Origin of the sequence: Cedecea neteri, from assembly GCF_000758305.1 — a bacterium.
GTDB classification, from domain to species: domain Bacteria; phylum Pseudomonadota; class Gammaproteobacteria; order Enterobacterales; family Enterobacteriaceae; genus Cedecea; species Cedecea neteri_C.
In genome coordinates, this window is the sequence record NZ_CP009458.1 from 3,433,138 (window position 1) to 3,548,480 (window position 115,343).

At 56.3% G+C, this 115,343-nt stretch carries 96 protein-coding genes and 1 pseudogene (1 of these 97 running past the window's edge); 56 read left to right on the forward strand and 41 right to left on the reverse strand.

The window, feature by feature from the left end:
- Positions 1-723 precede the first annotated feature (723 nt).
- The 4 genes from LH23_RS16120 to LH23_RS16135 all read left to right on the forward strand — a co-directional run bounded on the left by LH23_RS16120 (position 724) and on the right by LH23_RS16135 (position 21,938).
- A complete protein-coding gene (locus tag LH23_RS16120; RefSeq protein WP_039293194.1) occupies positions 724-2,067 on the forward strand; it encodes a TolC family outer membrane protein in 1,344 nt (447 codons plus the stop codon).
- Positions 2,068-2,203: 136 nt separating this feature from the next.
- Complete coding sequence (locus tag LH23_RS16125; protein ID WP_039293197.1) at positions 2,204-18,445, forward strand: Ig-like domain-containing protein; 16,242 nt, start codon at positions 2,204-2,206, stop codon at positions 18,443-18,445.
- 140 nt (positions 18,446-18,585) lie between these two features.
- Complete coding sequence (locus tag LH23_RS16130; protein ID WP_039293200.1) at positions 18,586-20,766, forward strand: type I secretion system permease/ATPase; 2,181 nt, start codon at positions 18,586-18,588, stop codon at positions 20,764-20,766.
- Positions 20,763-21,938 carry an HlyD family type I secretion periplasmic adaptor subunit gene (locus LH23_RS16135; RefSeq protein WP_039293202.1) on the forward strand — a complete coding sequence of 392 codons (1,176 nt, stop codon included), beginning with the start codon at positions 20,763-20,765 and terminating at the stop codon, positions 21,936-21,938. Before LH23_RS16130 ends, LH23_RS16135 begins: the two co-directional genes overlap by 4 nt.
- A gap of 34 nt (positions 21,939-21,972) precedes the next feature.
- Here LH23_RS16135 and LH23_RS16140 read toward each other — a convergent pair whose 3' ends face one another.
- A complete protein-coding gene (locus LH23_RS16140) occupies positions 21,973-22,824 on the reverse strand; it encodes a hypothetical protein (protein ID WP_039293205.1) in 852 nt (283 codons plus the stop codon).
- Positions 22,825-23,275: 451 nt separating this feature from the next.
- Here LH23_RS16140 and LH23_RS16145 point away from each other — a divergent pair, with 451 nt between their 5' ends.
- Positions 23,276-23,965 (forward strand): class I SAM-dependent methyltransferase, encoded by a 690-nt coding sequence (locus LH23_RS16145; protein ID WP_039293208.1) that lies wholly within the window; start codon positions 23,276-23,278, stop codon positions 23,963-23,965.
- Between the two features lie 42 nt (positions 23,966-24,007).
- Here the strand turns inward: LH23_RS16145 and tynA are convergent, their stop codons facing one another.
- A complete protein-coding gene (gene tynA / locus LH23_RS16150) occupies positions 24,008-26,281 on the reverse strand; it encodes a primary-amine oxidase (protein ID WP_039293211.1) in 2,274 nt (757 codons plus the stop codon).
- A 324-nt stretch (positions 26,282-26,605) separates the two neighbouring features.
- A complete protein-coding gene (gene paaZ / locus LH23_RS16155; protein WP_039293214.1) occupies positions 26,606-28,651 on the reverse strand; it encodes a phenylacetic acid degradation bifunctional protein PaaZ in 2,046 nt (681 codons plus the stop codon).
- Positions 28,652-28,935: 284 nt separating this feature from the next.
- Between paaZ and paaA the strand changes: the two genes are divergently transcribed.
- From paaA to paaK, 11 genes are read left to right on the forward strand one after another with little or no spacing between them, the layout of a single operon-like run.
- On the forward strand, positions 28,936-29,865 hold the full coding sequence (gene paaA, locus LH23_RS16160; protein ID WP_039293218.1) for a 1,2-phenylacetyl-CoA epoxidase subunit PaaA: 930 nt from the start codon (positions 28,936-28,938) through the stop codon (positions 29,863-29,865).
- An 11-nt stretch (positions 29,866-29,876) separates the two neighbouring features.
- Complete coding sequence (gene paaB / locus LH23_RS16165; protein WP_008461407.1) at positions 29,877-30,164, forward strand: 1,2-phenylacetyl-CoA epoxidase subunit PaaB; 288 nt, start codon at positions 29,877-29,879, stop codon at positions 30,162-30,164.
- Positions 30,165-30,172: 8 nt separating this feature from the next.
- The gene (gene paaC, locus LH23_RS16170) at positions 30,173-30,928 is read left to right on the forward strand and encodes a 1,2-phenylacetyl-CoA epoxidase subunit PaaC (RefSeq protein ID WP_039293221.1); all 756 of its coding nucleotides are present in this window, start codon (positions 30,173-30,175) and stop codon (positions 30,926-30,928) included.
- Between the two features lie 10 nt (positions 30,929-30,938).
- A complete protein-coding gene (paaD, locus tag LH23_RS16175) occupies positions 30,939-31,433 on the forward strand; it encodes a 1,2-phenylacetyl-CoA epoxidase subunit PaaD (RefSeq protein WP_039293224.1) in 495 nt (164 codons plus the stop codon).
- A 7-nt stretch (positions 31,434-31,440) separates the two neighbouring features.
- Positions 31,441-32,508, forward strand: coding sequence for a 1,2-phenylacetyl-CoA epoxidase subunit PaaE (gene paaE, locus LH23_RS16180; protein WP_039293226.1), 1,068 nt, complete (start codon positions 31,441-31,443; stop codon positions 32,506-32,508).
- Positions 32,508-33,275, forward strand: coding sequence for a 2,3-dehydroadipyl-CoA hydratase PaaF (gene paaF, locus LH23_RS16185; RefSeq protein WP_039293230.1), 768 nt, complete (start codon positions 32,508-32,510; stop codon positions 33,273-33,275). The genes paaE and paaF overlap by 1 nt, the downstream gene beginning before the upstream one ends.
- Complete coding sequence (paaG, locus tag LH23_RS16190; protein ID WP_039293233.1) at positions 33,275-34,063, forward strand: 2-(1,2-epoxy-1,2-dihydrophenyl)acetyl-CoA isomerase PaaG; 789 nt, start codon at positions 33,275-33,277, stop codon at positions 34,061-34,063. Before paaF ends, paaG begins: the two co-directional genes overlap by 1 nt.
- A gap of 2 nt (positions 34,064-34,065) precedes the next feature.
- Positions 34,066-35,490, forward strand: coding sequence for a 3-hydroxyacyl-CoA dehydrogenase (locus LH23_RS16195; protein WP_039293236.1), 1,425 nt, complete (start codon positions 34,066-34,068; stop codon positions 35,488-35,490).
- Positions 35,480-35,905 (forward strand): hydroxyphenylacetyl-CoA thioesterase PaaI, encoded by a 426-nt coding sequence (gene paaI, locus LH23_RS16200; protein ID WP_039293238.1) that lies wholly within the window; start codon positions 35,480-35,482, stop codon positions 35,903-35,905. Before LH23_RS16195 ends, paaI begins: the two co-directional genes overlap by 11 nt.
- On the forward strand, positions 35,902-37,110 hold the full coding sequence (pcaF, locus tag LH23_RS16205) for a 3-oxoadipyl-CoA thiolase (RefSeq protein ID WP_039293241.1): 1,209 nt from the start codon (positions 35,902-35,904) through the stop codon (positions 37,108-37,110). The genes paaI and pcaF overlap by 4 nt, the downstream gene beginning before the upstream one ends.
- A 23-nt stretch (positions 37,111-37,133) precedes the next feature.
- A complete protein-coding gene (paaK, locus tag LH23_RS16210) occupies positions 37,134-38,450 on the forward strand; it encodes a phenylacetate--CoA ligase PaaK (protein WP_039293244.1) in 1,317 nt (438 codons plus the stop codon).
- A 69-nt stretch (positions 38,451-38,519) separates the two neighbouring features.
- Here the strand turns inward: paaK and LH23_RS16215 are convergent, their stop codons facing one another.
- The 9 genes from LH23_RS16215 to LH23_RS16255 form a co-directional block, all read right to left on the reverse strand.
- The gene (locus tag LH23_RS16215; protein ID WP_039293248.1) at positions 38,520-39,611 is read right to left on the reverse strand and encodes an alkylhydroperoxidase domain protein; all 1,092 of its coding nucleotides are present in this window, start codon (positions 39,609-39,611) and stop codon (positions 38,520-38,522) included.
- Positions 39,608-40,654: a putative FMN-dependent luciferase-like monooxygenase gene (locus LH23_RS16220; protein ID WP_039293251.1), complete on the reverse strand. Its 1,047-nt coding sequence runs from the start codon at positions 40,652-40,654 to the stop codon at positions 39,608-39,610. The genes LH23_RS16215 and LH23_RS16220 overlap by 4 nt, the downstream gene beginning before the upstream one ends.
- The gene (locus LH23_RS16225) at positions 40,651-42,270 is read right to left on the reverse strand and encodes a dipeptide ABC transporter ATP-binding protein (protein WP_039293254.1); all 1,620 of its coding nucleotides are present in this window, start codon (positions 42,268-42,270) and stop codon (positions 40,651-40,653) included. Before LH23_RS16225 ends, LH23_RS16220 begins: the two co-directional genes overlap by 4 nt.
- Entirely contained in the window at positions 42,267-43,127 is an 861-nt protein-coding gene (locus LH23_RS16230; protein ID WP_039293258.1) for an ABC transporter permease, read from the reverse strand. Before LH23_RS16230 ends, LH23_RS16225 begins: the two co-directional genes overlap by 4 nt.
- Complete coding sequence (locus LH23_RS16235) at positions 43,124-44,068, reverse strand: ABC transporter permease (RefSeq protein ID WP_039293261.1); 945 nt, start codon at positions 44,066-44,068, stop codon at positions 43,124-43,126. Before LH23_RS16235 ends, LH23_RS16230 begins: the two co-directional genes overlap by 4 nt.
- Before the next feature lie 9 nt (positions 44,069-44,077).
- Complete coding sequence (locus LH23_RS16240; protein ID WP_039293264.1) at positions 44,078-45,703, reverse strand: TIGR04028 family ABC transporter substrate-binding protein; 1,626 nt, start codon at positions 45,701-45,703, stop codon at positions 44,078-44,080.
- A 118-nt stretch (positions 45,704-45,821) separates the two neighbouring features.
- On the reverse strand, positions 45,822-46,061 hold the full coding sequence (locus tag LH23_RS23540; RefSeq protein WP_071842736.1) for a DUF2554 family protein: 240 nt from the start codon (positions 46,059-46,061) through the stop codon (positions 45,822-45,824).
- 420 nt (positions 46,062-46,481) lie between these two features.
- Entirely contained in the window at positions 46,482-46,805 is a 324-nt protein-coding gene (locus LH23_RS16250) for an AzlD domain-containing protein (protein WP_039293268.1), read from the reverse strand.
- The gene (locus LH23_RS16255) at positions 46,805-47,464 is read right to left on the reverse strand and encodes an AzlC family ABC transporter permease (RefSeq protein WP_039296778.1); all 660 of its coding nucleotides are present in this window, start codon (positions 47,462-47,464) and stop codon (positions 46,805-46,807) included. The genes LH23_RS16250 and LH23_RS16255 overlap by 1 nt, the downstream gene beginning before the upstream one ends.
- A gap of 106 nt (positions 47,465-47,570) precedes the next feature.
- On the opposite strand from LH23_RS16255, the gene LH23_RS16260 reads away from it, so the two are divergent.
- Positions 47,571-48,119, forward strand: a complete 549-nt coding sequence (locus LH23_RS16260; RefSeq protein WP_039293271.1) for a helix-turn-helix domain-containing protein — start codon at positions 47,571-47,573, stop codon at positions 48,117-48,119.
- A 40-nt stretch (positions 48,120-48,159) separates the two neighbouring features.
- On the opposite strand, the gene LH23_RS16265 is transcribed toward LH23_RS16260, so the two are convergent.
- Positions 48,160-48,489, reverse strand: coding sequence for an SMR family transporter (locus tag LH23_RS16265; protein WP_039293274.1), 330 nt, complete (start codon positions 48,487-48,489; stop codon positions 48,160-48,162).
- Positions 48,490-48,797: 308 nt separating this feature from the next.
- On the opposite strand from LH23_RS16265, the gene LH23_RS16270 reads away from it, so the two are divergent.
- Positions 48,798-51,026 carry a glycosyl transferase family protein gene (locus tag LH23_RS16270; protein WP_039293276.1) on the forward strand — a complete coding sequence of 743 codons (2,229 nt, stop codon included), beginning with the start codon at positions 48,798-48,800 and terminating at the stop codon, positions 51,024-51,026.
- On the forward strand, positions 51,023-51,946 hold the full coding sequence (locus tag LH23_RS16275; protein WP_039296779.1) for a tetratricopeptide repeat protein: 924 nt from the start codon (positions 51,023-51,025) through the stop codon (positions 51,944-51,946). The genes LH23_RS16270 and LH23_RS16275 overlap by 4 nt, the downstream gene beginning before the upstream one ends.
- Positions 51,947-51,977: 31 nt before the next feature.
- Here the strand turns inward: LH23_RS16275 and LH23_RS16280 are convergent, their stop codons facing one another.
- The 6 genes from LH23_RS16280 to LH23_RS23550 form a co-directional block, all read right to left on the reverse strand.
- The gene (locus LH23_RS16280; protein WP_039293278.1) at positions 51,978-52,265 is read right to left on the reverse strand and encodes a hypothetical protein; all 288 of its coding nucleotides are present in this window, start codon (positions 52,263-52,265) and stop codon (positions 51,978-51,980) included.
- 169 nt (positions 52,266-52,434) lie between these two features.
- Positions 52,435-52,557 carry a DUF2474 domain-containing protein gene (locus LH23_RS23545; protein WP_071842737.1) on the reverse strand — a complete coding sequence of 41 codons (123 nt, stop codon included), beginning with the start codon at positions 52,555-52,557 and terminating at the stop codon, positions 52,435-52,437.
- Complete coding sequence (gene cydB / locus LH23_RS16285) at positions 52,557-53,570, reverse strand: cytochrome d ubiquinol oxidase subunit II (RefSeq protein WP_039293280.1); 1,014 nt, start codon at positions 53,568-53,570, stop codon at positions 52,557-52,559. Before cydB ends, LH23_RS23545 begins: the two co-directional genes overlap by 1 nt.
- On the reverse strand, positions 53,570-54,964 hold the full coding sequence (locus tag LH23_RS16290; protein WP_039293289.1) for a cytochrome ubiquinol oxidase subunit I: 1,395 nt from the start codon (positions 54,962-54,964) through the stop codon (positions 53,570-53,572). Before LH23_RS16290 ends, cydB begins: the two co-directional genes overlap by 1 nt.
- A gap of 148 nt (positions 54,965-55,112) precedes the next feature.
- Complete coding sequence (locus LH23_RS16295; protein WP_039293292.1) at positions 55,113-55,325, reverse strand: KTSC domain-containing protein; 213 nt, start codon at positions 55,323-55,325, stop codon at positions 55,113-55,115.
- A gap of 46 nt (positions 55,326-55,371) precedes the next feature.
- Positions 55,372-55,728, reverse strand: a complete 357-nt coding sequence (locus LH23_RS23550; protein WP_081946111.1) for a hypothetical protein — start codon at positions 55,726-55,728, stop codon at positions 55,372-55,374.
- Positions 55,729-56,094: 366 nt separating this feature from the next.
- On the opposite strand from LH23_RS23550, the gene LH23_RS16300 reads away from it, so the two are divergent.
- Positions 56,095-56,877: a chitosanase gene (locus tag LH23_RS16300; RefSeq protein WP_039293294.1), complete on the forward strand. Its 783-nt coding sequence runs from the start codon at positions 56,095-56,097 to the stop codon at positions 56,875-56,877.
- Between the two features lie 155 nt (positions 56,878-57,032).
- On the opposite strand, the gene LH23_RS16305 is transcribed toward LH23_RS16300, so the two are convergent.
- From LH23_RS16305 to LH23_RS16320, 4 genes are all read right to left on the reverse strand, one after another.
- Positions 57,033-57,506, reverse strand: a complete 474-nt coding sequence (locus LH23_RS16305) for a hypothetical protein (protein WP_039293311.1) — start codon at positions 57,504-57,506, stop codon at positions 57,033-57,035.
- Between the two features lie 432 nt (positions 57,507-57,938).
- Complete coding sequence (locus LH23_RS16310; protein ID WP_039293318.1) at positions 57,939-58,709, reverse strand: inositol monophosphatase family protein; 771 nt, start codon at positions 58,707-58,709, stop codon at positions 57,939-57,941.
- Positions 58,710-58,718: 9 nt separating this feature from the next.
- A complete protein-coding gene (locus tag LH23_RS16315; RefSeq protein ID WP_197062522.1) occupies positions 58,719-59,726 on the reverse strand; it encodes a LacI family DNA-binding transcriptional regulator in 1,008 nt (335 codons plus the stop codon).
- Between the two features lie 8 nt (positions 59,727-59,734).
- Positions 59,735-60,505: an MBL fold metallo-hydrolase gene (locus LH23_RS16320; protein WP_039293323.1), complete on the reverse strand. Its 771-nt coding sequence runs from the start codon at positions 60,503-60,505 to the stop codon at positions 59,735-59,737.
- 161 nt (positions 60,506-60,666) lie between these two features.
- Here LH23_RS16320 and LH23_RS16325 point away from each other — a divergent pair, with 161 nt between their 5' ends.
- From LH23_RS16325 to LH23_RS16380, 12 genes are all read left to right on the forward strand, one after another.
- Positions 60,667-61,692, forward strand: coding sequence for an ABC transporter ATP-binding protein (locus LH23_RS16325; protein WP_039293331.1), 1,026 nt, complete (start codon positions 60,667-60,669; stop codon positions 61,690-61,692).
- Between the two features lie 27 nt (positions 61,693-61,719).
- Positions 61,720-62,859 (forward strand): extracellular solute-binding protein, encoded by a 1,140-nt coding sequence (locus tag LH23_RS16330; RefSeq protein ID WP_039293333.1) that lies wholly within the window; start codon positions 61,720-61,722, stop codon positions 62,857-62,859.
- A 56-nt stretch (positions 62,860-62,915) separates the two neighbouring features.
- Positions 62,916-63,749: an ABC transporter permease gene (locus tag LH23_RS16335; RefSeq protein WP_039293336.1), complete on the forward strand. Its 834-nt coding sequence runs from the start codon at positions 62,916-62,918 to the stop codon at positions 63,747-63,749.
- Positions 63,746-64,561: an ABC transporter permease gene (locus LH23_RS16340; protein WP_039293339.1), complete on the forward strand. Its 816-nt coding sequence runs from the start codon at positions 63,746-63,748 to the stop codon at positions 64,559-64,561. Before LH23_RS16335 ends, LH23_RS16340 begins: the two co-directional genes overlap by 4 nt.
- 103 nt (positions 64,562-64,664) lie before the next feature.
- Positions 64,665-64,967, forward strand: coding sequence for a hypothetical protein (locus LH23_RS16345; RefSeq protein WP_052050276.1), 303 nt, complete (start codon positions 64,665-64,667; stop codon positions 64,965-64,967).
- 182 nt (positions 64,968-65,149) lie between these two features.
- A complete protein-coding gene (locus LH23_RS16350) occupies positions 65,150-66,025 on the forward strand; it encodes a carbohydrate ABC transporter permease (protein WP_039293349.1) in 876 nt (291 codons plus the stop codon).
- Positions 66,015-66,902 (forward strand): carbohydrate ABC transporter permease, encoded by an 888-nt coding sequence (locus tag LH23_RS16355; RefSeq protein WP_039293352.1) that lies wholly within the window; start codon positions 66,015-66,017, stop codon positions 66,900-66,902. The genes LH23_RS16350 and LH23_RS16355 overlap by 11 nt, the downstream gene beginning before the upstream one ends.
- 11 nt (positions 66,903-66,913) lie before the next feature.
- Positions 66,914-67,738, forward strand: a complete 825-nt coding sequence (locus tag LH23_RS16360) for a phosphodiesterase (protein WP_039293356.1) — start codon at positions 66,914-66,916, stop codon at positions 67,736-67,738.
- 5 nt (positions 67,739-67,743) lie between these two features.
- Entirely contained in the window at positions 67,744-68,817 is a 1,074-nt protein-coding gene (locus LH23_RS16365; RefSeq protein WP_039293359.1) for an ABC transporter ATP-binding protein, read from the forward strand.
- Positions 68,818-68,824: 7 nt separating this feature from the next.
- Positions 68,825-70,132 carry an ABC transporter substrate-binding protein gene (locus LH23_RS16370; protein WP_166874469.1) on the forward strand — a complete coding sequence of 436 codons (1,308 nt, stop codon included), beginning with the start codon at positions 68,825-68,827 and terminating at the stop codon, positions 70,130-70,132.
- Positions 70,133-70,263: 131 nt separating this feature from the next.
- Complete coding sequence (locus tag LH23_RS16375; protein ID WP_039293365.1) at positions 70,264-71,691, forward strand: PLP-dependent aminotransferase family protein; 1,428 nt, start codon at positions 70,264-70,266, stop codon at positions 71,689-71,691.
- A complete protein-coding gene (locus LH23_RS16380; RefSeq protein WP_039293368.1) occupies positions 71,678-72,208 on the forward strand; it encodes a GNAT family N-acetyltransferase in 531 nt (176 codons plus the stop codon). The genes LH23_RS16375 and LH23_RS16380 overlap by 14 nt, the downstream gene beginning before the upstream one ends.
- Positions 72,209-72,235: 27 nt before the next feature.
- Here LH23_RS16380 and LH23_RS16385 read toward each other — a convergent pair whose 3' ends face one another.
- Complete coding sequence (locus tag LH23_RS16385; RefSeq protein ID WP_039293371.1) at positions 72,236-73,108, reverse strand: MBL fold metallo-hydrolase; 873 nt, start codon at positions 73,106-73,108, stop codon at positions 72,236-72,238.
- 144 nt (positions 73,109-73,252) lie between these two features.
- Between LH23_RS16385 and LH23_RS16390 the strand changes: the two genes are divergently transcribed.
- Positions 73,253-74,044: a polysaccharide lyase family 7 protein gene (locus tag LH23_RS16390; protein WP_039293381.1), complete on the forward strand. Its 792-nt coding sequence runs from the start codon at positions 73,253-73,255 to the stop codon at positions 74,042-74,044.
- A gap of 45 nt (positions 74,045-74,089) precedes the next feature.
- Here LH23_RS16390 and LH23_RS16395 read toward each other — a convergent pair whose 3' ends face one another.
- A complete protein-coding gene (locus LH23_RS16395; protein ID WP_039293383.1) occupies positions 74,090-74,518 on the reverse strand; it encodes a TOBE domain-containing protein in 429 nt (142 codons plus the stop codon).
- Between the two features lie 284 nt (positions 74,519-74,802).
- On the opposite strand from LH23_RS16395, the gene patD reads away from it, so the two are divergent.
- The 4 genes from patD (at position 74,803) to LH23_RS23560 (ending at position 77,842) form a co-directional block, all read left to right on the forward strand.
- The gene (gene patD, locus LH23_RS16400; RefSeq protein ID WP_039293385.1) at positions 74,803-76,227 is read left to right on the forward strand and encodes an aminobutyraldehyde dehydrogenase; all 1,425 of its coding nucleotides are present in this window, start codon (positions 74,803-74,805) and stop codon (positions 76,225-76,227) included.
- A 67-nt stretch (positions 76,228-76,294) separates the two neighbouring features.
- Positions 76,295-76,741 (forward strand): peptidoglycan-binding protein LysM, encoded by a 447-nt coding sequence (lysM, locus tag LH23_RS16405; protein ID WP_039293387.1) that lies wholly within the window; start codon positions 76,295-76,297, stop codon positions 76,739-76,741.
- Between the two features lie 116 nt (positions 76,742-76,857).
- Positions 76,858-77,586, forward strand: a complete 729-nt coding sequence (locus LH23_RS16410; RefSeq protein ID WP_039293395.1) for a YnfC family lipoprotein — start codon at positions 76,858-76,860, stop codon at positions 77,584-77,586.
- Positions 77,587-77,668: 82 nt separating this feature from the next.
- The gene (locus LH23_RS23560) at positions 77,669-77,842 is read left to right on the forward strand and encodes a GhoT/OrtT family toxin (RefSeq protein ID WP_008461495.1); all 174 of its coding nucleotides are present in this window, start codon (positions 77,669-77,671) and stop codon (positions 77,840-77,842) included.
- A 9-nt stretch (positions 77,843-77,851) separates the two neighbouring features.
- Here LH23_RS23560 and LH23_RS16415 read toward each other — a convergent pair whose 3' ends face one another.
- Positions 77,852-78,835 (reverse strand): nickel/cobalt transporter, encoded by a 984-nt coding sequence (locus LH23_RS16415; protein ID WP_039296781.1) that lies wholly within the window; start codon positions 78,833-78,835, stop codon positions 77,852-77,854.
- A 151-nt stretch (positions 78,836-78,986) separates the two neighbouring features.
- Between LH23_RS16415 and LH23_RS16420 the strand changes: the two genes are divergently transcribed.
- The 4 genes from LH23_RS16420 to LH23_RS16435 all read left to right on the forward strand — a co-directional run bounded on the left by LH23_RS16420 (position 78,987) and on the right by LH23_RS16435 (position 84,064).
- Positions 78,987-80,615 (forward strand): dipeptide ABC transporter ATP-binding protein, encoded by a 1,629-nt coding sequence (locus LH23_RS16420; RefSeq protein ID WP_039293397.1) that lies wholly within the window; start codon positions 78,987-78,989, stop codon positions 80,613-80,615.
- Between the two features lie 188 nt (positions 80,616-80,803).
- The gene (locus LH23_RS16425; RefSeq protein WP_039293400.1) at positions 80,804-82,678 is read left to right on the forward strand and encodes a phospholipase effector Tle1 domain-containing protein; all 1,875 of its coding nucleotides are present in this window, start codon (positions 80,804-80,806) and stop codon (positions 82,676-82,678) included.
- On the forward strand, positions 82,669-83,334 hold the full coding sequence (locus tag LH23_RS16430; RefSeq protein WP_039293403.1) for a DUF2931 family protein: 666 nt from the start codon (positions 82,669-82,671) through the stop codon (positions 83,332-83,334). Before LH23_RS16425 ends, LH23_RS16430 begins: the two co-directional genes overlap by 10 nt.
- 64 nt (positions 83,335-83,398) lie before the next feature.
- Positions 83,399-84,064 carry a DUF2931 family protein gene (locus tag LH23_RS16435; protein ID WP_039293408.1) on the forward strand — a complete coding sequence of 222 codons (666 nt, stop codon included), beginning with the start codon at positions 83,399-83,401 and terminating at the stop codon, positions 84,062-84,064.
- A gap of 29 nt (positions 84,065-84,093) precedes the next feature.
- Here the strand turns inward: LH23_RS16435 and LH23_RS16440 are convergent, their stop codons facing one another.
- The 7 genes from LH23_RS16440 to LH23_RS16470 are packed head-to-tail and all read right to left on the reverse strand — an operon-like array spanning position 84,094 to position 91,530.
- Positions 84,094-84,912, reverse strand: a complete 819-nt coding sequence (locus tag LH23_RS16440; protein ID WP_039293410.1) for a sulfurtransferase — start codon at positions 84,910-84,912, stop codon at positions 84,094-84,096.
- The gene (locus LH23_RS16445; protein ID WP_039293413.1) at positions 84,902-85,897 is read right to left on the reverse strand and encodes an ornithine cyclodeaminase family protein; all 996 of its coding nucleotides are present in this window, start codon (positions 85,895-85,897) and stop codon (positions 84,902-84,904) included. The genes LH23_RS16440 and LH23_RS16445 overlap by 11 nt, the downstream gene beginning before the upstream one ends.
- Before the next feature lie 2 nt (positions 85,898-85,899).
- On the reverse strand, positions 85,900-86,898 hold the full coding sequence (locus tag LH23_RS16450; protein WP_039293417.1) for a 1-aminocyclopropane-1-carboxylate deaminase/D-cysteine desulfhydrase: 999 nt from the start codon (positions 86,896-86,898) through the stop codon (positions 85,900-85,902).
- 36 nt (positions 86,899-86,934) lie between these two features.
- Positions 86,935-88,269: a M20 family metallopeptidase gene (locus LH23_RS16455; protein WP_039293419.1), complete on the reverse strand. Its 1,335-nt coding sequence runs from the start codon at positions 88,267-88,269 to the stop codon at positions 86,935-86,937.
- Complete coding sequence (locus tag LH23_RS16460; RefSeq protein WP_039293422.1) at positions 88,266-89,180, reverse strand: ABC transporter permease; 915 nt, start codon at positions 89,178-89,180, stop codon at positions 88,266-88,268. Before LH23_RS16460 ends, LH23_RS16455 begins: the two co-directional genes overlap by 4 nt.
- Complete coding sequence (locus LH23_RS16465) at positions 89,180-90,040, reverse strand: ABC transporter permease (RefSeq protein ID WP_039293425.1); 861 nt, start codon at positions 90,038-90,040, stop codon at positions 89,180-89,182. Before LH23_RS16465 ends, LH23_RS16460 begins: the two co-directional genes overlap by 1 nt.
- Entirely contained in the window at positions 90,037-91,530 is a 1,494-nt protein-coding gene (locus LH23_RS16470) for an ABC transporter substrate-binding protein (protein ID WP_039293428.1), read from the reverse strand. Before LH23_RS16470 ends, LH23_RS16465 begins: the two co-directional genes overlap by 4 nt.
- Positions 91,531-91,714: 184 nt before the next feature.
- On the opposite strand from LH23_RS16470, the gene LH23_RS16475 reads away from it, so the two are divergent.
- On the forward strand, positions 91,715-92,371 hold the full coding sequence (locus tag LH23_RS16475) for a GntR family transcriptional regulator (RefSeq protein WP_039293430.1): 657 nt from the start codon (positions 91,715-91,717) through the stop codon (positions 92,369-92,371).
- 138 nt (positions 92,372-92,509) lie between these two features.
- Here LH23_RS16475 and LH23_RS16480 read toward each other — a convergent pair whose 3' ends face one another.
- The 3 genes and pseudogenes from LH23_RS16480 to LH23_RS16490 all read right to left on the reverse strand — a co-directional run bounded on the left by LH23_RS16480 (position 92,510) and on the right by LH23_RS16490 (position 95,406).
- Positions 92,510-93,652, reverse strand: a complete 1,143-nt coding sequence (locus LH23_RS16480; RefSeq protein ID WP_039293431.1) for a trans-sulfuration enzyme family protein — start codon at positions 93,650-93,652, stop codon at positions 92,510-92,512.
- Between the two features lie 22 nt (positions 93,653-93,674).
- Positions 93,675-94,637, reverse strand: a pseudogene (locus tag LH23_RS16485) (PLP-dependent cysteine synthase family protein); the annotation flags it as partial.
- Positions 94,638-94,899: 262 nt separating this feature from the next.
- A complete protein-coding gene (locus LH23_RS16490; protein ID WP_039293432.1) occupies positions 94,900-95,406 on the reverse strand; it encodes an RrF2 family transcriptional regulator in 507 nt (168 codons plus the stop codon).
- 172 nt (positions 95,407-95,578) lie between these two features.
- Between LH23_RS16490 and LH23_RS16495 the strand changes: the two genes are divergently transcribed.
- From LH23_RS16495 to LH23_RS16505, 3 genes are all read left to right on the forward strand, one after another.
- The gene (locus tag LH23_RS16495; protein WP_039293436.1) at positions 95,579-96,781 is read left to right on the forward strand and encodes an NAD(P)/FAD-dependent oxidoreductase; all 1,203 of its coding nucleotides are present in this window, start codon (positions 95,579-95,581) and stop codon (positions 96,779-96,781) included.
- A 39-nt stretch (positions 96,782-96,820) separates the two neighbouring features.
- A complete protein-coding gene (yqfB, locus tag LH23_RS16500; protein ID WP_039293438.1) occupies positions 96,821-97,132 on the forward strand; it encodes a N(4)-acetylcytidine aminohydrolase in 312 nt (103 codons plus the stop codon).
- Between the two features lie 106 nt (positions 97,133-97,238).
- Positions 97,239-98,627, forward strand: a complete 1,389-nt coding sequence (locus LH23_RS16505) for a hypothetical protein (protein WP_039293441.1) — start codon at positions 97,239-97,241, stop codon at positions 98,625-98,627.
- Between the two features lie 50 nt (positions 98,628-98,677).
- Here the strand turns inward: LH23_RS16505 and LH23_RS16510 are convergent, their stop codons facing one another.
- Entirely contained in the window at positions 98,678-98,899 is a 222-nt protein-coding gene (locus tag LH23_RS16510; RefSeq protein WP_008458803.1) for a YdcH family protein, read from the reverse strand.
- Between the two features lie 261 nt (positions 98,900-99,160).
- Between LH23_RS16510 and LH23_RS16515 the strand changes: the two genes are divergently transcribed.
- The 3 genes from LH23_RS16515 to LH23_RS16525 all read left to right on the forward strand — a co-directional run bounded on the left by LH23_RS16515 (position 99,161) and on the right by LH23_RS16525 (position 100,973).
- Positions 99,161-99,925, forward strand: coding sequence for a siderophore-interacting protein (locus LH23_RS16515; protein WP_156108049.1), 765 nt, complete (start codon positions 99,161-99,163; stop codon positions 99,923-99,925).
- Between the two features lie 11 nt (positions 99,926-99,936).
- Positions 99,937-100,512 carry a PadR family transcriptional regulator gene (locus tag LH23_RS16520; RefSeq protein ID WP_039293448.1) on the forward strand — a complete coding sequence of 192 codons (576 nt, stop codon included), beginning with the start codon at positions 99,937-99,939 and terminating at the stop codon, positions 100,510-100,512.
- Between the two features lie 95 nt (positions 100,513-100,607).
- Positions 100,608-100,973 (forward strand): DUF4186 domain-containing protein, encoded by a 366-nt coding sequence (locus LH23_RS16525; RefSeq protein ID WP_039293452.1) that lies wholly within the window; start codon positions 100,608-100,610, stop codon positions 100,971-100,973.
- A gap of 3 nt (positions 100,974-100,976) precedes the next feature.
- Here LH23_RS16525 and LH23_RS16530 read toward each other — a convergent pair whose 3' ends face one another.
- A complete protein-coding gene (locus LH23_RS16530; RefSeq protein WP_039293455.1) occupies positions 100,977-101,489 on the reverse strand; it encodes a polyketide cyclase in 513 nt (170 codons plus the stop codon).
- A gap of 114 nt (positions 101,490-101,603) precedes the next feature.
- Here LH23_RS16530 and LH23_RS16535 point away from each other — a divergent pair, with 114 nt between their 5' ends.
- Entirely contained in the window at positions 101,604-102,503 is a 900-nt protein-coding gene (locus LH23_RS16535) for a LysR family transcriptional regulator (RefSeq protein WP_039293459.1), read from the forward strand.
- Here LH23_RS16535 and LH23_RS16540 read toward each other — a convergent pair.
- A complete protein-coding gene (locus LH23_RS16540) occupies positions 102,480-102,935 on the reverse strand; it encodes a GNAT family N-acetyltransferase (protein WP_039293461.1) in 456 nt (151 codons plus the stop codon). The two genes, LH23_RS16535 and LH23_RS16540, sit on opposite strands and share 24 nt — an antisense overlap.
- A 46-nt stretch (positions 102,936-102,981) precedes the next feature.
- A complete protein-coding gene (gene pqqU, locus LH23_RS16545) occupies positions 102,982-105,129 on the reverse strand; it encodes a TonB-dependent receptor PqqU (RefSeq protein WP_039293464.1) in 2,148 nt (715 codons plus the stop codon).
- Positions 105,130-105,355: 226 nt separating this feature from the next.
- Here pqqU and LH23_RS16550 point away from each other — a divergent pair, with 226 nt between their 5' ends.
- From LH23_RS16550 to LH23_RS16560, 3 genes are read left to right on the forward strand one after another with little or no spacing between them, the layout of a single operon-like run.
- On the forward strand, positions 105,356-105,916 hold the full coding sequence (locus tag LH23_RS16550) for a fasciclin domain-containing protein (RefSeq protein ID WP_039293466.1): 561 nt from the start codon (positions 105,356-105,358) through the stop codon (positions 105,914-105,916).
- Positions 105,917-105,959: 43 nt separating this feature from the next.
- A complete protein-coding gene (locus LH23_RS16555; RefSeq protein ID WP_039293468.1) occupies positions 105,960-106,514 on the forward strand; it encodes an RNA polymerase sigma factor in 555 nt (184 codons plus the stop codon).
- Complete coding sequence (locus tag LH23_RS16560) at positions 106,511-107,170, forward strand: anti-sigma factor (protein ID WP_039293469.1); 660 nt, start codon at positions 106,511-106,513, stop codon at positions 107,168-107,170. Before LH23_RS16555 ends, LH23_RS16560 begins: the two co-directional genes overlap by 4 nt.
- Positions 107,171-107,873: 703 nt before the next feature.
- Here LH23_RS16560 and ansP read toward each other — a convergent pair.
- The gene (gene ansP / locus LH23_RS16565; protein WP_008458826.1) at positions 107,874-109,322 is read right to left on the reverse strand and encodes an L-asparagine permease; all 1,449 of its coding nucleotides are present in this window, start codon (positions 109,320-109,322) and stop codon (positions 107,874-107,876) included.
- 210 nt (positions 109,323-109,532) lie between these two features.
- Here ansP and LH23_RS16570 point away from each other — a divergent pair, with 210 nt between their 5' ends.
- The 4 genes in view from LH23_RS16570 to LH23_RS16585 are tightly spaced (at most 2 nt apart) and all read left to right on the forward strand, a layout consistent with a single transcriptional unit that may run on beyond the window.
- Positions 109,533-110,660: an efflux RND transporter periplasmic adaptor subunit gene (locus tag LH23_RS16570; RefSeq protein WP_039293472.1), complete on the forward strand. Its 1,128-nt coding sequence runs from the start codon at positions 109,533-109,535 to the stop codon at positions 110,658-110,660.
- Positions 110,657-113,713: an efflux RND transporter permease subunit gene (locus LH23_RS16575; protein WP_039293474.1), complete on the forward strand. Its 3,057-nt coding sequence runs from the start codon at positions 110,657-110,659 to the stop codon at positions 113,711-113,713. Before LH23_RS16570 ends, LH23_RS16575 begins: the two co-directional genes overlap by 4 nt.
- A gap of 2 nt (positions 113,714-113,715) precedes the next feature.
- Entirely contained in the window at positions 113,716-114,402 is a 687-nt protein-coding gene (locus LH23_RS16580) for a heavy metal response regulator transcription factor (RefSeq protein WP_008458831.1), read from the forward strand.
- Positions 114,399-115,343, forward strand: partial view of a heavy metal sensor histidine kinase gene (locus tag LH23_RS16585; protein WP_039293475.1) — the 5' portion only. The gene runs 459 nt beyond the window's last position; only the first 945 of its 1,404 coding nucleotides appear in the window; the start codon lies at positions 114,399-114,401; its stop codon lies off the right edge, out of view. The genes LH23_RS16580 and LH23_RS16585 overlap by 4 nt, the downstream gene beginning before the upstream one ends.

Below are 115,343 nucleotides of genomic sequence, written 5' to 3' on the forward strand. Positions count from 1 at the left end.
TGCTACTTTCAGACCGGGCTTCCCCCGGTCTTTTTTTTGCATTTTTTTGTCAAGAAGACGTTATTTTAGTCATGAAATGATTTGTTTCGGTGACTACCCTCCTGAGCTAACACCTGTCTGATGCCCTTATTTTGCGCAAAACTTGCGGCAATGTAACATTTATGGAAAAACAACCAAAAATGAGCAGCCCGGATTTAGCGAGGAATTTCGCGAGAATGTAAAATTGATGTAAATCAAGGCTTATGCCATAAGTTGATGAATTATAACTATTAGCTATTTATCGTGATGCCACTATTCATCCGGTCAATCAATCTATTTCCTCAGCACCTTTCCTTTTGAGTAACATGTTATTAACAATAAATGATTGGTGAGGTTAATTTTTCTTTGGTAGGATTTTTCTTACAAACATTTCGGGGAAAGGGTGCTTCCGGTTTGATTCCCAGAATTAAATAAGTCATATTGCGTGACGTCTTTATATAATGAGGCGGCGTAAAATCATGACCTTCATTTATTAAGAAAAAACGAAAGCGACCGACAAATTACTACCTCTTTATAGTGAGAATGCCTTGCACCATAAATAAGAGAGGTTCCGCAGTATCGGCGTTTTAATTTAACCATTACAGCCGTTTAAATACATTAGCTACTCATTCGTGCCTGTTAATTCTTAATGCAGGACGGAACAACATCATCCAGATTATTTTATGGATAAGGATATTGCCGTTTATGCTTCAGTCTTATTCCCTGCGGGTCGCCATGCTTGCCGTTATTTGTTTCGGCTGCGGCATGCGGGTGAATGCCGCGCCAGCGCCCGCCTGGGCTGCAGCACCGGGCATCGCGCAAACGGCAATCCTCACGCTAAGTGAAAGCATTCTTTTCGCGCTTGACCGGGATCCTGCCGTCTCTCAGCAGGCGGCTCAGTTCGGCATTGGCCAGGCGCAGATTGACCAGGCGCGGAGCGCCTGGATGCCGCAGGTTGCCCTCAACGGCAGCACCGGTCATTCACGTACCACCGACTCCAGCGGCTCTCTCAAGAACTCGGCGGCCTATGGACTTAGCCTGACACAGCTAGTGTATGACTTCGGCAAAACCAGCAGCAACATCAGCCAGCAGGAGAGCCAGCGTGAGAGCTATCGCTACCAGCTGATGGCGACGTTGACCGGTGTGGCTGAAAAAACGGCACAGGCCTATGTCGATGTGAAACGTAACCAGGCGCTGGTCACGGCAACGGCAGAAAGCATTGCTGCGCTGCAAAACGTCAACACCATGGCAAAACTGCGGGCGGATGCCGGGCTAAGTTCGAGTTCTGACGTGCTGCAAACCCAGACGCGCATCGCCGGTATGCGCTCAACGTTTGAGCAGTATCAGGCGGCGCTACAAAGCGCGAAAGCAAGACTGGCGGTATTAACCGGCGTCAGCGCCGCGCAATATCAGGCCATGCCGGTACGTCTGGCGCTTGAACAGGAACCGCTGGACAACATTGATTATTCACTGATCCCGAGCGTGCTGGCGGCGGAGGCTATGCGTGAGTCTTCAGGGTATGCGGTAGATAAAGCGAAATCGGGCCACTGGCCAACGTTAAGCCTGAAAGGCGGGCGCACTCGTTACCAATCCAACAACAGCGCGTACTGGGATGACCAGATTCAGCTGAGCGTGGACGCGCCTATCTACCAGGGCGGCGCGGTTTCCGCTCAGGTCGAGCAGGCTCAGGGAGCCAGGCGTATCGCGGCTTCTCAGGTTGAGCAGGCGAAATTCGATGTGCTGCAAAAAGCGTCTGTGGCAATGGCCGACTGGAACGGGGCCAGAGGCCGGGAAACGGCGGGAAAGCTCCAGCTGGAAAATGCCCGACGCGCGCGCGAAGTTTATAAAAATGAGTATAAATTAAGCAAGCGCAGCCTGAACGACTTATTAAGCGTGGAGCAGGATGTGTTCCAGGCAGCAAATGCGCAAATTAATGCGGATTTCGACGGCTGGCTGGCGGCGGTAAATTACGCTGCCGCCGTTGATAATTTATTGCCCCTGACAGGAGTCGAAAAAAATGCCGCCTCGAAATTACCAGATTTGAAATAAACAGCGTTAGAGCAGAGGTTTACCCCCGCTACCTGAAAATAAGTTGATGTGAAATGAGAGCTGGAATTCTCAGGGATGTCCACATCCAAAAATTAATACCGTATGCCCCGTTCCGGCATATATAAGGAGAAGTGATATGAGTAAGATTCTTGAAGTTATTTCCCGCAAGGACGCAGAGAAAACCCTGGTAACAGGCGATGGGAATCTCTCTGTTTCGCTTTCATCCCCCTCTGTCATTCAGATTCACGCCAGCACCAACGATGTGGCGCACTATGTGCGTCAGGGTAAGGATCTGCTGGTATACATGAAAGACGGCAGCGTTATTCGCTGCAATGGCTATTTTGTGGAGGAGGAAGGACAGTCGGGGCACCACTCAGAACTGGTGTTTGATGACGGCAAGGCTCTGACACATATCACTTTCGACGAAGCAGGCGCCGCTGTTGGTACCCAGGGCACGGCATTAACGGCAACCGCCACTCCCATTGAATCTATTGCACCGTTTATGGACGGCTCAGCGCTCGGCGATATGCCGTGGGGTTGGGTCGCGGGTGCTGTGGCCGGGGGCGTGGGTATCGGGGCGCTGCTGGCGCACGGCGGCGGGAAGTCGCACACTAACGTCATCGACAACACCAAAGAGGTCGAAAGCGCCCGGCCAACCTTCACGGTGACCGACAACAAAGGCGACAGCAAAGGGCTGCTGAGCAGTAACGCCGTGACGGATGATGCAACGCCAACCTTCAGCGGCTCCGGGCAGCCGGGAGCCACTATTCAGGTCAAAGACAGCAACGGTAACACCATTGCCAGCACCATGGTCGACAGCAATGGTAACTGGAAAGTGCTGCTGAGCGAGCAGCCGGACGGGACGCACACCTACAGCGTGGTGCAAATCGATGGCAATAAAGTCACCTCTGCGGGGGATATTACCCTCAATGTCGTTACCGCCCAGGCTTCACTGACCGTCGCGACGACGGCAGGCGATAACATGCTCAACGCGGCTGAGCGGGCCAATGACGTCGTTATCGGCGGCAGTTCGAAGGCACTGGCCAGCGGCACGGCGTTAACCGTCACGCTGAACGGGAAAACCTACACCGCTACCGTAGGCAGCGACGGCAGCTGGAGCGTAACCGTGCCGGCTGCCGACGCTAAAAACCTGGCAGACGGAAGCTGGACGGTGGCCGTTAGCGGAAAAGATGCCGCAGGTAACACGATCTCTGCCAGCGAAACGCTGGTGGTGGACACTAAAGCGCCTGGGCTAACGGTGAATGCCATCGCTGACGACAACATCATTAATGCGGCTGAACATGGTGCGGCGGTTGTCATCGGCGGTAAAACCGACGCCGAAGCCGGGCAGGTGGTCACTCTGAAGCTGAATGGCAAAACCTATACCGCAACGGTAAACGCAGACGGCAACTGGAGCATGACCGTGCCGGCGGATGATGTCCAGGCGATGGCTGACAATAGCTACACGCTGAACTTCAGCGTCAGCGATAAAGCAGGCAACACTACCACCACTAACACGTCTCTGCTGGTCGACACCACACCGCCTGAGGCCAGCGTCAATAACGTTGCCGATGACAATATCCTTAGCGTCAGCGAACAGGGCCAGGCTCAGGTGATTTCCGGCACCAGCCGGGGGGCATCCCCAGGGGATAAAGTCACCGTTTCTATTGGCGGGGAAACCTACCAGGCGACCGTGCAGCAGGACGGCAGCTGGAGCGTTGGCGTACCAAAAGAAGTCATTTCATCGCTACCGGAAGGCACAAATACCGTTACTGTGATCATCACCGATGCTGCGGGAAACAGTGGCCGTGTAGAGCATGACATTACTGTCAGCTCCACGCAGCCCGCCGTAGCATTCCATCCGATAAGTCAGGACAACGTGCTGAACGCCATTGAGGCGACTCAGCCGTTAACGCTGAGCGGTACCAGCAATTTGCCGGACGGCAGCACCGTTACCATCAGCCTGAATAACGTCAATTATACCGCCGACGTTCAGGGCGGCGTCTGGCAGGTTCAGGTTCCGGTTGAGGATGTGGTCAAACTGGGCGATACCACCTATACGTTGAGCGTCAGCGGCACAGATAGCACCGGAAATACAGGGACGGCGAACGCGACGTTGCTTGTCGATACGGCGCTACCGACGGTTATCGTTTCTACCTTCGCGGGCGATAACCGCGTCAATAACAGTGAAATTGCCAACGACCAGACGCTGAGCGGACGAGTGACCGGTGCCCATGAAGGCGACACGGTTACCCTCAACGTAGGGGGTAAGCACTACACGGCCAAAGTGCAAAGCGATTTGACGTGGAGCCTCATCGTACCAGCGGCTGACCTGCAGGCGCTGGGCGATGGGGATGTGTCCGTGGTTGCATCCGTGACCAACGGCCACGGCAATACCGGCCGGGGCGACAGCAGCTTTAATATCAACGCTCAGCTTCCGGGGCTGCGCATCAATACCGTGTCCGGTGATGACGTGATTAACGCCATTGAACAGCACCAGGATTTGACGGTGAGCGGCACCAGTTCACATCTCAACGCAGGAACAATTATTACCGTGCGCGTGAATGGTGTGGATTATCCGGCGGCCGTAAGTGCTACCGGCAGCTGGCAAATCGGGATCCCGGCGAGCGATCTGGCCACCTGGCCGAACGGAAAGCTGGAGATTAGTGCCAGTTCCGCCGATGAATGGGGCAACCCGGTGGCCGCTTCACGTCCGGTGGATGTGGACCTTAATGCCGTGGCGATTTCTGTCAACAGCGTGAGCGGCGACGACATGCTGAATGCCGTTGAGAAAGCGGCAGATCTTACGCTGAGCGGAAAAACGCAGGGTGTGGAAGCCGGGCAAAAAGTGGTCATTAAGTTTGCCGGACATACCTACACGGCAAGTGTCGATGAAAATGGCGAATGGACGTATACCGTGCCAGCCGCGGATATGCGCGACATGCTTGATGGCCGCGCCGAAGTGTCCGTGAACGTCACCAACGCCAGCGGCAATAGCGCCAGCGGGGCAAGGGAAGTGCTGGTCGATACCCAGCCGCCGTCAATCACGCTCCACAGCGTCACGGCTGACAATATTCTGAACCATGCCGAAGCGGCACAAGACCTGGTCATCACCGGGACCAGTAGCGCGCAGCCGGGCCAGACGGTCACTGTCACGCTCAATAAGCAACACTACACCGGGCAGGTTTTGGCCGACGGCACCTGGAGCATCACCGTGCCGGTTGCCGATCTGGCTAATCTGACCGACGGAAACTGGTCTGTCAGCGCCAGCGTCAGTGACGTTGCTGGTAACCCGGCAAGCACAAGCCACGGTATGCTTGTTGACACAACCGTGCCGGTGGTCAGCCTGAATCCCTTTGCTGGCGACAATGTGATCAACCTGTCTGAGCATGCTCAGGCGCAGGTGCTGTCGGGTAATGTCACCGGCGCGGCCGTTGGCGACAGCGTTAAAATCATTATCAACAATGTTGAGTATTCAACGGTCCTGGACGCCAGCGGAAACTGGAGTCTTGGCCTTCCTGCATACGTCATCAGCAATCTGGCAGACGGCAAATATACCGCAGTCGTCACCGTCACCGACAAAGCAGGCAACGTCGGCAGCGGCTCGCTGACGTTTGACGTTGCCACCGGCCTGCCACAAATCACCCTCGATGTTATTGCGCAGGATGACGTGATTAACGCGGCAGAAAAAAGCGCGTCTTTAACCTTCGGTGGCACGAGCAACACGCCAGACGGCACGAAAATCATCGTGACGTTGAATAACGTTAGCTATACGGCCACGGTAAACGGCAACCTCTGGAGCATCACTGTGCCGGCTGAGGACGTTGCAAAGCTGGGTGAAGCCAATTACACCGTGAGCGCTTCCGTCACGGATGTCCACGGCAATAGTAATACGGCTCACCATAACGTACTGGTGGACAGCTCGTTACCGATCGTCACCGTTAACGTTGTGGCAGGCGATAACATGATCAATCTCGCCGAAGTCAACGCTGGACAGCTGCTGAGCGGGACAGTGGTTAACGCGGCGTCAGGAGATGAGGTTACCGTCGTTTTAGGGGGTAAACATTACACCGTTTACGTTCAGGACGATCTCAGCTGGAGTCTGCCGCTGACGAAAGAGATGTTAACGGCGCTTGGGGATGGCAATCTTACCGCCAGCGTCTCTGTCACCAACGAGCACGGCAACACTGGCAGCGTCGATCACGGCATTACTATTGACGCCCAACTGCCGGGGCTGCGCATCAATACTATCGCGGGCGATGACGTGATCAACCTCGCGGAGCATAGCCAGGATCTAATTGTCAGCGGCACCAGCACCGGTCTCAACGTAGGCAGCGTGGTGACCGTGACGCTGAACGGCAAAGACTATCTGGCAACGGTTAACGCCGACGGGAGCTGGAGCGCTGCCGTACCGGGAAGCGATGTCAGCCATTGGCCTGACGGTGTGCTGACGGTAACCGCCAGGGCAGAGGATGGCGTCCAAAACCCGGTGAGCATCGACAGCATTGTGGACGTCGATTTATCGCCTGTTTCCATCAGCGTGAACAGCGTCACCGCAGACAACGTGCTAAACGCGGCGGAAAAGGGCAGCGATCTTCTGTTATCAGGCCATACGACTAACGTTGAGCCAGGCCAGACCGTCACCATTACCTTCGCCGGGCATCGCTATACCACCGTCGTTAATGACGACGGGAGCTGGAGCTATACCGTGCCCGCTTCGGATATGGCCAAACTGAAGGACGGCGATGCCCAGGTGACCGTCAGCGTTAGCAACGTGAACGGCAACGCCGCAGATGCCAGCCAGCAATACAGCGTCGATGCCAGCACGCCAGGGCTGACCATCGATCCGCTCAGCGGCAACAATATTCTGAACGCCGCCGAGGCAAAACAGCCTCTGATTATCAGCGGCAGCAGCAGCGCAGAGCCGGGCCAGGAGGTCACGGTGACGCTAAATAACGTCAGCTACACGGCGAAGGTCGGCGCGGATGGCCGCTGGAGCGTTAGCGTCCCGGCGGATTCTCTTGCCGCGCTGAACGATGGCACAGTGAATGTGCACGCCATTGTCGAGGACAAAGCGGGTAACCCGGCAAATGCCGATCGGGGTATGCTGGTTGATATCACCGAACCGACATTGACCATTGGTCCCGTTGCCGTGGACGACACCATCAACGCCAGCGAGCATCGTCAGGCCCATACCGTGAGCGGCACCAGCACAGGTGCGGCGGCGGGGGACGTGGTGACTGTTTTCATCAGCAATGCTCAGGGGCAGATTTTCTCAACCACCACTACGCTGGACAGCAACGGTAACTGGAACGTCGGTCTTCCTGCGTCGGTTATTAACGGCCTGGCTGACGGTAGCTACACAATCACCGCCAGCGTGACCGATGCCGCAGGCAACAGCGGCAGCATCGATCGCGGCCTGAGCGTCAATACCGCGCTGCCGGTTATCACCATTGCTGATATTGCGCTGGATGATGTCATTAACGCCACGGAAAAAGGCCTGGACCTGATTCTGAGCGGAACCAGCGATCGGCCTGCCGGCACGGTAATTACCGTGACGCTGAACGGCATCGACTACCACGCCATAACCCAAAGCGATGGCAGTTGGAGCACAACGATCCCGGCATCCGTTGTCAGCACGCTGGGCGAAGCCAGCTATACGGTTGTTGCCACGGTGACGGATGCCTACGGCAACAGCAACAGCGACAGCCATGCCGTGCTGGTAGACAGCGCGCTGCCTGGGGTCACCATCAACAGCGTGACCAGCGACAATATTCTCAATATCACCGAAATAAACAGCGGGCAGACGCTAAGCGGCACCGTTTCAGGTGCGGCAAAAGGTGACATTGTCACTATTGATCTGGGCGGTACGCTCTATCAGGTCTACGTGCAGGACGATCTGAGCTGGAGCCTGGCGGTGTCGAAAGACATTTTGACCGCCCTGGGTAACGGCGAGCTGACCATTACTGCGTCCGTTACTAACGGGCACGGCAACACGGGCAGCGGCAGCCGCGAGATTACTATCGACGCGAATCTTCCAGGGCTGCGCGTGGCAACCGTGGCCGGTGACGACATTATCAACGCCATTGAACACAGCCAGAACCTGATTATCAACGGCACCAGTACGGGACTAAAAGCGGGTAGTCCGGTGATTGTGACAATTAATGGCACCGACTACCCGGCAACCGTTCGTGCGGATGGCTCGTGGCAGGCTGCGGTTCCTGGGGAAGACGTCAGCCGCTGGGCGGAAGGTGCGGTCACCATTGAGGTGAAAGGCAGCAGCAGCGCGGGCAACGATGTGGCTATCCAGCATCAGGTGACCGTCGATCTCAGCGAGGTGGTGATAAGCCTTAACCCGATCGGCGGCGATAACGTGCTTAATGCCGCTGAAAAAGGGGCCGATCTCGAGCTTTCCGGGAAAACAGAGAATGTTGAAGCGGGCCAGAAGGTGCAGATTACCTTCGGCGGCAACACGTATACCGCCACGGTGCAGGCGGACGGCAGTTGGAGCTATACCGTCCCGGCAGCGGATATGGTGAACCTGAAAGAAGGGCAAACCAACGTTCAGGTCAGCGTCACCAACAAAAACGGCAACAGCGCCGGGGCCGAGCAAGGCGTCAGCGTGGATACCCAGCCGCCGGCGTTAACGCTTAACCCGTTAAGCCAGGATAACCTGCTTAACGCGGCTGAAGCGCAGCAGGATTTGACGGTTAGCGGCACCACAACCGCTGAAGCAGGACAAACGGTGGTGGTGATGCTCAACAATCAGCGCTATGAAACCACTGTCAATGCGGACGGCAGCTGGAGCCTCACCGTTCCTGCGCTGGACGTCGGCAAGCTGGCGGACGGCAACGTCACCGTGACGGCAAGCGTCGAGGACCGCGCGGGCAATCCGGGCAGCGGCAGCCGCGACATGCTGGTGGACATTACCGTACCCACGGTCACCATCGGCACTATTGCAACTGACGATGTCATTAATCAGGCCGAACACGGCCAGGCGCAGGTTATCTCCGGCACGAGCACTGGCGCGCAGGCGGGCGACATTGTTACCGTCACCCTGGGCAATAAGAGTTACACCGGCGTGGTGGACGCGAATGGGAACTGGAGCGTCGGCGTCCCACGGGCGGATATCAGCGCGCTGGGCGATAGCACCTACACCGTGACCGCCTCCATCACCGACAAAGCGGGCAATACCGGCGATGCGGTTCATAACGTCAAGGTCGATACTGCGCCGCCAACGCTGACTATCGACACCATCGCGGATGACAATATCCTTAATGCTGATGAGAAAACCGGTGATGTCATCATCAGCGGTTCCTCTACCGGACTGGCGAGCGGCGTCACCGTCACCGTGCATCTGAACGGTAAAAACTACACGGCCACCGTGGGGGACGACGGCAAATGGACCACCACCGTTCCGGCAGCTGATGTTGGCAAACTTGGCGAGGCTTTCTATGAAGTTTCCGTCAGCGCCAGCAACGGCGTGGGTAACGCAGGCAGTCAGACCAGTACCCTGGAAGTGGCCTCTACGCTGCCGGGTGTGACCATCAACGCTGTCGCGACCGACGACATTATCAATGCCGCAGAGCTGGCCGCAGGCCAGACGATTACCGGGCGCGTGACCGGCGTGCAGGCCGGGGCAGAGGTGACCATCAACATTGGCGGCGTGAACTATACCGCGAAGGTACAGAGCGATCTGACCTGGAGCCTGACGCTGGGCCAGGATGTTCTGACCGGCCTCGGCGACGGTTCGCTGAAAATCGTTGCTTCAGTCACCGATGGCGCCGGCAATACAGGCACCGGCTCGCGTGATATCGCCATCGATGCTGCGCTGCCGGGCATCCGGGTGAACACCATTGCCGGCGATGACGTGGTCAACGCCATTGAGCATAGTCTGAACCTGATCGTGAGCGGCACCAGCAGCGGTCTTAGCGTGGGCAGCACGGTCACCGTCACGGTGAATAATAAAACTTATGAGGCGACAGTTCGCGCCGATGGCAGCTGGCAGACAGTGGTGCCAGGCGACGAGGTTAGCCAGTGGCAGGCCGGAGATATTACCGTTTCGGCAGAAGGGGCCAGCAGTTCAGGTAACCCGGTTGCCATCGATCACACCGTTAAGGTCGATCTCAGCGCGGTGGCAATTACCCTTGGCCAGATTGCCGGGGATGACGTGCTGAATGCCGCCGAAAAAGGCGCTGATTTGCTGCTCTCCGGGATGACGCAGAATGTGGAAGCCGGGCAGATCATCACCATCACTTTTGCGGGGCACACTTATACCACTCAGGTAGAAAGCGACGGCAGCTGGACATTCACCGTCCCGGCGAATGATATGAAAGGGCTGAAAGACGGCGATACCTCTGTGGAAGTCAGCGTGGCCAACGTGAGCGGTAACGGGGCATCTGCCGGGCGTGAAATCAGCGTCGATACCGCAGCACCGACTCTGCAAATTAATATCATTGCCGGGGATGACGTGCTTAATGCCACCGAGGCCGGGCAGCCGCTGGCTATTACCGGCACCAGCAACGCCGAAGCCGGGCAAAAGGTCACCGTTAAGCTGAACAACGAAACGTACACCGCCGAAGTACAGGCGGACGGGACGTGGAGCGTCACCGTCCCGGCTGACAAAGTTTCAGCCCTGGGTGACGGCGTCTACACCGTTACGGCAAGCGTTAACGACGCGGCTGGCAACGGCGGCTCGGCCAGCCATAACCTCAACGTCGATGTCACCGTGCCGACGATCTCATTTGAAATCGTCGCCGGGGATGATGTCATCAACCTGACGGAGCACGGCCAGGCGCAGATCGTTTCTGGCTCCAGCCACGGGGCTGCGGCAGGCGACAAAATCACCGTGACCATTGGCTCTAACAGCTGGACTACCACCGTTGATGCTGCCGGGAACTGGAGTATTGGCGTACCGGCAAACGTCGTCAGCCAACTGGCGGACGGCACCGTCACCATTCACGCCAGCCTGACAGATGCCGCAGGTAATACGGGACACGGTAGCCATGACGTGGTGGTCAATACCGGTTTACCGTCTATCGGTTTCAATCCGATAAGTGGCGACAATGTGCTTAACGCCGGTGAAAAAGGGGAAGTATTAACCCTGAGCGGAACCAGTGCCAATCTGGCCCCGGGCACTCGCGTCACGATTATGCTCAACAACAAAAGCTACACCGCCATAACTGACGATAGCGGCAACTGGAGCGTAGATGTCCAGCCCGCAGACCTGGCCGGTCTGGGCGAAGCAAACTATACGCTGACCGCGACGGCAGAAAGCGCCATCGGCAACAGCGCCAGTACCAGCACCAACCTGCTGGTCGACACCGCGCTGCCGACCGTGACCGTGAATCCGGTCACGGCGGATAACGTCCTGAATGCGGCGGAGATCGCGGCGGGTCAAACCTTGAGCGGTAAAGTGAGTAATGCCGCAGCAGGCGACACGGTGACCGTACATCTTGGCGGCGTAGCGTATACCGTCAAAGTGCAAAGTGACCTTAGCTGGAGCCTGACGGTGCCTGCGGATGTCCTGACGGCGCTGGGGAACGGCAAACTGACCGTCACGGCCTCGGTCACCAACGGCCACGGCAACAGCGGGTCGGTAGATCATGAGTTTACCATTGACGCCAGCCTGCCGGGGATCCGCATTAACAGCATTGCGGGCGACGATGTCATCAATGCCATCGAGCACCAGCAGAATCTGATTATCAGCGGCAGCGCCAGCGGCATGAGCGAAGGCAGCACAGTTACCGTCACCATTAACGGCGCAAATTACCTCGCGACGGTTGGCGCAGATGGGACGTGGACGGCGGCAGTTCCGTCGGATGTGGTGAATCAGTGGCCTGCGGGCGATATCACGGTCACCGCCGCGGGCAGTAGCAGTACGGGTAACCCGGTTTCTATTGACCGAATTGTCACGGTAGACCTGAGTCCGGTTGCGGTCAGCGTCGAGAACATCACCGCAGACAACGTGCTGAATGCCCGGGAAAAAGGGGCCGACCTGGTGCTTTCCGGAAAAACCCAGAACGTTGAGGCGGGGCAAACCGTCACTGTCTATTTTGCCGGGCATAAATACACCGCCCAGGTTGGCGCAGACGGCAACTGGCAGTACACGGTGCCTGCGGGCGATATGGCAGGCCTGAAAGACGGCGACGCCACGGTAAAAGTCAGCGTAACCAACGTGAACGGTAACGGAGCCGAAGCTGATCATTCGTTCAGCGTGGATGCTACCGCGCCAACGTTGACCATTGATCTCATCGCTAAAGACGATGTGATCAATGCCGCCGAAGCCGGAACCGGTGTGATCGTGACCGGGACATCAAACGCGGAAGCCGGACAGCGCGTCACGCTGACGTTCAACAATCAGGATTATTTCGCCGAAGTCAAAGCCGACGGTACCTGGAGTATCACGCTGGATGCTGCGACCCTGGCAGGTCTGGCAGATAACCTTTATCAGGTGAACGTCAGCGTGAGTGATGCCGCAGGTAACGGCGCTGCGAGCAGCAAAACCATCACTCTGGATACCACTGCCCCGACCATTACCTTCCACGCTATTGCCGGGGATGACATCATCAACCTGGAGGAACACGCTCAGGCGCAGATTATCTCCGGGTCCAGCAATGGCGCGGTAGCAGGGAGTAAAATAGTTATTACCCTGGATGGGGTGCAGTACGTCACGCAGATTGATGCCAACGGCAACTGGAGCATTGGCGTTCCCGCCGCGGCCGTCTCCGCGTTGAAAAACGGAACCACGACCGTGACGGCTACCCTTACCGACAGCGCAGGCAACGAAGGATATGCCTCTCATACCGTCGAGGTAAATGCCGCTCGTATTGGCCTGACCATCGACACCATTAGCGATGATAACGTGATCAACGCCGCCGAGGCGGGTCAGGATCTGGTGATAAACGGCAGCAGCACCGAACTGGCCGTAGGCACTCAGGTGACCGTTATGCTGAACGGCGTACAGTATCACACCACCGTTCAGCAAGGCGGCAGCTGGAGCGTTACAGTCCCGGCTGAGCATGTGCAAAATCTGGTTCACGGTAATGGCTATACGGTCATGGCATCGGCGACAGACAGCTCAAATAACGCTACGTCGGCTACGCATAACATCAGCGTGGATACCGCTGCACCGATAGTCACCCTCGCGGATATCTCCGGTGACAACGTGATCAACGCGGCCGAACAGCAGCAACCGTTAACCATTCGCGGCACCAGCAGCGCGGAAGCCGGGCAAAAAGTGACCGTGAAACTGGGCAGTGGAAGCTACGAAGCCACCGTTCAGGCGGACGGTACCTGGAGCGTGACCGTTGCGGCCGAAGATTTGGCGAAGCTTGTCGACGGTGATTTCAACGTTAGCGCTTCCGTTAACGATAAGGCCGGGAACCCGGGCAGCGCGGATCGGACTTTGACGGTGGACACTACGCCGCCAGTCATCACCTTTAACAAGGTGGCGGGGGACGACATCATCAACAGCGCCGAGCAGCAGGCAGGCCAGGTGATTAGCGGCACAACTGACGCTCAGCCGGGACAGACGGTGACCGTCACCTTCAATAATCACTCTTATAAGGCGGTGGTTAGCGACACCGGGACATGGTCTGTGACTGTACCGGCTCAGGACTTCCTGGGCGCGACAGACGGCAGTTACCAGATTTCCGCCAGCGTTAGTGATAAAGCCGGGAACAGCAACAGCGCGAATAAGCAGGTGACTCTGAACGGCGAAGTGCCGACCATCAGCGTCAATGACTTCGCGCAGGACAACATTGTCAGCGCCGCTGAGCACGGCACCCCACTGGTGATAAGCGGCGTGACCAATGCGCCAGCGGGCCAGACGGTGACAATTACCCTGAATAACCAGACCTATACCACCACGGTCAACGGCGACGGCACCTGGAGCTATACCCTGGGCAGCAGCGCGGTTACCGCCCTGGCGGATGGTGGTTCTTATGTGATTCATGCCAGCGTCAATAACAGCATCGGCAACAGCGCGGGAGCAGACCGGACCGTCACCGTGGATACCACGCCGCCGCAGATGATCATCACCATTGACGCTCTGCAAAACGACACAGGGTTGAGCCAGACTGACTTCATTACCGCAGATAATCAGGTGGTGGTGAAAGGCTCTCTGAGCGCGGCGCTGGGCAATAACGAAAAGGCACAGATAAGCCTGGACGGGGGAAAAAACTGGGTCGATCTGGTTGTGGTGGGGACGTCGTGGTCTTATGCGGACGGCCCTCTGCAGGATGGGACCGTGACCTATCACGTCCGGGTAGTGGACAACGCGGGCAACGTTGGCTCGACGGCAACCCAAAACGTCATCATTGATACCGTCGCGCCGGATGCCAGTAAAACCATTACCGTCGAAGCCATTACCCAGGATACGGGCCTCGACGCACACGACTTTATTACCAGCGACAATACCCTGACTATCAGCGGCAAGTTAGGCGCGCCTCTTGCGGCCGGTGAACATGCCCAGATCAGCATTGACGGCGGAAAAACCTGGATTGACGTGAGTATAAGTGGCACGACATGGAGCTACGTTGACGTGCGCACTCTGGCTGACGGGGATCATCTTTATCAGCTGCGCGTGGTTGATGATGCGGGCAATATTGGCGCAACCACCAGCCAGCTGGTCACCGTGGATACTGTGGCACCGGATGCGAGCAAAACTGTCACCATTGACAGCATCAGCGACGATACCGGGTTGAGTAATAGCGACTTTGTTACCAGCGACACCTCGTTGACGATCCACGGTTCTCTGAGTGCATCACTTTTAGCCAGCGAACACGTTCAGATAAGCCTGGACGGAGGAAAGACCTGGCAGACGGTAACAACGGTTGGGACCCGTTGGTATTTCAATGACGGCCGCACCTTGAGTGACGGGACTTACCAGTATCTTGTGCGCGTGGTTGACGATGCGGGTAATGTCGGGCAGAGCGCTTCTCAGACGGTGACGGTAGACACCACGCCACCGGATGCAGCGATCACCGTCACCGTGGACAGCATCACCAACGACAGCGGCTTCAGCAACAGCGACTTTATCACCAACGATAACACGCTGACGCTGAACGGCTCACTTGGCGCGGCCCTGGGCAAAAACGAATATGTCCAGGTGAGCTTCGACGGCGGAGCCAGTTGGGTTAACGCCACCTCCGTCAACGGTACAAGCTGGAGTTATACCGATAGCCGACAGCTGGCGGACGGTAACCACACCTGGCAGGTTCGTGTCGTCGACCTTGCCGGGAACGTGGGAGCAACCACCAGTCAGACGGTAACGGTAGATACCGTCGCACCGAACTACGGTATCACCATCGACAGTATTTCGGATGATACCGGGCAGAGTGCCAGCGATTTCATCACCATGGATACCACGCTGACGCTGAACGGCACGCTGGGCCATACGCTTGCCAGCGACGAACGTGTGCAAATTAGCCTTGATGGCGGCCAAAACTGGGTGGATGCCGTGGTAAACGGCACGGCCTGGTACTATATCGACGGCCGCCAGCTGACGGACGGCGATCATGTTTATCAAGTTCGCATTATCGACCAGGCCGGCAATATTGGTTCCAAAGCAAGCCAGATCGTTACCGTTGACACCGTGGCGCCGGACACCGTCGGCACTATCGTCAGCTACACGGATAATGACGGCGAGCGTACCGGTAATTTCGACAGCAGCTACTCCACCGACGATACCTCGCCGGTGCTGAACGGCACGCTGAACCAGGCGCTGGCCGACGGTGAAATTGCCCAGATCTTCCGCGATGGCGTTCTGGTAGGCAAGGTGACCATTACCGGCGGGACAAGCTGGACCTTTGCAGATTCTGGCCTGCTGGATGGGAATTACCACTATGTTCTGCGTGTGACGGACAAAGCGGGGAACTACACCGAGTCGAACGACTTCGCGCTGACGGTAGATACCTCGGTGCCGACGACCAAAGCCCTGGTCGATGCGTTAAACACCACCGACACTACGCCGATTATTACCGGCACCGTGAATGCAGATCTGGTCAACGGTGAGTTCGTGGTGGTGACGGTCAATGGCAAAACTTACACCTCCGATCGGGGTGGCCCTGTGGTGGTCGACCCTTCGTCCAATACCTGGTATTTGCAGATCCCGGATAGCGATGCGCTTTCGTTGAAGAGCTATGACGTTACGGCGCAGGTGAAAAGCAGCGCGGGGAATGGGAACAGCGTGGATGTGACTCACGGCACCGTCGTTGTGGGCGCTGAAGCATCCCTGACGCCGACCTGGTCTTTCACCAGTGCCACGACGGCGATTTCCGCGAGCTATATGCTGGATGAGAACGGCATGTGGACGTTTGCCAGCAACCAGCAGTTTGCAACATCCAGCGACCGCAACACTTACAAAGTGAGCGGGAACTTCACTATGACCGGGACCTACACCACCGGCACCTACGCGGATATCAACCGCGACGGGCACGCGGATATGCTGGTGGAAAGCACCAACTATAACTATGTCGCGCAGTTGATGAATAACGGGGATGGAACCTACACGGCATCAAGCACGAGCAGCAGCTCAACCGTGGGCACCTTGCTGTGGTATGGCGCCGTGGTGGCTATCGACTTCCAGGGCGACGGCTATGTTGACTTTGTGATGGGCGATGCCGGCGGGCCGGACTCCAACACTTTCGTCAATAACAACGCCGGGAAACTGGTGGGGGCGTCCAGCGGCGGAACCTATGTCAACTTCGTCGCCGGGTCGAAAGTGGGCAACTACAACAGCCTGATTGAAGCATCCGGTGTGGATCTGAACAACGATGGCATGGTGGACATTGCCCAGCACACCACCAACGGCAACAACAACTATTCGTTGTCCACGATGTTCAACAAAGGGGATGGCACCTTTACCTGGAGTCAGAACTTTACCAACACCATGTACAGCAGCTACGGCTCAGCCGCCGCGAACAACTCGGTAAGCATGACCTGGGCTGACTTTGACGGTGACGGCTACATGGATCTCTATATGGGGATGTCCCGGACCGGTACCGGCGGCCTGCTAATGATGAACGACGGTAAAGGCAATCTGCTTACCGGCACCGCCGTGGGGACCGAGAAGTACAACGGTACGGTCAGCGTCGCGGTTGACTGGAATATGGACGGCAGGATGGACATCATCAAGCTGGCCAACAGCGGGCAGTCGTACATGTACACCAACGACGGGCTGAAGGGCGTGGCGAGCTTTACGTCGTCGAAATTTGGTTCAGCGACCACCAGCCAGGTGTCCGGTGCGGCGCTGGTGGATTACGACTGGGACGGTGCTCAGGATCTGTTGATCTTCCGCCAGAACGGCAGCGTCACGCTGGAACGCAACACCAACACCGTAGCGCCGGGAACGGCCATTCATCTGAAAATTGTCGACAGCCAGGGCATTAATGTCTTCTACGGCAACACCGTGAAACTCTACAACTCGAAGGGTGAACTGGTGTCAAGTCAGGTGATCAATGCCCAGTCGGGCGTGGGGATTAACGACGCTTCGGCGCTGGTGAGCTTCTATGGCCTCAATCCGAATGAAACCTACCATGCCGAGCTGGTCAGGGCGATCAACGGCGTTTCGAGCAATGTGACATGGAACGGGCTGACCGCCGGAGACGGTAAAGAAAACTATGCCCTGACGGCAGAGGCCGCCACCGGCGTTCACGGCGGTACGCTGACCGGCACAGGCTATAACGATACGTTTATCGCCGAGCAAGGAACCTACGTCTACAACGGCGGCGGTGGCTGGGAAACGTCTTCAGACCACCAGACGTGGAGCGCGACGGGCGGGATGGACGTGGTTGACTTCCGTAACTCCGGGGTAGGCATCACTGTTGATCTGGGCAAAACCGGGGCGCAAAACACCGGCTTTAACACGGCAACCTTCACCAACATCGAAGGGATAGTCGGCTCCAGCCATGATGATGTCATCACCGGTAATAGCGGGAACAACACCTTTGAAGGCGGCGGCGGCAACGACACCTTCAACATCGGCAGCGGCGGTCACGATACGTTGCTCTACAAACTGTTGAACAGTTCGGATGCCACCGGCGGTAACGGCCACGATGTGGTTAACGGCTTCAGCGTGGGGACCTGGGAAGGCACGGCGGACAGCGATCGCATTGACCTTCGCGAGCTGCTGCAGGGTACTGGCTACACCGGGGACGCGTCGGCGCATTACATCAATGGCGTTGCGCAGCTTGGGGCCGGGGCGGGCAATATCGGGGACTACATCAAAGTGGTGCAAAACGGCAGCAGCACGGAGATACAAATTGACCGCGACGGCAAGGGCGGCGTCTTTGACCCGACCACGGTAGTCACGCTCAACGGGGTACAAACCGATCTCGCCACGCTGCTGGCTAACCACCAACTGTTGGTTATCTAGCGCTAATTCCGCCGGGCCTTAAGTCCGGCGGAATACTAGCCGCTTAACTTTTATTACCCGGTATAAAACATGTTTATGAAACAAGCCGCGGAAAGGACGACACAGGCGTTTTTTGCCATTTTCGCAGGATGTGAAACACCATGACTTCAACGAATACAAGTTATGAACCCTGGCTGCAGGCCATGCTGGCCGTAGCGCGCCACTATCGTCTGGATTTCTCGGAAGAGCATGTCCGCGTGGTGATTAACCAGGAAAGCCAAAGCCCTCAGCAGCTGGTGCTGGAGGATATGGCTCGCCAGCTTGGCCTGGCGATGCGTCACGCCCCGGCTGACGTCTCGCTTATCGACCCGTGGCGCTTGCCGCTGGTGGCCGAGCTTGAGGGAGGCCAGATAGCGGTGGTCACCCATATGGATAACCACGGGCAGCTGAGCTTACAGCTGAGCGGCGATGGCGGTCTGGAAACGGTTGTCACCCGCGATGTGCTGACTAAAAGGCTAAAAAGCCTGGTTGTGCTGCGTCCGTTGAATTCGATTCCCGATGCGCGTGTCGATGATTACGTTAAGCCCTACCAGAAAAACTGGTTCTGGACGCTGGCGCTGAAAGACTGGAAACGTTACGGCGACATCATGCTGGTAGCGATGGCGGCGAACTTACTGGCGTTGGCCGGGATGATTTTCTCCATGCAGGTGTATGACCGTGTAGTACCGTCGCAGTCAGTGCCCACGTTGTGGGTACTGTTTGGCGGCGTCATGCTGGCTATTCTTTTTGAATTTACGATGCGCATGCTGCGTGTTCATATCGCCGATGTGGTCGGTAAACGAGCCGACCTGCGTATTTCCGACAGGGTTTTTGCCAGGGCGTTACGCATTAAAAATAGCGCCAGGCCAAAATCTACCGGCTCCTTTATCTCGCAAATTCGCGAGCTGGAGTCGGTGCGCGAATTGATTACCTCCACCACCATCAGCACCGTATCGGATATCCCATTCTTCCTGCTGTTTGTGTTTATTCTCTGGTTGATAGGCGGCCCGTTGGTGTTCGTCGTGCTGCTGGCGATCCCGCTGTTGCTCATCCCTGGCTTACTGGTGCAGCGTCCGCTGGCGCACCTTTCGAATGAGGGGATGCGCGAGTCGGCCATTCGCAACGCCACGCTGGTAGAAGCCGTGCAGTCCATTGAAGACATCAAACTGCTCCGGGCAGAACAGCGGTTCCAGAACCAGTGGAACAACACCAATGACGTTGCCGCGGCGGTCGGGATGAAACAGCGCTGGCTGACCAGCCTGCTAATGACCTGGACGCAAGAAGTGCAGTCCATTGTTTACGCCGTTGTGCTGCTCGTGGGCTGTTACCTGGTGATTAACGGTGACATGACCACCGGTGCCCTGGTGGGTACCTCCATTCTTGCCTCCCGCACCATCGCGCCGCTGGCGCAGATTTCCGGCGTGCTTTCGCGCTGGCAGCAGGCGAAGGTGGCACGCAAAGGTTTGGACGACCTGATGCAGCGCCCGCTGGACGATCCTGAGCAGGGTAAAAAAGTGCATAAAGCCCATCTGCAGGGGAACTACCAGCTTAACTATGCGGCGTTTTATTACGATGAAGAAGAGAAGGTCAACGATCTGGATATCGCCAGCCTGACGATTCGCGCCGGGGAAAAAATTGCGCTGCTCGGCCGAAACGGCTCGGGTAAAAGCACGCTGCTTCAGCTTTTGGCGGGGATGCAAACGCCTCAACACGGCCAAATTTTACTGGATGACACTAGCCTCGGGCAAATTGACACCGCCGATTTAAGACGCGATATGAATCTGCTCAGCCAGCAGGCGAGGCTCTTCTTCGGCTCAATACGTGACAACCTCACCCTGGGTCGCCCGTTAGCCTCGGACGAAGAGATCCACCAGGCCCTGGCGTTAAGCGGGGCGCTTGAGTTTGTGCAAAAACAGAAAAACGGCCTCAACTACACGATAAGTGAAGGCGGTAGTGGGCTATCGGGAGGCCAGCGGCAGGCACTTTTGCTGGCCAGAACGCTGATCCTGCAGCCGCAAATTTTATTACTTGATGAGCCTACCGCGTGGCTGGATGAGGTAAGCGAGCAGCAGCTTATCCAGCAGCTTGGCCCGTGGCTCGGCAACCGCACGATGGTGGTAGCGACACACCGGATCCCTATTTTGCAGTTGGTGAACCGCATCATCGTGCTGGATAACGGCCGCATCGTGATGGATGGCCCAAGGGACCAAATCTTGCAGCAGCACGGTCTTATGGAAAAACAATCTGCCCCTCGCAGAACCGCGACCTTAAAACCGACAGGTAACACGGAGGTTCGGGCATGAACGACATCACGCGTTATAACAGCCGCCTGAAAGAGCCCGCTCTTCCGCGAGCAAGCCTTGTGGCGTGGGCGCTTGGGCTGATGCTGCTGGCTTTTGTACTGTGGGCAAACTTTTTCACTCTGGATGAAGTGACAACCGGGTCTGGCAAAGTCGTTCCGTCCTCGCGCGAACAAGTTATTCAGTCGCTGGAAGGCGGTATCCTTTACAAACTGGACGTACGGGAAGGGGATATCGTAGAGAAAGGCCAGGTTCTTGCGCAGCTTGATCGTACGAAAACCGAGTCCGGCGTGCAGGAAAGTGAATCCAGACTGCATGCTGCGATGGCCACAGCCGCACGACTGAAGGCCGAAGTGGGCGCCACGCCGCTGGATTTTCCCGACATGCTACCCGGAGATAGCGAGCTTGTTCGCCAGGAAACGGCACTCTATAACTCGCGCCGTAGCAGTCTCGAAAAAGGGGTTGCCGGGCTACGGGAAGCTATCTCGCTGGTTCAGCGCGAACTGGCGATGACTCAGCCGCTGGTTAAACAGGGTGCGGCAAGCAGCGTGGAAGTCCTGCGCCTGCAGAGACAAAAAAACGAGCTGGAAAACAAAATTACCGAAATGCAGAACCAGTATTACGTACGTGCGCGCGAAGAGCTGGCGAAAACTAATGAAGAAATAGAAACCCAGCGTTCGGTGATGCGCGGGCGGGAAGACTCGTTAACCCGGCTCAAATTTACCGCGCCGGTCAGGGCGATAGTGAAGGGCATCGAGGTCACGACGGTGGGCGGCGTTATCCCGCCAAACGGAAAACTAATGACTTTGGTACCGCTGGACGATCAAATGCTGATTGAGGCTAAAATTTCACCACGCGACGTGGCGTTTATCCATCCTGGCCAAAAGGCGCTGGTGAAAATCACCGCTTATGACTACTCCATCTATGGCGGGCTAAAGGGCGTGGTGACCACGATTTCACCGGATACGCTTCAGGATGAGGTCAAACGTGATGTCTACTATTACCGGGTTTACATCCGCACCGATGTCAGCCAACTGGAAAACAGGGATGGCAAAACATTTCCGATATTTCCGGGAATGATCGCCACAGTGGATATCAAAACCGGCAGTAAATCGGTACTCGATTACCTGCTGAAACCGCTGAACAAAGCGAAGGAAGCCCTCAGGGAACGATAATCAACAAAGCCGGCGAATGCCGGCTTAATGTTGCTTAAAATATCGTCGGATCGATATCCAGACCGTACATGATAAAGGAAAAATAATATCCAAAATAAGATTCTGCCGTCTCCATAAAGGCACGGTGTATTTCGAGCGTGCCTTCGCTGTCTTCACTGAATAATCCGGCCATAATACCGCAATTAACAATACGTCTCAGATGCATTCTCGACACAAAGAGATCTTTAGACGTTTTATTATAATTAGGCTTCAGCCACCAGCGGCCATTATCATCCTGTTTTGCCCCCAGGTATATTCTCAGCATAATGATATGCCCGGCATCCTTGTCTACAAACATTGCGCTATTGGGTACAAGGCGACTTAAAATGACTTCGTCGAAAAGAAGGTTGGCGCTGCGCCGGAAAAAATTCGCAAATGTGTTTTCATCCTCCAGGGCGTGAAACGGAAGAGTATTTTCCGGTAGTAAAAATTTCAATGAAGGGATGGATATTTGCATATAGCTGCGGGTTTCATTGAGGCCCTTTACGCTGGGAGAGTACAACAGCACCCGGCGGTCATCTTCGCTTTTTTCAAGCGTCATTCTGCCGGTGATGCGCAGCAGTGTCACCAGAGAATTCACGGTGTTCAGGCTGGTTAACTCCATTTTTACGCAAAATTCTTTGATGTCCGCAAGTACCGCCCGGCGGTCACCGTAGTGAAAGCAGAGCAGTGCCAGGACCACATGAAAGCGCGAGCTTTGCAAAATGGTTTTATAAAAAAGCGGTTGTTTTTTATAAGTGATAAGCAGGTGATCGTAGTGATGCTGTATGGCTTCCCGAAAACGAGGGTGTTTTTTTACTTGCTGGCTGTATCTTTCGATGGTGTCTTGAAGTTTATGTCGTGTCATATTGTTTTTCTCGGTATTCAGCTATGGCGCAAATGCCCCATAAAACGAGTGCTAAAGGCAGAGATAAAATACACGTTATACGTGATTTTTATTTGGTGGTGGTAAATTTAATTCGTTCTCGAGTATATCATTTTTTATTTTTAAATAAAAAATATCATCTCATATTTTATTGTTTTTGATTTTTTTTAACTAAAAATGCTTACTTCTCTCATTTGGCACTTTTTACTTTCTGCGGAAATAATACTTCCGCGTAGAGTAAATATTATTGCCTTGTTGTACGGGTATGTGTTGGATGAAAAGCAATCAAACAGGGAGGGTGGGCGTGAGACAGGCATGTCTTTTCATTAGTGACATCATGTTATATTGTAAGTTACATGACATGGCGATTTTTACGTGATTTTCCTTCACGGATCGACGATGTTGGGCTCGGATACCTTCAGGAGGTGTAATCATGAACGACACAAATGATATCTTTAATGCGGCGTTTTCGCGCCAGTATGATGCCAGCAGTGAGCGCCTGAAAGACATTTCTAACAACCTCCATACCTTGCTGTCTTTGCTTCTCAGGGATCTGCCAGAGGATGCGCATGTACTTTGTGTTGGAGTGGGAACAGGGACAGAGATTATCCGGCTGGCTAATCAGCACCCCGGCTGGCGTTTTACCGGGATCGATCCTTCCCCCGATATGCTGTCCGTCTGTCAAGAGAAGCTTGAGCTGGAAGGACTGAACGACCGCTGTACGCTGATTGAAGGTCACGTCATAGACGTGCCGGAGCAGGATAAATTCGATGCTGCGCTCTGTCTGCTGGTCGCGCATTTTATTCAGCATCCGCAGCGCGGTGGGATCTACCAGCACATTGCCGATCGGTTAAAACCAGCAGGGCAACTGATTAGTGCTGAAATAGCGGGGGATATGGAAGCTCCCGAATTTGACGGACAATTAAGAAACTGGGTTGCGCTGCAGCAGGCTTATACCCAACGCCAGAGAGATATTGCTGAGGTAAAAGCTGAACTCAATCAGCGGCTGCTCTTGTTGCCGCCTCGCCAAACCGAAGCTCTGCTGCGCGAAGCTGGGTTCGCCAGCGCAACGCCGTTCTTCCAGTCGCTGCTGATTCACGGCTGGCAGGCAATCAAGCCTTAGCCTTAAATAAACGGCGCGCTGTAGTCGCGCGCCGCAAACCCTCTATTTACCGGTCGTTGCCTCTGACTTCACAAGCGTGGGTGTCTCGTTAAAAAAGTTCCACGGCTTCAGCAGGGCATGTACCCACTCGGTCGGCATGATGGGCCACTCTTCTGCGCGGGCAATATGCGTGGTGCCGGTGGTTAACCAGACGACGTTGTCTGTGTTTTCAAGCGACTGATTGTCTTTGCTGTAAGCGCCTAAACCGGTATCGTGCGCGGAGCGGTTCGGGTATTTCCCTTCGGAATAGCGTTCATCCGGGTTATAGCGAGTCACCCACAGCTGCTTATCCATAAAGCTCAGACGGTGGTAAATCCACTCGTCCGGGGCAAACTTCGCGCCAGTGGCGACGGGGTGAGTTCCACCGGCGTAAGGGATTAGCTGATAGGAAACCGGATTACCCATGCGGTTTTCTTTGTTCGGATTGCTGAGTAAACGGACGGTGCCTGGATCAAATTTCTGCGCCGCGTCCTGCTCGTTTTTAATCGCATATTCATTGGTTTGCATCGTACTCGTGCGTGGGCCGCCGCTGGTGTTCGGCTTCACTACCGGGTCGATAGCGGTCAGGCTGTTATTTTCGCCGTCGACGTCCAGATCCAGGCGGAAGTTATAAATATGCTGATGTGTCGTGCCGACAATATTGTGGTCGATCAGCGTCCCATAGCGGGTATCTTCTTTCGCTGTGGCATCGTGCATGGTCTTAGCCTTCACGCCTTTTACCGCCTCAATCCCGGTTGCGCCCGCATCAATACCAATGGTGCCGTTCTGGTGGAAGACCCAGTCAAAGATGTAGTCGTAGTTGCCGACGGTGCTTATCCAGCGGATCACCAGCTCGCGGCGTTCGCTGCTGACATTTGGCTGGCCCATTTCCTGATGCTTGTATTCCGGCCCGGCGTAGCGCTCGAAAATGGCGATAGCACGCGGAATGGTGGTCGGTTTTCCGGTGTAATCGGCCAGGGTTTCGTCCAGCAGGACGGCGTTAGACGGCGCATCTTTGCCGCGCACGATAGGGGACGTGAGCGTGCCCATGCCGTAATCCCCGGCGTCCAGATAAGCTTTAAAATACCAGCCAATGTCCGGGTCACCGTACGGCACAATCATCCCGCCGAGCGACCCTTCATACATGATCTTCCGTTTGGTGCCGTTGTCGTTGTAGGTCACGGTGGAAATAATTGGGCCAACGCGGGAATTCAGGCGCAGGTGTAAATCCCAGTTTTGCCAGTGAATCGTGTCGCCGGTAATGGTGTAATTTTTCCCTTCCGGTTCAATGATGTCCAGCGGTTTGAGGTTGGCGGCCTGTCGGTCGCGACCATCATAAGGGCGGGGCGTCATCGGCACAGGAATCACCGGGCCTTCTTCAATTTTGATGATTTTTTTCTGTTCGAGATCGACCACGGCAACCAGGTTTTCAATGGGATGCGCCCAATAGTTGCCGTCGCCGACGTCAAGATAGCTCACTACTTTCAGCAGGCGCTGATCCTGCTTCAGGCCGTCCTTGCCGTCGAAATAGCCGACGGTCAGCGGGGTAGTGACGACCTTCGACGGATCGCTGATACCGCGTTTTTTCACCGCTTCCGCGAACTCTTTGCTGTTGTTGATGATTGCCTGCACGCTGGCAAAATCGTCCAGCAGCACCATGCCCTGTGCGCCTTCGATAGGTTTCCAGCTTTTTACCTTTCCAGCGGCCAAATCCACCGTGGCTTCAATAATATGGCGGCCATCCAGCATGATGACGTCCGCCTCGCGCGGCTGGCTGACGCTGGTGCCGTCCATCACAAACTTCCAGACCTGCTCTTTAGGCGGCTCACGCAGTGAGATTTCGGTAAAGCGAATAGTCGGTTTGTAGTCAGCCGCGCCTTTGATTATCTCCACCGTTTTATTAATTTCATCCGCGCTCAGTGAGTTAAGCGGATGTGGTTTTTTCTCAACGGCAAAGGTTTGATCCAGCCCGGACTGGAACACTTCATTGACAAACCCTTCAGAGATAAACGCCGTTTTTCCCTTAAAAATCACCGGCACTTCGAGCTTGAGGGTTTTGCCATTAACGATGGCGGAGGTGGCGTTAGGCTTCACCTTCACGTAGGCACCGTCTTTCACGAGGGTAAACATCTGCGCGTAATCGTCCCACTGGACGTCGGCGCCAAAATCCGTCAGCGTTTTTTGCATCGGCACCATATGTGCCTCGCCGCCATGGGCGAAAGCGGGGGCGTTAATCCCCGCCGAAGTCAGGAGCGCAATAGCCAGCGCCAGCGCTTTTTTTCCAGTTTTCATTGTCATCGCTTTCTCACCTTAAAAGTGCGTTGTGTTGTTATGTGCGTGCTGGATAAAGACTGTCGGATTCAACATAACAACTTCCGCCTGGGCTTCCCTTGTGCTCTCTGCCAAGCGTTTTGCTGTGGTTGCCAGAATGTGGGATTGGGGAGGATTGTTGCTCCGGGTTGATGAGCGTCGGGTTTAATTCAGCCCTCACCCCGGCCCTCTCCCAAAGGGAGAGGGGGAAAACAACCTACGGGGAATAAATGATGGGGTAATAATTTGTTCCCTCTCCCTTCCAGGGAGAGGGTTAGGGTGAGGGTAAAAACCTGAACCGGTGACGAAGTCTTATGAGGCAAAATCACCGTGCAGACGGGCAACCAGCGTCAGGATCGAGTAGCGGGCAACGATCTGCTGGTGCTGGTTGGTGATATCCACCGCCCATTCCACCACGCCAACTGGCTTATCTTCCGCCGTTTTCTGCGGCTTGGCGGTTTTACGTTTGCAGGTCAGGCGCACCTGAATCGTATCGTCGATTTTTACCGGCTCGATAAAGCGCAGGTTTTCCATGCCGTAGTTGGCTATCACCGGCCCGACGCCTGGGTCAACAAACAGCCCGGCGGCCGCGGACACCACAAAATAACCGTGCGCCACGCGCTCGCCGAAGAATGACTCCGACGCGCCAATTCTGTCGGTGTGGGCGTAGAACCGGTCGCCGCTCAGGTTGGCGAAGTTGGTGATATCGGCTTCGGTGACGGTGCGGCGGGCGGTCAGAATGCTTTCCCCGATGCGCAGTTCCTCAAAATGTTTGCGGAACGGGTGCACGGCATCCTCGTGAACTTTTGCGCCGTAGTTCCATTGCCCGCTAACGGCGGCCAGCATCGTCGGGCTGCCCTGAATGGCGGTGCGCTGCATATAGTGCTTCACCGCTCGCAGGCCGCCGAGTTCTTCACCGCCACCCGCACGGCCTGGGCCACCGTGTACCAGCATCGGGAGCGGTGAGCCGTGTCCGGTGGACTCCACTGAAGACTCCTGGTTCAGCACCTGAATGCGCCCGTGAGCGCGAGCCGCGCCGAGAATAAAGTGGCGTGCCGTTTGCTCATCGGCGGTCACAAGTGTCCCGGCGAGGCTGCCCTGGCCCGCACGAGCCAGCGCCATAGCATGTTCGGCATCCCGGTAAGGCATCACCGTGGCTACCGGGCCGAAGGCTTCAAGTTCGTGCACCGCAGGGGTTTCGTCCGGCTGTTGGCAAAGCAGCAGGGTTGGTGGGAAGAACGCGCCCGGCTGCGCAGTATCGGCCTTGCCGCCGAGCAGGACATCACATCCGGCGGCAATCAGTTGATCAACTTTTCGCTGCACGTCATCCCGCTGTTCAAGGCTGACCAGCGCCCCCATGCGAACGCCTTCAACCGCCGGGTCGCCAGGCTGTATTTTTTCCAGTTTCGCTTTCAGCGCTTCAATCACCGAACCCAGCCGGTTCTGCGGCACGATAATCCGGCGAATGGCGGTGCATTTTTGCCCGGCCTTAGCGGTCATTTCGCGTATGACTTCCCGTATGAACAGGGCAAACTCAGGCTGCTCAGGCGTGACGTCTTCCGCCAGGACGCAGCAGTTCAGCGAGTCGGCTTCCATGGTAAAGGGAATCGAACGGGCGACGATATTTGAGTGACAACGTAACTTCTGACCGGTGCTGGCCGAACCGGTAAACGTCACCACGTCCTGCTCATCCAGGTGCTCGAACAGATCGCCCACGCCGCCGCAGATCAGGCTTATCGCCCCGTCAGGTACCAGGCCTGATTCAACAATCGCTTTCACCATCGCCTGAGTTAACTGCGCGCTCGCCGTGCCGGGCTTGATAATGGCGGGCATTCCGGCCAGCCAGGTAGGCGCCAGTTTTTCGAGCATGCCCCAGCAAGGGAAGTTAAAGGCGTTGATATGCAGCGCTACGCCCGACTTCGAGGTGAGGACATGGCGAGCCGCGAATCCTCCCTGTTTTGACAGCGGCATCAATTCGTCTTCGGGCCACAGCGTGTCGTCCGGCAGCTCGCGGTTACCCATTCCGGCGTAGGCAAACAGCGTGCTGATGCCGCCTTCAATATCCACCCAGCTGTCGGCGCGGGTGGCCCCGGTCTGGTAAGAGACCTGGTAAAACGCTTCTTTCTGCGCCAGCAGGTGCTTAGCCACCGCTTTTAACATCGCGGCGCGCTGAATAAATGTCATCGCCTGCAGCGCTTTGCCGCCTTGCTCTATGGCGAAGCGTTTTGCCGCCGCCATATCCGCCCCTTCGCTGGTCACCTGCCACAGCGGTTCGCCGCTAACGGCATGAAAAATCGTTCTTTCTTTTCCCTGGCCGCTAAACCACGTCCCGGACAGATAGCTGGTTAACTGTTGCATCTCACTCTCCATTACATGCTGCATTTAATCATTACAGTGTTTGTTTTGTGAATCATAAAAAGCAAGCTGTAATTTAATAAATTGTTAACATCGTGATGACGTGAGTTTTTTGTTATTGATTTATCTCAATGATAAGTATTGTTTTTGCAATATTTAACGTGATAAGCCTCACAAACATGCGGTGTAATCTTTGCGATCTTCGTTAACTTATCTGTAACTTTTAATCATGAAGTGATTCGCAATGTCGCATTTTATTGAATTAAATTGAATCATAAGGTGATGCCGTGACAGAACAAGAACGCTTTGATGAGCGCATCCAGCAGGAGACCGCCATCGAACCACAGGACTGGATGCCGGAGGCTTACCGCAAAACGCTGATCCGCCAGATAGGCCAGCATGCGCATTCGGAAATCGTTGGCATGCTGCCGGAAGGTAACTGGATAACTCGCGCCCCAAGCCTGCGCCGCAAGGCCATTCTGCTGGCTAAAGTGCAGGATGAAGCCGGGCATGGGTTGTACCTCTACAGCGCGGCGGAAACCCTGGGCTGCGCCCGGGAAGATATCTACCAGAAGATGCTCGACGGCAAGATGAAGTACTCCTCCATCTTTAACTACCCGACGCTTAACTGGGCCGACATCGGCGTGATTGGCTGGTTGGTCGACGGCGCTGCCATCGTTAACCAGGTTGCGCTGTGCCGGACCTCTTACGGGCCGTACGCCCGGGCGATGGTGAAAATCTGCAAGGAAGAAAGCTTCCACCAGCGGCAGGGATTTGAAGCCTGCACCGTGTTGGCGAACGGCAGCCCCGAACAGCGCCAGATGCTGCAGGACGCGATTAACCGCTTCTGGTGGCCGGCGCTGATGATGTTCGGGCCTAACGACGACAATTCGCCGAACAGCGCTCAAAGCCTCGCATGGAAAATCAAACGCTTCGGCAATGACGAGCTGCGCCAGCGCTTTGTCGACAACACCGTACCGCAGGTTGAGCTGCTGGGCATGACCGTGCCGGACCCCGATCTGCATCTGGATGAAGCTACCGGCCATTACCGCTTTGGCGACATCGACTGGCAGGAATTTAACGAAGTGGTGGCCGGGCGCGGCTTATGCAACGAAGAGCGCCTCGCCGCCAAGCGTAAAGCCTGGGAAGAGGGGGCATGGGTGCGCGAAGCCGCCCTTGCGTATGCCGAAAAACAACAGGCCCGCACCGCCGCCTGAAGGAGTATGAGATGAGCAAAATTTACTGGCCGCTGTACGAAGTCTTTATCCGTAACAAAAAAGGGCTGTCCCACCGCCACGTTGGCAGCCTGCACGCGGCCGACGACCAGATGGCGCTGGAAAACGCCCGCGACGCCTACACCCGCCGCAGCGAAGGCTGTTCCATCTGGGTGGTGAAAGCGAGCGAGATCGTCGCTTCACAGCCGGAAGAGCGTCCGGAATTTTTCGACCCGGCTGATAGCAAAGTCTATCGCCACCCAACGTTTTACACGCTGCCTGACGGCATCGAGCACATGTGAGGCCGCCGATGACACTCGATCCTGTAGCGACCTACAGCCTGCGCCTCGGCGATACCTGCCTTGTGCTGGCCCAGCGTCTGAGCGCCTGGTGCGGCCATGCGCCGGAGCTGGAGATTGACCTTGCGCTAGCCAACATTGGCCTCGACTTGCTTGGCCAGGCACGCAACTTCCTGACCTACGCCGCCGAGCGTGAAGGTGAGCACCTCGACGAAGACAGGCTGGCCTTTGGCCGCGACGAGCGTGAATACCGCAACTTGCTGCTGGCGGAACAGCCCAACGGTGATTTCGCCGAAACGCTGGTGCGTCAGTACCTGCTGGACGCGTGGCACGTCTCGCTGTTCAGCCGCCTGGTGGAAAGCAAAGATCCGCAACTGGCGGCCATTGCGGCTAAAGCGATTAAAGAAGTGCGCTATCACCTGCGCTTCAGCCGCGGCTGGCTGGTTCGTCTGGGCAATGGCACCGAGGTTTCGCAGGCAAAAGCGCAAAGCGCTGTGAACAAACTGTGGCGCTTCAGCGGTGAAATGTTCGTTGCCGATGAGCTGGAAACCACGCTGGCGGAACAGGGTATCGCCGTCGATCCGCTTAGCCTCAAAGCCGAATGGCTGCAAGAAGTGACCGGTGGGCTGAGCGATGCCTCGCTGCAGGCCCCGGCAGAGCAGCCATACCGCACCGGCGGTAAGCAAGGCTTACACACCGAACATCTCGGCCCGCTGCTGGCTGAAATGCAGTACCTGCAGCGCGCCTACCCGAACCAGCAGTGGTAAGGAGGAGAGGATGCAAACCGCCACGCTTCAGCCTGCCGCCGTCCGTGACGTCTGGCGTCTGCTGAGTGAAATCAGTGATCCGGAAATCCCGGTGCTAACCATCACCGACCTCGGGATGGTGCGCAGCGTCGAGCACCGCCCGGACGGCTGGCATATCGGTTTTACGCCAACCTATTCCGGCTGCCCGGCCACTGAATTTTTGCTGGCCGCCATCCGGGAAGCGCTGGAAGGCGCAAAGCTAAGCCCGGTGCATATCAGGCAGGTTTTGCATCCCGCCTGGACAACGGACTGGATGTCGCCGGAGGCTAAAACCCGGCTGCGTGAATACGGCATCAGCCCGCCGCAAGGGCATGCCTGCCACGCGACGGTCGCCGCCCAGGTAACCTGCCCCCGCTGCGGGAGCGAACACACGTCGCTCATCAGTGAATTCGGCTCCACGGCCTGTAAAGCGCTTTACCGCTGCAACAGCTGCCGGGAACCCTTTGATTACTTTAAATGTATTTGAGGATGCCATGACAATGTTTCATTCCCTGAAAGTGGCACGCATCGAACCCGAAACCGCTGAGGCGGTGGCGATTACCTTTGCGGTGCCGGACGCGCTGCGCGGACAGTATCGCTTTCGCCCAGGGCAGCATTTGACGCTTAAAGCCCGGCTGGGCGGGGAAGAGCTGCGCCGCTGCTATTCCATCTGTCGCGCTGAGAATCCCGGTGAAATCTGCGTGGCGGTAAAAGCCATTGAAGGTGGCCGTTTTTCACAATACGCGGTCAGCGATTTAGCCGCCGGGATGTCGCTCGAAGTGATGGTGCCGCAGGGGACGTTCGGCTACCAGCCAGAAGCGGAAACGCGCGGGGACTATCTGGCGCTCGCCGTTGGCTCAGGCATTACACCGATGCTGGCCATTATCGGCGCCACGCTTGCTACCGAACCAGAAAGCAGCGTGACGCTGGTTTACGGCAACCGCAGCAGCGCCAGCATGATGTTCCGCCAGGCACTGGCCGACCTGAAAGACCGCTACCCGCAGCGCCTGCAGCTGATTTACCTGTTCAGCCAGGAAAGGTCGGACAGCGACCTGCTCAGCGGCCGGCTGGACGGCGAAAAACTGAAACAGCTTGGCGACCATCTGCTGGACGTCAAAGGCTTTGACCGCACGTTTATCTGCGGCCCGCAAAGCATGATGCAGGCTACTGAAAGTGCGCTGAAAGACATGGGCGTCGCGCCGCAGGATATCTACCTCGAACATTTCAACACGCCGGGTATTTCGCCGGGGGCTCGCTCCCGTGCGCAGGCGGCGGGTAAAACCGTCACCCTACGCCAGGACGGCATGGATCGCCATATTACCCTGACCGCCGGGGACGAAAGCATTCTCGACGCGGCCCTGCGTCAGGGGGCAGACCTGCCGTATGCCTGTAAAGGCGGCGTCTGCGCCACCTGCCGCTGCAAGGTGCTGCAGGGTGAGGTAGAAATGGGCGTCAACTACAGCCTGGAGCCGGATCAGCTGGCCGCAGGCTACGTGCTGAGCTGCCAGGCGCTGCCAAAGGGCGACGACGTGGTGCTCGACTTTGACGCGCAGGGGCTGTGATGAGCGAACTTCTTAGCCAGCAAAACGGCCGGGTGCTAACCCTGACGCTGAACCGCCCGCAGGCGCGAAACGCGCTCAACAACGCGTTGCTGACGTTGATTGCCGAAGCGCTAGACGCCGCGCAGCAGGACGCCTCCATCGGTGCCGTAGTTATTACCGGCAACGAACGTTTTTTTGCTGCCGGAGCCGATCTCAAAGAGATGGCAAGCCGGGATATGCCCGCCACGCTCAACGATCCCCGGCCCCAGCTTTGGGCGCGCCTCGAGCGTTTTCCTAAACCCCTGATCGCCGCCGTGAACGGCTATGCGCTTGGGGCTGGCTGCGAGCTGGCGCTGCTGAGCGACATCATCGTAGCCGGGGATAACGCGCGCTTCGGCCTGCCGGAAATCACGCTGGGGATTATGCCCGGCGCGGGCGGCACGCAGCGGCTTATCCGCAGCGTAGGCAAAGCGCTGGCTTACCGAATGGTGCTGAGCGGCGAAGCTATCGACGCGGATCAGGCTTTACGCGCCGGGCTGGTTGCCGAAGTGCATCCCGCAGCCTTAACGCTTGAATACGCGCAAAAGCTTGCCGCCAGTATTGCTCGCCATGCGCCGCTTGCGCTGCAGGCCGCCAAAAATGCGCTTCAACAGGCACAAAACACGGGCCTGAGCCAGGGGCTGTTGCAGGAGCGCCAGCTGTTTACGCTGCTCGCCGCCACCGAAGATCGTCAGGAAGGCATCGCCGCTTTCCTGGAAAAACGACCTGCTGAATTCAAAGGACGTTAATTATGAGTTTTATTGTCAGCGATGTGCAAAGCGGGGTGATGACCCTGACCCTCAACCGCCCGGAGCGGCTGAACAGCTTCAACGACGAAATGCATCGCCAGCTGGCGGAAGTCCTTACTCAGGCCGAGCGGGACGAAACCATTCGCTGCCTGCTGATCACTGGCGCAGGGCGCGGCTTCTGCGCCGGGCAGGATCTCAACGACCGCAATGTTGACCCAAGCGGCGATGCGCCGGATCTCGGTTACTCGGTCGAAACGTTTTATAACCCGCTGCTGCGCCGCCTGGCGAAATTGCCAAAGCCGGTGATTGCGGCGGTTAACGGCGTGGCTGCCGGAGCCGGAGCCACGCTGGCGCTGGGCTGCGACTTGGTTATCGCCGCGCGTTCAGCAAAATTCATTATGTCGTTCAGCAAGCTGGGACTGGTACCCGACTGCGGCGGTACCTGGTTCTTGCCTCGCCTGACCGGGCGTGCGCGAGCCATGGGGCTGGCGTTGCTCGGCGACACGCTAACCGCGGAGCAGGCACATGAGTGGGGCATGATCTGGCAGGTCGTGGACGACGAACAGCTCAGCGATACCGCTCGCCAGTTGGCCTTGCACTTTGCTACCCAGCCGACCTTTGGCCTGGGGCTTATCAAGCAGGCGCTTTACGCCTCGGAAACCAACACCCTGGATGCCCAGCTCGACCTGGAGCGCGACTATCAGCGCCTGGCCGGCCGCAGCGAAGATTACCGTGAAGGGGTTTCGGCTTTTCTGGCGAAGCGCTCGGCCACCTTTAAGGGGAAATAAGCATGTTAACTCCTGAGGCCGTGATTGCGGTGATTGGCAGCGGCACCATGGGCGCAGGTATTGCCCAGGTGGCCGCCAGTGCGGGTCATACGGTGTGGCTGTACGACATTCAGCCCGGTGCGGCGAAGCGCGCGATTGACGGGATTGATACCGCGCTCAGTGCCCGCGTAGCGAAAGGCAAACTTGATGAGGCTGTTCGTCAGTCAACGCTTGCCCGGCTGCATCCAGCGGAAACGCTGGCTGATTTGGCTCAGGCCGCGCTGGTGATTGAGGCCGCCGCCGAACAAATTGACGTCAAGCAGGCCATCTTCCGCGATTTAGCGGCGGTCTGCGCCGCTGATACCGTCTTTGCCAGCAATACCTCATCCATTTCTATCACCGCCATCGCCAGCGGCATCAGCCACCCGGCGCGCGTGGTCGGCCTGCATTTCTTTAACCCTGCGCCGGTGATGAAACTGGTCGAAGTGGTCAGCGGCCTGGAAACCTCCCCGGAGATTGCCGATCGGCTTTGCGAACTGGCGCTGCGCTGGGGAAAACAGCCGGTGCGCTGCCATTCTACGCCGGGATTTATAGTCAATCGCGTGGCACGGCCTTTTTATGCCGAAGCCTGGCGCGCGCTGGAGGAGCAGGTTGCCCCGGCGGCGGCTATTGATGCCGCATTACGCGACGGGGCGGGCTTCCCGATGGGGCCGCTGGCGTTAACGGATCTGATCGGTCAGGACGTTAACTTCGCGGTCACCTGCTCGGTGTTTAACGCCTTTTGGCAGGAGCGCCGGTTCCTGCCTTCTCTCGCCCAGCAGGAACTGGTGCTTGGCAAACGGCTGGGCAAGAAAACCGGGCAGGGCGTTTACCGCTGGCCGCTTGAGGTGCAGCCGGAATATCAGCCTCAGGTCCCTGCCGAACTGGCGGCTAAACAGGTCACGCAGTCCGGTAAAACCCTCGACATTGACGGCATCGTTGTCGCCATAACCAGTGGCATGACGGCCACCGCCATGTCGGCCGAGCTGAAACGCCCGGTGGTGTTGCGGGACAGACTCGCCGAGGTTGCTCTGGAAGTGCTGGCGCCTTCGGCTTCAGTCACGCCGCAGCAGTTGGAGAAGGTCATTCATTACTTCCAGCAGCAGGGCAAACAGGTGCTGGTGATTAACGACTATCCCGGCATGCTGGCCTGGCGCACCGTGGCGATGCTCGCCAACGAGGCGCTGGACGCGCTGCAGAAAGGCGTGGCTGCGGAAGCCGACATCGATACCGCGATGCAGCTCGGCGTGAACTATCCGCACGGGCCGCTGGCCTGGGGAGCCCGGCTGGGTTGGCAAAACATCCTGACGCTGCTGGAAAATCTGCAGCGCCATTACGGCGAAGAACGCTACCGCCCGACCTCTTTACTGCGCCAGCGCGCGCTGCTGGAGAACCAACATGAGCACTAACGCCTGGGATAACGCCCGCCTGATGTACGCGCGGGACAACTGCGCCAGACAGATGGGCATTGAAGTGGTTGAGATGGGTGACGGTTTTGCGCTGCTCACCATGACTATCACCGAGGCCATGCTCAACGGGCACCAGACCTGCCACGGCGGGCAGCTGTTTACGCTCGCCGATACTGCCTTTGCCTACGCCTGCAACAGCCAGGGGCTGGCGGCGGTGGCTTCCGGCTGCAGCATTGAATTTCTGCGCCCCGGCAAGGCCGGCGATCGGCTGAAAGCGGTGGCCAGGGTGCGCCAGCAGGGGCGACAGACCGGCGTCTACGACATCGAAATTATTAATCAGGACGAGAAGACGCTGGCGCTGTTTCGCGGCCGCGCTCATCGCATTGGTACGACGGTTTCAGGAGAAAAATTATGAGTCAGGCTTTTATTTGCGATGGCGTACGCACCCCGATTGGGCGTTACGGCGGTGCGCTTTCGAGCGTGCGTGCGGATGATCTGGCCGCGCTGCCGCTAAAGGCGCTGCTGGCGCGCTACCCCAATCTCGACTGGAGCGCCGTCGATGACGTGATTTTTGGCTGCGCGAACCAGGCCGGGGAAGACAACCGCGACGTGGCGCGCATGGCGACGCTGCTGGCCGGTTTACCTCAGGGCGTACCGGGCACCACGATCAATCGCCTGTGCGGCTCCGGGCTGGATGCCGTGGGCTTTGCGGCTCGTGCCATCAAAGCCGGCGATGCTCAGTTAATGCTGGCAGGTGGGGTGGAATCCATGTCCCGTGCGCCGTTTGTAATGGGCAAGGCCAGCTCGCCGTTCCAGCGCCAGGCCGAGATGTTTGACACCACCATTGGCTGGCGTTTTGTGAACCCGCTCATGGCGGCGCAATTTGGTACTGACAGCATGCCGGAAACGGCAGAGAATGTAGCGGAATTGTTAAAAATAAGCCGCGAGGACCAGGACCGGTTTGCGTTTCGCAGTCAGCAGCGTACCGCTCTCGCGCAGCAGAAAGGCATTCTGGCTGAAGAAATTGTGCCGGTCACGCTAAGCGGCCGCAAAGGTGCCGTGACGGAAGTAAGGGAAGACGAACACCCGCGTGCAGAAACCACGCTTGAGCAACTGGCGGCGCTAAAAACCCCGTTCCGTGCGAACGGCGTCGTAACGGCGGGGAATGCTTCCGGCGTGAACGACGGGGCGGCGGCACTGATTATCGCCAGTGAAGTCGCCGCGCTGCAGCACGGCCTGACGCCTAAGGCGCGCATTGTCGCCATGGCGACGGCGGGCGTAGAGCCTCGCCTGATGGGGCTGGGGCCGGTGCCTGCAGTGCGTAAAGTGCTGGAAATGACCGGGCTAAGCATCCACGACATGGATCTGATTGAACTTAACGAAGCCTTCGCCGCGCAGGCGCTCGGCGTGCTTCGCCAACTGGGGCTTCCGGATGATGCCCCGCATGTGAATCCTAACGGCGGCGCGATTGCCTTAGGACACCCGCTGGGGATGAGCGGAGCCAGACTGGCGTTAACGGCCAGCCTGGAGCTGCACCGGCGCGGCGGGCGGTATGCCCTTTGCACCATGTGTATCGGTGTGGGTCAGGGCATTGCCCTGGTCCTTGAGCGTGTGAGCTAGTCAAACCTGCGAGTACCCTAATAATGATAACCTCTGAAACCAAGCTGGAACCGATTGAAACCGCATCGCTGGATGAACTCCAGGCCCTGCAAACGCAGCGCCTGAAATGGACGTTGAACCATGCCTACAGCAACGTCCCGATGTACAAGCGCAAATTTGACGCCGTGGGCGTACACCCTGACGATTTTAAAGAGCTGAAAGACATTCGCCTGTTCCCTTGCACCACCAAGCAGGATCTGCGCGATAACTATCCTTTTGACACTTTTGCGGTGCCAATGGAGCAGGTCGTTCGCATCCATGCTTCCTCTGGTACTACAGGTAAACCTACGGTCGTGGGCTACACCCAAAACGACATTGATACCTGGGCTAACCTCGTGGCGCGCTCGCTGCGTGCCGCAGGCGGAACGCCGAAAGACAAAATTCATGTCTCCTACGGCTATGGGCTATTTACTGGCGGGCTGGGGGCGCACTACGGCGCAGAACGCCTCGGGGCGACAGTGATCCCGATGTCCGGCGGCCAGACGGAAAAACAGGCGCAGCTGATCCGTGATTTTAAACCGGACATGATCATGGTCACGCCGTCCTGGTGCCTGAACCTGATTGAAGAGCTGGAGCGCCAGATGGGCGGCGACGCCAGCGGCTGTTCGCTGCGTGTTGGCGTTTTTGGTGCTGAGCCGTGGACCAAAGCCATGCGAGCGGAAATTGAACGTCGCTTAGGGATTACAGCGCTGGACATTTACGGCCTGTCGGAAGTGATGGGGCCGGGCGTGGCGATGGAGTGCCTGGAGTCGCGCGATGGCCCGACGATTTGGGAAGACCATTTCTACCCGGAAATCGTTGATCCGCAGAGCGGCGTCCCGCTGGACGACGGTGAGCAAGGCGAACTGCTGTTCACCACGCTGACCAAAGAGGCGCTGCCGGTGATCCGCTACCGCACCCGCGATCTCACACGCCTGCTGCCGGGCAGCGCTCGTACCATGCGTCGTATGGACCAGATTACCGGTCGTTCAGACGATATGCTGATTATCCGAGGCGTGAATGTGTTCCCGTCCCAGCTGGAAGAGGAGATCCTGAAGTTCCAGCACCTGGCTCCGCATTATCAGCTGGAGGTGCATCGTCGCGGCCACCTGGATACCCTGGCGATCAAGGTGGAACTGAAGGAGAGCAGCCTGTATCTCAGCCACGAACAGCGCTGCGCGGTTTGCCACGAGCTGCGCCACCGCATTAAGTCGATGGTGGGGATTTCAACGGATATCACCATTGTGAACTGCGGCAGCCTGCCGCGCTCGGAAGGAAAGGCTATCCGGGTTTGCGATCTTCGTCAGGCGGCGAATCATTAATCGTCCGTGACGGTATCACTGAGCGTGCCGGTGAATCATCTTTCCCCGGCACGTTTTGCCTTGCTGCACTCAGTTAAACGACTCACCCAGGGTCAGCATCAGACGGTTAGCCCACGCAAAAAAGGCCGTGGACTGCACCAAATCCAGCAGCTCAAGCTCGCTTAACCCCAGTTCTCTCAGGGCGTGTATCTGTTGCGCATTAGCGCTAGCCGGGGTGGTAGATAGCGCCGCCGAAAAGTTAATTTCCGCCTGCCAACGGGGTGATTGCCCGTCGCTCAGCGTCCCGCCCGGCTCAATGGCAAGCAGACGTTCTATCGCTTCGTTATGTTTTGACAGCTGGCTGGCCTTGCGGGCGTGCACGGAGGCGCAGTAAATGCAGCCGTTGATCTTGCTGGCAACCGTGGCGGCAAGTTCGCGCTCGGCACGAGGCAAACCGCCCGGCGTGTAGAAAATGCCTTTGTCGGTAAGCGTGCGCTGCTCCAGCACCGGCAGGTTACGTCCCAGCAGGCGGAAATAATCGGAGTCCTGGTGCCCGAAGCGTTTCAGAGTTTCCTGCTGTTCCGGGCCGTATTCCGCGTAAGGCAGGGCGGCTATCCAGGGTTCCCAGTTAAGCTCGGCCTGGGTAAACGTCACCGGGGCGGATTTGCCGCTGGCGGTTAACGGCTGGCGGTGCCACTCTCCGGCTGCCGGAATGCGCACCTGCTCACCGTCTACCGTCTGGCCGCCAATCAGGTGCAGCCCTCGCAGCAGGCGACTCTGGAAGGAAACGAAGCCAACAATCTGTGACAGTGTCACCACCTCTTCTTCACTAAAGCCAACCTGAATCAGCACTTTGACATCCTGCGGGCCCGCCTGCACTGGCTGGAAACTCAGCCTCTCAGCATGATGGAGCAAAGTGCTAAAACGTTCGCTGGCGGGTTTGCCTGCCAGACGCTGGGTATAATGGTCGGTAAGCTGGGCATCGTCGTGCCATTCCGCCACTCGCCTGGCGAGATGTAGCCTCTCCACTAGAGTCAGGCCACTTGAGCTGGCCTCGCCGAAAAGCGCCTCATAGCTGCCCTGCGCGTGGGTTGTTGCCGCTTCGCGGATTTCCCGCGCTTCGGCCAGCGCGGTGCCGGGAATAATGTCTGCCAGGTGATTGAGCAGATCCGAGTGACTCATAATGACTCCTTAGACAATGACGAGGTAGAGGTTGGGCGGGCGCTGCTGCGAACCCAGCCGAGCGCCGGGGCAACTTGCTGCGCGAGCAGTTCGATGGAACGCAAAATGTAAGCGTGCGGCGGATCGATGGAATGCACCTGGAACGAAAGGTCGGTCACGCGCTGGAGCGTGCTGTCGCGCGTCAGGGAAGCAATGACCTGCTGCGGCGTGCCCAGGTGAACGTCAAACGAGGCAATATGGCTATCCAGCGTATCACCCAGCACGGGATGCCCTTGCGCCCGGTGCTGTTCTGCCTGCTGGCGCAGCCCTTTGGCCGCCAGTTGCCTTGCCAGCTCGCCGTCGTCGGTGACAAAACCTGTTCTGGAGCCCAGGATGCGAGGTTCAACGCCCTCGGGCAAGGCGTCCAGATAGGCATCGATGATCGGGTTTTGTATCTCATCCAGTGGGGTATCCAGCGCATCAGCCGGGCGAGGTTGAGTGCGGGAAAGCATCAGCCCGTCGCCCGCTTTTCCTGCCCGTGCGCCGCCGTCAACGGAAAACGTCGCCTGCCAGATGCGGTTTTTTAGCTGCGGAGAGGCCGGGTAAAGATGATTATCCGTGCCTGCAAGCGGCTCGTCGTTCAGGGCTGAGCGGAGTAATGCGAGGTTGTCGGCGTAAGTTTTTCCCCTTTCCGCGCTTTGTAGCCCAAATGCCGGAAAGGAGCCCGGTGTGCCGCCTGAGCCGACGCCAAGTTCAAAGCGTCCGCCGCTAAGCAGATCCAGGACAACCGCGTCTTCGGCCACGCGTAGCGCGGATTCCATCGGCAGGGTAATAATCCCTGTGCCAAGGCGTATGCGCCGGGTATGCGCCGCCACGTGGCTCAGAAAGACCAGCGGGGCGGGCAGGCCGCCTTCGGCTTCGTGGAAGTGGTGCTGCGCCACCCAGGCAGCGTCAAAGCCGTGCCATTCGGCGTGAATAATTTGCTCCGTTGCCAGCCGGTAGCGCTCGGCGGCCGGGGTGTGGTCAAGCAGGCGGGTAAAAAAGCCCAGTCGTTTGATGGTCATGCAACGTCCTTATGGCCGGGGCCAATGTCGGGAATAGCGTTCAGCAACTGCCAGGTGTAATCGCTGGCCGGGGCGTTAAATACGTCGGCAATCGGGCCGTTATCCATCAGTTCTCCGGCACGTAGGACCGAAACGCTGTGCGCCAGCTGGCGCACGGTGGCGAGGTCGTGGGAGATAAACAGGTACGTCAGGCCGAGCTGCTGCTGCAGATCGTCGAGCAGGCGCAGGATTTGTGCCTGCACCGTGACATCCAGCGCGGAAGTGGCCTCATCCAGCACCAGAATTTGCGGTTCAAGAATTAGTGCGCGGGCTATAGCTACGCGCTGCCGCTGCCCGCCGGAAAGCTCGCGAGGTTTGCGAGTTAATGCTTCCAGCGGAAGCGCTACGCGTTCGGTAATCGCTTCTACTTTGGCGCGCCGCCCGGCCTTCGACAGCTTGCCGAAGTTAAGCAATGGCTCCTCGATGATGCGAAAGAGCGTCTGGCTCGGGTCAAGCGACGCGAAAGGATTCTGGTACACCAGCTGAATTTTCTGCCGGAGCTGGCGGCGGGCTTCCGGACTGAGATCGGTGGTGTCGATGCCGTCGATCAGCACTTGCCCGCTGTCCGGCTGCTGGAAGCCAAGCAGAATGCGCGCCAGCGTGGATTTACCGGAACCGGACTCGCCAACCAGCGCGTGGGTGGTGCCTTTGGCCACGGTAAAAGACACGTTGTCCAGAGCCCGGAGCGTCTGGTCACTGCCTTTCCCCAGGGAGAAGTGCTGGCTCAGGTTGCGGATTTCGATGGCCGCCGTTTGCGGGGCGCGTAAAGGCCAGGCCCGCAGCGTGCGCGACAGCCCCGGCGCATCGGCAAACAGCTGGCGGGTATAGGGGTTTTTAGGCTGTCGAACGACTTCAGCCGTTGGGCCAGCCTCCTGGATTCGCCCATCGCGGAACACCAGGATACGGTCGGAGCGTTGGGCTGCTAGTGCCAGGTCGTGCGTGACGAACAGCACTGCTGTACCGGACTCGCGCCGCAGAGTCTCCAGCAAATCAAGAATTCGTTTCTGCACCGTAACATCCAGCGCGCTGGTCGGCTCATCGGCAATAATCAGCGCGGGTTTCAGGGCGATAGCCATGGCGATCAACACCCGCTGTTTCATTCCGCCGGAAAGCTGGTGCGGATATTGCCCCGCACGCTGCGCCGGGTGGCTCAGACCCACTTTTTCAAGCAGGGCTACAACCTGGCTTTCCCGCTCGGCTTTGGGCAGCCGGGTATGAAGTTTCAGCACTTCGGCCACCTGCTGGCCAATAGTTTTTACCGGATTGAGCGAACTGCCAGGATCCTGCGGGATCAGGCTGATGCTGGCGCCGCGCAGGGCGTCGAGCTGGCGATCTGACCAGCGGCTGATGGCCTCTCCGTTGAGCTGAATTTCACCGGATTCAATCACGCCGTTGTCGCCCAGCAGCCCAATAATCGACTGGGCGAGGGTGGTTTTGCCGGAGCCGGATTCACCCACAATTGCAAGCACTTCTCCGGCGTTCAGGCTGAAGGAGGCGTTGTGCACCACGCGTTTATTACCGCCGCGTTGGCGCCAGGCGATGCTCAGGTCAGTGATTTTTAACAGCGGCGTACTCATGACGATCTCCGGGCAAAATGGTGGCTAAGACGGTTCACGGCAAGTACGACAGCCACGACAACCACGCCGGGGAAGGTAGAAAGCCACCAGGCCGTGGCGAGGTAGTTTCGGCCCTCAGCAATCAGCAGACCCCATTCCGGCGTCGGCGGCGGCGTGCCGTAACCCAGAAAACTCAGGGTAGACAGCGCCAGAATGGCGGAGCCGAACTGCAGCGCGGCAAAGGCGAACACGGAGGTTAAAGCGTTCGGCAAAATATGGCGCCACAGCACCTGCAGGAAGGTGCCGCCGCTGCCGACCGCAGCCTCGACATAATCGCTGTGGCGAATACGAACCACTTCTGCACGCGCCAGGCGGGTAAAGTTAGCAATAGACGTAACGCCCACCGCGATGGCGGCGTTCACAGTCCCAAAGCCAAGCAGAATAATGACGCTAAGTGACAGCAGCAGACCGGGAATGGCCAACAGCACATCCACGCCGCGCATGAGCGCGTGTTCCGTTTTACCGCCGGTTGCTCCGGCCAGGACGCCAAGTGCGGTACCGACTACCAGCCCGAGCGCCACGGCAACCAGCGCCCCGGAGAGCGAATGCGATGCGCCCCAGACGATTCGCGCGTAGAGATCGCGGCCAAGCTGATCGGTGCCTAGCCAGTGCCCGGCCTGAGGCGCAAGACGCTGCGCGCCGGGTACACCTTCGGTTGGGCTCCACTGAGTAAACAGCGCCGGGAACAGTGCCCAAAGTGCGACAATAATCAGCGTTAACCAGGCCAGCCAAAGACCGGGCTGAATGTTAGCGCGCAGACCCGAAAAACGGCGTGCTGCACGGTGCGGCAGCGGAGTATTGATATCAACGGTCGTCATGCGGTTACTCCCCGAATAGACTTAAGGCGAGGATCGAGCAGGGGATAAAGCACGTCCACCAGCAGATTAATGACCACGAAGCTCAGGGCGGAGATCATCACCACCGCCTGCAGCACGGCGACGTCCTGATTATTCACCGCCCGCTGCGTCAGCTGACCCAGGCCGTTGAGGCCAAAGACGGTTTCGGTGATAAGCGCCCCGGCAATCAGCTCGCACAGCAGCAAACCGGCTACGGTCAGTACCGGAAGCAGGGCGTTGCGGGCCACGTGCCGCCACAATACACCCGCGTGGCTGCCGCCTTTTGCCCGGGCAACGGCGACGTACGGCTGAGTCAGCACCTGGTCGATGTTTCGCATCAGCAACTGAGCCAGCGGGGCGCTAATAGGCACCGCAAGTGTGGCGACCGGTAAAATCAGCCCCTGCCAGAAACCGGGATTGATCACCGGAATCAGCCGCCACTGGAAGGAAAACAGCTGGATGAGCGCAATGCCGAGCCAAAACGTCGGGACGGCAATGAACAGCGCCGGAAGGTTAGCAAAGAGCGTTCTTAGCCCGCGCAGCGGGGCCAGGGTTGAAGCCGCTGAAATACCCACGGCGAGAATAATCGCGGCGACAAACCCCAGCCCGGCCAGGCGTAGCGTCGAAGGAAGGTTGGCGGCAATCAGCTGGCTGACGGAAACGCCAGCCTCGATGGAGTAGCCAAACTCACCGCGCAGCATATGGCCGAGCGTCGTCAAATATTGCTGCCAGAGCGGGGTGCTTTCGCCGTAGATCACCCGCATCTCCTGAATTTGCTCTGCACTCAGGCCGAGATCCGGGTTCTGGAATTTGATCAGGACGGCATCGCCCGGCAACAGCTGTAGAAGAATGAACGACACGCTATAGGCCGCCCACAGTACCAGCAACGCCTGGGCCACGCGCCCGGCCAGATAACGTGTCATGGTTGCCCCTTAGTGTTTTTCAAGCCAGGCGGCGTAGAACGACGGGCGTCCAACCGCTTCAAACGCCACGCCTTTCAGCCACGGCGCGCCGGCAAAGACCTGCGGCTCTTCAAAGATCGGGATGACGTACGCCTGGTCGATAAGATAGCGCTGGGCATCGCCCGCCAGCGTCAGTCGCTTCTGAGGATCCACTTCGGAAGAGATCCCCACCAGCAGGGCATTCAGCTTGTCGTCGGTAAATTGCGAGGTGGCGCTGAGGCCGCCTTTTTGCAGCAGGGCATCACGGTTGGCCGGGTGGAACTGGCTTTTGATCACGTCCGGGTCAGCGCGGCCCACTTCGATGACGTTAACCCCGGTTTTCTGCGGATCGTTGGTATCCAGCACCCGGCTACCGGCATCCCCGGCGCGCACGCTCAGGCCCACGCCGATTTGCTTCCACTGCTGGGCAACCAGCTGCAGCACTTCTTTGTTCTGCGGCTGCGGCAGGGATTCGTAAATGGTCAGCGCCAGCGGCTTGCCGTCTTTCTGGCGAATGCCGTTGCTGCCTTTTTGCCAGCCGGCTTCATCGAGCAGCTTGTTGGCCAGCGCCGGGTCGTATTTCAGCTTGTCACGCAGGTCAACATAGCCCGCCGCGGTGCTGGCGATCACCGAAGTGGCAACCGGGTAGTTGGCGGAGAACAGAGTGTCGACAACTTGTTGAGCGTTGGTGCCGTGCAGCAGCGCCTGGCGAACTTTGACGTCGGCGACCAGCGGGTTATCCGGGCGCAGCGCAATGCCGTCGTTCACGCCCCGGGTTGGGGCTGCGTAAATAGGGAACTTCTGATCGGTGGCCTGCTTCTCGTCATAAGCCTGCACCTGGCGAATAAAATCCGCCTGGCCTGCCAGCAGCGCGCCGATGCGCACGCTGTCCTCCGGCGTCACCAGAATTTTAATGCCGTCGAGGTTAGCTGGCCCCTGCTGCGGGCTGTTTTTCGGCCCCCACTGGTAGTCCTTGCGTGCCACCAAATCGACTTCCCGGCCCAGGGTTTCGTTTTGCACCACGAACGGGCCAGAACCGATGATGTTGCGGGCATCGCCCAGCTCGTCAAAGGTACGCGCCAGCGTTTTCAGGGAAACCAGGCCGGAGCCGATGGTTGCCGTGCCCTGCAAAAAGCCCGGTGACGGTTTTTTGAAGAAGAACTTCACGGTCAGCGGGTCAACAACCTCACTGTGATCGTAGTTGTTGATCACTTCAGATACCGGAAGGCGCAGGGCTTTGTTGCCGAGGCCGTAGGTATCAAAGTTTTTGGCGACGGCATTGGCGTCCAGTGGCGTGCCGTCGGAGAAAGTCACGCCAGGGCGCAGCTTGAAGGTGTATTCGGTTTTGTCGGCATTGCTGGTCCAGGATTCGGCAATCCATGGCTCCACTTCGAGCGTTTTGGGGTTTTGCCAGGTCAGTTTATCGGTGATTTGGTTCAGGATGCCGCCGTTCGGGTAAAAGCCCCCGGCCGGAGGATAAAGGTTGGTGTGAGCCTGTTGTTCCAGGTAGACCAATTCCCCGCCTTTTACCGGGGCGGCGCTGGTGCTGAAAGCAGCAAAGGCTGCTGCTAATGCCAGACCGCGAGCGATCGTGTTCTGGCGAGGCGATGATGGCATGGTGTTATCCTTTATTGTCTGATTGTTAGCGGCGCGCGCAGCGCCTTGAAACTCATAACAACTCAGGCAATAAAGGATGAGAACGAAGAAAATTTACTAACGATTGTTGAAAATCGACTTAACGCAAATAGGTGGCTGGCCGTCTGTGGGTGACCGCATGATGGTGTTCGCGAAAATCATCAGCGGAATCTTCTGCGGCCTGGCGCAGTTCGTCGCTGTCGGCCTGGTGGCTAAGCTGAATATCTATATCTTTCACTACGAAGTATTCATGCCCGTGGCGTTCAGCCATGGTCTGGCCGGAAAAGAGTGCGGTAACAATTAATAACAGGATAATGTTGAGCGGTTGTTTTATTGCCATCTTGCCACGCCTCATGGGTGTTTTTTCTTTGGTGGTAAGGTGCTGCTTTTTTTCCCCTCACCCTAACCCTCTCCCTGAGGGAGAGGGGATGAAAACCATGCGTAGTTTGTTTTATCTCTCCTCTGATGGGAGAGGGAATGAAACCATGCGCAGTTTGTTTTCTCTCTCCTCTGATGGGAGAGGGAATGAAAACCATGCGCAGTTTGTTTTCTCTCTCGCCCCTTTGGGGAGAGGGCCGGGGTGAGGGGCTGCGCCAGCACGGAACCTCGCTACTCTAGCGATAATCCCAGAGCGAAACTATTCGGCGAATCAAAAGTGATTTAAAGGTTTGTCAGCAAAGTAAAAACGAGCAAGGAAGGCGTTTTGTTGCGCTGTGGTTAAGGCTGAATATGCGAAGGGCCGCGCAATAGCGGCAGCCCATCAGTGAATACCGGCCAGGCGCAAGAGGGCGGTCACAAGTGCAGCCGCGATAATCACGAAAATCAGCGGTACTTTGCGCCAGGCAAGGACAACGGCCACGGCAACGCCTGCAAACCTGGCATATCCGGCAAAATGGGCACCTTCAAAAAAGGTGGTTGCCAGCGCCACAGAGAACAGTAGAGTTGTTGCTCCGTCGTTAAGCAGCTTTTGTGAGCGTTCGGAAAGCGCCAGCTTGCTGCCGAGTTTTGCGCCACTAAAGCGCATCAGCCAGGTCCCCGCTGACAGTACGGCCAGTCCGGCAAGCACGGTGAATGTATTGGTCATTATTTTTTCCTCGCCAGCAGGCCCAGCATTGAAAGCAGCACCGGCAGCCCTACAGGGGCGAAAGGCGTGGCGGCAAGTGAAATGGCGGCCCCGGTTGAGGCACGAACCAGAGTGGTACGGCTTTTAAACGCCGGGATCACCAGCGCCAGCAAAATCGCCGGGAAAACGGCGTCCAGCCCGATCACCTCCGGGGAGGGAAGCAGGCTGCCCACGCCTGCGCCAAGCAGCGTGCCAGCAGGCCAGAAGAGCGCGACGCCAGCCCCACATAACCAGTAGGCCGCTTTGCGTTTTTCTGGCGTGGCCTGAGACAGGCCGAACACGACGCTTTCGTCGTTCATGATATGGCAGCCCAGCAGGCTTAGCATGCGCGTGCCCACCAGTTCCCGCACGGCCACGCCAAAGGGAATATGTCTGGCGTTAACCAGCAGGCCGGCCATCGCGGCCGCAAAAGGATTACCACCGCTGGCGATAATGCCGATAAACATAAACTCGGACGCCCCCGCCAGTACGACAAAAGAGGCCAGAACCGGCAGCCAGAGAGGGAATCCGTAGGCCATCGCAAGCGAGCCGTAGGAAACACCCACCACGCCGACGGCAAGGCAGACCAGAAATATTGCTTTTTTGGTGTCTCCGGGCAGGGTGCGGAGGTGTTCGCGCATCATCTAATGGTTTCCATATCGAACGAAATCGCCATTATAATGACCGCAATCTGCTACTATATCAAGCGAACGAATCGTTCATTTTACCGAACAGTGGGGGAGTTGTATGACCCAGCCAATAGACACCATCGCTAAAAGTCTGGTGCGGGAACGCGGGCGCGCAGGGCTGTCGCTGGCGGAAGTGGCGCGCAGGGCCGGGATTGCAAAATCCACGCTTTCGCAACTGGAAGCCGGGAACGGCAATCCTAGCCTGGAAACGCTTTGGGCGCTGTGCGTGGCGTTGAATATTCCGTTTGCCACACTGCTTGAACCGCAAAGTGCCAGAACACAGATTATTCGTCGGGGAGAAGGCAGCCGCATTGCCGCCGAACAGGCTAATTATGTCGCTATTTTGCTGGCAACCTGCCCGCCGGGCGTGCGGCGCGATATTTATCTGGTTGAAGCGCAGCCGGGCACGCCCAGACTGTCGGAGCCGCATCCGCCGGGGTCAGTGGAGCATATGATTGTGACACAGGGGCGGGCGCTGGTCGGCCTGACGGAGTCTGCCGCAGAACTGGGGGTTGGGGATTATATTTGTTACCCGGCGGATCAGCCGCATATTTTTCGCGCGCTGGAGCCGGACACAATGGCCATTATGGTGGCGGAGCAGAATTGACGACGGACGCGGGCTGCCTTTTTAAGACAGCCCGTTTTCATTAATGGGCCACGGATTTTGAGAACAGGTTAATCACCAGCACGCCGAGAATAATCAGCGCCATCCCCGCCAGCGCGGGCCAGTCGAGTTTCTGCCCGAGGAAAAGCCAGCCAATCATGCCAATCAGCACGATGCCGGCACCGGACCAGATGGCATATATGATCCCGGTTGGGATAGTGCGCATGGTGATAGACAGCGCATAAAACGCCACACCATAGAACAGAATTGTCACGACGCTGGGCCACAGGCGGCTGAAACCATCGGAGAGTTTTAACGCGGTGGTAGCAATCACTTCGGCGACGATTGCAAGAATTAGCCAGCTATAGGTCATGTTCGGTTGTATCCAGGATAAACGGCGATTGCGGAGCGCTATTTTGACCTGGCGGCACGGTTTTCGAAAGACGGCAAAGCAAAAAGGCTCGGCCATCGCGCTTGATGTTTATGGGCTGTTTAATTTGTTAAATCCAGAGTCTTTAACTGGTTTGAAAGTTAATCTCCAGTTTGTTTGTGGTTTAAATCAAAAATAAATGAAGCATGATGCTTTATCAGAATATTCTGTTCCCCTATGATACCGGTAACATTCTGATGGTGACAAAAAAACGCCGCCAGAAAAACGACAACTAACCTCTGGGGTGAGGCATGGACGGGTGGGTGGATTACTTTTCGAGCTATCTTTATGGTGTCAAAGTAATCGCAATGGGTTTGGCTATTCTTATATTTATCAGTGGAATAGATGACCTTTATATTGACGCTGTGTATTGGCTTCGCCGCCTGTGGCGCGCCTGTACCGTGCGTCACCAATATCCGCATGTCAGCCGCCAGACGCTGCTTCAGCTTCAGGAAAAACCATTAGCAATATTGGTGCCAGCCTGGCATGAAACGGGCGTGGTGGGCAAAATGACCCGCCTTGCGGCGGCGTCGATTGACTACGAAAACTACCATATTTTTATTGGTGTCTACCCGAATGATGCTGCCACCCAACGCGACGTCGAAGACGTTTGCGCCCGTTTTCCCAACGTGCATAAAGTCGTTTGCGCCCGGCCTGGCCCGACAAGCAAAGCTGACTGTCTGAACAACGTTCTGGATGCCGTTTTCCAGTTTGAGCGCGACGCCTGTTTTAGCTTCTCTGGCTTTGTCCTCCATGATGCGGAAGATGTTATTTCACCGCTTGAGCTGCGGCTTTTTAACTCGCTTATCGACCGTAATGACCTGATTCAGCTTCCGGTTTACCCACTTGAACGCAGCTGGAAGCACTTCACCAGCCTGAGTTATCTGGATGAGTTTTCCGAACTGCAGGGTAAAGATGTGCCCGTCCGGGAAGCGCTGGCGGGGCAAGTGCCCAGCGCTGGCGTAGGAACCTGCTTTAGTCGTCGGGCCGTGCTTGCTCTCCTTGCGGACGGTGAGGGGCGGGCCTTCGATGCACAAAGCCTGAGCGAGGAGTACGACATCAGTTTCCGCCTGCGTAAAAAAGGCATGACGGAGACGTTCTGCCGCGTTCAGGTGGTGGACAACGTTGATGAGCGGAAGAGGCCGTTTGGGGCTCAACGGCGAAGGGCTAACGTGGTTTGCGTCCGTGAATATTTCCCGGATACGTTTCGCGAGGCTGTAAGGCAGAAATCACGCTGGATCATCGGCACGGTCTTCCAGGGGTTCAAAACGCACCGCTGGACTTCAAGCTGGAGGTTAAATTATTTCCTCTGGCGAGACAGAAAGAGCGGTCTGGTAAATTTTCTGGGTTTTGGCGTTATGCTGATAGCGATTCAGCTGGGCGGGCTATGGATTTATGAGCACACCGTGGATGACGCCTGGCAATTCATGTCGATTTTGTGCTGTGACGAGTGGTTCGTTATCCTGCTGTGGATCAACCTTGGCCTGATGGGCAACCGTGTTTTGCAGCGTATTATTTTCGTCACCGGCTTTTACGGACTTCGGCAGGGATTGCTCAGCATTCCTCGATTATTCTGGGGCGCGCTGATCAATTTTATGGCTAATTGCCGTGCTGTCCGGCTGGTGCTCCTGTATGGCGATCCGCGCCGTGTGGCCTGGGATAAAACGCGCCATGATTTTCCTCATACGCTGCCCCGGGATCCGGCTCTGCGCCCGTTGGGCGAAATACTGATGACACACGGCATGATTAGCCAGGCGCAGCTGGATGAGGCCCTACAGCAGCGTATTCCAGGCCTGAAACTTGGCGGGCGTTTGCTGAGAAGTGGTGTTATCAACGTGCTGCAACTTGCACAGGCGCTGGCAGAACAGGCTGGTGTCCCTATGGAGCGTATGGATTGCCGCTGCCTCGATAAACGACTCATCGCTGAGTTACCTTCCGGGGTGGCGCGTCATTACGCTGTACTGCCGCTGAGGGAAGAGCCAGATAAATTGGTGCTCGCCAGTGAAAGCTTGCTGGATCCTGTCTCGCTGGCAGCGCTGGCACGCAAGATTGGCCGACCTGTACGCTACGTCATCGTGCCTCGCGGTGAGGTTGTGGTTGGGCTAAGGCACGGGTACGGCGAAGCGCAAAATACCGGGCAATTCGCGTTGCTTTCCAGAGCAGCGGCAGCGGGTATGCTGAGTCCGAAACGGGCAGAAGCGTTATGGCATGAGTACGTTTCCGGGCAAATTTTGTTTGCGGAGGTGCTTATCACCGAAAGCTATCTGGATGCGGCCGTGCTGAAAGCTGTACTGCTGCGCTATGAACGCAGCGATATGCAATTTGGCGATTTCCTCGTACAGGAAGGGGTCGTTGGGCAGTCTGCGGTCGATCACGCGCTGGAACAGCAGAAAAAACTGCAGCCTTCATTGAGTGGGCTGATGCACAGCGCCGGGCTGAGTAGCCTGCAAATCTCCAGTCTTATAGGAGAATTAACGTGAGGCAGTGTCTGAAATGGCTGACGGCGATGGCCTGTGGCCTGATGATTGCCGGATACGCGCTGGCGGCTACAGAAGGTTCAAGGGATGATTTCGGGCTAAGCGACTACTGCTACTTTAAAGTTTACCCTCATATCACCAGGGCGAAAAAAGCGCTTCAAGCCAACAATGAGTCGCGGGCAATCGACAGTTTTCAGCATGCCCACAAACTGGCACCGGAGAGTATCCGGCTGACGCTCTGGCTTGCCGAAGCCTATACCCATTTCAACCACAACGATAAAGCGATCGCGCTATTACACGAGCAGTTACGTAAAACGCCCGGTAATGTGCAGATCCGTCAGGCGCTGGATGCCATCCCTCGTCCTGAAAAAATAATCGCAACACGAGAGCAGCTTCTGGCGCTTGATGCGGAGTGTGCAGGTTCTCCGTCGGTCGTATGCCGGGCCGAAGTCGGAAACTATGCCGTCAGGCTTGGGGAGCTGGATATCGCCCTGCAGCAGCTTAATGATGAAGCGCTTCGCACATCGTCCCAGGGCCAGACATTGATAAACAGTTTGACCCAACGTGCTGTCGAGCTGCAAAAATGGCACTTTGCCGACCGGGGATTTGCGCTGCACGATCGTCTGGTCACATTAAATGAAGAGCAGTACCAGCAGTGGTTCGCTATTTTGCTCCACCTTGAGCGCGACCGGCGTATTCTCGACCTTCAGCGGCAGGGTGTGATGAATTCTCCCGGTATGCAGCTGGCCTATGCACAGTCCCTCGCCGAAAGAAAAGCTTACCCGGCATTGAGAGCTTATCTTGCCAGCCATCACCCCCGGTTTACCTCCGAGACTGAAAAGCGAAACTGGCGAGATTTGAAGGTGAAGTGGGGCGGCGTGAAAGCGCCAGAGCGCTATTATGGAGAGGCAGTAATAAAATAAAAGGGTCCTTTGTTAAGGACCCCGCAATTATTTATTTTTTGAAAACTTCGATATTAATGTCTTTATGGTTAGATTCATCACCCGTGGCGGCGACAATCACATAAAAACAGTCTGCAGGCTTCACATTTGACGCTTCACATTTTTGATCTACTTCTTTAGACAAATCCTTATGCCCGACGGTCGGCGTACCATCTTGAGTCAGGGATAGATCGCCAACCTTGGTGTAACCAGATGATTCTTCATGCGTTATTTGTTTTGCCGCAAAAGCAGGAGACGAAACTAACAGTGTTAAAGCCAAAGCAGGTAACAGATATTTCATCTTTGTCATCCTCTGAATATATTCATTGAGACGGTTAACTGTTTTTCCTCATTAACGCATTAAAGAATTAGCACAGTTCTAAAGAAAATCAATTTCATTGCTGTGGATTCAGGAAGAGTCAAAGAGGGAGGGCAGAATATATGCCTCCCCACGATGTACGTTCAGCTAATTAAGATTTAAAGCCAGCCGCGGTCATTAGTAGACGAAATCCCATCCCCACTGCGGCCAGCGCAAATACGCTGGCGCTCCATAGAATAACCATCCACATGACACGTTTAGCGGTTTCTTTCATCAGTGGTAGCCCTCCCCATGCTGCACCTTCCCGCGGAACACGTAATAGCTCCAGAAGGTGTAAACCAGAATGATCGGAATAATAAACAGCGCGCCAACCAGCATAAAGCCCTGGCTTTGCGGCGGGGCGGCAGCCTGCCACAGCGTAATGCCGGGCGGAATGATGTTTGGCCAGATGCTGATGCCCAGCCCGCTAAAGCCAAGGAAAATCAGCCCCAGCGTCAGCACAAACGGCGTGGCGTGCAGGCTGTTCGCCGAGCGAACGCTACGCCAAAGCCACAGGCTGAACAGCACCACAAGCAGCGGAACCGGCAGCAGGAACAGCAGATTTGGCAAGGTGAACCAGCGTTCAGCAATGTTCGCGTGGCGAAGCGGTGTCCAGAGGCTAATCACCGCTATCACCGCCAAAAGCGCCAGCAGCAATGCCGGAGTGAGATGCCGCATTCTTCTTTGCAGAGGATCTTCGCTTTTCATCACCAGCCAGGTGGCACCCAACAAAGCGTAGGCAATGACCAGACCCAGACCGCAGAACAGGTTGAACGGCGTTAACCAGTCGAGTTGGCTGCCAGCAAAATGCCGCCCGCTGACCGAAAAACCTGAGATGACGGCCCCGACGGCAATGCCCTGGCAAAACGTCGCCAGAATTGATCCGCCCAGGAAAGCGTTGTCCCAGAAGGGGCGGTGCGCCGGTGTGGCTTTAAAGCGAAACTCGAAGGCGACTCCGCGGAAAATCAGCCCAACCAGCATCAGCGTGAGCGGGATAGTCAGGGCGTCGACGATAACCGCATACGCCAGCGGAAAAGCGCCAAACAAAGCAGCCCCGCCCAGCACCAGCCAGGTTTCGTTCCCGTCCCAGACCGGGGCTACGCTGTTGACCATCACATCGCGGTCTTCAGCGCTGCGAATAAACGGAAACAGAATGCCAATGCCCAGATCAAAACCGTCCATCACGATATACATCAGGGTGGCGAAGACGATAATTACAAACCAAATAACGGATAAATCGATGCCCATTAGCGCGTCTCCTCAAGTGAATCAGCAACAGCAGACAGCGGGCGGGACGGGGTGCCAGGTGCCGGATGGTCGTCAAACGGCTGAGGGCCTTTTTTGATGAGCCGGATCATGTAGCCGTAGCCGACGCCAAACACCGACATGTATACGACAAAGAAAGCGGCGAGGCTGATGCTCATTTGCAGTGTCCCGTGGGCAGACACGGCATCTTTGGTTCGCAGCAGGCCATAAACCACCCAGGGTTGACGGCCAACTTCTGTTGTAATCCACCCGGCGAGAATAGCAATCAGCCCTGATGGCCCCATCCACAGCGTAAAGTGCAGGAACGGACGGCTCTCAAACAGCCGGTCACGGTAGCGAAGCCACAGGCTGACGACGCCAAGCAGGATCATCAGCATGCCTAAGCCAGCCATCACGCGGAACGACCAAAAGACAATCGGCGAATTAGGCCGATCCTCTTTCGGAAACTCTTTCAGGGCAGGTACCTGTTTTTCCAGACTGTGGGTGAGGATCAGGCTGCCGAGCGCAGGGATTTCAAGGCCAAAGCGGGTGCGCTCCTGCTCCATATCCGGCAGCCCGAACAGCAGCAGCGGCGTTGGCTCGCCGGGACGGTTTTCCCAGTGTCCTTCAATGGCGGCGATTTTAGCCGGTTGATGCTTGAGCGTATTCAGGCCGTGCATGTCGCCGATCATTGCCTGAATAGGGGCGACAATCACCGCCATCCACAGGGCCATTGAAAACATGGTGCGAATGGCTGGCGTACTGTTGCCACGCAGCAGGTGCCAGGCGGCGGAGGCCCCCACGAAGAAGGCGCTGCTGAGAAACGCCGCCACCGACATATGCAGCAGGCGATAAGGGAACGAGGGGTTAAAGACCACAGCCAGCCAGTCCACAGGCACAACCTGGCCGTTGTGGATCTCAAAGCCCTGCGGGGTTTGCATCCAGCTGTTTGAGGCGAGGATCCAGAAAGTAGAGATAATTGTCCCGAGCGCCACCATGCAGGTGGCGAAGAAGTGCAGGCCCGGGCCAACGCGGTTCCACCCGAACAGCATCACGCCAAGAAAACCCGCTTCCAGGAAGAAGGCGGTCAACACTTCGTATGTCAGCAGCGGGCCGGTTATACTGCCGGCAAACTGCGAGAACCCGCTCCAGTTGGTGCCGAACTGGTAAGCCATGACCAGGCCGGAGACTACGCCCATGCCAAAGTTAACGGCGAAAATTTTCGACCAGAAGTGGTACAGCGAGCGGTAAACCGGGTTATTAGACTTAAGCCAGAGCCCCTCAAGTACCGCGAGGTAGCTGGCAAGCCCGATGGTGATAGCCGGAAAAATAATGTGGAAGGAGACAGTGAATGCAAACTGAATCCTCGCCAGGTGAAAAGCGTCTAAACCGAACATGCAGAACTCCGCATAGCAAATTATTCGGCTCGATTGTAGGCCGCGCCACGCCCGGGGTGTAGAAACAGAGGGGCACGAAAAAGGGATAACAGTTTGCTACTGTGATGAAATGAAAGAAAGAGAGGAGCCGAATGGCTCCTCTTAATGTTTAAGCTACTTTGATGAAGGGATATACATTTTTGATATGTTGATTAAAGTATTGGCCTTTTGAACCTGCACTGAGAAGGCCAAGGGGGATTGCGTTGGGAACTTGCATATATTGGTAAATTGAACCGTTATGAAATGCAATTTCGAGGGTATTTGATGTGTGGTCATAACCCACCGAATGAATATTGGATGAGGTTACGTTTTGCCTGATCATAATGTTTATTCCTTATTTTAAAAATCATTTAATATGATTTTGAGTATTATTGGCACCCTTCAGGGCAGGCCCAGCGGCGTGTGTTTCCACTAGGTTGGTCAGGATGCATTTTATTCTCAGGTGGGGTGAAGTCGTGGTAGTTCTGGCACTCCTTCTCATAGGCCGTTTTGGGAGAGCTAGCATATGAATATTTGAAATGTGTGCATTTGGGGCGTTTCCCAATATGTGATTTTAGGCGATCGCATACGTCAGTATCTGAGCGGCCTACATAGCGAACTCTAAAATTTTTATTGTCCATGTAGCCCAGGGCATAGTTACCTGGGGAGGTTTCGGTGATTTGTTCGTCAATTCCTTCGGGTGTGAAAGAATAGGGGCCTTTCATGTCCAGAGTTTTATTAGTCATTTTTTGAAATCCATACTAGACGCCAGAATTAGCGCATTCATTAATTTGCCACTACAAAATGTTTACTCAACTTATTAGTGACTATTTGATGATATTTATCATCATAACTGTCGTTATTTACAAGAATGTTTAATTACATTTTCGTGGAAATTTTCGTGCCGGCATTTAAATATTCACCAAAACTATGAGTGTTTATTGAAATTAATGTTTATTTGTATATGTTTCTCGCCGTTATTAAATATATGAGGAAGTTATGGAATGCCAGAGGTAAATGAATACTGTCATTTTGACAAAGTAACCGCCCCATCTGAGAACCAATCCGAAACTCGCCGGTCTATATCGCGAATGCTCTTTCAGGGGAACAAGATGCTGTCACCAAAATCTGGCGTATTTTTACTGATTGGATTCTGCCTGGCGTCTCAGGCTTTTGCCGTGGATCTGCTTTCTCCCGCCAAAAGAGAGATCGCCATGCAGTTGGTGTCCAGCGCGGAAAACTCCTCCCTGGACTGGCGAAAACAGTATGCCTATATAGAAGATATCGACGACGATCGAGGCTACACCGCCGGGCTTATCGGCTTTACCTCCGCCAATGGCGATATGCTTGACGTTGTGGAGCGCTACACTTCAAGGCGGGCGGCTAATCCGCTTGCTAGGTATCTGCCTGCCTTGAAAACGCTCGCGGAAGAAGAAAGCAGCGCCCATACCGAACTTGATCCTGATTTTGTCCGCGCCTGGAAAAGTGCCGCCAACGATCCTGCCTTTAGAGCCGCGCAGGATGATATCCTGACGGAGCAGTATCTTGAGCCTGCCGTCAAACAAGCGAAAGAAGACGGGCTGAGCACGCTCGGGCAGTTTATCTATTATGATGCGCTGGTCATGCATGGGCCGGGTTACCAGCGTGAGGCGTTTGGGGGCATACGGGCGGCGGCAAAAAAAGTCGCTGAAACGCCCGTGCAGGGCGGCAGCGAGCAGGCCTGGCTGAACGCGTTTTTAGATGCCCGGGTGACGATTATGCGGGAGGAAAAAGCCCATGAAGATACGTCGCGAGTTGAGCTTGAACAGCGTCGTTTTCTTAGGGAAGGGAATTACAGCCTGTCGCCCCCGCTGCGCTGGCGAACCAATGATGAAGACTTTGCGATTGGCCACTAACGGGAACAACATTGATTCACATTAAGAGGCTTAGTATCGAAATATTTAATCTGTAATTTTTAAAAATGGTGTGTACAAGCAATGCCTGTATCTTCAGAAGTGCCAGATACTCACCTTCTCGCTTACTGATAAAGTATGTGGCATTTCTGTAGTTTTTATCTCAATGCACGACGAGTGGGAAGAATGATATGCTCAGAAGTAAAATATAATACTTTGTGAACGCCATCGATCATAACGTTTTTTCGTTTAGGTTGGAAACATTTCATTTTATTTTCGTACCCCCCAAAAGTACCTGCTGGCGAGTAACGCGTAGTATACGCTCTCACTGGCTTTTCGAGGTGTGAAGCTAATACATTTGCAACTGAAAATATCCCGCCGAAGCCACCTGCGCAACAATATAATCGGATTTCATTAATCATCATCCAGTCAATATCATGTTGAATTGCACTTTTCTCTATTGCATTTTTAATCTTATTGGCAAGCGTTAAGCCTGACATATGATTAGCATTGAATATCATGCCATGCATAGTAATTTCCAGTGCTCTATCCATCCTATTGTAAGTAAGATTTCCATCAGCTCCTAAGAAAGATGCGTCAATAATAACATCAGCAGTTAAATGCTTTTTCATTTAAATTATCATCCTTTGTTGTTCCACTACTATAAAATAGTTTCTGATATGTCGGTGCTATTACGCGAGCACCCCGGTTGAGATAAGCTCCATTACCCGAAAAGGAAAGAAATGTACCCACGCCGGGAAAACTAAAGGAGGCGTGATTGGCATCGCTAATAACAAACTTTCCATGTAAAGCCACAGATAACCTATGTCCATATTTAGAGGATGGATAGAGTATGTGCTACTTATCAAAGTTTCTATTTTTTTGTTGTATTAAATAAATAAAAAATGACTTGGCGCAATTTTGGTTTTATTGCAGGGGTTGGTTATTGAAGGGTGTTATGAATTGAGTGCGAAATATATGCTTAAATAATAATTACTGGCATTATTTAAAATGAAACAATTATGCCGCCACCGAAAGTAAAGTGGCGACTATTAAGGCCGAAATTAATCAACTGTGCCTTCCAGCAGCGCCATTAACCTTTCCTGTACGCTGGTGCACCCAGCCAGCACCAGATTGCCTTTCAGCAGGCCACCATTGGCGAGAAACGCGTTACTGCTGCCGCCCGCCTCGGTGATCAGCAGCAGCCCGGCCAGTGCATCCCAGCTGTTCATATGCTCCTCATAGTAGGCATGAATCTGGCCCGCGGCAACGTGCGCCAGCATCAGCGCGCCTGCGCCAAAACGGCGGTACTCCATACCGTCGTTCAGCACATCTTCTATGGTGCGCGCATAAAGAGGAACGGGCGCGCGACTAGAGCGCCCCAGGCCGATGACCACGCTTTCCGGAGACGGATCGTGAAGTTTGAGTGGTTTGCCGTTCAGGAAGGCACCCGCGCCGTGCCGGGCAAAAAAGAACTCATCGCGGTCGGGGGCGAAGATAATCCCCAGCTCAATTACGTTCTGCCTGACGTAAGCGAGGGAGATGCACCAATAGTCCATGCCAAGAATAAAGTTGGTGGTGCCGTCTACCGGGTCGAGCACCCAGACGCCGCGCTCGCCTTCCACCAGGCCGCTTTCTTCCCCCAGAAATCCATCCTGCGGGCAATGCGTCTGCAGCCAGTTTTTAATCTCTTGCTCAACCAGAATGTCCGCCTGGGAGACGAAGTCCTGGCGGCCTTTTTTCTCCACGCTTAAGCCTGCATCGCGCAGTGCCTGGGCGCGGACGCCCGCTTCGCGGATTAACGTACATAACGCTTGTTGCTGTTGTTCGGTCATGTTTTGCTCTTAAGTAAGGGAAATCGACGTATGTCGGTGAATCAGGTTGACCTTCACCCAACTGGTGCGTGAAGGCTGTGAAGGCATCCGGGCACGTTCCAGCAGATGAGCCAGCGCCAGCCGGGAGATTTCCGCCACGTCCTGGTTAAGGGTGGTGAGCCGGTAGCTGTACTGCGCCGTTTGCGGCGTGTTATCGAAGCCGATCAGCTGAAAATCCTGCGGAGCATGTTTGCCGCGCTGGCGCATCCCGTCGAGAAAACCACAGGCCAGCTGGGCGTTGGCGCAGAAAATACCCTCCGGGATCTGTTCCACAGCAGTTGCGGCCTGCCAGCCGCCTTCATAGCCTTCTTCCGCACAAAGCAGTGAAGCAATATTTTGCTCAACGTTTACGCCAAGTTCGATCAGCGCCTGACGGAACGCCTCGCCGCGCATTCTGCCGGCCCAGGTAGAAGAGTGATTATTGAGCCAGCCAAAGTGTTTGCATCCACTCTTGACCAACTGTTCAGCGGCGAGCACCGCCCCGGCGGCGTTATCCGAGCAGACGTAATCCACGCCGGGAATGTCAGGCTGGCGGTTGATGCCGACCACCGGAATATGCTGCTGCACACACTCGTTCACCAGCGCTTCGGGCGGTTTGCCGGAAGTGACGATGACGCCGGAGACGCGAAACTGCGTGAAGTGCCGCAGGGTTTCCGCCAGCTCCTGCTCGGAGCGGATCTCCGTCACCAGAGCCTGAAAGCCGTTGCGCTGAATTTCGCTGAGAAGACCGTCAAGTAAACTGCTGCGAAACGGATCGTTGATGCGAGACACGATGACGCCAATCAGATGGCTGCGTCGGCGGTTAAGCCCCTGTGCAAGAAAATTAACCTGATAGCCAAGCTCTTCGGCGACCTGCAGCACGCGTTCTCGCGTGGCAGGGGAAATACTGCCGTTATTGCTTAGCGCACGAGAAACCACAGCGCGCGAAACGCCCGCCCGGCGCGCGACATCTTCGGCAGTCACGCTTTGTTTATGTATCGACGAACTCAAGGCAAATAATCCTCAGTGTAAAACCGCTGCTGATGGAAGTCGTACTGCAGCCCGTCATGGCTGACGAACAGCCCGGCGTGAGGGCGGCAGGCCAGCTTCAGCGCGGGCAAAATGGCATCGTTACAGTGGTACAACCCCAGAGACGGCAGCCCCAGCGAAGTAAACAGCTTCAGGCAGCCGGGGAAATCCCCGTGGGAGGCGTCCTCCGCCAGTTCAGACAGTGAGGCACACTCCTGAAATGCCAGGTCCACTCCGGCCATCAGTGCGATGGAGTCGTCGGTTGGCCGCCCGTCACCGCTATAGAACAAGGCATATTCCCTAATATCCACGCGCAGCGCCAGATTCGGCATTTCATGGCGGGTTGGGGCGGTGCGAACCCGCCAGTGATGCCAGTGGAAATCCGATTCGCTGTCGCGCCATTCGATGGGGAAGCAGAGCGAAGGTTCTGGCCAGTTGGCGAGCGATGCCAGCTGCATCAAAACCTCGCGCTGTGCCGGCTGGCTGTAGATCACCAGCGGCTTTTGGCGGCCAAAACTCTTCCAGTGATTCAGCAGCGCCGTTAGCCCGGTGCAGTGGTCGGGATGCACGTGGGTGAAAAACAGCACGTCGATGTCGTTGATGCCACCGCCTCGCTGCCACAGCGCGCGGGGCACGGTAGGGCCGCAGTCGATGAGCCATTGCCGGTTTTCGTCATCAACAATCCGCAGCGCGGAAGTATTTTGCCAGCGGGAGAAAGCGCTGCCGCAGCCAAGCACGTCGATTTTCATTGCCCCTCGCTAAAAATTTATCGCGGTTAATTAAAGTGTCACAAAGACACGCCACAGTAGGCTCACATCATCTCTGAGCGGCGTTTCATTTTTTTTACAGCAAAATGAACACGTGTTCATTCAGAGCAAAAAAGACTTAATCAAACCTGTCGGATACCGTTATGAGCTACCTGGAAATGGCGCACCTGCAAATTAGTTACGGCGAAAAGGTGGTGCTGAAAGAAATTAATCTTGCCGTGAAGAAAGGCGAGATGATTGCATTGCTTGGCCCGTCCGGCTGCGGGAAAACAACGTTATTAAACGCTTTGTGTGGGTTTATTCCGGTTAAGCAGGGCCGCATTGTTGTGGCCGGAAATAACATCACCCAAAGCCCGCCGGAAAAGCGAAATATCACCATGGTATTTCAAAGCTATGCGCTATGGCCGCATTTAACGGTGGAGCAAAATATTGGTTATGGCCTGAAGCTCCGCAAGTGGCGGCGGGATGCTATTCAGACCAGAGTGCTTGAGCTGTTGCAGATGGTGAACCTGACAGGGCTTGCCGGGGCGAAAATCACCGAGCTTTCCGGCGGGCAGCGGCAGCGCGTGGCCCTGGCGCGCGCGCTGGCCATAGAGCCAGATGTGCTGGTGCTGGATGAGCCGCTGTCGAACCTGGATGCCAAAGTCCGGCTGAACGTACGCCATGAAATCAAGCAGCTACAGAAAAAACTGGGCTTTACCTCGGTAATAGTCACCCACGATCAGCAGGAAGCGCTGGTGATGGCCGACCGCATCGTAGTGCTGAATAATGGGCAAATCGAGCAAACCGGCACCCCGGAAGAAATTTACCAAAAGCCCGCCACGCCGTTTGTGGCTGATTTTATGGGAGCCGATAACCGTATTACGGCGGAAGAAATAAATGCGCTGGGCCTGGCCACGCTAAATAATAGCGGCGAACAGGAAGTCTATTTCAGAAGCTCGGATGCTGCGCTTTCACCATTAAATAAATCATTTTCGGAGAGTGGATTAACGCTTGAAGGGGTGATTGAGCAAAATGCTTTTATTGGCCACAACTACCGCTATGCCATTCGCTGCCGGCAGCGTCTTTTCCATGCCGACTCCGAGGATAATTTGCCGCTGAATACAAAAGTCAGGCTGCATGTGCCTGAGTCAGCCCTGCATATTTTTAGTTCGTCCCACACAGCTTGAACCAGTCTATTTCTCTGAGGGGTAATTATGTTTACTAAAACCAGGCTTGCCGCCGTCACGGCGCTGTTTTTAAGTTATGGCGCACAGGCGGAAACCGTTTTAAACGTGGCCACCGCCGGTGACCAGAATATGGTGGATTACGTCAAAACCTGGCTGGGGCCAAAGTTTGAGGCCGCGCATCCGGGGGTGAAAGTGCGCGTCGTCGGCACCGGGCCGGGGGATGCAGGCTCGAATAAAATCATCGAAAAACTTAGCGCTCAGCAGCAGAGCGGGGCGAAAACCTGGGATATCGATGTGGCCGTGGTGCACCAGAAAGCGGGCGGCGAACTGGTGGAAAAAGGACTGCTGGAGAAGTACCGCCAGCAAATTAAAACGGGCGACATGGTCACCGCAGATAACGCGAAAAATGCGCTGGGGGTGAACGTCGACGGCTATGTGATGCCGATGTTCCTGAGCCAGACGGCCATCGCCTGGAACAGCGAAACCATGAAAGCGCCACCGGCCTCGTATGACGAGCTGGTTGAGTGGGCGGCGAAACACCCGCAGGCGTTTGGCTACAACGGCATTAAAAACGGCATGTCCGGCGTCAGTTTTGTCGTCGGCTGGATCTACGCCTACGGCACCGACGCCCAGCGTTTGTCCGCCTTGCCTTACGATAAGAGCGTAGAAAAGAACTGGTCGCAGGCCTTCGAAAAACTGAAAGCGTTTAATAAGAACGTGACCTTTACGCCGGGCAACGCCGGGACGCTGGATATGTTGACCCGCGGGGAAATCGCCATGGGACCGGTCTGGGTGGATATGTTCTACACCTGGAAAGATCAGGGCAAACTGCCGCCGTCCATCAAGCTCGCCTTGCTTTCACCGGGCATGCCGGGGCAGCCGATGTATTACGTCACCCCGGCCAAAGCGGCACAGCCTGAACTGGCGCGCGAGTTCATTGCGCTAGCCACCAGTCCGGAAGTGCAGGCCGACGGGATTGTGAAGCAGTTCAACTGGTATCCGGGTATTGACGCGAAGTACGTTAAACCGAAGCTGGACGACGCGACCTGGAGCAAACTGTTTGCCGAGATTTCCCCGAAAGCGCTCGCCGATTACGGCAAAAGCTTCCCGATAACGCCTTACTTTGACGACATCAAAGAAGGGTACGAAAGCCAGGTGTCTAACTAATCCCGTCCCGGCGCCCGGTTCAGGTCGGGCGCCACGCTCAAGTTCAAAGGTTTGCTATGCGCGTTTCGCTAAACTATCTGCTGCTGGTGAGCCCCGCCGCGCTGATGATTGTGGTGCTGTTTCTGTACCCGCTGGGCTTTTCTCTGGTGGCCGCCTTTACTTCTGATGCCGGGGCGCTGACGTTACAGCACTTCGCCAAAGTCCTGACGCTGTACTCCAACGATATCCTGTTCACGGTGTGTATCGTGCTGGTGTCGGTTGCGCTGTTGGCCACGTTGTCGATTACGATCTCGGCGGTGATTACGCTTTCTTCCTGCCGCCTTGTTGTTCGGCTGCTGGGCATGCTTTACCGCCTGCCGCTGTTTATTCCGTTTATCGTTGCCGCACAGATGATGCGCACGTTTCTCGCCAAAAACGGCCTGATGAATAACCTGCTGGTTGCCAGCGATCTGGTGCAGCCGCTGGACACGATTTCCTGGCTTGGCTGGAAAGGGATCATCATTACCTTTGTCTGGAAACAGCTGGCGTTTGCCACCCTGCTGATTTGTGGGGCGATGGCGGCGCTGGAGCCTTCGCAGGTTCTGGCTGCCAGAAACCTGGGGGCTTCGCGCGGTCGCATTCTGTTCGACATTATTTTGCCGCAGGTATTACCGGCTATTGGCGTTGCGATGGTGCTTTCCACGGTGACCATGATGTCCGTGTTGTCCGTGCCGCTGATGATTGGCACCGGAACACCAACGATGCTGACCGTGGACATGGCGTTCCGCGTTAACTCCTACAGCGATTATTCGGTGGCTAACGCGCTGGGGGTGATCTCGCTGCTGATTTGCGGGGCGCTGTCCTGGTTTTATCTGCGCCACAGCCTGCGCCAGAAAGGAGGGGAAGCATGAGCCTGATAAAAGGCCGATTCGGCCTGCCGCTGCAGGGGCTGCTGCTTGCCTTTATGCTGTTTGCGATGTTCGGTCCGCTGTTGAACCTTCTGGTCTGGACGGTGGCGGAAAGCTGGTTTTATCCGCATACCTTGCCGAGCCAGTGGGGATTAAAGTACTGGTATCAGGTATTTAGTCCGTACAGTGATGTGTCCGGCTCGCTGCTGACCAGCGTATTTATTGCCGTGCTGTCGGTGCTGGTTTGCCTGTCGATATCGATTCCCGCAGGGTACGCGCTTTCCCGCCGGGCAATGCCGTTTCGGGTGATGTTTATGCTGCTATTTTTGATCCCACAGGCGTTTCCAAACCTGACGGTGTATATGAACATCGCGCGGCTTTTCTATCAGTGGGGGCTGAACGGCACCGTGGCTGGCGTAGTGCTGGTGCACAGCGTACATGGCCTGATGTATTCAGTCTGGATTTGCGTGGCCGCATTTTCGGCGATTGATCCACTGCTAGCGCGGGCATCGCGCAATTTAGGGGCAGGGCCGCTGTTTACCTTCTGGCATATCGTGCTGCCGCAGGCTTTGCCGGGGATCGTGGCCGCCGGGATCTTTGTATTCCTTGAGTCGCTGGATGAGTTTACAGGCACCTTTTTCGTTGGTGCGCCGGATATCACCACGCTGCCGCTATTGCTTTACAACGCCAGCATGTCCGGGAATTACCAGGTGTCGTCGATTACCGCGCTGATCTTACTGGTGCCGTCGCTGCTGTTTATGCTGGTCATCCATAAGTTTATGCGGCCTGAGATGCTGTCGAAGCTGGGCAAGTGATACCAGGCATTGGCTACAATACAGATAATTCCGGGCTGATAATGTTTTAGATTATCCGCCTGAGGGGGTGAAACCCCGTTATCCGTTTGTTTTCGAGGTGTTCATGAAGAAGCGATATGCGCTTGCAGCAATCCCGGTATTACTGACGACCTTTAGCACCCTGGCTTCCTCGGAAGCGGCCTGGCAGCAGCTGGATAAAGACGTGCAAAAAAGCTGCCTCGCCATCAGCGCCCTGCAGGAGAAAAAGATAGAAGGGAAGCGCACCGACTTCAGTGATGAGGTCGGTTACTCGGCGGTGGTGATTTCAGGCAACTACAAATTTAAGAACAGTAACCCTGTGCCGGGCAAAGAGCTGTGCCTTTATAACCGCAAAACGAAAAAGGCCAGCCTGGAACAGATGCAGTAGCATTTTTGCTCGGTTAAAGAATATATCCCTGCAAAGACAATCTCTTTGAACGACAGGCAGTTAACCCTCAGCCGGGACGCTGCCTGTTTTATCTGGCGCAAAACTGCCATTTCCCCGTCACGTTTCTGCCATAAACCCCTCCCATACTGACTGACTTCTGACCCCTGACAGGTTTGCAGACAATGGCAAAACGTCCCTGGCTTCCGTGGCTGATCCTTACGCCATCTTTGATCTTTTTACTGCTCTTTACCTGGTTCCCGCTGATCCGCTCCGTGTACGACAGCTTGTTTGATACGCGTATGGCGGGCGAGGCCGGTGCGTATGTGGGCGCAGGTAATTATGTTCGCCTTTTTGCTGACGCGGTTTTCTGGAAATCGCTGGTGAATAATCTGTTCTACATCGTGCTGACCGTGATCCCCGGCGTGGCGCTCGCGCTGCTGCTGGCGGTTGCGCTTTGGGAGAATCACCGCGTTAACCGCTGGCTGCGGACGGCTTTTTTCTTCCCGATGATTATCCCGATGGTCAGCGCGGCGGCGCTGTGGCTGTTCATCTTCATGCCGGGTATGGGGATGCTGGATTATTACCTGGCGAAATTGTTCGGGCCGATGAATAACAATTGGCTCGGCCGCAGCAATACCGCGCTGTACGCCCTGGCGCTGATTGGCGTCTGGAAGTTCGCCGGTTACTACATGCTGTTTTTCCTCGCCGGATTACAAAGCCTGCCAGCCTCGGCGCGTGAAGCGGCAATCATGGAAGGGGCGACCTCCACCCAGGTGTTCTTTAAGGTCACTTTACCGCTACTGCGCCCGACGCTGAGCTTTGTGGTAACCACGGCGCTTATCTACTCGATTACGCAGATCGACCACGTAGCGGTAATGACGCGCGGCGGGCCGGATAACGCCACCACCGTGCTGCTGTATTACATCCAGAGTCTCGCCTGGGACACCCATGATTTAGGCAAAGCCTCAGCCGCCACCTTCCTGACGCTGGCCGGCCTGTTTGTCTTCTCGTTCGTTAACCTCAAGCTGTTAGAAAGGGGCGCCCACCATGAGCGTTGAGTTTTCTGGGGGCGTTGTCAACGCGCGTAGCGTGCCGCAGCCGCTGTGGTTGCGGCTGAGAAAATCAAAGGGCGTGACGCTCACCGTGCTGATGTGTTGCCTGGCGCTACTGTGGGTTAGCCCGTTTATCTGGATGCTTTCATCGGCCTTTAGCGCCAGCACCTTCGGGGAAGGCATGGCCTCGATATTGCCGCGTTTTCCGCTCACGCTGGATAACTTCCGCGATGCCTGGCAGAGCGCCGACTGGCTCAGTTTGTACGCCAATACGCTGATTTTCAGCTTCGGCACTTTCTTCGTACAGCTCATCACCATCACCACCGCCGGGTACGTTTTTGCCTGCCATGAATTCCGGGGCAAGCAAACGCTGTTTCTGCTGTTTCTGGTGCAGCTGATGATCATGCCCGTCGTGATGATGGTGCCGAACATGATGACGCTCAAAACGCTGGGGCTACTCAACACGCTGACCGGCGTGATGATGCCGTATTTCACCTCCGCGTTCGGCGTGTTCCTGATGCGCCAGGCGTTCCTCGCCATCCCGAAAGAGCTGGAGGAGGCCGCGCTGATGGAGGGGTGTCGCTGGTGGCAGGTGCTTTACCGCGTGCTGCTGCCGATGTGCTGGCCGTCGGTGCTGGCTTTCGCCACCGTCAGTATCACCTACCACTGGAACGAGTATCTGTGGCCGCTAATGATGCTCAACGACCCGGACAAACAGGTGCTGACGGTCGGGCTTGTTTCGTTTGCTATGGGCGCCGAATCCGGCGGCCAGTGGGGCACCATCAGCGCCGGCACCATTATGGTTTGCCTGCCGCTGATGCTCGCCTTTATCGCCTTCCAGAAACAGTTTCTGCGAAGTTTTGGTTTTTCAGGTATCAAGTAAGGAGTTGAGTGATGTTATTGGCCCATATTTCCGACACCCATTTCCGCAGTCAGAACCAGAAACTGTACGGCTTTATCGACATTAACGCGGGCAATGCCGACGTGGCCTCGCAGCTGAACGCCCTGCGTGAGCGCCCGGACGCGGTCATCGTCAGCGGGGATATCGTTAACTGCGGTCGCCCTTCGGAGTACCAGGTCGCGCGCCAGGTGCTGGGCACCATTAAGTCGCCGCTTTATTTGATCCCCGGCAACCACGACGATAAGGCGCATTTTCTGGAATACCTGCGCCCGCTTTGCCCGCAACTGGGGGACGATCCGGAAAATATTCGCTATGCGGTAGACGACTTCGCTACCCGGCTGCTGTTTATCGACTCCAGCCTCGCCGGGCACTCCAAAGGCTGGCTGACCGACAACACCGTGGCCTGGCTGGAAGCAGAGCTAACCGCGAGCGGCGACAAGCAGACGGCAGTCTTTATGCACCATCCGCCGCTGCCGCTGGGCAACGCGCAAATGGACAAAATCGCCTGTGAAAACGGCCACCTGTTGCTGGATTTGGTCGCCCGATTCCCGGCGCTGGTGCGTATTTTTTGTGGCCACAATCATAGCCTGACGATGACCCAATACCGCCAGGCAACGATAGCCACTATTCCCGGCACGGTGCACCAGGTGCCGTATCACTTTGAGGACAGCCGCCCGTATTACGATCTGTCGCCGCCGTCCTGCCTGATGCACCGCCAGGTGGGGGACCAGTGGGTAAGCTATCAGCATTCGCTGGCGCATTATGCTGGCCCGTGGCTGTATGACGCGGCGATCAGTTGCCCGACGGATGAGTATTAATCGCCATGTTAAGACTGAATCAGGTAAGCAAGCAGTTTGACGGTAAAGCGGCGTTGAACGCGCTGTCGCTCAGCATCGACGAAGGTGAGTTTGTGGTGCTGGTCGGGCCGTCCGGCTGCGGCAAAAGTACGCTGCTGCGGATGCTGGCGGGGCTGGAAGAGGTTAGCGACGGCGAGATTTGGCTCGGCGGGGAGAACATTACGGCGATGTCGCCGCGTGAGCGCAACTTCGCGATGATCTTTCAGAACTATGCGCTGTTTCCGCACCTGACGGTACGGGACAACATCACCTTTGGCATGAAGATCCGCAAAGAAGACAAAGCCAGCTGGCAGCCGCGCCTGGAGCAGGTAGCTTCGATGCTACAGCTGGGCGAAATGCTCGATCGTAAACCGGCCAAACTGTCCGGCGGGCAGCGCCAGCGCGTGGCAATGGCGAGAGCCATTGTGCGCAATCCACGCCTGTTCCTGATGGATGAACCGCTCTCCAACCTGGATGCGCGCCTGCGTACCGAGGTGCGCGACAGCATTATGGCGCTGCATCATCAACTTAAAACCACCACCATTTATGTCACCCACGATCAGACGGAGGCCATGTCGATGGCGGACCGTATTGTGGTGATGAACGGCGGTGTGGTACAGCAGGTAGGCGAGCCGGAGCACCTTTATGCTCATCCAGCCAACCTGTTTGTCGCCGGTTTCATTGGCTCCCCGGCCATGAATTTGGTTTCTCTGCCTTGTGAAAACGGCCGCGTTTTGCCCGCCACGCTGAATCTGCCTTTGCCGCCTGCTGCGGAAAAAGAGCAAAGCGTCTGGTTCGGGATTCGCCCCGAACACCTCACCGACAGGCCAGAAAATGGGCACCTGACGCTAACGGCGACGGTGCTGCAACGAGAACTGATGGGCGCAGATTATCTGCTCCATGTCAGCACCCCCCTGGGAACGTTACGCTACACCCGCCGCCACCGCGGCGAGGTACCAGAAAAAGGCGATACGCTTACCCTCGGTTTTTCTTCATCGGATATACACCTTTTCCACACAGACCTTCACCACAACTTACACCAGGAGATTGACCATGTTTAACCCCCTGATGCATAAATGGCGGGCGCTTGCCGTTTGCTGTTCGCTGGCCGTGAGCGGCGCAGCGCTGGCAAAAGAGAAAATTGATTTTATGTTCCCGGCGCCGGTCGACGGCAAGCTGACCATGGAGATGACCCGCGTCATCAAGGCGTTTAACGATTCGCAGCAGGACGTCGAAGTCCGCGGTATTTTTACCGGCAGCTACGACACCACAAAAATTAAAGCGGAATCCGCACAGAAAGCCGGGCAGCCACCGGCGCTGGTCATTATGTCGGCCAACTTCACCACCGATCTTGCACTAAAAGACGAAATCCTGCCGATGGACGAGCTGTTTAAATACGGCAACCGCAAGGCGGGCGACTTCCTGATGAACGACTTCTGGCCGGCAATGCACAAGAATGCCCAGGTGATGGGCGTGACTTACGCGATTCCGTTCCATAACTCCACGCCAATCCTGTACTACAACAAAACCATGTTTGACCAGGCGGGTATCAAGCAGCCGCCGCAGACCTGGGCCGAAATGCTGGCCGATGCGAAGAAGCTGACCGACGCCAGCAAAGGGCAGTGGGGCATCATGCTGCCGTCCACCAACGACGATTACGGCGGCTGGATCTTCTCCTCGCTGGTTCGCGCCAACGGGGGCAACTATTTCAACGAAAACTATCCGGGCGAAGTGTATTACGACTCGCCGACCACCATTGGCGCGCTGCGCTTCTGGCAGAACATGGTTTACCGCGACAAAGTGATGCCGTCCGGCGTGCTTAACTCCAAGCAGATCAGCGCCGCGTTCTTCAGCGGTAAACTGGGCATGGCGATGCTGAGCACCGGGGCGCTGGGCTTTATGCGCGAAAACAGCAAAGATTTTGATATGGAAGTGGCGATGATGCCCGCCAAAGAGCAGCGGGCAGTGCCTATCGGCGGCGCGAGCCTGGTGAGCTTCAAGGGCATTTCCGACGCGCAGAAAAAAGCCGCTTATCAGTTCCTGACGTATCTGGTTAGCCCGCAGGTTAACGGCGCGTGGAGCCGCTTCACCGGGTATTTCTCCCCGCTGAAAGCCTCTTACGACACGCCGGAAATGAAAGAGTACCTGCAGAAAGATCCGCGGGCGCAAATCGCGCTGGATCAGCTGAAATATGCCCATCCCTGGTATTCGACTTATGAAACGGTTGCCGTTCGTCAGGCGATGGAAAACCAGCTGGCGGCGGTGGTGAACGATCAGAAAGTGACCCCGGAAGCCGCGGCGAAATCCGCCCAGCAAACGGCGGACAGCCTGATGAAGCCTTACGTTGAGAAAACCGCGCTGGCCGATGTGAAGTAAAATCCTCTTAGTTTTATCCCCACGGGCGGTTCTGCCGCCCGTTATCTTCGTGTTAAAAAATCACTTTCTGACTATAACAGTTGTACGAAACAGCGTATTTTTAGCGCTGTGATATAGACAGGGAGCAGCGCATGAAAAAGTACCAGCAGCTGGCACAGCAGATCCTCGACCAGATTGCCCTCGGCGTCTGGCAGCCGGGAGATCGTTTACCGTCGCTGCGCGAGCAGGTCGGACACAGCGGCATGAGTTTTATGACCGTCGGACACGCCTATCAGATGCTTGAAAGTCAGGGCGCGATTGTGGCGAGACCGCAGTCCGGCTATTACGTTGCGCCCAGATCCGTGGCGCGCACTGCACCGCCTGCGGTACAGGTGACCCGTGCGGAAACCGTCGATATCAATACCTATATTTTTGATGTGCTGCAGGCGAGCACGGATGCCTCCGTGGTCCCGTTTGGATCTGCGTTCCCGGACCCGCGCCTGTTTCCGCTCCAGGCTCTTCACCGCTCAATGGCGGCGGTCAGTAAAACGGCGACCGCCATCAGCGTGATTGAAAGCTTGCCGCCGGGCAACGAAGCGCTGCGCCACGCCATTGCCCAGCGCTACGCCCAGCAGGGGATGCACGTTTCACCGGATGAAATCGTTATTACCACAGGCGCGCTTGAGGCGCTCAATTTAAGCCTGCAGGCAGTTACCGAGCCGGGTGATTGGGTGATTGTCGAGAACCCTTGCTTCTACGGCGCGCTACAGGCGCTGGAGCGTCTGAGGCTGAAAGCGCTATCGGTCGCCACCGACCCGGTAAGCGGGATCGACCTCGATGCGCTGGCACAGGCTCTGGCCGAATACCCGGTCAAAGCGTGCTGGTTAATGACCAACAGCCAGAATCCGCTGGGCGTGACGCTGTCGTCGGAGAAAAAAGCGCAGCTGGTGCAGCTGTTACAGGCGCATAACGTCACGCTGATTGAGGATGACGTGTACAGCGAGCTTTATTATGGGCGTGAAAGGCCGCTGCCAGCGCGGGCGTATGATACCCACGGCATGACCCTGCATTGCTCCTCGTTTTCAAAATGCCTGGTGGCCGGGTTTCGCATCGGCTGGGTCGCAGCCGGGAAACACGCCCGCCGCATTCAGCAGCTGCAGCTGATGAGCACGCTGTCCACCAGTTCGCCGATGCAGCTGGCACTCGTCGATTTCCTTGCTACCCGCCGCTATGACACACACCTGCGCCGCCTGCGGCGACAGCTGGCAGAACGCAAGCAGCAGGCCTGGCAAACGCTAAGTGAGCTGTTCCCTCCTGAAGTCAAAATCCACCGCAGCGAAAGCGGCTATTTCCTGTGGATTGAGCTGCCGGAGGGGCTGGACGCCAGCCTGCTTAACGAGCGGGGGTTGGCGCATAAGATAAGCATCGCCCCGGGGAAAATGTTCACTACGGGCAGGGCCTGGGATAACTATTTCCGCTTCAACGCCTCGTGGAGCTGGGGCGAAAGGGAGCGCCAGGCAGCGGTGACGTTGTCACGTTTAATCAAGGAATTGATTGAGGAACACCATGTACAAGACTGAAAGATTGTTGCTGAGGGCGTGGCGAGACGAGGACTTAGTTCCGTTTGCCGAAATGAATGCCGACCCGGAGGTGATGCGCTATTTCTTGCAGCCCCTGACGCCGGAAGAAAGCCAGCGTTATCTCGAGACATTTCGCCAGCGTATGGCGGAAAACGGCTTTGGTTTCTGGGCGGTGGAAGAACGCCATAGCGGAGAGCTGGCCGGGTTCGTTGGCCTGAACCGGCCAGGCTACTCGCTGCCGTTTGGCCCGTGTGTCGAGATCGGCTGGCGGCTTCGAAAAGCGTTTTGGGGCAAAGGGTACGCGCCTGAGGCGGCGAGGGAAGCGCTGCGCATTGGTTTCGACGAGTACGGCCTGGACAGCATTGTGGCTTTTACCGCGCTGCCAAATTTACCGTCTCAGCGGGTGATGGAGAAGTTGGGCATGCGCCGAAGCGGTGAGTTTGACCATCCGATGGTGCCGGAACAGCATCCGCTGTTGCGGCATGTCTGGTATCAGATCTACAGGCCAGAGGTTTAAAAGCCGGCGAACCGGCTTCTGTCGCCGCTATTCTGTCGGCTGAAAAACGTAATGGTCGCCTTTAGCCACAACATGGCCGACGCCAGGGAACGGGAAGTGCGGGGCAAAAATCAGTTCGCGATCGGCCGCCAGTTTGGCCAGCAACGCCTTGCGGTTGGCGATCCCTTCCTTACGGTCGTTATCATAGGCAATCGCCCATTCGGGCTTCGTGAGCGAAACAATCGAGCTGTGCGCCGAGTCGCCGATGTCCAGAATTCGCTGCTCACCGGAAACAATCTGGTAGCCAACGTGTCCTGGCGTATGGCCCGGCAGCGGGACAGAAGTGATTCCCGGCAGCACCTGGTCGCCAGGTTTAAAGGTTTTCACCTGCGGCTGAATAGCCTCAGCCAGCGCCTTCATCTTCGGCAGCGTTTGCAGCCATGCCCAGTCCGGGGAGGAGATTTGCACCGTGGCGTGAGGGAACGCCTGCTTGCCGTCCGCCGTCAGCAGCCCGCCAACATGGTCGCCGTGAACGTGGGTGATCAGCACATCGGTGATTTGGTCTGGCTTATAACCCGCCTTTGCGAGGCTCTCAATCAGCTGCCCCTGGGCATTGGGGCCAAGCCCGGTATCCAGCAGGATGACTTTGCTGCCGTCTTTCACCAGCAGGGCATCGACGCTGAGCTTAATTTTGTCCGTCGGCGCGCCCGCCGCTGACAGCACGCCGGCTACCGCTTTTTCTCCCACGTCGACGCCAATCACTTTGCCATCGTTAGGCAGGGCGTTGTTTTTATCGTGCAGCGCGGTTAGCTCAAGCTTGCCGAGCGGAAACGTTTTAAATGCTGCACCCGCGTTATCCGCCAGCGCGAAGGCGGAGTAGCTGGCCGCAAACAGGACTGAAACGAGCAGTTTTTTGATCATGACTGTTCCCTTTATGCATCAGGTTAATTACCGGAAACCCATTGTTACTACTGACATGTCGCCGCAACAGATTTTAAGTAAAGCATCTACGCTGATTAATGGTTAGCTGCTTGGGCGGGTTTACATTTTGCATTGGGGTTAAAGATGAAGCGTAAAACAGTAAGTTACGGGCTGCCGGTCAGCCTGTTTTTGGCGGCGCTGAGCGGCAGCGCATGGGCCGAGAGCGGCCAGAATACGCCGGGGGAAAACTACCCGGTGCTGACAAAGGACTATTTGCTGCAGTCCTTCGACAGCAGCGAAAAACCGAATGAGGTGAAGATCACCCCAGATCTGCATAATCGCTATTTCTACAGCAACTGCGGTGGGGACAAAAGCTGTGATTCTGCCATTCCAGCGGGGGCAATGTTGTTTAAGGCTCCGTCCGGTTTTGGTTCCACGCCGCACAGTGAATTTCCTCGCGTCGAGCTGAGAGCCACGCACAATTTTGTGAACGGCAGCGAGTTTGACAATGAGCAGCGCGGGTCGGTGTATATCGTTAAAAATCCGTCCACGCGCTCGATTATTTTTGCCCAAATTCACGGCGACAAGCCTGGCGGCTCAGAGATGCTGAAACTGCGCTGGGAAGACGGCTCGATAGTGGCGGGCGTGAAAGAAAACTATGGCGACCCGGAAAAGCGCACCACGCTGCTTTCGGGCGTCGGGTTGAAAGACAAAATTGATTACAGCATTAAAGCCAAAGGCACGGCGAGCGGCATGAAAGTGACTGTGGAGGCCAGCGCCGGAGGCAAAAAAGCCAGCCAAACCTTTGACTATCCGAAGCAGGGGTGGGAAGGGATCCAGCTGTACTTCAAGGCGGGCAACTACAACCAGGACAAAAACAAGGACGGTTCAGAAGCAGTGGTGGCCTACAGCAAGCTTGACGTACGCTACAAGTAAGAGAGTGATAACCGGCAGCCGGAATGGCTGCCGGACGTTAACTCGTTATTTTTTCACCGCTATAAGCACGGATGAGGCTTTTACCAGAGCCAGCAGGCGAGAACCCACCTTAAGCGCCATTTCATCAGCGGCTTCGTTAGTCACAACGGCAGTTAATTCAAAACCCGCGTCGGTCTGAATATGCACGGTGGTATTTACTGCGCCCTCTGCAATCGCTTTTACCGCGCCGGTAAACTGGTTTCGGGCGGAGAAGTGATAACCGCAATCTTCACTCGCCAGCACGACCCACGGGGCTTTGATCAGGGCAACGGCTTGTTTGCCGTTGACCAGGCCTAACGCTTCTTTGCTGCTGCGGGTGACCACGGCAACCAGCTTGCCGCCGCCGCTCAGAGTTAGTTCGATTTCGTCGTTGACTGCGCCGTCCGTGACGTTGCTGATGGTACCGGTTAATTGATTACGGGCTGAAATAGTCATTGTGCCTCCTGGCGGTTAACTAAGAAAAGGGCTGCCTAAAGCATAGGGCGTGCCGCTTTCTATGCATATTAATTTTCAATAGATACCTAATTTTCTCTCGCGCCTGTTATACCAAAGAGAGTGAAGCAGTTTCACAGGCTTACTGCGTGGTGTATCACAACCTGATGAAAATCCCCATGCGTTGCCTCAGGCGTCGGACCGCCGGAACTATGCTTTTTACTTCAGTCCTTTTAAGCCAGAACGCCGCTGGGGCCATGATTATCAGAACGGGAAAGGAGATGGGGATGCAAAGTCAGTTATTGATTAACGGCCTGCTTGTGGATGGCCTTGGAGAGAAGCAGCCTGTCTACAACCCGGCCACGGGGCAGGTGCTGCTGGAGGTGGCGGAAGCCACGGTGCAGCAGGTCAACGAGGCGGTACTCGCGGCGGATAAAGCGTTTGCCACATGGGGGCAGACGACGCCGAAAGAACGTGCCGAACATCTTCTGGCGCTTGCGGACGCCATCGAGCAACACGGAGAAGCCTTCGCCAGGCTTGAGTCGCAGAACTGCGGCAAACCTTTCCACTGCGTGCTCAACGATGAGATCCCGGCAGTGGTGGATGTCTTTCGCTTTTTTGCCGGGGCAAGCCGCTGCCTGGGCGGGCTGGCCGCCGGAGAATATCTGAGCGGACACACCTCGATGATCCGCCGCGATCCGGTTGGCGTGGTGGCGTCTATTGCTCCCTGGAACTATCCGTTGATGATGGCCGCCTGGAAGCTGGCTCCGGCGCTGGCCGCCGGGAATTGCGTGGTGATCAAACCTTCCGAAATTACGCCGCTGACCGCGTTTAAGCTGGCCGAACTGGCGAAGGATATCTTCCCGGCGGGCGTGATTAACGTGCTGTTTGGGCGCGGGCAAACCGTCGGCGATGCGCTGACCGGGCATGAAAAAGTGCGCATGGTGTCGCTCACCGGCTCCATTGCCACCGGGGAACACATTATTAGTCATACCGCCCCGACGATTAAGCGCACGCACATGGAACTGGGCGGCAAAGCGCCGGTTATTGTGTTTGACGATGCGGATTTACAGGCGGTGGTCGAAGGCGTGCGTACCTTTGGTTACTACAACGCCGGGCAGGACTGCACCGCCGCCTGCCGGATTTACGCCCAAAGCGGGATTTACGACAGGCTGGTTGAGCAGCTTGGGGAAGCCGTGGCCAGTCTCAAATATGGTCCGCCTGAGGATGAAAGCACCGAGCTGGGGCCGCTGAGTTCAAAGGCTCATCTCGAGCGAGTCAGCAAAGCCGTGGAAGATGCCAAAGCGCTGCCGCATGTCAAAGTGATTACCGGCGGCAGTAAAGTCGCGGGCGACGGTTATTACTATCAGCCTACGCTGCTGGCCGGGGCGAAGCAGGGAGATGCCATTGTGCAAAAAGAGGTGTTCGGCCCGGTCGTCAGCGTCACAAAATTTGACGATGAGCAGCAGGTATTAGCGTGGGCCAATGACTCCAGCTATGGCCTGGCCTCCTCGGTATGGACGCAGGATGTGGGCCGGGCACATCGCCTGAGCGCCCGGCTGCAGTACGGCTGTACCTGGGTGAACACGCATTTTATGCTGGTGAGCGAGATGCCGCACGGCGGGCAAAAGCTCTCCGGCTACGGCAAAGATATGTCGCTATACGGGCTGGAGGATTACACCGTGATTCGGCATGTGATGATTAAGCACTGAGCGTGCGACTGGCGGTTTTTGTTTGTTTTGCCAGGCTTACAGGGACCAGTAAACAGGAGGAAAGACCATGGGATTATTTGATTTTGTCAAAGACGCAGGTGCGAAACTGTGGGATTCGCTGAAAGGGAATGAAGGCGAGCAGGGCAGCAAGCTTGAGGAGCATTTGAAAAACAGCGGCATTCCCGGTGCCGACAAAGTGAATGTTACCGTAGAAAACGGCAAAGCGGTGATCTCCGGGGGAGACGGGCTGACTCAGGCGCTGAAAGAAAAAATTCAGGTGGCGGTAGGTAACGTGGCCGGTATCAGCAGCGTTGAAAATAATATTCAGGCGACGGATGCTGCGCAGGAAGCCACTTACTATACGGTGAAATCAGGCGACACGCTGAGCGCCATTTCTAAACATGTCTATGGTGATGCCAACAAGTACAACACTCTCTTTGAAGCAAATAAACCAATGCTAAGCCACCCGGATAAAATTTACCCCGGCCAGGTGTTGATCGTTCCTAAGCTGTAAGTGCCCTGTAAACCCACTTCGGTGGGTTTTGCCTGCTAGATCGCGTAAAGTGGCGCGCTAACCCTCAGGATTATGCGGTTTATTTTCTGCTGCTGGCCTGCTTTCAAGGATGATGTATGACGTTAACAAGAGCCACGTTGCTGGCCATTCCGTTCCTTTTCTGTTCTTTCTCTTATGCCCAAATGGCAAGAAACCCGGTAATTGCCAACCTGGCGACGATGTTTGATTTCAATGCGCCGGCAGGCAACGTGCGCGAAATGCATACCGTGATGAAGCATCCTTCTGGCGAAATAAATTATGAAAACCGGCTGAGCGTGGACCGCGATGGATGCGTTTCCAGTCTCGATATAAGAGACTCGGCGCAAAAAATGGTGCTACAGCTTCACCGCGAAGGTAACGCCCTGACGGGGACCCAAAACGGCAAACCATTATCCCTCAAGCTTGATGACAAGTGCCTGGTGAAAAAGAGAAAAGATGAGTTGGGCGAAGTGAAATATGCCTACTGGCCTGGCGGGCTGCTGAAAGATATTTTTTTCATGCCTGGCGGGCAGCGTATCGCTCATCATGAATACGATGCTAACGGTCTCCCTCGTCAGGTTGATTTTTACCTGAATGACAAAGTAGCTTCGCAAACCAAAGTCATCTACGAGGACGCGGAGCGCCGTCCCTTTGACTATAGACTGGTGACTGAAACGATGAGAACGCCGTTTCTGACGGCGGAAAGCCACTGCCGCTACGACGAGCATTTATCGCCCATCGCCTGCGACATCACGCTGGTGACCGGCATCGGAAAAACGCAGCAAACCCAGCGCCAGCAGGTGACGACGGAAGTCAGCTATTACTGAGTAAATAAAGTTTCTAAACTTGATCTGCGTCATAAAAAAGAGCATATTCTGCAAAAATTTTTAACAAGTAGTAATGTCTTGTATGACGCTTTATCAACACATGCTGGTTTTTTACGCCGTAATGGCGTTGATCTGCGCCGGGATCACCTGGCTGCTAGCCAAAGACTCCAAACGCATTAAGCTGCTCTGTTCGGTGCTGATTGGCGCCACCTGGCCGATGAGTTTCCCGGTCGCGCTGCTGTTCTCCCTGTTCTGATATTCCGCGCTAACAGCCCGCCGCGATAAAGTCGCCGTTGGCGCTAACGGGAATCGTGGTGATAAACAGCACCACGGCAAAAAGCACGATCAGCAAGCCACCAATCACTTTCAGCCCGGTGGTGATAATACGAACCTGAGCGGGTGTGCGAGAAAGCCAGAGTTTGCCCACCGAGTCGCGGGTGCGGGTGACCAGCACGGACAGCCCGAGAATCGACAGGGCGGTGCCGAACGCCATGGTCATCACCGCGGCAATGCCCCAGCTAATAAATCCCAACGCATTCGAAAACACCAAAATCATGATGGCCCCGCTGCAGGGACGAGCGCCAATCGCCAGAATGACGCCCAGGTGCGTGAGCCAGTTTCCGTGCTGGCCATTGTAACCAACGCCGTGGTTGTGCCCACAGCCGCACCGATCATCGTGTGAATGATGGTGCAGCGTTGTTGCATCCCTGCTTATCGGCGTGAAGGATTTCATCCGGAGCGGCGCTTGCTGTCGCAGCGCTTTCAGCACAATAAAGATCCCGAAACAGCCAATCAGCACCGCGCTTATTTTCTCCACATACCAGCGGCTTTCGCTGAGATCGCCGCTGGATAAATTAAGCGCAATCGCCAGCACAAAAACAAAAATAATGGCGCTCACGCCCTGCATCAGGCTGCCGAGAAACGGCACCACTCGTCCGGCGAGAGGCGTTTCCTGGTTGGTGCTGAGGTAGGTTGTGACGATAAATTTACCGTGCCCAGGGCCAATGGCATGGAGTACGCCGTAAAAGAAGCTGCCGACCAGCAGCCAGACGCCGCCGCTGTACTGATGGTTGTTGATCTGTAGTAAATAGAAGACCAGGTAGCGGTGCAGGCTGATCTGCATACTCAGGCACCACTGAATAAAAGCGCTCCAGTGATGGCTGATAAACACCAGCGCCAGCCCGCTCAGTAGCAAGGCCACGAGGCCTGCAGGCAGCGCCCAGCGGCGGGGAAGAGTTTGAGTTGTCATGGCGGCAATCACATCAGGTCAGTATGACGAAAGTATAAATAACGCCGGAGAGTAAGGCCAAATGAATAAGCTATCAGCAAATCATCTTGTCGCGTCAGGGCAGATATTATAGTCTCAAAAATCACGCTGTTAGCGCCCGTCTGGAACCCGTATGACCAATCAAAACCCGCTGTTAACCGTTAATTCGCTTTGTATCAATACGCTGGAAGGCAAGCCTTTGGTGAAAGACGCTTCATTCAGCGTTGCACGCAGAGAGATTGTTGCGCTGGTAGGCGAATCTGGCTCGGGGAAAACGTTAACCTCGCTGGCGGTTATGGGGTTGCTTCCGGGAGGCGTGCAGCAAACCGGCGGCGACGTGACGTTTAACGGGCAGGTTGTTTCGGCGGTGGGGAAAGCCTATCCACGTGAGCTTCGCGGGCAGCAAATTGCCACGATTTTTCAGGAACCGATGAGCAGCATGAACCCGGTGCTGAAAGTGGGGGAGCAAATCGCGGAAGTGCTGGTTCGCCACCAAAAACTCAGCTGGAAGCAGGCGCACCGTGAGGCGGTCGCGCTGCTGGACAGGGTCGGGATTGTGAATCCGGAGCAGCGGGCAAAACAGTATATTCACCAGCTTTCCGGCGGTATGCGTCAGCGCGTAATGATTGCCAGCGCCATTAGCTGCAAACCCGCGCTGCTGATTGCCGATGAGCCAACCACCGCCCTGGACGTGACCATTCAGGCACAAATTCTTGCTTTGCTGCAGGAGCTGCAGCAGGAAATGGCGATGGGCATTTTGTTTATCACTCATGATTTGAGCGTGGTGGCCCGCTATGCAGACCGTGCCTGCGTGCTCTACCAGGGTAACATTGTTGAGCAGGGCGACGTGCCGACGTTGCTGACCGCGCCGCAGGCTGATTACACCCGCCGACTGATTGCCGCTTCTCAGCCGGAGCCTCAACCCCCCCGGCGCAAAGACGTCACCCGTTCGCCGCTGGTGCAACTGTCTCAGCTCACCAAAAGTTACCCGCAAGCGCATGCGCTGCCGTTTTTCCCCGCCAGCCGCCAGACCGTGCTCAAGCCTACCAGCCTCGAAATTGAGCGAGGCGAGATCGTCGGGCTGATCGGCGAGTCCGGCTCGGGCAAAACGACGCTCGGCAGAGCGGCCATAGGCTTAATTCCGGCAGACAGCGGCACCATTATTTTTGATGGTCTGGACGTGCGTCGCGCCAGCCGTGAGCAGCAGCAGGGGATGCGCCGGCGGGCACAGATTATTTTCCAGGATCCCTACGCCAGCCTCGATCCCAAAATGCCGGTCGGTGAGCAAATTGCCGAACCGCTGCGCGTGCATAAATTGAGACCCGCGGGGGAAGTTCAAAGCCGCGTTCGCGAACTGCTGGAACTGGTTGGGTTGGAGGCCACAGCGGCTGATCGTTTGCCGTCGGCATTCTCCGGCGGGCAGCGTCAGCGCATTGCTATTGCCCGCGCGCTGGCGCTTGAACCCGAACTGCTGGTGGCCGACGAAGCCGTTTCAGCGCTCGATCTCTCTGTACGGGGCCAGATCCTTGCGTTGCTCGCCGATCTGCGTGACCGTCTGGGGTTGACCGTGCTGTTTATCAGCCACGACCTTGGCGCCGTACGCCAGGCCTGCGACAGAGTTGTGGTGCTGTATCACGGTGAAATTGTGGAAACCGGAGCCACAAAGCAGGTGCTGGACAAGCCGCAGCATGAATATACGCGGCAGCTGATTGCCGCCGCGCCGGATATTCAACAGGCGCTGAAGCTGCGTAATGCGGGGTGACATATCCCTGCCTAATAACGGTCCGAGACTTAGAGTTAGATGACCACTGCAAAAGATAAATTGGAGGTAGAGTCTCAAGTTCTGTTTGTTATTATAAAAATTTCACTTAGGTCCACTTTTTGTTGTGCATATAGCGATTGGCTGTAAAATGACCGCCGGGAAAATACACGCAATAAATAGAGGGATTTATGGCAACAGGTTATTACCTCCGGGTTGGGGATCGCACCACCTGCGGTGGAAAAATACTCACTGGAGACCCCACAGTTACATGGTACGACGCTAATGCTGCCCGTGAAGGTGATTTAGTCTCCTGCGGAAAAAATCCAGGTGTCACCTATAAGATTTTAGGTGGCACGGATAGTTTTATGGATGAAACGCAGCGATTAGCGGGAACACTTGACAGTATCAGTTCATGTCCCTGTAAAGCCAGGTTCACGCCATCTATACCTGACTGCTATATAAAAGAAACCGTTTCTTCGACAACGTACTCAAAGGCAGTGGCAAGTTCCGCTTCAGCTAAACAAACGCCTAAGGATAACTCAGGTGCTGAGCCTGAACAGTGTGCGCAGGCCGCGAAGAAGAAACGGGAAATCACGCTGACCATCGGCGTGTTTTTTGATGGCACTGGCAACAACGCGAACAACAGCGGCGCCCGGCAGGCCGCCTGTACCGGTGAACATTTTGGGATGAATGATGCGGAGTCAACGTCAGCTTTAGAGCAGTGTCTCCGGTTGCATAGCGGGGTCACCGGCACTGCAGCTGGAAGTTATCTCGGTTACTACAGTAACGTGCACTGGCTGCATACGCTTTATAACCCAGAAATAAAACCCGATACGGGAGAAGGTCAGTACGCTATTTATATCGAAGGTATCGGTACGGAGGACGGGGCAGGCGACAGCACTTTCGGAATGGGCACCGGCCAGGGCGATACTGGCGTGGTGGGCAAAACCGATAAAGCAGTTGCGGCGCTTGCCGCCGGTATTCAGGGCTATTTAGACAGACACACCGATGCCCGGTCCTGCACCATTAAAGAGCTGCAGTTTGATATTTTTGGCTTCAGCCGAGGCGCAGCGGCAGCGCGCCACTTTGCCAACCGGGTCTTCAGTCAGGAACGTGCGGTCATCGCGGCGATTAAGTCGGGGCTGGATGGCGTGGAATTTTCCGGGACACCGGGAGGCAAAACGCGCTTTCTGGGCATATTTGATACCGTCGCCGCCATCGGGACACCGGTTAACGGCCTCAACCCTCACAGCGCCGATACCGGGGATGTTAATCTGGTACTAAGGCCGGGCGTAGCAGACAAGGTGTTCCATATTACCGCGCAGCACGAATGCCGCTTTAACTTCGCGTTGAACAGCGTAAAACCGGCGTGGCCGGAGCTGGCGTTGCCGGGGGCGCACTCCGATATTGGTGGCGGCTACAATCCTGTTGAGCACGAGGCCTATTTCCTTACCCGCCCACAGTTTGAAACTGTTTCCCTTTCTACACCAGATACTGAAACACAAATTTATCAGCAGACCTGCGAACATCTCAAAGCGATGGGCGGTTATCCGGCGATAGCGCCACTGCTGAACGCTGTGGAGGTCAGCATTGATACCTGGCATGACAGCAAAATGCCAGCAGACCGCTACGGCACGTTGCAAAAGCGTAGCGGGGCCGCGCTGGTGATCGACCGCCCGACGAATAACGACTGGTCGAAGGTGGTACTGCGGGTGATGCTCGATGCGGCGCAGGGTGCCGGGGTGGTGTTTGATCCTATTGATGAAACTGTGCCAAGTTTTGCGTTAACAGCAGATCTAAATGCTTTATGTGAAAAAGCGATTGTAATGGGCCGTGCCGTCCGGAAGGGGCAATCTGCCACCGGTTTTTCCACGCCGGAAATTGAGATACTGGCAGAAAAATATATTCACTGCTCAGCCAACTGGAACAGCGTGGTGCGGGACGGAGACGGTATGATCAGTGGGGCAGTTAAACCGGCGAAGCTGGTAACATTCACCAATCGGCCGGACGAGCGCTGGCAGCGAACAATTTACGATATGGACGGGAATAAGATATGGAAATAACTCGCATAGTCTGGTTTCTGCCGCTGCTTCTGCTGACGGCCTGCCAGGGAAAACCGTCATCAGACGCGGCTCCGGCTCCACAAAATGCTCTGCCTACCAAGTGGACCTTTGACTTTTTCACGCCCAAAGCTTTGCCCGCCCTGGTAACCTACGCCGTTGTTCAGGATGCCGATGGCAAAGTTTATGAGTTTAATACCCTGAATCGTACAGCGGCTCTACCCGACGTTATAGGTAAGTGGAATGACAAAGACCGAGTGTCAGGAGGCTACTGGAATCACGTTGAGCGTCCGCCAAGGCATATTATTTTTTGCTGGGACTCGATTATTGATAAGAAGGTGTATGAAACGCATTTGACGATCCCTAAACCCGTGCTGGAGAAAATGCTCAGGCCGAGTGAATTCCCGGATTACCGGGGGAGGACGGCGTATTACGACAGAGTTCAGATTGGTCTGGCTCCGGAGGGGAAAGTAGCCGTCTGGCTACAGGGCCGTGGTACTGAGCCTAATTACCGCGTGACGCCGTCAATCCTGAAAACTGTATCCGGGGATAAATTAAATATTTGCAAAGGGATAACGAAACATCCTAACGGGTATAAATATTATGGAGATACGCCAGAGTTTATTAAAGGCAAAGTATATCCATATGGTGACTGGTGACATTTACCAATCGGCCGGACGAGCGCTGGCAGCGAACAATTTACGATATGGACGGGAATAAGATATGGAAATAACTCGCACAGTCTGGTTTCTGCCGCTGCTTCTGCTGACGGCCTGCCAGGGAAAACCGTCATCAGACGCGGCTCCGGCTGCTCAAAATGCTCTGCCGACCAAGTGGACCTTTGACTTTTTCGCGCCCAAAGCGTTGCCCGCCCTGGTGACCTACGCCGTTGTTCAGGATGCCAATGGCAAAGTTTATGAATTTAATACCCTGAACAGTACCCCCGACCTGCCTAAAGTTATCGGTGAGTGGAATGACAAGGATCGTGCCCCCGGAGGCTACTGGAATCACGTTGAGCGTCCGCCAAGGCATATTATTTTTTGCTGGGACTCGATTATTGATAAGAAGGTGTATGAAACGCATCTGACGATCCCTAAGCCCGTGCTGGAGAAAATGCTCAGGCCGAGTGAGTTCCTGAATTATCGGGGGAAGACGGCGTATTACGACAGAGTACAAATTGGTCTGGCACCTGGCGGTAAAGTTGCTGTCTGGCTCGAAGGAATAGGATTTGAACCTAATTACCGCGTAAAGCCGTCCGTCCTGAAAACCGTATCAGGGGATAAATTAGAAATTTGCAAAGGGGTCACCAAGAGCGATTTTTCTTATGGATACGATCAAGACATAAAAGACTTTATTAAAGATAAAAAATACCCTTATGGCCGCTGGTAGCCTGAATCACTGACACTACATAATTGACCTTAATAGGCCCCCCTGAGCAGCGGTAATTCCGAGTGACTTGCCCATTCGTGCCAGGAGCCTACATAAACGGCCACGTCCTGGTAACCAGCAAGTTTGAGCGCCACCAGAATCGTAGCGGCTCGTGCGCCACGGTGGCACCAGATAATCACTCTTTTTGACGGCGTGAACCCAGCTTTGGCCGCAAGGTGGGCGAGTGCTTCGGCGGATTTAAATCGGCCATTTTCGACAACATCTTCCCAAAACAAGAGTTTTGAGCCGGGAATACGGCCTGCTCGTGCGCAGCACTCGTGCACGAAACTTCCGTCATATTCCGTTGGCCGGCGGGCATCAAGCAGCATAGCTGTGGTCGGATCGGCGTCGATCGTTTCGACGCGGGTGGCGGCCAACTGAGGCATGGCCGGCTGATATTCAGGGGCTCCGGCGTCAGAAACAATCGCCGAGCGGCCTGTCCCCGGCGCTAATTTCCCTCCGGCATCCGCCCACGCATCTACACCGCCGTCCAGAATCAGTCCTTCTGCACCCAGAGCAAACCACAAGAACCACAGGCCCCGAGGAGAGCGCATGCCCACGGTTTGCTCGAAGAACACCGGCGTGGCTCCATTCGCGATACCGAGCTGTTGCCAGGCGTGAACAAATGCCCCGGCCATGGCGGCGTAACCTTTCGGCGTTGAGTCAGAGACAAAATAGTCGTAGACGTTAAGATTCAGCGCGCCAGGAAGGGAGGCCGTTTGCCAGGCTTCTCGTTCACGAACATCGATCAGCGCAACATTCTCGCCATCCGCCATACGTTTTGCCAGGTCGGGAGCGCTAATCAGCATCAGCGGTCTCCCAGCCAAAAGGTAAATTGCTGCCTTTGCCCTGTTCGGCCGCAGCGCTTAGAACGCGGGCGGCAAGGGCGATATCAAACACGTTGAGGCCGAAAGAAGAGAAATAAACCTTGTCCGTTTCGGCAGGCCGCCAGCTATCGACCAGCAAATGCGTTAAATCTGCCGCGACGTTTTGCTCATCGAAAAGCCCGGCGCGGTACATCTGGAACAGGCTTTTGGCGCTGGTCAGCTTGAAGTCGCCCCAAAGGTCGACCACCACTTTGTCGGCGGCGGCAATCGTCTCAAAGGCCACTTCGTGATAGCCGATTTGCAGCACCAGGGTACCGGCCCGCCAGATGCCAGGGCGTAAAAACGGCTCGCTGGCGCTGGTGCAGGTAATCAGCGCGTCCCAGTGCTGGCGCAGCGCATCGCTTAGTGTTTCAAACTGGGTGACAGGCCAGGGAAGTTCGCCCGCATGGCTGAGCATATCGGCGAGAGGCTCTGGCGTTTTGTTCCAGCAGTAGACCATGTCCAGATCGGGAAAATGTGCGGCCAGCATCTCGAGATGCGCGCGGGCCTGCACGCCAGCGCCGAGCAATAAAATGCGTGAAGGGCGACGGGGAGCCGCCAGCTTCAAGGCGAGGGCGGACACGGCGGCTGTGCGAGTTGCCGTCAGGCTGCCGCTTTCGACCAGGCCTATCGGCAAACCGTTGTCTGCGCGATTAACCAGCGTGGTGGCCATCGCCTGTGGATAGCCGTCGTTGGCGCGAGGGCGATGCGCCGTCCACTTTACGCCCGTCGCATTGAACCGTCCGCCGACCCTGGCCGGGAGCGCATAAACTTTCCCCAGCGGCGTATCGAGGTTGACGTGGGTTTCGGCGGGCATCACAGCCTCGCCTCGCCTCAGCAACCGCACGGTCTCCTCGATGTCTTGCAGAGCTTGTAGCGGGTCATTGCCCCCAAGGTCGGCCACCTGCTGACGGTTCACTATCTGCATGATCAGTGCTCCAGAAGTTTTTGAGCGAACGGGTAAAGGGCCGGAGAGCCCCCGCAGTGCATGAAGACAACGCTGCTACCGGCGGCAATACGGCCTTCTTGCGCGAGGGTGATTAAACCATGCATCGCTTTACCCGTGTAAACCGGATCCAGCAGTACGCCTTCCTGCTGTGCGACCTGATAAATTGCCTCGATGCCGCCGTCAGAAGGCACGCCGTAGGAGGTGCCAACAAAACCGTCTTCGATCAGGATATCCTGCGGCTGCCAGGTTTGATCCCAGTCGAGCAGGCGAGCGCAGTCCTCGGCCATGGCGGAGATTCGGGTCTGGAACCAGTCGGCTTTGGCGCTGACGCTGACGCCGATAATTTGCGTTTTCGGCCAGTAGCGACGTGCTCCGACATACAGCCCGGCCAGCGTGCCGCCGGAGCCGGTGGGGGCGATAATCACGTCCGGGGCAGATTCGCCCGCAGCGCGGAGCTGGGCATCCATCTCTTCAACGGCGCGAACATAGCCCAGCGCACCTAGCGCCGTGGCTCCGCCCAGGGGAATGATCATCGGCTTTTCACCGCGCGCCGTGGCCGCATCTGCATGGGCCTGCATCGCGCCTTCGATCTGGGTGAAATAGCCTTCCGGGTCGAGGAACTGCAGCTCCGCCCCAAACAGTTTGTCCAGCAGGAGATTACCCTGATAAGTCTGTGGCTCATCGCCGCGTAAAACCAGCACCGGCTTCATGCCAAATTTACGTGCGGCCGCGGCGACCATGCGTGCGTGGTTAGACTGGTGGCCGCCGGTGGTGATCACCACGTTTACTCCTTCGCGGCAGGCTTCGGCCATCAGGTATTCAAGCTTGCGGACTTTGTTGCCGCCGCCGCCAAAACCGCTGTAGTCGTCGCGCTTAATTTTTACGTTAACGCCCAGCGTTTCGCTCAGGCGCGGTAAAGATTCCAACGGCGTGGGGAAGAATCCGAGCGTAACACGTTCAAAATCATTGACGTTTTTCATGCATTATCCTGTCTGGTTCCCGGGTGCTGGCCGTATTTAAAAGGCAAGTAGCCAGTCATTAAGCGATTGTTGGTAGCGTTGTAAGCCCCTGAGCGTGACGAATTCGTTCACGCCGTGGGCGTTGCCGCCGTAGCCCAGGCCGCCGATCAGGAAGGCTGGAGCCACAGGGGCGAAGGCGTAGGCCGGGGCGCAGCCTGGCGCCCAGGGCCAGATTTGCGGTTTTGCCTGCTGCTGGTGATAGCTCGCCATCAGCTCAAGCACGCCAGCGTCATCAATGCTGAAGCGGTAGCCGGGATAGCTATCGCCCGGCTCAAGCACGGCTCCGGCGAGAGCCGGGCTGGCAAGCTGTTCTTTTATGCGCTGCATCAGGCGATCGCCATCGACGACGGGCGGCGTTCTTAGTACCAAATCGGCGAAGGCTTCCGGGGGGATCACGCCCTGAGCGCCACGAGGCAGACTGGCTATCTCTGAAACGCTCAGCACCGCGCTGCCCAGCAAATAAGCCAGGTTGCTGAAACTGTCGCCGCTGATGGCGTATTTTTCACTGCGGCGGAAGGTCAGTTCGTCCGCCAGATTAAATTCCAGTGCGAGATCGTCCAGAATTGAGCTGGCTTCTTCGTCCAGCTCGCCCGTTTCGAGTACGCCGTTGGCGTGAGGTGGGGCAAGGGTTCCCAACGCCTGCACTAGCCGCCAGACCGGGTTATCAATCCACGCGGCGTTGCTGGCGTGAATCGCGGCTTTCGGCCCGCCCCAGCTGCCGCCTTTGACCACCAGGCGGCCACCGCTGCGGCCGGTGAAGCCGAGGTAAATGCGCGGCGCACCGCCGCCGTATTCACACAGGGAAGGGAAAAGCACCGCTTCTGCCGGGGCAACCGGACAAGGCTGCCGGGCGAGGTAACGGCGCAAGTTACCGCTGCCTATCTCTTCTTCGCCTTCCAGCAGGATTTCAATGTTGGTATGCAGGCGGCCCGAGTGATAGAGGTCGCGCACCACCATCAGCATGCCTGCCAGCGGGCCTTTGTTGTTCTCCGCCCCGCGAGAAATAAACACATCGCCTTTATCCGACCAGTGTTTGAGGCCGCCCACGAACGGGTCGACTTCCCAGCCGTCTTCTTCGGCGGGCATCACGTCGTACATGTTGTACAGCACGAGGGTACGTGGCGAGCCGATATCAATTCGCACGTGTACCAGCGGCGGGGCGTCGTCCTGAAGCTGCTGGCTGACCGGGTACAGCACTTCAGCGTCAGTTTCTTCAATTAGCCAACGCTCAAGCCATTGCGCCAAGTCGCGCTGCTGGTCGATATTGCCCGCCACGCTACGGAAAGGCGTCAGCTGGTGCAGGAGGTCCAGCGTGGTATCAAGTGACTTCATAGCCGGATCCTCGGGTTCAGCACCACGTACAGCAAATCAATGATTAGGTTCACCACCACAAACACCAGCGCGGCCAGCAGGACAATCGCCTGCACCAGCGGGAAGTCACGGTTTTGAATAGCCTGCACCGCAAGGCGGCCAATGCCGGGCCAGGCAAAAATAATTTCGGTCACCAGCGCGCCGCCCAGCAGAGAAGCAAAATACATTCCTTGCACGGTGACCACCGGGATCAGCGCATTACGCAGGCCGTGGCGAATCAGAATTCGCCACGAACTCAGCCCCTTGGCCTGCGCCGTGCGGATGTAATCCTGAGCCAGCACGTCGATCAGGCTGGCTCTCACCAGGCGCGCAATGGCGCTCATGTAATAGGCCCCAAGGCTAATGGCGGGCATGATCAGATGGCTGAAGGTGCCGTAGCCGCTGGAGGGCAGCCAGCGCAGATGCAGGCTGAACCAGATAATCATCAGCAGGCCCAGCCAGAACACCGGCACGGCCTGGCCGCTAAAGGCAAATAGGCGGGCGAGTAAGTCCCAAACGCTGTTGCGCCAGACCGCGCTCACCAGGCCAAGCAGCAGGCCAATGACAGTGCTCCACGCCAGGGCAGAAACGGCCAGCAGCAGGGTGGCAGGCACGCGCTGGGCTATAAGCTCGGTTACCGGCTGGTCATAGCGCAGGGACAGGCCAAGATCGCCGTGCAGCAGGCCGTTCAGGTAATGGCCGTATTGCCAGAGCAGCGGGCGGTCAAACCCCATTGCGTGGCGGAAGTTGTCTATTTCTTGCTGGGAAGAGCCGGGTGGCATCATCACCGCAGCCGGGTCACCGGTCAGGTGCAGGCTGTAAAAGATCAGCAGCGAGACGCCAAACATCACCAGCACGGCCTGCGCGAAGCGGGAAAGAATGTAGCGCAGCATCAGTCGAGCCTCGTGTGGGTTTTACGCAGCAGGCTGTCGCCGAGCAGGTTACAGCCGATCACCAGCGCCGCAATAATCAGCCCCGGCCACAGCACCAGCCATTCCGCCAGCAGCATGTAGGAACGGCCCTCGCCAATCAGGTTACCGAGCGTAGGCGTTGGCGGCTGGATCCCCATCCCGAGAAAGCCAATGGAGGCTTCAAGCACAATCAGTCTTGGAATATCCAGCGTCAGAAGCACAACCAGCGGCGTGGCGAGGTTAGGCAGAATATGCCGCAGCAGAATGCGCGGCGTGGAAAAGCCCATCGCGCGGACGGCTTCGATGTATTCCAGCTCGCGAAGCTCAAGGGTCTTGGCGCGCGCCACGCGGGCGTAAATCGCCCAGCTGGTCACGCCCATGATCAGAATAATGTTTTCCAGTGAAGTGCCGAACAGCGCCATCACCAGCAAAATTAACAGAATAAACGGCACCGCCAGCTGAATGTCCATCAGGCGCATGATAACGGCATCCAGCCAGCCGCCAACGTAGCCCGCCAGCATGCCCAGCAGGGTGCCGATAACGGCGGCAATTGCCGCCGCCAGTAACACCACCATCAGGGAAAGGCGGGTACCCGCCAGGATCCTTGACAGCAAATCGCGCCCGAGCTGATCGGTGCCGAGCCAGTGCATCCCGCTTGCCGTTTCACTGCCCGGCGGCAGGAAGGTATCCGCCAGGTTGTTGGTTAACGGGTCGGGCAAGGGCAGCCAGGGGGCCGCCAGTGCCAGCAGGATCACTATGCCAAGCAATAAGCCCCCCAGCGCTCCGTCACCTGAAATCAGGCGGCGAGGGCGGCGGGTCAGGGCGCGTCCGGGAAAAATCATTTCAGCCTCAAATCATACAGCGGGATACGTGCGTCGGCGCGGCCGGTAAAGTTCAGGCTGTCGCTGTTGGCATAGAGAGAATCCTCGCGGTAGAGCGGGATCAACGGCTGCTCTTTGGCGACAACTTTCTGGATGTCCTGCAGGATAACTTCACGCTTCTTCGCATCCACCGTTGAGCGGCTGGCGTTCAGCAGCTTATCCAGTTCAGGGTTGCTGACCGTGGAGTACGGCTCGCCGGAGTGCAGGATAGGGTACAGCGCGGCATCGGCATCCAGAGTCTGGGTTGAGCCCCATGCCAGCATGTACATTTCTGCCTGTTTACCGGAAGCCACCTGTTGGGTATAGACGGACCACTCAGGCACTTCAAGCTGCGCCTTCACGCCGATGGCGGCTAAGTCCTGCACAATCGCCTGAGCCACTTCGGCGCTGGCGATATAGCGACGCGGCGCCTGGAATTTCAGCGTGAAGCCGTCCGGGTAACCTGCTTCCTTAAGCAGAGCTTTAGCTTTGGCAATGTCCTGCTCAGGAGCCGGAACATTGAGGTAACCAAAGTCCTTCGCGCCAGCCATGGTGCCGGTTGGCGTGCCAAAACCGTGCAGCAGCTGGGTGGTATAGGCTTGACGATTCAGCGCCAGCGACAGTGCCTGGCGAACCCGTGCATCACTTAAAGGTTTCTCACCATTCTTCAGGCCGAGATAAATGGTCAGCCCACCGCCTTTCACCTGCTCAAGATGGATGCCTGGCTTGTTTTTAAGGGTTGAAACGAGGTCGGCAGGGACGCTGTCAACCAGCTGTACTTCCCCTGTTAACAGGGCAGTAATGCGGGCGGTTGCTTCAGGGATTGGACGCCAGGTCACCTGGTCAATTGTGGGTTTTCCACGCCAATAATGTGGATTAGCCTGCATAACGACACGTTCATCTGGTATAAATTCTTTTAATGTATATGCTCCACTACCAATAGGTTTTCGTGCAAATTCCGCAGCACCGACTTTACTTACATAGGCAGGCGGTACGATATAGGTTGGATAGCGGCTCATACGGGTAGGCAGAAGCGGGTCCGGGCCATCCGTGTGAATGCGAACTTGATAGTCGCCGGTGACCTCTACCGACTTAATGGTGCGGATGTAAGAAATCGTTGGCGCGTGGTTGGCCGGGTCAAGAATACGGTCAATGGAGAATTTCACCGCCGCGGCGTTAACGGGTTCACCGTTGGTGAAAGTGACGCCGGGACGTAAGTCGAATTGCCAGGTCGTGTCATCCAGCGCTTTCCAGGATGTGGCAAGGCCGGGCTGAAGCTGCATGTTTTTATCGCGCAGGACCAGCGTATCGAAAATATTGTCCACCAGGGTGGCGGCTTCTTTAAGAAAACCGGGATCCATCGCGGTGGCGGAAGCAGGTTGGGCTATAACTAATTCACTTGCGTAGCTAAAGGGGGTTACCAGGCTAATTAATACAGCCAGAGTTGCGAGCTTACGGCCAGATGCTTTCATTGTAGTCAATCCCTATACGTTACCGTCTAAATTATTGACGGATATCGAATGTTTCGTCAGGTTAATTCGCATGGTGGTATAAATTTGTGGTAAGAGTACATGATATATCCTATATACTCCATTGATGACAAGCCAGTTATTAAACTGCAAATACAAAGTAGTTATTTTGCTATAGGAAATAAACATGCTTGACTTAGAAAAAGCGCAAAGAATGAGTTTAACCATGCAAGTTGAGGGCAGGTTAAAGAGTGCGTTGATCGTGGGAACCTTAAAACCCGGCGCAAGATTAGTGACCAAAGAGATTGCAGAGCAGCTTGGTACCAGCATTACGCCGGTGCGTGAAGCGCTTTTGCGTCTTGTTTCTTCTGGCGCACTTGACGCGACGCCGGCGCAGGCTTTTTTAGTGCCTGAAATTTCCCTGGGGCGTTACCACGAAATTACAACCATCCGTAAAAATCTGGAGGGTATGGCGGTAGAGCAGGCGGCACGTTATATGGATAAAACCAAACTAGCTCGACTGCAGCAGCTATGTGATGCGTTTCTTGAAGCGAAGCATGTCAGCGTTGAAGCTGCGTTGCAGGCTAATCGGGAGTTTCGTTTCCAGCTGTTTGAGTACGCAGAGATGCCAACACTCACCGTGTTAATTGAGCAGCTTTGGGTGCGCATTGGGCCATGCTTTAATTATTTGTACCCACAGTCGGAAGAAATGACTCAGGGTCACCATAATTACGACGATTTGCTGGAAGCCCTGAGCGAAAAAGATGAAAAGCGTAGCGTGAAAGCAATTCATAAAGCGATAGATGACGGGGCAGATATTTTGCGCCGACAGTACTTTGGTTAAAGACTAAACAACTTTAATTTATTAACGCACAGCAAATAAATGGCCTTTTGTATTCCTCTGGATGTGGGTCAGAGTCAACAAAAGGCCATTATTTATATTTATGACAGTATTTCTTACTGCGCTTTAGCGAATTATTCGTTAACTCAGCGCCTGTGCCAGATCCGCCCGCAAATCCTCTGCGTCTTCAATCCCGACCGACAAACGAATCAGCTGCGGCACAATGCCGTTACTCAACCGCTGTTCTAGCGGAATAGAAGCATGGGTCATGCTGAATGGCTGGCTGACCAGGCTTTCCACGCCACCCAGACTTTCGGCGAGCGTAAACAGCTTCAGCTTGCGAATTACCTCTTCAGCGCGTTTTTCATTCCCGCGAACCACAATTGAAATCATGCCGCCTGGCTGCGACATTTGCTGGCGTGCCAGATGATATTGAGGGTGAGTCTCCAGCCACGGGAAATAGACTTTTTCGACTTCAGGATGCGTCTGGAGCCATTCGGCCAGCTGGAGCGCGTTGCTGCTGTGGCGTTCCATGCGCAGCGCCAGTGTACGAATGCCCCGCAGCGTCAGGAAGCTGCTGAACGGGTCAAGCACGCCGCCAACCGCATTTTGCAAATAGCCAAGCTGCTGTGCCAGGTCGTCATTCCCGCCAACCACCGCCAGCCCAGCGACAACATCAGAGTGGCCGTTCAGGTACTTGGTGGCCGAGTGCACCACGATATCGAACCCGGACTCCAGCGGGCGCTGAAGCGCAGGCGAAGCGAACGTGTTGTCGGCCACGCTTATCAGGCGATGGCGTTTCGCGATATCCGCAATTGCCGCCAGGTCTGCCAGCTTAAGCAGTGGGTTGGTAGGCGTTTCCACCCAAATCATACGTGTTTCAGGGCGAATAGCCGCTTGCAGCCCGTCGAGGTCTTCAGGCTTAACCCAGCTGACCTGGAGCGCGGCGCTGCGTTTACGCACGTTTTCAATCAACCGCCAGGTGCCGCCGTACACGTCGTCAACGGCAATGATATGGCTGCCGCTGTCCAAAAGTTCGAGGACGGTTGAGATAGCCGCGAGCCCTGAGGCAAACGCGTAACCCCGCTGGCCGCCTTCGAGTTCGGCAATCGCCGTTTCCAGCGCCTGGCGGGTCGGGTTGCCGCTGCGAGAGTATTCAAACCCCGTATGCTGGCCCGGTGCCGGTTGGGCAAAGGTCGATGTGGCATAAATCGGTGGCATCACCGCGCCGTGTGCATCATCAAAAGTACCGCTGTGCACACTCTGGGTAGCAAATTTATTCATGAATTTTCCTTAATAGTTACGCCAGGTTTTGCTGGCTGAGCCATTGATCGTTAAACATTTTCGATAAATATTTGTTGCCGCTGTCGCAGGCGAAGGTGACCACACGTTTTGGCGTGCTTTGTGCCTGGCAATAGCGCAAAGCGGCGGCAAGCAGGGTGCCGGTAGAGGAACCGGCCAGGACGCCTTCGTGGGTTAGCAATTCGCGGGCCGTGAAAAAGGCTTCTCGATCGCTGATCCGGTATGCGTGCTTGACCTGTTTAAAATTGGCGAGGCCTGGCACAAAGTCTTCCCCAATGCCTTCCACCAGCCAGCTGCCGACTTCGCCGTGGTGACCGTGTTCCACCACGTCGGCAAGAATGGATCCGCAGGGATCGGCAAGGACAAACTCAGTTTGCGGGGAGTGCTGATGGAAAAATTGCTGCAGGCCGCCAAGCGTGCCGCCGGAACCTACCCCTACGACAATGGCGTCAATGTGGCCTCCGGTTTGTTCCCAAAGCTCAACGGCCGTGCCGGTGGTATGCGCCAGAGGGTTCGCGGGGTTGGAAAATTGATCGATGTAGTAGCTGCCGGGAATGTCTGCTGCCAACCGCAGGGCGTAATCCTGGTAATATTCCGGGTGGCCTTTAGTGACGTCTGACCGGGTCAGTCGCACGTCCACGCCAAGCGCGCGAAGATGGAAGATCTTTTCCTGACTCATTTTGTCCGGCACCACCAAAATCAGCGGGTAGCCTTTTTGTGTGGCAATCAGCGCCAGCCCCAGCCCGGTGTTGCCCGCCGTGGCTTCAATAATCGTGCCGCCTGGCTGCAGCTTACCGCTGCGCTCGGCATGTTCGATCATCGACAGGGCAACGCGGTCTTTGATTGAGCCGCCAGGGTTTTGGTTTTCCAGCTTGAGCAACAGCTCGCAGCGGCCGGTATCAAGGTGATTAAGCCGCAGCAGCGGCGTGCGGCCTATCAGGTCCAGGACGGAATCGGCAATCATCATTCTCTCAACATGAAAAGTGTTCATGTATGGAATGATAGGGCGGCGAATTGGCGCTTCTAAAGAACATAAACCCGGCGTTTAGATCGGAAAGTAATATAATGTGCTGTTATGGCGGTAGGGAAGGAAAGCCATTCGGATGTCCGGAATGGAGGATGGCTAAACAAGTCTACTTTTGCCGGTTTAAGCCTGTTTTTTAAACAAAAAAGCCAGCGACTTATGCGCTGGCTGGCTATGGATCTGCGAAATTGTACTAAGTGAAAAGCTAATTGCTACGCCGGTCGCGGATCCAGTCCTGGACTTCGATAACAAATTCATCCGGTGCCTTACGGTACATGCGGCGAGCCAGATCCAGCACGGTATGCTGAGCCAACGCTTCTTCCATGCGCTGCTGGGCGATGTTCATCACCGCACGTACGCCGCAAATCCCTTCACAGGCCCATTCAGGCGGCGTTGCTTCAAACACGGCCAGCCGCTGGCGAATCTCTTTGCAGTCGAAAATGCTTTTCTCACCGTCGATAGCTTCCACAATGTCCAGCACGCTGATTTGGTCCGGCGGACGGGAAAGGGTAAACCCACCGCCTTTGCCTTCGCTGCTGATGACGAGCCCCGCTCTGGAAAGTTTGGTGAAAATTTTACCGAGGTAGTCGTAGGGCACGCCCTGCAGTTCGGCGATTTCACGCACGTTCATTTCGCGGCCTTCACCTTTGCCATCCACCATGCATATCAGGCTATGAATGCCGTACTCCACGCCCGAACTGTAAAACGCCATACTGCCTCCGACTCATTTAATCCAGGTAATGTAGGGATTTTACTCATGGGATGCAATCTGTAACCCCGAAAACAGAGGATTAAAAATAAACTCCGAAAGATCTTGTCGTAGTTAACTGCGACAAGTATAGTCGCAGTCGTTGGCCACTGAGGGCCTTTACCGGAGTAGAACCATGCAACAGAAGATCCTGATCCTTGGCGCCGGCTTTGCCGGTATGTGGGCGGCCCTGAGCGCGGCCAGACTGGCGGCGATGCATAACCGTGACGACATTGAGATCGCCGTGCTGGCCCCGCAGCCTGAACTGCGCGTTCGCCCACGTTTTTACGAAACCGAGGTGGCTTCGCTGGTCGCTCCGCTTCAGCCGTTGTTCGACGTTACTGGTGTGACTTTTGTGAAAGGCGAGGCGCAGCGTATCGACAGCGTCAATCAGTGCGTCTGGTACCGTGACGAGCAGGGCAACAGCACGCCGCGGCAGTATGACCGCCTCGTCCTCGCCACGGGCAGCAACCTGAAACGCGACCTGATCGACGGCGCGGCAGAGCATGCTTTTGACCTCGACCAGCTCGAGAGCGCCCTGCGTCTGGAGCAGCATATCTCTGACTTAGCGCAGCAGCCGGAAAGTGAAGCCCGCAACACGGTCATTGTCTGCGGCGGCGGCTTTACAGGCATTGAGATGGCGACCGAGCTTCCAGGCAGATTACGCGCGGTACTGGGCGAAGAAACCAATGCCCGCGTTATTGTGGTGGAACGGGGCGATAAAATCGGCGGCCGCTACAGCCGTGAACTGCGGGATGTGATTGCCACAGCCAGCGAAGAGCTGGGCGTGGAGTGGCGGCTGAATACCGACGTCCGCGAAATCGATGCGAACGGCATTGTGCTGGCTGACGGCGAACGCATTGCCTCCAGCACGGTGATTCTCACCGCAGGCGTGCAGGCCAGCCCGCTAACGGCACAGATTAATGCCCCGCGTGATAAACAGGGCCGTCTGCACGTGGATGCCTTTTTACGGGTGGAAGGGCAGCCAGCCATTTTTGCAACAGGTGATGTTGCGCGTGCCGAAACGGATGATCAGGGTAACCTCGCGTTAATGACCTGCCAGCACGCCATCATGCTGGGTCGTTTTGTGGGCTATAACGTGGCGGCAAGCCTGCTGGACGTGGCGCCACTGCCATACCGCCAGATCAACTATGTGACCTGTCTCGATCTTGGCGGCTGGGGCGCGGTATTTACCGAAGGCTGGGAGCAAAAAGTGACGCACGTGCGCGAAGAAGCAAAGAAAATTAAGTTGTCGATTACTCAGGAACTGATCTATCCCCCGGTAGCAGACAGAAAAATCGCCTTTGAAACGGCGGATCCGTTAGCGCCGTTCGTCTAAGGGATTTATCATGCTGCCGAATGTTTATCAGGAGGCAGCATGGCTAACGACATCACGTTTTTCCGCCGCTTTGAGCACGACATTACCGCCGGACTCAAAACCATTACCCTGCGCGACAGCAGCGAATCTCATTTCCAGCCCGGCCAGCGTTTGCGCGTGGGCCGCTACGAAGATGATCTCTATTTCTGCACGATCGACGTCATCAGCGTGACGCCGGTGCTGCTTGATGATTTGGACGAGGAACATGCGCGTCAGGAGAACATGACGCTGGCAGAGCTTAAACAGGTGATTAATGAAATCTATCCGGGATTGAATGCGCTGTACGAAATTTCATTCCGGCTGGTGAGCTGAGCCTTCGCCCGGGATTAGCGGGTGGGAAGGGGGATAATCGTGCGTTTGCTTGGATTGGCGGCTGGTAGTATCAGTGATACCTCTTGCGCTATTACAACAACACATTATGCAAAATCACTTTTTAAAACAGCTCCAGCATTTTCTGAGGAACATAGAAAACCCTGAGCAGGCGGCTCAGGTTCCTCAGAAGCTCGCCGATTATCTTTTCTCAAACCAGGCGTTCCTGGACGAAAGCAATATTACGCACGATTTAATCAATGCCCTGGGTGACTGGCTGGAAGGTAAACAGCAAAATCTCAATCAACTCTACCTCTCACTCTACCTTTTCTGGTTGAGCGCCCTGGCGCGCAACGGTATCGACATTTTTTATTTTGGCGAGCTGAACAAGCTGCAAATGCTCGGATCGCGCTTCAGAGATTCGGCCATCAATAACCTCTATTACCTCAGTCATGAAGAGACTAATCAGCAGGAAATCACCGCTTTTCATGACAAAATCACCGCCAGCGCGGCCCCTTTTATTCTCTACGATCCGCAGGGATTAAAATTGGCTCTGGCCGTTGAACATCCTCAGGCCATCGGCTGCATTTCGTTTTACGATTTGCTGATTGAAAATTTCATTCCCTTAAGCGCGGCAGCCACTCAATACACGCATTTGCTGGCGCAGCAATATACCGCGCTGGCGAATCCAGACGTTAGAACAGTCATTATTGGTAATTCCTACAGTTTTTATGGCTTCCCTGAGATTTTGCTGGAAAACAGTGTAAATATTTCCACCCACAGTTTAGGGCTAAAACAGGCTCAGCAATTAACGGCACACATCGTTGAACAGTATCCGCACGTGCAAAACTTTGTGTATTGCCTGGGTTTCTTTGACCTTTACAGCGACCTGCTAAAAACAAAAGATGAATTTAACCAGCAAATCATCCACGCCTGGAGTCAACTCAATAGCCACTACAGGATAATGCCGGAAGAAGGGATAACCGCCGACGGCATGCAAGTATTTAGCCGGCTGGTGATGCCGACGCCGGTGCAAGGGCAAGCGATAAATGGACTCGAGGACAATGATGTCAGGGCGCAAATTTGTGAGTCCGCACGTCTTGTCTTTGTCCGCAGCGACTCACTCCCTGCCATGCAGCAGAAAGAGGAAGCCCAAAAGCGGGGGATCTCTCACTCGAAATCAGTGAAGCACCAGACAACGCTTGCAGAGAATAAACCCCGCGTGGCTGAGATGAGCGTTCAGTTGGCGACAAAAGGCAAAAAGATTATCTGGCTAACGCCGTCTTTCCCGGCAGCCTACGTGGACAATCTTGATGCTGAGATGAAACAGACGCATCGCCAATATTTTGCCGGGCTTGAAGGGGCGCATTCGCGTTTTATCGATCTCTCAGAGCATCCCGCCTTTACGCGCGAAGATTTCCGCGACGGCGATCACCTGAACTATTTGGGGGCAGGGAAAATGATTGAGGTACTGCGGGCGCTGGGCGTGGGGCTGTAACCTCTGGAGACAACAAGGGAAGGGCAAACCCTTCCCCGGTTTCAATGCTATCAGGCCGGCTGGCTAGCCTGTTTCAACATCTGGTAAAGCTCTTGTTTTACCCTCAGTTTTTCTTTCTTCATCTGTACAACTTCATCGTTGTATCCCGTCCCTTGCGGCCCCTCCTTGCGCAAAATCTCGCTATCAAGACGGTTGTGTTTGTTAAACAGGCTGAGAAAGCGGGGGTTTTCGGACTTCAGGTGGGTAATCAAATCACGGTACTCAGGAAACATGTCAGGCCTCCCTGGTCAGTAGGTTGGTGAGTGGATTAACAACTGGCTGATGCCAACCTCAGTGTAGAACTGGATTTAGGATAAGGGAAAGTACAAAAAAGCATCGTTTTGTCAATTTGCGATCCCGGCGGCACCTTGCCGGAATGGATGTCATTCTCATTGTTTAAACCTGGTGATAACGCCGCAAAATGATAAAGACAGCCGCAACGTCGTGCACTAAGATATGTCTATGATATATCTTACACGCCTAAAAGGTACGCTATGACAATGCAAAATAACGCTAAAAAAGTGCCGGTTCGGGTTCGTAACGAACTGAAGTTTCGTGAATTAACGGTTAAAACGAAAACGCTGATTGCCAACACGTTTTACCGTCTGGTCTTCACCAGCCCACAGCTGGCGGATTTCTCTTCCCAGGGGTTTGACGACCACATCAAAGTATTCTTCCCGGCTGAAAATGGCGAATTCACTCCGCCGCAGGTCACCAGCGAGGGCATTGTCTGGGGAGAGGGGGCTCGCCCACAGTCGCGCGACTATACGCCGCTCGATTTCAACGCCGAACGCTGCGAATTAACGCTGGATTTCTATCTGCATGATGGCGGCGTGGCCAGCCGCTGGGCGAAAGACGCGCAGCCGAACGACAAGCTGTTCATCGGTGGCCCGCGCGGTTCTCTGGTCACGCCAACGGATTATCACTGGCAGCTGTACGTAACCGATGAAAGCGGCCTGCCTGCGGTGCGCCGCCGCCTGCAGTCGCTTAGTCAGGATGTTCAGGTCGAAGTCTTAGTTAACTGTCACCAAACCGACAGCCTTGGCTATCTGACCGAATTCCCCGCAGCAAAGGTGCGGGCGTTAACTCACGCGGAGATCGTCGAGTACCTGAAGCAGGCTGAGATCCCTGCCGACGACTATTACATCTGGATTGTTGGCGAAGGCAAAGAGGCGAAAGCGCTTGGCGATTACCTGCTGGAAGCGCGCGGCCTGGACGCTGACCTGGTGCGCGCCGTCGCCTACTGGCATGACAAATAAGGTCACAAACTATGCGTATTCATCATCTGAGACAACACAAATGCGAGCGCCACGAACACCATCGCAGCAGGGGCGGTCATGGTCGCCATGAGCAAAGCCACCCCGAGGGGCGCGCCCGCCATCGCCGCGAACGCCTGTTTGACGCCAACGATATCCGCCTGCTGATTCTGCATTTGCTGGCAAACGGCCCGGCCCACGGCTACGAGCTGATCAAATCCATCGAAGGGATGGCGAAGGGGGAATATGTGCCGAGCCCCGGTATTATTTACCCGAACCTGACTTTGATGGAGGAGATGGGCTTTATCACGGTGGGAGAAGGGCAAAGCGGGAAAAAATCCTTCACGCTGACGGAGGAAGGACAAAGCTCGCTCGAACAGCAGCAGCCCGAACTGGAAGCGGTGACCAATCGACTCGCTACCCTAGGCGTTCTCGGCGATAACCGCCGTTTGCCCGAAGTGCAGCGGGCTATCCACAATTTTAAAACGGCGCTGCATGCCAAACTGGGCAGCACAGAGCTGTCGAAAGAGACGCTGTATAAAATTATCGACACGCTGGATCAGGCGGCAAAAGACATCGAACGAAGCTAGCGTGAGGCAGGGCGTTGAACGTTCAGCGCCCTGACTTGCTATTTGACCTCTGCGGCGTACCATACCTTTTTTGAAGCCAGCACAGATCTCCCGCAGTGAATAATCCTGATAGCGTTTTTCAACGCCTGACGCGCTCTCCGTTTCGCCAGCGCTTCCAGCTTGGGGCCAAAGAGCGCCAGTACTGCCTCGACAAAGGCCCGGAAATTGTCACTCGCCATGCCGAAGAGTTTATTGCTCTTCGCCTGGCACCTGCCGAACCGAAAAATGACGGCAAACAAACGCCCATGCGCGGCCACCCGGTTTTTATTGCTCAGCACGCCACGGCGACCTGCTGCAGAGGCTGCCTGGCTAAATGGCACGCGATACCGGCGGGAAGAGCGCTGACTGATGAGGAACAGCGCTATGTGGTGGGTATTTTATACCGCTGGTTAACGGCACAGATGACAGGGCAAAAACCTTAAACGCTATTTCTTCTGGCTCAGCGCATAATTTGCCAGGCCGCAAATCCACTCCTGATGCGCATTTAGCATAGGGTTAGGTAACGTGCCTGCCAGCTCACGCGCGGGCTGCCCGTTTTGCGTTTCCTGAGTCAAAATGCGCACCCGGCCAGACGGCAGATTTTCAATCAGCCAGGCGTGGTGCACGTCCAACTCGGGAGACTCTTGATTGCCAACCCAGCCGTGCCAGGCGAGACGCCCCGGTAATTCGCCCTGCGGTGCCGCAAACTCAACAACTTCGGCTTCAACCGGAAAACTAAAGGTCGTAAAGCGAAAGCGTGAACCTGCCGTTAACGTTGGCCCGCTGGCATCATGAAATACAATATCGGACACGTTGCTGTAATAGCTTTCCCAGACCGACGTTTGCGCCAGCCAGCGCCAGACTTCGCTGGCATCCAGCCCGGTAATAATGATTTCGTTCGAAGCGAAGTTGTCGCTAAAGCCGGGGATAAAGCCTTGCGGCCAATGAATTGAATGCACGGTAAATTCCTCACGTTTCGTTACTGTGAGGCGAGGATAGCGGTGCGCTAAATATAAAACCAATCGTCAAATTTAATCTCAGATATAATGTAATTTTATATCTGGTGGCAAACGATGCGCGATTTACGCAGTCTGGATCTTAACTTACTGAAAACCTTCGATGCCCTGCTGCAGGAGCGCAGCGTAACTCGCGCCGCCTCGCGCCTGTCTCTGACGCAGCCCGCCGTCAGCGGGATGTTGACGCGGCTGCGCGAAAGCTTCGAAGATCCGCTGTTTATTCGAAGCCAGCGGGGTATCGTACCTACGGAGCGAGCGTTACAGCTCGAGCAGCCGGTGAAGCGCATCCTGCACGAAGTTGAACTTCTGCTGCGCCCGGCTGAGTTCGACCCTAAAACGTCTACGCTGACGTTTACCCTCGCGGCCACGGACTACGCGCTGCAGGCCATTGTGCTGCCTTTTATTAATGCGCTGCGGCGCGAAGCGCCCAATATGCGTGTTTCGGTGCGCCCGCCGGTTGACGGCCAGCTTCAGCCGATGCTGGAAAGCGGCGAGCTTGATCTCTCTATCATGACGACTTTTTCGCTGCCGGCTGACCTCCACGTTCATACGCTTTACGAGGAGTATTACGTTTGTGCGATGGGGCCACAGCATCACCTGGCCCGACAGCAGGCGATCACCCTGGATCAGTTTTGCGCCAGCGATCATGCGCTGGTGTCGTGGAGCGGCGGGGAGTTTAGCGGCGTGACCGACAACGCTTTACAGAAAGTGAAGCGTGCGCGACGGGTTAGCCTGTCGGTGCAGAGCTTCTTATTTTTAAATGAGATTTTAAAAACCAGCGATCTGATGGCCGTGGTACCCGCCAGGCTCATTGCCGGACAAGCGGATATCGTCAGCCATCAGCCGCCTTTGGCGATCCCCGGTTTTACCAAAGTCGCCGCCTGGCATGAGCGCACGCACCACGACAGCGCGCACCGATGGGTAAGGGAGTTATTATTTCGCAGCTGCTGGGCGTGATTTTTCCAGGCGAATATCTTCACCGTCTTGCTCCCCCGCAGGCTGCCAGCCGTGGCGCTGATAGAACGCGGCGGCGCGGCTGCCTGCCGCCGTTTCAAGCCAAATAATGGGCTGTTGGGCAAACAGGAACGCCTCGGCTTTCTCCAGCAACAATTTCCCGGCGCCCTGGCCTTCAAACTGTGGTTGAACAAACATGGCAAACAGGCAGGCTTCTTCGGCAATCGCCATGGCAAACCCCGCAGGTTCACCGTCCACGTCTGCCAGCCAGATGCACGGCGATTCAGCAATAATCCCGGCAATCGTCTGCGGCGTAATACCCATTTCGGCCATTTCTTCGCGCGATAGATGATTCTCTTTGACGCTGGTTCTGATTGTGAAAATAGTCTCGATGTCTGCCAGGGTGGCATCCCGGAGGGTAAGGTTGAGTGACATAAAATCCCTTTTAATCTCCCCCCGACAAAAGCCGGAGGGAAAAAGCTTACTGGAAGCTGTAGCTGACGTTGACGCCCACGCCATAGTTACGCCCTGGCGCTGGCTCGAAATAGCGGCCATTGCCTTCATTGACAATCACCGAGCCGACATAATCGCGGTCGAACAGATTATCAACTCGCCCCCAGATGTCCAGCAGCCAGTTTTGCCGGATGTGGAGCTTGTAGCCGGTATTCAATCCTACGGTGGTGTAGGTCGGGGCTTTGGCGTCGTTCTGATCGTCGGCCTGGATATCGCTCATGTAGCTAACATCTGCGCCCGCATACCAGCCGTCTTCAGGCACGTAACCCAACGAGGCATACCCCATATTGCGGGCGATGCCCGGCATTCGATTGCCGCGGCAGTCATTTGCCCCGCATACGTTGGTGCGGTAGGTCGCCTCCAGGTACGTCCAGGCCATTTTCAGTCGCCAGTCGGCGGCAAACTGCTGGTCGAGGGAAAGCTCAAGCCCACGGCGGCGAGTTTCACCGGCATTTTTATAGGTGGTACGTCCGCCGATGCTTTGATCCACCACGATCTCGTTATCGGTGTCGGTCTGGAACAGGGCGGCGGTGAACAGGCCGTTGCCAATGCGGTTCTTACTGCCCACTTCTACCGTTGTGTTGGTGGACGGCTGCAGGGCAAAGTTAAGCCCGGACGCGCCGTTGTTGCGGTAAGAAAGCTCGTTAATGGTGGGCGTTTCAAACCCACGGCCTGCGGAGGTGTAAATATTCCAGCCGTCGTTGACGGCATATTTTAGCGAGGCCGCAGGCAACCACTTGTGATAGCTGGCGCTACCGCTGTCGTCGCCGTTTGTCCCCACGATGTAATAGTCGTTGGAATCAAAATAGACCGAGCTGAAGCGCACGCCTGCATCCAGGCTGAGCTTGTCGGTTAACTGCCAGGTCGTTTGCAGGTACGGGTCCAGGTTCCACATCAGGTTGCGTTCGTTGCGGCGCAGGCTGCCTTGTTCGCCGAGCACCGTCGCACCATTGACCGTCACAAAGTTCTCATAGCCTTTGCGCTTCTCGGTCATCGTCTCGTAGTCCAGCCCGGTGGTGAAGCTGACCGGCACGCTACCGAGTTCGCCGTTGTGCGTCCAGCGGGTATCAATGCCCTGGTAATGCCTTGCCAGTTGGATCACGCCGCCTGGGTGAGTTGGATTTTTCTGTGCAGATACGGGAATGGACTGATACTGAGTGGTTTCACGCACGCCCGCGTACATCATCACGCTTAAATCATCGTGCTCGCTGAGCTGCCGGTCATAGCGCAGGCCACCCTGAGTTTGCTTCGTTGTTTTTCGCGTATTGTACTGATCGGCGCGGGGTGCCTGCGTTGGGTTGTCGTGCCACTCCTGCCCGGTCAGGCCGCCGGGATCGTTGGCATCAATATCCACGCTGTTGAACAGCAAAGTCAGCTTGCTAACGTCATTGAGGCGAACGCCAAGCTTCGCATTACCGAGGTTTTTCTGTGCGCTACTGTGGTCACGGTAGCCGTGGGTGGTAAAGCGTGAGGCGGAAATCGCATAGTCCACATCCCCGGCCTGCGTACCGTCGCCGGTTGAGCCGGTGGCTTTCACGCTGTTGCGCCAACTGCCAAAACTACCGTAATAGCTGCTGGCCTCAATCGTCGGCGGCTGGCGGCCTGTTTCCGTTTTGACGTTAACCACGCCGCCGGACGAGTTACCGTAGAGCGCAGAAAACGGCCCGCGAAGCACTTCCACGCTGTCTACGCTGTTCAAATCGATATTGGACGTTTGCCCCTGGCCATCGGGCATCGTGGCGGGAATGCCGTCCACATACATGCGCACGCCGCGCACGCCGTACATAGAGCGTGAACCAAAGCCGCGCACGGAAAGCTGCAGATCCTGAGCATAGTTTTGGCGGTTCTGAATTTGCAGCCCCGGCACAGCGCCTAGATTTTCCGACAGGTTTATCCGGGGGGCAGCCTGGCGCAAATCATCGCCATACACCACGCTGACCGCGGCTGGCGCATCGAGCTCAGAAACGGTTGTCGGTTTAGCGGTGACCAGCAGCGTGGATTCATCTTTGGACTGTGTTTCAGCGGCTTGCGTCAATCCAGGCGTTAAGGCCGGGATCAGGAGAAGGGAAAGGGCGGTCTTATGCGTCTGGAGCGTCTTTTTCTGGGGTGTCTTCATCAGGCGGTATTTACGGCATGCGCAATTGTCAGGATTGTGAACTGTATATGTTAGTTCCTGTGTTTAAGTTTTGAAAATTATTAGCGCACGTAACGTTAACAATAAGTTATGACTGATGAAATTAACGACGAAATATTTTTTATTTTTACTGCATCCAGCGAAGCACCCTCAACCGTATATCAGATTGTGAGCAACTCTCTTGCTCCCTACAATTGAGGAATTCAACATGAACAAGTATTTTGTCTCCGCCGTGTGCGCCTCTGCCTTTTTCAGTACGCTGAGCATTGCCTCAATGACGAACGATTCCGTGATGGTGGGCGGTGCAGCGATGTATCCGTCAAAAAATATTGTTGAAAATGCCGTGAATTCTAAAGATCACACCACGCTAGTGGCGGCGGTGAAGGCCGCAGGTTTAGTGGATACGCTGGAGAGCAAAGGGCCGTTTACCGTCTTTGCCCCAACCGATGCCGCATTCGCCAAATTACCGGCGGGCACAGTCAGTAATCTGGTTAAACCGGAAAACAAAGCCACGTTGACCAGCATCCTGACCTATCACGTGGTGGCAGGAAAATACGACATGAAAGCGCTGGAGAAAAAAATCCAGCAGGGTGGCGGTAGCGCGGAATTAAAAACGGTGGATGGCCAGCCGCTGTGGATTATGAATAACGGCCCACACAATATTCAGCTCAAAGACGGGAAAGGCAACATCGCCAATATCAGCACTTATGACGTAAACCAGAAAAATGGTGTGATAGACGTGATTGATACCGTCCTGATGCCGAAGTGAGTGTCTATACTCGATCCAGGCTCGTCGCCTGGTCGAGAAAATTATGGATAAAACTCTGGTAGAACAGCAGGTAAAACTGATGCAGGCGGTTGCTGAAGGCGACCGCCGCGCATTTGAACAACTCTATCGTCTGACTTCGCCCCATCTTTTTGCCGTCGCGCTACGCACCGTGCAGCGGCGGGCGTGGGCCGAAGAAATTCTGCATGATGCATTTCTTACTGTGTGGAACCGGGCTTCAGGCTACGACCCAGCGTTAAGCGCCCCGGTGACCTGGCTGACCCACATTGTTCGAAACCGCTGTATCGACTGGCTGCGCAGTGGCCAATCCCGCGCGGCAAATCAGGAAGACGAACTCAGCGACAACGCCGCTGAGGAAGAAAGTGAAGGAGACAACGGCTGGTGCGATGAACAGCAGGCAGGCCGCCTGCGCGGATGCCTGGACAATTTGACCAGCGAGCAACGGCAGAGCGTGGTGCTGGCCTACTACCAGGGCATGTCCCATGGCGATATCGCCGACTGGCTACAGCAGCCGCTCGGCACGGTGAAAAGTTGGATCCGCCGGGCGCTGGATCACCTTAAGGATTGCGTCGGACTATGAACAGCAGCCAACAAAGAGATAACGCCCTGGCCTCTGAATACGTGCTGGGTACGCTGCGCGGTAGCGCCCGGTTGCGGTTCGAGAAACGTCTCCAGGCTGAGCCGGACCTCGCCGCCCTCGTGGGGCGCTGGCAAACCCTGCTCGGTGGGCTGGACAGTCAACTTCAGCCGCAGCATCCGCCGGAAGCCGTCTGGAAAAAAATTCAGCTTAGCCTGCCGCCTGAGCGTAAAGTCGTCGTGCCTTCCCGCTGGCGCTGGAACTATCTTGGCTGGGCGCTGGCCGCCGGGCTTGCTGCGGTTGCGCTGGTGCCATACTTCAGTACCAAAGCGCCGGAGCTGGCGCCGCTTATCGTACTTAACGGCGGCAGTCAGCAGGGGCAGTGGTTGGTTAGCGCCGACAGCGACCGGAAAACGCTGCGCCTGACGCCACTGCAGCTGGCCTCCGTTTCCGCCAGCAATAGCCTGCAGCTGTGGGCTATCCCGGTTGGGGCGAAGCCTGTCTCGCTCGGCCTTTTGGACAGTAAATCGGTGACCCAGGTTAGTAACGGAAACGTGACATTGTCACGAGGTGTGACGATCGCCATCAGTCTTGAGCCGCAGGGCGGTTCGCCGACCGGGCAGCCAACGGGGCCGGTGGTGTATAGCGGGGTGTTGTAGGAAGGCTTAGGTGAGTTTTTTGTTCATAGCCGCCGCATCTTACCTCGATGAAGTTCCGTTCACTTCCAGCCCTGTTGTATATGCAGCCACCGTATCTGTGAACGGCTCGGGGGAGTCACCGTCACTCCCCCGAGACCCCGGACTCCCGGCGAAATAAATCGACCGCTGAAGCGGCAAACCTCCATTTTATCTCCCAGTCCTGGGTCGGCTGAGATGCGTTCCCGACGCTCTCAACCTCCGGCCGTTCCCGACGGCCGGACCCTGGCCAGTCGGAGAGAAAACAGAGGCGATTTAAGCCGGAACCGTGCCTCGCTTCAAACCCCCAGCTACACAGAGCGTCACAGTCGCTGCAAGTCTCACAGCCACGCTCTTGTTCCCGGCTCTCATCGCCCCCGGTTATGACCCAACTCAGGCGGGGTTGAGCTGTCGGGAACAGCGAAAGAGAGCGATCGTCGGGAACGAATCGCGAACGACCCCGAATGTTTGGGTGATAGCCGGTGGGTTTACCGCTTCAGCGGCGATGAGCTCGCCGGGCGCCGGGGGTTGTCAGGGGGCATGGCGTAATGCCACCTGACACGTTCACCGTGCAAGATTGTTACAGAGATAATCCAGGTTATAGGTGAACGGAACCCTGTAAAGTAACAGAATTCCATCGGGGTTTGATTCCCTCTCCCCGGTGGGGAGAGGGTCAGGGTGAGGGGCACTACTCGTGGTGATCGTGAACCTGCTGAGCCACTTCATGCACGCGCTTGCGAGCGCCAAACCAGCCCAGCGTCAGCAGAATTGCCAGCACCGGAATGGAAGCAATAGTGAACGTCCCGTTCGGGTAGTCCATCGCCATCAATACCAGCACGCCAAGCAGGAACAGCAGCGTCAGCCAGGAGGTAAACGGCGCGCCCGGCAGCTTGAAGCTTACGTCGTCCGCTTTCCCTTCTTTAATCGCCTTGCGCAGGCGAATCTGGCACAGCACGATAAACGCCCAGGAGGTGATAATGCCCAGGGACGCCATATTCAGCACGATCTCAAACACCTGAGAAGGCACCAGGTAGTTGAGGAACACGCCGAGCACGTAGACGCCGCTGGTGACCAGAATCCCGGCATACGGCACCTGATTCTTGCTCATCTTCGACATGAACTGAGGTGCGGAGCCGCCCATCGACATCGAACGCAGAATACGCCCGGTGCAGTACAGGCCAGAGTTCAGGCTGGAGAGCGCCGCGGTTAATACCACGATGTTCATCACGTCACCGATGTAAGGCACGCCGAGCTTCGAGAAGAAGGTCACGAACGGGCTCTGACCCGCCTGATAGGCGTTCCACGGCAGCAGCAGAACCAGCAGCACCACAGAGCCAACATAGAACAGGCCAATACGCCAGATCACGCTGTTGATGGCCTTCGGTACCATGGTTTTCGGGTCTTTACATTCCCCGGCGGCGGTGCCGACTAATTCGATAGAAGCGAAGGCAAATACAACCCCCTGAATCAACACCAACGCTGGCAGCAGCCCGTGCGGGAAGAGGCCGCCATTATCGGTTATCAGATGGAAGCCTGTGCTGTTGCCGTCAATCGGTTTTCCAGTGCCGAGGAAAATGGTGCCGACGATCAGGAAGGCGACGATGGCCAATACTTTGACCAGCGCAAACCAGAACTCCATCTCGGCAAACCACTTCACGCCAATCATGTTCATCGCCGCGACCACGGCCAGTGCGCCGAGGGCGAAGACCCACTGCGGCACATCGCCGAACGCGCCCCAGTAGTGCATATAGAGCGCCACAGCGGTGATATCCACGATGCCGGTCATCGCCCAGTTAACGAAATACATCCAGCCGCAAACGTAGGCGGCTTTTTCACCGAGGAATTCACGGGTGTAGGAGACGAAACTGCCGCTGGACGGGCGATGGATAACCAGCTCGCCCAGAGCGCGGAGGATGAAGAAAGAGAAAATGCCGCAAACCAGATAGATTAATGCCAGCGCCGGCCCTGCCGCCTGCAGGCGCGCACCTGCGCCGAGAAACAGGCCTGTACCGATGGCGCCGCCGATGGCAATCATCTGTACGTGACGGTTGCCCATCGCCTGGTGATACCCCGAGTCCTGGGAATTCAGCCAGCGCCGTTTGGCGGCGCGGTGTTCCGCTTCAGTCTTTGTTTTCATTGAGATTCCTGTCTGCCTTTGAGTTAAAAAGCGCCGTCCTTTTCCGCCCGTTAATTCTGGCTGCGGAGGCCGTGAAAAAGAGGGCGAGGAATCCTGGCAGAAAATTGAATGAGAAGCAAAATTACAAACTTGTCATTTTAGTGGCGGCGTTCTGTTGGTGTGACGGGCGTAACATTCCTGCTATACCAGGACTCAGAGAAGCGCTGCATCATGAACATAAAACGGTCAAAAAAAGGGCTGGCGATGGCCTGCGTGCTGGCGGGGGCGGCGGGACTCTGGCTGTACTCCCAGGCTTCATCGCCGGCAACGCAAAAGAAAACGGCGCTGCCGAAAGTTAGCCTGGTCGCCGCGACCAGCCAAACGCTGCCGCTGACGTTCTCCACCCAGGGGCATCTTGTGTCGCTCAATGAGGTGGACATTCGCGCGCAAATCACCAGCCCGGTGAGCCAGGTTGCATTCCACGAAGGGGATTTTGTTAAGCAAGGGCAATTGCTGTTTGTGCTGGATGATGCCGAAGAACAGGCCGCGCTGGGCCATGCCCAGGCCCAGTTGGGGGTGATTAAAGCCGAGCTGGATAAAGCCGACCGCGACCTCAGCCGCGGGCAGCCGCTGCTCAAAACCCACTACATCTCTTCTTCCGACTGGGATGCGCTGGTCAGTGCGCAACAGCAGGCGGCGGCACAATATAAGTCTGCCCAGGATGATATTCACACCGCCCAGGCGCAGCTCGCTTATACCCGCATCTACGCGCCCGTTAGCGGCAAAACAGGTGCCTTGAACGTGCATATCGGCAGCCTTGCGCAGCCGGGCAGCACGTTACCAATGGTCAGCATCAATCAATTTGACCCGATTGGCGCAGAATTTACCCTGCCGGAGCAGGATCTCAACGCCGTGGTCGCCGCGCAGCATCAGGGGCCGGTAGAAGTACAGGTGACCGATGCCAGCGGAAAACCGGTGACCGGCACGCTCAGTTTTATCGATAACACCGTCAGCCAGGACAGCGGCACGGTGAACTTTAAAGCCCGTTTTGCGAACGGTGAAAACCAGCTCTGGCCGGGCGCTTATCAGAATATTACGGTCAGCGCGGGCAGCACGCCGAATGTCGTTGTTTTACCGCCTCAGGCCGTGCAGGACGGCCCCGACGGGCATTTTGTTTACGTTATCGACGCCCAAATGCACGCCACAACGCAACCGGTCACATTGTTGCGCATCCAGCAGCAAATGGCGGTGGTGAGCGGCATTCAGCCCGGCATGAAAGTGGTGCTGGAGGGTGCAAATGCCCTGCGGCCGGGGATGTCCGTGAAGGTGGTTAACGCGCCAGCGGGGTCTTCATCATGACATTTGCGGAACAATGCCTGAAACGGCCGATTGCCGTGATGCTGCTGTGGTTGGCGGTGATGGTCGCCGGTGCGGTGTGCTGGTTTAAACTGCCCATTGCCGCGCTGCCTAACTACGACACACCGACGATTCAGGTCAGCGCTTCGCTTTCCGGTGCCAGCCCTGAAACCATGGCGTCATCGGTGGCAACGCCGCTGGAGAAAAAGCTGTCGACGATTCCTGGCGTGGTGAACATGACCTCCAACAGCCTCGAGGGTGCCACGACTATCGTCATTGAGTTTGATCCGTCGCGGGATATTGATTCGGCGGCGGTGGACGTGCAGTCCGCGCTGTACCAGGCGTTAAAACAGCTGCCGTCGCAGATGACCACGCCGCCTTCATTCCGCAAAATTAACCCGGCGGATGCGCCGATCATTCAAATCGGCATCGACTCGCCGTCAATGGCGCTTTCCGACCTGAACCGCTTCTCGGATGACCTGATCTCACCGGCGCTCTCCACCCTGAACGGCGTGGCGCAGGTGACCGTGCTGGGGCAGAAACGCTATGCCGTGCGCGTGGAGGTGAACCCGGACAAGCTGGCGGCCACCAATCTGACGCTGGAAGATGTGCATACCGCGCTCGCGGCCGCCAACGACAACTCGCCGATCGGCGAACTGGACGGTAAGCGCCAGATGGTGATGCTGCAAACCAGCGGTGATTTGCGCAACGCGGCGGACTTCGCCAAAGTCATTGTCGCCACGCGGAACGGCCAGCCGGTCAGGCTTTCAGATGTGGCCACCGTGCAGGACAGCATCGAAAATACGCTGAGCTACAGCGCAGTGAACGGTAACCGCGCGATTGTACTCAGCGTGCAGCGCCAGCCCGGCGCGAACATTGTTTCCACCATCGACGCCATTCGCCAGTTGATGCCAAAACTACAGGCGCAGATGCCGTCGTCGGTTAGCGTGAAGTTTCTTAATGACCGCTCGCTGTCGATCCGTGCGGCGATTCATGACGTGACGCTGACGCTGCTGTTGACCATTGCCCTGGTAGTGATGGTGATCCTGATGTTCCTGCGCCATATCCGGGCGACGATCATTCCGGCGCTCAGCCTGCCGATTTCTCTGCTCGGCGCATTCGGCCTGATGTATGCCTTTGGTTTGAGCCTCGACAATATCTCGCTGATGGGGCTGACCATCGCCGTCGGCCTGGTGGTGGATGATGCGATTGTGGTGCTGGAGAACATCATGCGCTACATGGAAGAGGGGGAAACGCCGTATCGCGCCGCGCTAAAAGGGGTGAAAGAGGTGGCGTTCACCGTTATCTCTATTTCGCTTTCCCTGGTGGCGGTGTTTATTCCGATCTTCTTTATGCCGGGCACGATTGGCCTGCTGTTCCACGAGTTTGCCTACGTGGTATCGCTGACGATTCTGGTTTCCGCTGCGGCATCGTTGACCATTATTCCGCTTTTGGTTCCGAAACTTATTCGTGAGCACACGCCGGAAGATAAACCTGAACCGCGCTGGAGTCAGGTCTTTGAGCGCGGGTTCGAAGCGCTGCGTCGCCAGTACGGAAACGGGTTGGAATGGGCGGTTTCTCATCGCGTGATTATGATCGGCGTCGCACTCAGCACGATTGCGCTTACCATCGGCCTGTACTGGTTTTCACCGAAGGGTTTCTTCCCGCAGGAAGATATCGGGCAGATAACCGCCAGCATTGATGCGCCGCAGGATATGTCGTATCTCGGGCGACTGGGCGTGGCGCAGCAGTTGGGCAAAACGCTGATGAAAGATCCGAGCGTCAGCGACGTACTGACCCGCGTTGACCACGACACCACACAGTTAAGCCTGACGCTAAAAGATCAGAGCCAGCGCCCGCCGCTGGACGCGGTGCTGAAACAGCTGCGCTCGGAAACCGGATATTTACCGGGCATTAAAGTTTACTTCAGCCCGGTGCAAAACCTGCGTGTAGGCGGCCGCAGTGCGAAAAGTACCTATCAGTACACGCTGCAGGCCGTCAGCAGCGGCGATACCAGCCTCAACGACTGGGCCAACCGGCTGATGGCGGAGATGCAAAAAAGCGGGGTCTTTGTCGGCCTGAATACCGACGCGCAGCTGAATGGATTGCAGGCGCAATTAGTTATCGACAGAAACAAAGCCTCGCTGATGGGCGTGGATATCCAGCAGATTCGCGACACGCTGTACGACGCGTTCGGGACTTACCAGGTGTCGACGATTTATGCCCCGGAAGACAGCTATGAAGTGATCATGGAAGTGCAGGAGCCGTTCCGGCAGGACGAAAGCGACCTGTCGAAAATCTATGTCCGGTCATCAAGTGGGGCGCTGCTGCCGATCACCACCTTTACGACGATTTCTCGCACCCAGGGCGTGACGGCGGTCAACCACCAGGGGCAGCTGCCGGCGATTACGCTTTCGTTCGACCTGGCGCCAGGGAAATCGCTGTCGGATGCAACGGCGGCCATTGCCCAGGCTCAGCAGGCGATTCACCTGCCGTCTTCTGTGTTCGGCACCTACGCCGGGCAGGCGGCGCTGTTCCAGCAGTCCCAGAGCAGCCAGATCTGGCTGATTGTGCTGGCGCTGGCGGTGATTTACGTCATTCTCGGCGTGCTGTATGAAAGCTGGATCCATCCGCTGACCATTCTGCTTGGCCTGCCGTCGGCGGCGGTCGGGGCGCTACTGGCCCTGAGGCTGTTTAATCTCGATCTTACGTTTATTGCGATGATTGGTATTCTGCTGCTGATTGGTATTGTCAAAAAGAACGCTATCATGATGATAGATTTCGCGTTAGTGGCGCAGCGTGAACACGGCATGACGCCGCATGATGCCATTATGCAGGCGTGTTTACAGCGGTTCCGCCCGATCATGATGACCACGCTTTGCGCCATTATGGGGGCGATCCCCATTGCGCTGGGCCTGGGCGCTGGGGCCGAACTGCGTCAGCCGATGGGGGTGGCGATTGTCGGCGGGCTGCTGTTCTCACAGCTGATCACCCTGTTTATTACGCCGGTGCTGTTCCTGCTGTTTGACGGCAACCCTCAGGGGACGAAGGAGTGATGATGAAAATTCTGCTGGTGGAAGATCAGAAAATGGCCTCGGAGTATATTGCCAAAGGGCTGCGCGAGAACGATTTCGTGGTCGATGTCGCCGGAAACGGTATCGACGGCCTGCATTATCTCCTGACCACGGACTATGACCTGGCGATCCTCGACGTGATGCTGCCGGGCATTGACGGCTGGAAGATCATCGAAATGGCGCGTCAGGCCGGAAAACAGACGCCTATCATGTTTCTGACCGCGCGGGATGACGTGGAGGACAGAGTCCACGGCCTCGAACTGGGCGCGGAAGATTATCTGATCAAGCCTTTTTCTTTTAGCGAGCTGCTGGCGCGGGCGAGGGTGATTCTGCGCCGTTCCGCGCCGCCGACCGCGATTCTTGAAGAGAACCTGCTGCAGGTGGGCGATTTGAAGCTCGATTTTCTGCGGCACAAAGTGTCCCGTGCCGGGGTGCGAATAGAGCTAACGCAAAAAGAATTCTTGCTGCTAAGCCTGCTGATGCGCCGCTCGGGCGAGGTGTTGTCGCGCACAGTGATTGCCGAGCAGGTGTGGGACATGAATTTTGACCCGGAAACTAACGTCATAGACGTCGCCATCCGCCGCTTGCGCAACAAAATTGACGACGGCTTTGAGGATAAATTACTCCACACTCTGCGCGGCGCAGGGTATGTGCTGGAATTACGCGGATGATAAAACTGTCGCATTTGTCGATCACGGCGCGCCTGACGCTCTACTTCTCCGTCACGATGGCCATCGTGCTTTACAGCGTGTCCGGCGTGCTTTATTCGACTATGCGCCAGCAGCTCAATCATAAAGATGAGCTGGAGCTACAAAGCTCCATTCAGTTCCAGCAGGAAATTGCTACGGCGATTGGAGAGCGGCAGGACAACGGGGAAGAGTGGCAAACCGAGCTGCTGGAGTCCGTGGTGCGGCAGGAGCGTCTGTCGCTGCGCATCTTCAGCCCGGAAGGCAAGGTGTACGCGCAATCCAATAATATGGTTATCCCGGAGCAGGATTTTCCGCTGCCGGGCCCCGGGTTTAGCTACCGGGAATGGCATTATCGCGCGGAGAATATCCGGCAAAAATACTTAATTACCTCCACGCTGTTCACCCTAAAAAATAACCAGAAATGGCTGGTACAAGCGGCGCTCAACGTCTCCGGCAACAACGAAATAATCAATACCTATTATAAGCGCATGCAGTTCTTCGCCGCGCTGGCGATCCTGCTGTTTGCCGCCTTTGGCTGGTGGCTTGCCCGCCGGGGGCTATCGCCGCTGCGCACGATCACCACCGAAATTGAGAAAATTCACGCCAACGATCTGCACACCCGGATCCTGGATCAGCGTTGGCCGCCGGAACTGAACGCGCTGGCGGCGTCGTTTGACCGCATGATGATGCGCCTTGAGGCCTCGTTTCATCAGCTAAATCGCTTTTCATCGGACATTGCCCACGAGCTGCGCGGGCCGATAAACAACCTGATCTCTGCCGCCAGCGTCATTCAAACCAAAGACCGCAGCGCCGAAGAGTACCAGGAAACGCTGGCCGCTATTGTGGAAGAAGGCGAGCGGCTGTCGCGCATGATCTCCTCCATGCTGTTCCTTGCCCGGGCAGATAACAGCCGCGAAGTGCTG

Coding starts and splice junctions, on each gene's coding strand:
- LH23_RS16135 (WP_039293202.1), top strand. CDS start 20,763: ATGAACGACATCACGCGTTATAACAGCCGCCTGAAAGAGCCCGCTCTT.
- LH23_RS16215 (WP_039293248.1), bottom strand. CDS start 39,611: ATGAGTCACTCGGATCTGCTCAATCACCTGGCAGACATTATTCCCGGC.
- LH23_RS16125 (WP_039293197.1), top strand. CDS start 2,204: ATGAGTAAGATTCTTGAAGTTATTTCCCGCAAGGACGCAGAGAAAACC.
- LH23_RS16510 (WP_008458803.1), bottom strand. CDS start 98,899: ATGTTTCCTGAGTACCGTGATTTGATTACCCACCTGAAGTCCGAAAAC.
- LH23_RS16495 (WP_039293436.1), top strand. CDS start 95,579: ATGCAACAGAAGATCCTGATCCTTGGCGCCGGCTTTGCCGGTATGTGG.
- LH23_RS23540 (WP_071842736.1), bottom strand. CDS start 46,061: ATGGCAATAAAACAACCGCTCAACATTATCCTGTTATTAATTGTTACC.
- LH23_RS23545 (WP_071842737.1), bottom strand. CDS start 52,557: ATGAAAGAAACCGCTAAACGTGTCATGTGGATGGTTATTCTATGGAGC.
- LH23_RS16355 (WP_039293352.1), top strand. CDS start 66,015: ATGAGCGTTGAGTTTTCTGGGGGCGTTGTCAACGCGCGTAGCGTGCCG.
- LH23_RS16280 (WP_039293278.1), bottom strand. CDS start 52,265: ATGAAATATCTGTTACCTGCTTTGGCTTTAACACTGTTAGTTTCGTCT.
- LH23_RS16235 (WP_039293261.1), bottom strand. CDS start 44,068: ATGACACGTTATCTGGCCGGGCGCGTGGCCCAGGCGTTGCTGGTACTG.
- LH23_RS16540 (WP_039293461.1), bottom strand. CDS start 102,935: ATGTCACTCAACCTTACCCTCCGGGATGCCACCCTGGCAGACATCGAG.
- LH23_RS16370 (WP_166874469.1), top strand. CDS start 68,825: ATGCATAAATGGCGGGCGCTTGCCGTTTGCTGTTCGCTGGCCGTGAGC.
- LH23_RS16375 (WP_039293365.1), top strand. CDS start 70,264: ATGAAAAAGTACCAGCAGCTGGCACAGCAGATCCTCGACCAGATTGCC.
- LH23_RS16490 (WP_039293432.1), bottom strand. CDS start 95,406: ATGGCGTTTTACAGTTCGGGCGTGGAGTACGGCATTCATAGCCTGATA.
- LH23_RS16340 (WP_039293339.1), top strand. CDS start 63,746: ATGAGCCTGATAAAAGGCCGATTCGGCCTGCCGCTGCAGGGGCTGCTG.
- LH23_RS16570 (WP_039293472.1), top strand. CDS start 109,533: ATGAACATAAAACGGTCAAAAAAAGGGCTGGCGATGGCCTGCGTGCTG.
- LH23_RS16460 (WP_039293422.1), bottom strand. CDS start 89,180: ATGCTGCGCTACATTCTTTCCCGCTTCGCGCAGGCCGTGCTGGTGATG.
- LH23_RS16450 (WP_039293417.1), bottom strand. CDS start 86,898: ATGAAAAACGTCAATGATTTTGAACGTGTTACGCTCGGATTCTTCCCC.
- LH23_RS16515 (WP_156108049.1), top strand. CDS start 99,161: ATGACAATGCAAAATAACGCTAAAAAAGTGCCGGTTCGGGTTCGTAAC.
- LH23_RS16580 (WP_008458831.1), top strand. CDS start 113,716: ATGAAAATTCTGCTGGTGGAAGATCAGAAAATGGCCTCGGAGTATATT.
- LH23_RS16255 (WP_039296778.1), bottom strand. CDS start 47,464: ATGCGCGAACACCTCCGCACCCTGCCCGGAGACACCAAAAAAGCAATA.
- LH23_RS16350 (WP_039293349.1), top strand. CDS start 65,150: ATGGCAAAACGTCCCTGGCTTCCGTGGCTGATCCTTACGCCATCTTTG.
- LH23_RS16225 (WP_039293254.1), bottom strand. CDS start 42,270: ATGAGTACGCCGCTGTTAAAAATCACTGACCTGAGCATCGCCTGGCGC.
- tynA (WP_039293211.1), bottom strand. CDS start 26,281: ATGACAATGAAAACTGGAAAAAAAGCGCTGGCGCTGGCTATTGCGCTC.
- LH23_RS16550 (WP_039293466.1), top strand. CDS start 105,356: ATGAACAAGTATTTTGTCTCCGCCGTGTGCGCCTCTGCCTTTTTCAGT.
- LH23_RS16505 (WP_039293441.1), top strand. CDS start 97,239: ATGCAAAATCACTTTTTAAAACAGCTCCAGCATTTTCTGAGGAACATA.
- patD (WP_039293385.1), top strand. CDS start 74,803: ATGCAAAGTCAGTTATTGATTAACGGCCTGCTTGTGGATGGCCTTGGA.
- LH23_RS16535 (WP_039293459.1), top strand. CDS start 101,604: ATGCGCGATTTACGCAGTCTGGATCTTAACTTACTGAAAACCTTCGAT.
- LH23_RS16130 (WP_039293200.1), top strand. CDS start 18,586: ATGACTTCAACGAATACAAGTTATGAACCCTGGCTGCAGGCCATGCTG.
- LH23_RS16470 (WP_039293428.1), bottom strand. CDS start 91,530: ATGAAAGCATCTGGCCGTAAGCTCGCAACTCTGGCTGTATTAATTAGC.
- LH23_RS16520 (WP_039293448.1), top strand. CDS start 99,937: ATGCGTATTCATCATCTGAGACAACACAAATGCGAGCGCCACGAACAC.
- LH23_RS16465 (WP_039293425.1), bottom strand. CDS start 90,040: ATGATTTTTCCCGGACGCGCCCTGACCCGCCGCCCTCGCCGCCTGATT.
- LH23_RS16410 (WP_039293395.1), top strand. CDS start 76,858: ATGACGTTAACAAGAGCCACGTTGCTGGCCATTCCGTTCCTTTTCTGT.
- paaI (WP_039293238.1), top strand. CDS start 35,480: ATGAGCACTAACGCCTGGGATAACGCCCGCCTGATGTACGCGCGGGAC.
- LH23_RS16445 (WP_039293413.1), bottom strand. CDS start 85,897: ATGCAGATAGTGAACCGTCAGCAGGTGGCCGACCTTGGGGGCAATGAC.
- LH23_RS16425 (WP_039293400.1), top strand. CDS start 80,804: ATGGCAACAGGTTATTACCTCCGGGTTGGGGATCGCACCACCTGCGGT.
- LH23_RS16325 (WP_039293331.1), top strand. CDS start 60,667: ATGAGCTACCTGGAAATGGCGCACCTGCAAATTAGTTACGGCGAAAAG.
- LH23_RS16260 (WP_039293271.1), top strand. CDS start 47,571: ATGACCCAGCCAATAGACACCATCGCTAAAAGTCTGGTGCGGGAACGC.
- LH23_RS16195 (WP_039293236.1), top strand. CDS start 34,066: ATGTTAACTCCTGAGGCCGTGATTGCGGTGATTGGCAGCGGCACCATG.
- LH23_RS16290 (WP_039293289.1), bottom strand. CDS start 54,964: ATGTTCGGTTTAGACGCTTTTCACCTGGCGAGGATTCAGTTTGCATTC.
- LH23_RS16365 (WP_039293359.1), top strand. CDS start 67,744: ATGTTAAGACTGAATCAGGTAAGCAAGCAGTTTGACGGTAAAGCGGCG.
- LH23_RS16220 (WP_039293251.1), bottom strand. CDS start 40,654: ATGACCATCAAACGACTGGGCTTTTTTACCCGCCTGCTTGACCACACC.
- LH23_RS23560 (WP_008461495.1), top strand. CDS start 77,669: ATGACGCTTTATCAACACATGCTGGTTTTTTACGCCGTAATGGCGTTG.
- LH23_RS16430 (WP_039293403.1), top strand. CDS start 82,669: ATGGAAATAACTCGCATAGTCTGGTTTCTGCCGCTGCTTCTGCTGACG.
- LH23_RS16305 (WP_039293311.1), bottom strand. CDS start 57,506: ATGAAAAAGCATTTAACTGCTGATGTTATTATTGACGCATCTTTCTTA.
- LH23_RS16230 (WP_039293258.1), bottom strand. CDS start 43,127: ATGACGACCGTTGATATCAATACTCCGCTGCCGCACCGTGCAGCACGC.
- LH23_RS16250 (WP_039293268.1), bottom strand. CDS start 46,805: ATGACCAATACATTCACCGTGCTTGCCGGACTGGCCGTACTGTCAGCG.
- LH23_RS16380 (WP_039293368.1), top strand. CDS start 71,678: ATGTACAAGACTGAAAGATTGTTGCTGAGGGCGTGGCGAGACGAGGAC.
- paaB (WP_008461407.1), top strand. CDS start 29,877: ATGAGCAAAATTTACTGGCCGCTGTACGAAGTCTTTATCCGTAACAAA.
- LH23_RS16240 (WP_039293264.1), bottom strand. CDS start 45,703: ATGCCATCATCGCCTCGCCAGAACACGATCGCTCGCGGTCTGGCATTA.
- pcaF (WP_039293241.1), top strand. CDS start 35,902: ATGAGTCAGGCTTTTATTTGCGATGGCGTACGCACCCCGATTGGGCGT.
- LH23_RS16320 (WP_039293323.1), bottom strand. CDS start 60,505: ATGAAAATCGACGTGCTTGGCTGCGGCAGCGCTTTCTCCCGCTGGCAA.
- LH23_RS16310 (WP_039293318.1), bottom strand. CDS start 58,709: ATGACCGAACAACAGCAACAAGCGTTATGTACGTTAATCCGCGAAGCG.
- cydB (WP_039293280.1), bottom strand. CDS start 53,570: ATGGGCATCGATTTATCCGTTATTTGGTTTGTAATTATCGTCTTCGCC.
- LH23_RS16560 (WP_039293469.1), top strand. CDS start 106,511: ATGAACAGCAGCCAACAAAGAGATAACGCCCTGGCCTCTGAATACGTG.
- LH23_RS16270 (WP_039293276.1), top strand. CDS start 48,798: ATGGACGGGTGGGTGGATTACTTTTCGAGCTATCTTTATGGTGTCAAA.
- LH23_RS16265 (WP_039293274.1), bottom strand. CDS start 48,489: ATGACCTATAGCTGGCTAATTCTTGCAATCGTCGCCGAAGTGATTGCT.
- LH23_RS16295 (WP_039293292.1), bottom strand. CDS start 55,325: ATGATCAGGCAAAACGTAACCTCATCCAATATTCATTCGGTGGGTTAT.
- paaC (WP_039293221.1), top strand. CDS start 30,173: ATGACACTCGATCCTGTAGCGACCTACAGCCTGCGCCTCGGCGATACC.
- paaF (WP_039293230.1), top strand. CDS start 32,508: ATGAGCGAACTTCTTAGCCAGCAAAACGGCCGGGTGCTAACCCTGACG.
- paaE (WP_039293226.1), top strand. CDS start 31,441: ATGACAATGTTTCATTCCCTGAAAGTGGCACGCATCGAACCCGAAACC.
- paaZ (WP_039293214.1), bottom strand. CDS start 28,651: ATGCAACAGTTAACCAGCTATCTGTCCGGGACGTGGTTTAGCGGCCAG.
- LH23_RS16345 (WP_052050276.1), top strand. CDS start 64,665: ATGAAGAAGCGATATGCGCTTGCAGCAATCCCGGTATTACTGACGACC.
- LH23_RS16435 (WP_039293408.1), top strand. CDS start 83,399: ATGGAAATAACTCGCACAGTCTGGTTTCTGCCGCTGCTTCTGCTGACG.
- LH23_RS16145 (WP_039293208.1), top strand. CDS start 23,276: ATGAACGACACAAATGATATCTTTAATGCGGCGTTTTCGCGCCAGTAT.
- LH23_RS16575 (WP_039293474.1), top strand. CDS start 110,657: ATGACATTTGCGGAACAATGCCTGAAACGGCCGATTGCCGTGATGCTG.
- LH23_RS16475 (WP_039293430.1), top strand. CDS start 91,715: ATGCTTGACTTAGAAAAAGCGCAAAGAATGAGTTTAACCATGCAAGTT.
- LH23_RS16120 (WP_039293194.1), top strand. CDS start 724: ATGCTTCAGTCTTATTCCCTGCGGGTCGCCATGCTTGCCGTTATTTGT.
- yqfB (WP_039293438.1), top strand. CDS start 96,821: ATGGCTAACGACATCACGTTTTTCCGCCGCTTTGAGCACGACATTACC.
- pqqU (WP_039293464.1), bottom strand. CDS start 105,129: ATGAAGACACCCCAGAAAAAGACGCTCCAGACGCATAAGACCGCCCTT.
- LH23_RS16440 (WP_039293410.1), bottom strand. CDS start 84,912: ATGCTGATTAGCGCTCCCGACCTGGCAAAACGTATGGCGGATGGCGAG.
- lysM (WP_039293387.1), top strand. CDS start 76,295: ATGGGATTATTTGATTTTGTCAAAGACGCAGGTGCGAAACTGTGGGAT.
- LH23_RS16455 (WP_039293419.1), bottom strand. CDS start 88,269: ATGAAGTCACTTGATACCACGCTGGACCTCCTGCACCAGCTGACGCCT.
- LH23_RS16385 (WP_039293371.1), bottom strand. CDS start 73,108: ATGATCAAAAAACTGCTCGTTTCAGTCCTGTTTGCGGCCAGCTACTCC.
- LH23_RS16480 (WP_039293431.1), bottom strand. CDS start 93,652: ATGAATAAATTTGCTACCCAGAGTGTGCACAGCGGTACTTTTGATGAT.
- LH23_RS16390 (WP_039293381.1), top strand. CDS start 73,253: ATGAAGCGTAAAACAGTAAGTTACGGGCTGCCGGTCAGCCTGTTTTTG.
- paaD (WP_039293224.1), top strand. CDS start 30,939: ATGCAAACCGCCACGCTTCAGCCTGCCGCCGTCCGTGACGTCTGGCGT.
- LH23_RS16420 (WP_039293397.1), top strand. CDS start 78,987: ATGACCAATCAAAACCCGCTGTTAACCGTTAATTCGCTTTGTATCAAT.
- LH23_RS16555 (WP_039293468.1), top strand. CDS start 105,960: ATGGATAAAACTCTGGTAGAACAGCAGGTAAAACTGATGCAGGCGGTT.
- LH23_RS16140 (WP_039293205.1), bottom strand. CDS start 22,824: ATGACACGACATAAACTTCAAGACACCATCGAAAGATACAGCCAGCAA.
- LH23_RS16395 (WP_039293383.1), bottom strand. CDS start 74,518: ATGACTATTTCAGCCCGTAATCAATTAACCGGTACCATCAGCAACGTC.
- LH23_RS16415 (WP_039296781.1), bottom strand. CDS start 78,835: ATGACAACTCAAACTCTTCCCCGCCGCTGGGCGCTGCCTGCAGGCCTC.
- paaK (WP_039293244.1), top strand. CDS start 37,134: ATGATAACCTCTGAAACCAAGCTGGAACCGATTGAAACCGCATCGCTG.
- LH23_RS23550 (WP_081946111.1), bottom strand. CDS start 55,728: ATGACTAATAAAACTCTGGACATGAAAGGCCCCTATTCTTTCACACCC.
- LH23_RS16335 (WP_039293336.1), top strand. CDS start 62,916: ATGCGCGTTTCGCTAAACTATCTGCTGCTGGTGAGCCCCGCCGCGCTG.
- ansP (WP_008458826.1), bottom strand. CDS start 109,322: ATGAAAACAAAGACTGAAGCGGAACACCGCGCCGCCAAACGGCGCTGG.
- LH23_RS16330 (WP_039293333.1), top strand. CDS start 61,720: ATGTTTACTAAAACCAGGCTTGCCGCCGTCACGGCGCTGTTTTTAAGT.
- LH23_RS16360 (WP_039293356.1), top strand. CDS start 66,914: ATGTTATTGGCCCATATTTCCGACACCCATTTCCGCAGTCAGAACCAG.
- LH23_RS16300 (WP_039293294.1), top strand. CDS start 56,095: ATGCTGTCACCAAAATCTGGCGTATTTTTACTGATTGGATTCTGCCTG.